116 protein-coding genes and 3 tRNA genes (2 of these 119 running past the window's edge) are annotated in these 110087 nt (G+C 71.3%); 53 read left to right on the forward strand and 66 right to left on the reverse strand.

Features of this window, described 5'->3' with window-relative positions:
- Positions 1-1277, forward strand: the 3' end of a protein-coding gene (locus tag SHK19_RS20725; protein WP_322937342.1) for a family 43 glycosylhydrolase. The gene continues 3613 nt to the left of window position 1, outside the view; only the last 1277 of its 4890 coding nucleotides appear in the window; the start codon falls outside the window, past its left edge; its stop codon occupies positions 1275-1277.
- Here the strand turns inward: SHK19_RS20725 and SHK19_RS20730 are convergent, their stop codons facing one another.
- Positions 1278-2429 carry an ROK family protein gene (locus SHK19_RS20730; protein ID WP_322937343.1) on the reverse strand — a complete coding sequence of 384 codons (1152 nt, stop codon included), beginning with the start codon at positions 2427-2429 and terminating at the stop codon, positions 1278-1280.
- Positions 2430-2507: 78 nt separating this feature from the next.
- Between SHK19_RS20730 and zwf the strand changes: the two genes are divergently transcribed.
- The 6 genes from zwf to SHK19_RS20760 all read left to right on the forward strand — a co-directional run bounded on the left by zwf (position 2508) and on the right by SHK19_RS20760 (position 9873).
- A complete protein-coding gene (zwf, locus tag SHK19_RS20735; protein WP_322937344.1) occupies positions 2508-3998 on the forward strand; it encodes a glucose-6-phosphate dehydrogenase in 1491 nt (496 codons plus the stop codon).
- Positions 3995-5869 (forward strand): phosphogluconate dehydratase, encoded by a 1875-nt coding sequence (edd, locus tag SHK19_RS20740; RefSeq protein ID WP_322937345.1) that lies wholly within the window; start codon positions 3995-3997, stop codon positions 5867-5869. Before zwf ends, edd begins: the two co-directional genes overlap by 4 nt.
- Positions 5859-6485, forward strand: coding sequence for a bifunctional 4-hydroxy-2-oxoglutarate aldolase/2-dehydro-3-deoxy-phosphogluconate aldolase (gene eda / locus SHK19_RS20745; RefSeq protein ID WP_322454496.1), 627 nt, complete (start codon positions 5859-5861; stop codon positions 6483-6485). The genes edd and eda overlap by 11 nt, the downstream gene beginning before the upstream one ends.
- A gap of 134 nt (positions 6486-6619) precedes the next feature.
- Complete coding sequence (locus tag SHK19_RS20750) at positions 6620-6979, forward strand: STAS domain-containing protein (protein WP_322937346.1); 360 nt, start codon at positions 6620-6622, stop codon at positions 6977-6979.
- A gap of 115 nt (positions 6980-7094) precedes the next feature.
- Complete coding sequence (locus SHK19_RS20755) at positions 7095-8768, forward strand: ATP-binding protein (RefSeq protein WP_322937347.1); 1674 nt, start codon at positions 7095-7097, stop codon at positions 8766-8768.
- A gap of 1 nt (position 8769) precedes the next feature.
- The gene (locus SHK19_RS20760) at positions 8770-9873 is read left to right on the forward strand and encodes a PAS domain-containing protein (RefSeq protein ID WP_322454493.1); all 1104 of its coding nucleotides are present in this window, start codon (positions 8770-8772) and stop codon (positions 9871-9873) included.
- On the opposite strand, the gene SHK19_RS20765 is transcribed toward SHK19_RS20760, so the two are convergent.
- Positions 9870-11975 carry a putative bifunctional diguanylate cyclase/phosphodiesterase gene (locus SHK19_RS20765; protein ID WP_322937348.1) on the reverse strand — a complete coding sequence of 702 codons (2106 nt, stop codon included), beginning with the start codon at positions 11973-11975 and terminating at the stop codon, positions 9870-9872. The genes SHK19_RS20760 and SHK19_RS20765 overlap by 4 nt on opposite strands.
- 167 nt (positions 11976-12142) lie before the next feature.
- Here SHK19_RS20765 and SHK19_RS20770 point away from each other — a divergent pair, with 167 nt between their 5' ends.
- On the forward strand, positions 12143-13570 hold the full coding sequence (locus SHK19_RS20770) for a glycosyltransferase (RefSeq protein ID WP_322937349.1): 1428 nt from the start codon (positions 12143-12145) through the stop codon (positions 13568-13570).
- Positions 13567-13785 (forward strand): hypothetical protein, encoded by a 219-nt coding sequence (locus SHK19_RS20775; RefSeq protein ID WP_322454490.1) that lies wholly within the window; start codon positions 13567-13569, stop codon positions 13783-13785. Before SHK19_RS20770 ends, SHK19_RS20775 begins: the two co-directional genes overlap by 4 nt.
- Before the next feature lie 11 nt (positions 13786-13796).
- On the opposite strand, the gene SHK19_RS20780 is transcribed toward SHK19_RS20775, so the two are convergent.
- From SHK19_RS20780 to SHK19_RS20800, 5 genes are all read right to left on the reverse strand, one after another.
- Positions 13797-14267, reverse strand: coding sequence for a hypothetical protein (locus tag SHK19_RS20780; RefSeq protein WP_322937350.1), 471 nt, complete (start codon positions 14265-14267; stop codon positions 13797-13799).
- Complete coding sequence (locus tag SHK19_RS20785) at positions 14264-14944, reverse strand: TIGR03943 family putative permease subunit (RefSeq protein WP_322937351.1); 681 nt, start codon at positions 14942-14944, stop codon at positions 14264-14266. Before SHK19_RS20785 ends, SHK19_RS20780 begins: the two co-directional genes overlap by 4 nt.
- Positions 14941-15933, reverse strand: a complete 993-nt coding sequence (locus tag SHK19_RS20790; protein WP_322937352.1) for a permease — start codon at positions 15931-15933, stop codon at positions 14941-14943. Before SHK19_RS20790 ends, SHK19_RS20785 begins: the two co-directional genes overlap by 4 nt.
- Positions 15934-16008: 75 nt before the next feature.
- Positions 16009-16287 (reverse strand): HU family DNA-binding protein, encoded by a 279-nt coding sequence (locus SHK19_RS20795; RefSeq protein ID WP_322454486.1) that lies wholly within the window; start codon positions 16285-16287, stop codon positions 16009-16011.
- Positions 16288-16439: 152 nt separating this feature from the next.
- Positions 16440-16512, reverse strand: a tRNA-Arg gene (locus tag SHK19_RS20800).
- Between the two features lie 136 nt (positions 16513-16648).
- Here SHK19_RS20800 and SHK19_RS20805 point away from each other — a divergent pair.
- A complete protein-coding gene (locus SHK19_RS20805) occupies positions 16649-17674 on the forward strand; it encodes a LuxR family transcriptional regulator (protein WP_322454485.1) in 1026 nt (341 codons plus the stop codon).
- Between the two features lie 395 nt (positions 17675-18069).
- On the opposite strand, the gene SHK19_RS20810 is transcribed toward SHK19_RS20805, so the two are convergent.
- The 5 genes from SHK19_RS20810 to SHK19_RS20830 all read right to left on the reverse strand — a co-directional run bounded on the left by SHK19_RS20810 (position 18070) and on the right by SHK19_RS20830 (position 19807).
- A tRNA-Ser gene (locus tag SHK19_RS20810) sits at positions 18070-18160 on the reverse strand.
- Positions 18161-18229: 69 nt separating this feature from the next.
- A complete protein-coding gene (locus SHK19_RS20815; protein ID WP_322454484.1) occupies positions 18230-18688 on the reverse strand; it encodes a hypothetical protein in 459 nt (152 codons plus the stop codon).
- Between the two features lie 158 nt (positions 18689-18846).
- Positions 18847-18931 (reverse strand) — tRNA-Ser (locus tag SHK19_RS20820).
- Between the two features lie 62 nt (positions 18932-18993).
- Positions 18994-19413 (reverse strand): hypothetical protein, encoded by a 420-nt coding sequence (locus SHK19_RS20825; RefSeq protein WP_322454483.1) that lies wholly within the window; start codon positions 19411-19413, stop codon positions 18994-18996.
- A 28-nt stretch (positions 19414-19441) separates the two neighbouring features.
- Entirely contained in the window at positions 19442-19807 is a 366-nt protein-coding gene (locus SHK19_RS20830; RefSeq protein ID WP_322454482.1) for a helix-turn-helix domain-containing protein, read from the reverse strand.
- Between the two features lie 77 nt (positions 19808-19884).
- On the opposite strand from SHK19_RS20830, the gene SHK19_RS20835 reads away from it, so the two are divergent.
- Genes SHK19_RS20835 through SHK19_RS20855 form a run of 5 tightly spaced genes read left to right on the forward strand, consistent with a single transcriptional unit; the run spans position 19885 to position 23200 of the window.
- Positions 19885-20058, forward strand: coding sequence for a hypothetical protein (locus SHK19_RS20835; protein ID WP_322937354.1), 174 nt, complete (start codon positions 19885-19887; stop codon positions 20056-20058).
- A gap of 43 nt (positions 20059-20101) precedes the next feature.
- Complete coding sequence (locus tag SHK19_RS20840; RefSeq protein ID WP_322937355.1) at positions 20102-20596, forward strand: hypothetical protein; 495 nt, start codon at positions 20102-20104, stop codon at positions 20594-20596.
- Entirely contained in the window at positions 20593-21330 is a 738-nt protein-coding gene (locus SHK19_RS20845) for an ATP-binding cassette domain-containing protein (RefSeq protein WP_322454479.1), read from the forward strand. Before SHK19_RS20840 ends, SHK19_RS20845 begins: the two co-directional genes overlap by 4 nt.
- Positions 21331-21335: 5 nt before the next feature.
- Positions 21336-22610 carry a hypothetical protein gene (locus tag SHK19_RS20850; protein ID WP_322937356.1) on the forward strand — a complete coding sequence of 425 codons (1275 nt, stop codon included), beginning with the start codon at positions 21336-21338 and terminating at the stop codon, positions 22608-22610.
- Positions 22607-23200, forward strand: coding sequence for a hypothetical protein (locus tag SHK19_RS20855; RefSeq protein ID WP_322454477.1), 594 nt, complete (start codon positions 22607-22609; stop codon positions 23198-23200). The genes SHK19_RS20850 and SHK19_RS20855 overlap by 4 nt, the downstream gene beginning before the upstream one ends.
- Here the strand turns inward: SHK19_RS20855 and SHK19_RS20860 are convergent.
- Genes SHK19_RS20860 through SHK19_RS20870 form a run of 3 tightly spaced genes read right to left on the reverse strand, consistent with a single transcriptional unit; the run spans position 23142 to position 25321 of the window.
- The gene (locus tag SHK19_RS20860; protein WP_322937357.1) at positions 23142-23366 is read right to left on the reverse strand and encodes a biotin/lipoyl-binding carrier protein; all 225 of its coding nucleotides are present in this window, start codon (positions 23364-23366) and stop codon (positions 23142-23144) included. The genes SHK19_RS20855 and SHK19_RS20860 overlap by 59 nt on opposite strands.
- 57 nt (positions 23367-23423) lie before the next feature.
- A complete protein-coding gene (locus tag SHK19_RS20865) occupies positions 23424-24464 on the reverse strand; it encodes a hypothetical protein (protein ID WP_322937358.1) in 1041 nt (346 codons plus the stop codon).
- Between the two features lie 32 nt (positions 24465-24496).
- Positions 24497-25321: a carbon-nitrogen hydrolase family protein gene (locus SHK19_RS20870; protein WP_322937359.1), complete on the reverse strand. Its 825-nt coding sequence runs from the start codon at positions 25319-25321 to the stop codon at positions 24497-24499.
- 63 nt (positions 25322-25384) lie between these two features.
- Between SHK19_RS20870 and mobA the strand changes: the two genes are divergently transcribed.
- The 4 genes from mobA to SHK19_RS20890 are packed head-to-tail and all read left to right on the forward strand — an operon-like array spanning position 25385 to position 28019.
- Positions 25385-25975 (forward strand): molybdenum cofactor guanylyltransferase, encoded by a 591-nt coding sequence (gene mobA, locus SHK19_RS20875; protein WP_322937360.1) that lies wholly within the window; start codon positions 25385-25387, stop codon positions 25973-25975.
- Between the two features lie 47 nt (positions 25976-26022).
- Positions 26023-26385 carry a DUF6457 domain-containing protein gene (locus SHK19_RS20880; protein ID WP_322454472.1) on the forward strand — a complete coding sequence of 121 codons (363 nt, stop codon included), beginning with the start codon at positions 26023-26025 and terminating at the stop codon, positions 26383-26385.
- Between the two features lie 28 nt (positions 26386-26413).
- Positions 26414-27391, forward strand: a complete 978-nt coding sequence (locus SHK19_RS20885) for an NAD(P)H-quinone oxidoreductase (RefSeq protein ID WP_322937361.1) — start codon at positions 26414-26416, stop codon at positions 27389-27391.
- A gap of 37 nt (positions 27392-27428) precedes the next feature.
- Positions 27429-28019 (forward strand): bacterial proteasome activator family protein, encoded by a 591-nt coding sequence (locus SHK19_RS20890; protein WP_322454470.1) that lies wholly within the window; start codon positions 27429-27431, stop codon positions 28017-28019.
- 9 nt (positions 28020-28028) lie between these two features.
- Here SHK19_RS20890 and SHK19_RS20895 read toward each other — a convergent pair whose 3' ends face one another.
- The 4 genes from SHK19_RS20895 to SHK19_RS20910 form a co-directional block, all read right to left on the reverse strand.
- Complete coding sequence (locus SHK19_RS20895; RefSeq protein ID WP_322937362.1) at positions 28029-28769, reverse strand: hypothetical protein; 741 nt, start codon at positions 28767-28769, stop codon at positions 28029-28031.
- 41 nt (positions 28770-28810) lie between these two features.
- On the reverse strand, positions 28811-29656 hold the full coding sequence (locus SHK19_RS20900) for an HAD family hydrolase (protein WP_322454468.1): 846 nt from the start codon (positions 29654-29656) through the stop codon (positions 28811-28813).
- A gap of 3 nt (positions 29657-29659) precedes the next feature.
- Positions 29660-30931: a serine--tRNA ligase gene (gene serS / locus SHK19_RS20905; RefSeq protein WP_322454467.1), complete on the reverse strand. Its 1272-nt coding sequence runs from the start codon at positions 30929-30931 to the stop codon at positions 29660-29662.
- A gap of 119 nt (positions 30932-31050) precedes the next feature.
- A complete protein-coding gene (locus SHK19_RS20910; RefSeq protein WP_322937363.1) occupies positions 31051-32064 on the reverse strand; it encodes an aldo/keto reductase in 1014 nt (337 codons plus the stop codon).
- A 39-nt stretch (positions 32065-32103) separates the two neighbouring features.
- On the opposite strand from SHK19_RS20910, the gene SHK19_RS20915 reads away from it, so the two are divergent.
- Positions 32104-33678: a diacylglycerol kinase family protein gene (locus SHK19_RS20915; protein ID WP_322454465.1), complete on the forward strand. Its 1575-nt coding sequence runs from the start codon at positions 32104-32106 to the stop codon at positions 33676-33678.
- Here SHK19_RS20915 and SHK19_RS20920 read toward each other — a convergent pair.
- On the reverse strand, positions 33675-34064 hold the full coding sequence (locus SHK19_RS20920) for a DUF4446 family protein (RefSeq protein ID WP_322454464.1): 390 nt from the start codon (positions 34062-34064) through the stop codon (positions 33675-33677). The two genes, SHK19_RS20915 and SHK19_RS20920, sit on opposite strands and share 4 nt — an antisense overlap.
- A 141-nt stretch (positions 34065-34205) precedes the next feature.
- Here SHK19_RS20920 and SHK19_RS20925 point away from each other — a divergent pair, with 141 nt between their 5' ends.
- The 4 genes from SHK19_RS20925 (at position 34206) to SHK19_RS20940 (ending at position 37875) form a co-directional block, all read left to right on the forward strand.
- Entirely contained in the window at positions 34206-35036 is an 831-nt protein-coding gene (locus SHK19_RS20925) for a prephenate dehydratase (RefSeq protein ID WP_322937364.1), read from the forward strand.
- Positions 35037-35136: 100 nt separating this feature from the next.
- A complete protein-coding gene (locus SHK19_RS20930) occupies positions 35137-36369 on the forward strand; it encodes an arginine deiminase (RefSeq protein WP_322937365.1) in 1233 nt (410 codons plus the stop codon).
- A gap of 72 nt (positions 36370-36441) precedes the next feature.
- On the forward strand, positions 36442-36810 hold the full coding sequence (locus SHK19_RS20935; protein WP_322454461.1) for a Crp/Fnr family transcriptional regulator: 369 nt from the start codon (positions 36442-36444) through the stop codon (positions 36808-36810).
- A 6-nt stretch (positions 36811-36816) separates the two neighbouring features.
- Positions 36817-37875: an adenylate/guanylate cyclase domain-containing protein gene (locus SHK19_RS20940; protein ID WP_322454460.1), complete on the forward strand. Its 1059-nt coding sequence runs from the start codon at positions 36817-36819 to the stop codon at positions 37873-37875.
- A 43-nt stretch (positions 37876-37918) separates the two neighbouring features.
- On the opposite strand, the gene SHK19_RS20945 is transcribed toward SHK19_RS20940, so the two are convergent.
- Genes SHK19_RS20945 through SHK19_RS20955 form a run of 3 tightly spaced genes read right to left on the reverse strand, consistent with a single transcriptional unit; the run spans position 37919 to position 40507 of the window.
- Positions 37919-38710, reverse strand: a complete 792-nt coding sequence (locus SHK19_RS20945; protein WP_322938719.1) for an HAD-IIA family hydrolase — start codon at positions 38708-38710, stop codon at positions 37919-37921.
- A 33-nt stretch (positions 38711-38743) separates the two neighbouring features.
- Positions 38744-39685 carry a DUF5926 family protein gene (locus SHK19_RS20950; RefSeq protein WP_322937366.1) on the reverse strand — a complete coding sequence of 314 codons (942 nt, stop codon included), beginning with the start codon at positions 39683-39685 and terminating at the stop codon, positions 38744-38746.
- Positions 39686-39709: 24 nt separating this feature from the next.
- Positions 39710-40507 carry a glycerophosphodiester phosphodiesterase gene (locus tag SHK19_RS20955; RefSeq protein WP_322454458.1) on the reverse strand — a complete coding sequence of 266 codons (798 nt, stop codon included), beginning with the start codon at positions 40505-40507 and terminating at the stop codon, positions 39710-39712.
- A 104-nt stretch (positions 40508-40611) separates the two neighbouring features.
- Here SHK19_RS20955 and SHK19_RS20960 point away from each other — a divergent pair, with 104 nt between their 5' ends.
- Positions 40612-40914, forward strand: a complete 303-nt coding sequence (locus tag SHK19_RS20960; RefSeq protein ID WP_322937367.1) for a helix-turn-helix domain-containing protein — start codon at positions 40612-40614, stop codon at positions 40912-40914.
- 68 nt (positions 40915-40982) lie between these two features.
- Positions 40983-41222: a PspC domain-containing protein gene (locus SHK19_RS20965; RefSeq protein WP_322454456.1), complete on the forward strand. Its 240-nt coding sequence runs from the start codon at positions 40983-40985 to the stop codon at positions 41220-41222.
- A gap of 10 nt (positions 41223-41232) precedes the next feature.
- Here the strand turns inward: SHK19_RS20965 and SHK19_RS20970 are convergent, their stop codons facing one another.
- Both SHK19_RS20970 and SHK19_RS20975 read right to left on the reverse strand, forming a co-directional pair.
- Positions 41233-41829 carry a ClpP family protease gene (locus SHK19_RS20970; RefSeq protein WP_322454455.1) on the reverse strand — a complete coding sequence of 199 codons (597 nt, stop codon included), beginning with the start codon at positions 41827-41829 and terminating at the stop codon, positions 41233-41235.
- Positions 41826-42446, reverse strand: a complete 621-nt coding sequence (locus SHK19_RS20975; protein WP_322454454.1) for a ClpP family protease — start codon at positions 42444-42446, stop codon at positions 41826-41828. The genes SHK19_RS20970 and SHK19_RS20975 overlap by 4 nt, the downstream gene beginning before the upstream one ends.
- A gap of 84 nt (positions 42447-42530) precedes the next feature.
- Between SHK19_RS20975 and SHK19_RS20980 the strand changes: the two genes are divergently transcribed.
- Positions 42531-43322, forward strand: coding sequence for a putative protein N(5)-glutamine methyltransferase (locus tag SHK19_RS20980; protein ID WP_322454453.1), 792 nt, complete (start codon positions 42531-42533; stop codon positions 43320-43322).
- On the opposite strand, the gene SHK19_RS20985 is transcribed toward SHK19_RS20980, so the two are convergent.
- Complete coding sequence (locus SHK19_RS20985; protein ID WP_322454452.1) at positions 43256-43975, reverse strand: winged helix-turn-helix transcriptional regulator; 720 nt, start codon at positions 43973-43975, stop codon at positions 43256-43258. The genes SHK19_RS20980 and SHK19_RS20985 overlap by 67 nt on opposite strands.
- A 144-nt stretch (positions 43976-44119) precedes the next feature.
- Between SHK19_RS20985 and SHK19_RS20990 the strand changes: the two genes are divergently transcribed.
- Positions 44120-45436 (forward strand): aspartate aminotransferase family protein, encoded by a 1317-nt coding sequence (locus SHK19_RS20990; protein WP_322937368.1) that lies wholly within the window; start codon positions 44120-44122, stop codon positions 45434-45436.
- Positions 45437-45505: 69 nt separating this feature from the next.
- Positions 45506-46822 carry a hemolysin family protein gene (locus SHK19_RS20995; protein ID WP_322937369.1) on the forward strand — a complete coding sequence of 439 codons (1317 nt, stop codon included), beginning with the start codon at positions 45506-45508 and terminating at the stop codon, positions 46820-46822.
- 78 nt (positions 46823-46900) lie between these two features.
- Here the strand turns inward: SHK19_RS20995 and SHK19_RS21000 are convergent, their stop codons facing one another.
- Together SHK19_RS21000 and SHK19_RS21005 are read right to left on the reverse strand one after the other, a co-directional pair.
- Positions 46901-47575: a response regulator transcription factor gene (locus tag SHK19_RS21000; protein WP_322454449.1), complete on the reverse strand. Its 675-nt coding sequence runs from the start codon at positions 47573-47575 to the stop codon at positions 46901-46903.
- A complete protein-coding gene (locus SHK19_RS21005) occupies positions 47572-48669 on the reverse strand; it encodes a sensor histidine kinase (protein ID WP_322454448.1) in 1098 nt (365 codons plus the stop codon). Before SHK19_RS21005 ends, SHK19_RS21000 begins: the two co-directional genes overlap by 4 nt.
- Before the next feature lie 129 nt (positions 48670-48798).
- Between SHK19_RS21005 and SHK19_RS21010 the strand changes: the two genes are divergently transcribed.
- Positions 48799-49578, forward strand: coding sequence for a hypothetical protein (locus SHK19_RS21010; protein WP_322454447.1), 780 nt, complete (start codon positions 48799-48801; stop codon positions 49576-49578).
- Between the two features lie 33 nt (positions 49579-49611).
- On the opposite strand, the gene SHK19_RS21015 is transcribed toward SHK19_RS21010, so the two are convergent.
- From SHK19_RS21015 to SHK19_RS21025, 3 genes are all read right to left on the reverse strand, one after another.
- Entirely contained in the window at positions 49612-50802 is a 1191-nt protein-coding gene (locus SHK19_RS21015; protein WP_322454446.1) for an ATP-binding protein, read from the reverse strand.
- 71 nt (positions 50803-50873) lie between these two features.
- The gene (locus SHK19_RS21020; RefSeq protein WP_322937370.1) at positions 50874-51125 is read right to left on the reverse strand and encodes a hypothetical protein; all 252 of its coding nucleotides are present in this window, start codon (positions 51123-51125) and stop codon (positions 50874-50876) included.
- Positions 51126-51185: 60 nt separating this feature from the next.
- Positions 51186-51959 (reverse strand): hypothetical protein, encoded by a 774-nt coding sequence (locus SHK19_RS21025; RefSeq protein ID WP_322454444.1) that lies wholly within the window; start codon positions 51957-51959, stop codon positions 51186-51188.
- 105 nt (positions 51960-52064) lie between these two features.
- Here SHK19_RS21025 and SHK19_RS21030 point away from each other — a divergent pair, with 105 nt between their 5' ends.
- Together SHK19_RS21030 and SHK19_RS21035 are read left to right on the forward strand one after the other, a co-directional pair.
- Positions 52065-52943, forward strand: coding sequence for an Fpg/Nei family DNA glycosylase (locus tag SHK19_RS21030; protein ID WP_322937371.1), 879 nt, complete (start codon positions 52065-52067; stop codon positions 52941-52943).
- Between the two features lie 31 nt (positions 52944-52974).
- Positions 52975-53310, forward strand: a complete 336-nt coding sequence (locus tag SHK19_RS21035; protein ID WP_322454442.1) for a rhodanese-like domain-containing protein — start codon at positions 52975-52977, stop codon at positions 53308-53310.
- 9 nt (positions 53311-53319) lie between these two features.
- Here SHK19_RS21035 and SHK19_RS21040 read toward each other — a convergent pair whose 3' ends face one another.
- The 4 genes from SHK19_RS21040 to aat all read right to left on the reverse strand — a co-directional run bounded on the left by SHK19_RS21040 (position 53320) and on the right by aat (position 55747).
- A complete protein-coding gene (locus SHK19_RS21040; protein ID WP_322937372.1) occupies positions 53320-53868 on the reverse strand; it encodes a hypothetical protein in 549 nt (182 codons plus the stop codon).
- A gap of 37 nt (positions 53869-53905) precedes the next feature.
- A complete protein-coding gene (locus SHK19_RS21045) occupies positions 53906-54403 on the reverse strand; it encodes a hypothetical protein (protein ID WP_322937373.1) in 498 nt (165 codons plus the stop codon).
- 69 nt (positions 54404-54472) lie between these two features.
- On the reverse strand, positions 54473-54886 hold the full coding sequence (locus tag SHK19_RS21050) for a hypothetical protein (RefSeq protein WP_322454439.1): 414 nt from the start codon (positions 54884-54886) through the stop codon (positions 54473-54475).
- An 84-nt stretch (positions 54887-54970) separates the two neighbouring features.
- Entirely contained in the window at positions 54971-55747 is a 777-nt protein-coding gene (aat, locus tag SHK19_RS21055; protein WP_322937374.1) for a leucyl/phenylalanyl-tRNA--protein transferase, read from the reverse strand.
- A gap of 60 nt (positions 55748-55807) precedes the next feature.
- Here aat and SHK19_RS21060 point away from each other — a divergent pair, with 60 nt between their 5' ends.
- Entirely contained in the window at positions 55808-56506 is a 699-nt protein-coding gene (locus SHK19_RS21060; protein WP_322937375.1) for an EcsC family protein, read from the forward strand.
- A 158-nt stretch (positions 56507-56664) separates the two neighbouring features.
- Here SHK19_RS21060 and SHK19_RS21065 read toward each other — a convergent pair whose 3' ends face one another.
- From SHK19_RS21065 to SHK19_RS21080, 4 genes are all read right to left on the reverse strand, one after another.
- Positions 56665-57762, reverse strand: coding sequence for a hypothetical protein (locus SHK19_RS21065; protein ID WP_322454436.1), 1098 nt, complete (start codon positions 57760-57762; stop codon positions 56665-56667).
- On the reverse strand, positions 57759-58712 hold the full coding sequence (locus SHK19_RS21070; protein ID WP_322454435.1) for a hydroxymethylglutaryl-CoA lyase: 954 nt from the start codon (positions 58710-58712) through the stop codon (positions 57759-57761). Before SHK19_RS21070 ends, SHK19_RS21065 begins: the two co-directional genes overlap by 4 nt.
- A 111-nt stretch (positions 58713-58823) precedes the next feature.
- Positions 58824-60557 carry an acetyl/propionyl/methylcrotonyl-CoA carboxylase subunit alpha gene (locus tag SHK19_RS21075; protein WP_322938720.1) on the reverse strand — a complete coding sequence of 578 codons (1734 nt, stop codon included), beginning with the start codon at positions 60555-60557 and terminating at the stop codon, positions 58824-58826.
- Positions 60557-62086, reverse strand: coding sequence for a carboxyl transferase domain-containing protein (locus tag SHK19_RS21080; protein WP_322937376.1), 1530 nt, complete (start codon positions 62084-62086; stop codon positions 60557-60559). Before SHK19_RS21080 ends, SHK19_RS21075 begins: the two co-directional genes overlap by 1 nt.
- Before the next feature lie 100 nt (positions 62087-62186).
- On the opposite strand from SHK19_RS21080, the gene SHK19_RS21085 reads away from it, so the two are divergent.
- Positions 62187-62696, forward strand: a complete 510-nt coding sequence (locus SHK19_RS21085) for a hypothetical protein (protein WP_322937377.1) — start codon at positions 62187-62189, stop codon at positions 62694-62696.
- A 71-nt stretch (positions 62697-62767) separates the two neighbouring features.
- The gene (locus SHK19_RS21090; protein ID WP_322937378.1) at positions 62768-63343 is read left to right on the forward strand and encodes a TetR/AcrR family transcriptional regulator; all 576 of its coding nucleotides are present in this window, start codon (positions 62768-62770) and stop codon (positions 63341-63343) included.
- Here SHK19_RS21090 and SHK19_RS21095 read toward each other — a convergent pair.
- The 3 genes from SHK19_RS21095 to SHK19_RS21105 are packed head-to-tail and all read right to left on the reverse strand — an operon-like array spanning position 63340 to position 66731.
- On the reverse strand, positions 63340-64101 hold the full coding sequence (locus tag SHK19_RS21095) for a crotonase/enoyl-CoA hydratase family protein (protein WP_322937379.1): 762 nt from the start codon (positions 64099-64101) through the stop codon (positions 63340-63342). The genes SHK19_RS21090 and SHK19_RS21095 overlap by 4 nt on opposite strands.
- Positions 64098-65738 (reverse strand): acyl-CoA dehydrogenase family protein, encoded by a 1641-nt coding sequence (locus tag SHK19_RS21100; RefSeq protein ID WP_322937380.1) that lies wholly within the window; start codon positions 65736-65738, stop codon positions 64098-64100. The genes SHK19_RS21095 and SHK19_RS21100 overlap by 4 nt, the downstream gene beginning before the upstream one ends.
- Positions 65739-65741: 3 nt before the next feature.
- On the reverse strand, positions 65742-66731 hold the full coding sequence (locus tag SHK19_RS21105; protein WP_322937381.1) for a crotonase/enoyl-CoA hydratase family protein: 990 nt from the start codon (positions 66729-66731) through the stop codon (positions 65742-65744).
- A 35-nt stretch (positions 66732-66766) separates the two neighbouring features.
- Between SHK19_RS21105 and SHK19_RS21110 the strand changes: the two genes are divergently transcribed.
- Positions 66767-67489 (forward strand): PaaX family transcriptional regulator C-terminal domain-containing protein, encoded by a 723-nt coding sequence (locus SHK19_RS21110; RefSeq protein WP_322937382.1) that lies wholly within the window; start codon positions 66767-66769, stop codon positions 67487-67489.
- An 11-nt stretch (positions 67490-67500) separates the two neighbouring features.
- On the opposite strand, the gene SHK19_RS21115 is transcribed toward SHK19_RS21110, so the two are convergent.
- From SHK19_RS21115 to SHK19_RS21125, 3 genes are all read right to left on the reverse strand, one after another.
- Complete coding sequence (locus tag SHK19_RS21115; RefSeq protein WP_322454426.1) at positions 67501-68196, reverse strand: SWIM zinc finger family protein; 696 nt, start codon at positions 68194-68196, stop codon at positions 67501-67503.
- Positions 68197-68198: 2 nt separating this feature from the next.
- Positions 68199-71066, reverse strand: a complete 2868-nt coding sequence (locus tag SHK19_RS21120) for a DEAD/DEAH box helicase (protein WP_322937383.1) — start codon at positions 71064-71066, stop codon at positions 68199-68201.
- A 78-nt stretch (positions 71067-71144) separates the two neighbouring features.
- Positions 71145-72383 (reverse strand): hypothetical protein, encoded by a 1239-nt coding sequence (locus SHK19_RS21125; RefSeq protein WP_322937384.1) that lies wholly within the window; start codon positions 72381-72383, stop codon positions 71145-71147.
- A 48-nt stretch (positions 72384-72431) separates the two neighbouring features.
- Between SHK19_RS21125 and SHK19_RS21130 the strand changes: the two genes are divergently transcribed.
- Positions 72432-72827, forward strand: coding sequence for a hypothetical protein (locus tag SHK19_RS21130; RefSeq protein ID WP_322454423.1), 396 nt, complete (start codon positions 72432-72434; stop codon positions 72825-72827).
- A gap of 12 nt (positions 72828-72839) precedes the next feature.
- Here SHK19_RS21130 and SHK19_RS21135 read toward each other — a convergent pair whose 3' ends face one another.
- Together SHK19_RS21135 and SHK19_RS21140 are read right to left on the reverse strand one after the other, a co-directional pair.
- A complete protein-coding gene (locus SHK19_RS21135) occupies positions 72840-74987 on the reverse strand; it encodes a RecQ family ATP-dependent DNA helicase (protein ID WP_322937385.1) in 2148 nt (715 codons plus the stop codon).
- A gap of 151 nt (positions 74988-75138) precedes the next feature.
- Positions 75139-75474 (reverse strand): hypothetical protein, encoded by a 336-nt coding sequence (locus tag SHK19_RS21140; RefSeq protein WP_322454421.1) that lies wholly within the window; start codon positions 75472-75474, stop codon positions 75139-75141.
- Positions 75475-75618: 144 nt separating this feature from the next.
- On the opposite strand from SHK19_RS21140, the gene SHK19_RS21145 reads away from it, so the two are divergent.
- A complete protein-coding gene (locus SHK19_RS21145; protein ID WP_322937386.1) occupies positions 75619-76314 on the forward strand; it encodes a GNAT family N-acetyltransferase in 696 nt (231 codons plus the stop codon).
- Positions 76315-76389: 75 nt separating this feature from the next.
- On the opposite strand, the gene SHK19_RS21150 is transcribed toward SHK19_RS21145, so the two are convergent.
- From SHK19_RS21150 to SHK19_RS21175, 6 genes are all read right to left on the reverse strand, one after another.
- Complete coding sequence (locus SHK19_RS21150; RefSeq protein ID WP_322454419.1) at positions 76390-77016, reverse strand: hypothetical protein; 627 nt, start codon at positions 77014-77016, stop codon at positions 76390-76392.
- 288 nt (positions 77017-77304) lie between these two features.
- Entirely contained in the window at positions 77305-78009 is a 705-nt protein-coding gene (locus SHK19_RS21155; protein WP_322454418.1) for a calcium-binding protein, read from the reverse strand.
- A gap of 355 nt (positions 78010-78364) precedes the next feature.
- Entirely contained in the window at positions 78365-78976 is a 612-nt protein-coding gene (locus tag SHK19_RS21160; RefSeq protein WP_322937387.1) for a GrpB family protein, read from the reverse strand.
- Between the two features lie 155 nt (positions 78977-79131).
- Positions 79132-79389, reverse strand: coding sequence for a hypothetical protein (locus SHK19_RS21165; RefSeq protein WP_322937388.1), 258 nt, complete (start codon positions 79387-79389; stop codon positions 79132-79134).
- A 95-nt stretch (positions 79390-79484) separates the two neighbouring features.
- The gene (locus SHK19_RS21170) at positions 79485-80237 is read right to left on the reverse strand and encodes a hypothetical protein (protein ID WP_322454415.1); all 753 of its coding nucleotides are present in this window, start codon (positions 80235-80237) and stop codon (positions 79485-79487) included.
- Complete coding sequence (locus tag SHK19_RS21175) at positions 80234-82228, reverse strand: M13 family metallopeptidase (RefSeq protein ID WP_322454414.1); 1995 nt, start codon at positions 82226-82228, stop codon at positions 80234-80236. Before SHK19_RS21175 ends, SHK19_RS21170 begins: the two co-directional genes overlap by 4 nt.
- Positions 82229-82310: 82 nt before the next feature.
- Here SHK19_RS21175 and SHK19_RS21180 point away from each other — a divergent pair, with 82 nt between their 5' ends.
- Positions 82311-82832 carry a CAP domain-containing protein gene (locus SHK19_RS21180; protein WP_322454413.1) on the forward strand — a complete coding sequence of 174 codons (522 nt, stop codon included), beginning with the start codon at positions 82311-82313 and terminating at the stop codon, positions 82830-82832.
- A gap of 3 nt (positions 82833-82835) precedes the next feature.
- Here SHK19_RS21180 and SHK19_RS21185 read toward each other — a convergent pair whose 3' ends face one another.
- Genes SHK19_RS21185 through SHK19_RS21200 form a run of 4 tightly spaced genes read right to left on the reverse strand, consistent with a single transcriptional unit; the run spans position 82836 to position 86108 of the window.
- Positions 82836-83606: a 2-phosphosulfolactate phosphatase gene (locus SHK19_RS21185; protein WP_322454412.1), complete on the reverse strand. Its 771-nt coding sequence runs from the start codon at positions 83604-83606 to the stop codon at positions 82836-82838.
- Positions 83603-84361, reverse strand: a complete 759-nt coding sequence (locus SHK19_RS21190) for an amino acid ABC transporter ATP-binding protein (protein ID WP_322937389.1) — start codon at positions 84359-84361, stop codon at positions 83603-83605. Before SHK19_RS21190 ends, SHK19_RS21185 begins: the two co-directional genes overlap by 4 nt.
- Positions 84358-85227 carry an amino acid ABC transporter permease gene (locus SHK19_RS21195; protein ID WP_322937390.1) on the reverse strand — a complete coding sequence of 290 codons (870 nt, stop codon included), beginning with the start codon at positions 85225-85227 and terminating at the stop codon, positions 84358-84360. The genes SHK19_RS21190 and SHK19_RS21195 overlap by 4 nt, the downstream gene beginning before the upstream one ends.
- Positions 85224-86108: an ABC transporter substrate-binding protein gene (locus SHK19_RS21200; protein WP_322937391.1), complete on the reverse strand. Its 885-nt coding sequence runs from the start codon at positions 86106-86108 to the stop codon at positions 85224-85226. The genes SHK19_RS21195 and SHK19_RS21200 overlap by 4 nt, the downstream gene beginning before the upstream one ends.
- Before the next feature lie 90 nt (positions 86109-86198).
- Between SHK19_RS21200 and SHK19_RS21205 the strand changes: the two genes are divergently transcribed.
- From SHK19_RS21205 to SHK19_RS21215, 3 genes are all read left to right on the forward strand, one after another.
- A complete protein-coding gene (locus SHK19_RS21205) occupies positions 86199-86738 on the forward strand; it encodes a PadR family transcriptional regulator (protein ID WP_322937392.1) in 540 nt (179 codons plus the stop codon).
- Positions 86735-88765: an NADPH-dependent 2,4-dienoyl-CoA reductase gene (locus tag SHK19_RS21210; RefSeq protein ID WP_322937393.1), complete on the forward strand. Its 2031-nt coding sequence runs from the start codon at positions 86735-86737 to the stop codon at positions 88763-88765. Before SHK19_RS21205 ends, SHK19_RS21210 begins: the two co-directional genes overlap by 4 nt.
- Positions 88766-88895: 130 nt before the next feature.
- Positions 88896-90188: a hypothetical protein gene (locus SHK19_RS21215; protein WP_322937394.1), complete on the forward strand. Its 1293-nt coding sequence runs from the start codon at positions 88896-88898 to the stop codon at positions 90186-90188.
- Here SHK19_RS21215 and SHK19_RS21220 read toward each other — a convergent pair.
- Positions 90185-91048 (reverse strand): alpha/beta hydrolase family protein, encoded by an 864-nt coding sequence (locus tag SHK19_RS21220; protein WP_322454405.1) that lies wholly within the window; start codon positions 91046-91048, stop codon positions 90185-90187. The genes SHK19_RS21215 and SHK19_RS21220 overlap by 4 nt on opposite strands.
- Before the next feature lie 50 nt (positions 91049-91098).
- Between SHK19_RS21220 and SHK19_RS21225 the strand changes: the two genes are divergently transcribed.
- The gene (locus SHK19_RS21225) at positions 91099-91662 is read left to right on the forward strand and encodes a TetR/AcrR family transcriptional regulator (RefSeq protein WP_322454404.1); all 564 of its coding nucleotides are present in this window, start codon (positions 91099-91101) and stop codon (positions 91660-91662) included.
- 36 nt (positions 91663-91698) lie between these two features.
- Entirely contained in the window at positions 91699-92841 is a 1143-nt protein-coding gene (locus SHK19_RS21230; protein ID WP_322937395.1) for a MalY/PatB family protein, read from the forward strand.
- Between the two features lie 20 nt (positions 92842-92861).
- Here SHK19_RS21230 and SHK19_RS21235 read toward each other — a convergent pair whose 3' ends face one another.
- Positions 92862-94214, reverse strand: a complete 1353-nt coding sequence (locus SHK19_RS21235; RefSeq protein WP_322454402.1) for a GH1 family beta-glucosidase — start codon at positions 94212-94214, stop codon at positions 92862-92864.
- 16 nt (positions 94215-94230) lie between these two features.
- On the opposite strand from SHK19_RS21235, the gene SHK19_RS21240 reads away from it, so the two are divergent.
- Complete coding sequence (locus SHK19_RS21240; protein ID WP_322454401.1) at positions 94231-94956, forward strand: pirin family protein; 726 nt, start codon at positions 94231-94233, stop codon at positions 94954-94956.
- Here SHK19_RS21240 and SHK19_RS21245 read toward each other — a convergent pair.
- The 3 genes from SHK19_RS21245 to SHK19_RS21255 are packed head-to-tail and all read right to left on the reverse strand — an operon-like array spanning position 94924 to position 98386.
- On the reverse strand, positions 94924-95841 hold the full coding sequence (locus tag SHK19_RS21245) for a DUF6910 family protein (RefSeq protein ID WP_322454400.1): 918 nt from the start codon (positions 95839-95841) through the stop codon (positions 94924-94926). The genes SHK19_RS21240 and SHK19_RS21245 overlap by 33 nt on opposite strands.
- Before the next feature lie 23 nt (positions 95842-95864).
- A complete protein-coding gene (locus tag SHK19_RS21250; protein ID WP_322454399.1) occupies positions 95865-96785 on the reverse strand; it encodes a diacylglycerol/lipid kinase family protein in 921 nt (306 codons plus the stop codon).
- Complete coding sequence (locus SHK19_RS21255; protein ID WP_322937396.1) at positions 96782-98386, reverse strand: FAD-binding oxidoreductase; 1605 nt, start codon at positions 98384-98386, stop codon at positions 96782-96784. The genes SHK19_RS21250 and SHK19_RS21255 overlap by 4 nt, the downstream gene beginning before the upstream one ends.
- Before the next feature lie 17 nt (positions 98387-98403).
- Between SHK19_RS21255 and SHK19_RS21260 the strand changes: the two genes are divergently transcribed.
- The 5 genes from SHK19_RS21260 (at position 98404) to SHK19_RS21280 (ending at position 103908) form a co-directional block, all read left to right on the forward strand.
- Entirely contained in the window at positions 98404-99033 is a 630-nt protein-coding gene (locus SHK19_RS21260; protein WP_322937397.1) for a TetR/AcrR family transcriptional regulator, read from the forward strand.
- Complete coding sequence (locus SHK19_RS21265) at positions 99030-100586, forward strand: glycerol-3-phosphate dehydrogenase/oxidase (protein ID WP_322937398.1); 1557 nt, start codon at positions 99030-99032, stop codon at positions 100584-100586. The genes SHK19_RS21260 and SHK19_RS21265 overlap by 4 nt, the downstream gene beginning before the upstream one ends.
- Positions 100587-100788: 202 nt before the next feature.
- Positions 100789-101805, forward strand: a complete 1017-nt coding sequence (locus tag SHK19_RS21270; RefSeq protein ID WP_322454395.1) for a sigma-70 family RNA polymerase sigma factor — start codon at positions 100789-100791, stop codon at positions 101803-101805.
- 3 nt (positions 101806-101808) lie between these two features.
- Positions 101809-102381, forward strand: a complete 573-nt coding sequence (locus SHK19_RS21275) for a TIGR03086 family metal-binding protein (RefSeq protein WP_322937399.1) — start codon at positions 101809-101811, stop codon at positions 102379-102381.
- Positions 102382-102633: 252 nt separating this feature from the next.
- Positions 102634-103908 (forward strand): low temperature requirement protein A, encoded by a 1275-nt coding sequence (locus SHK19_RS21280; RefSeq protein ID WP_322937400.1) that lies wholly within the window; start codon positions 102634-102636, stop codon positions 103906-103908.
- Positions 103909-104051: 143 nt separating this feature from the next.
- Here SHK19_RS21280 and SHK19_RS21285 read toward each other — a convergent pair whose 3' ends face one another.
- The 3 genes from SHK19_RS21285 to SHK19_RS21295 are packed head-to-tail and all read right to left on the reverse strand — an operon-like array spanning position 104052 to position 107259.
- Positions 104052-105416 carry an MFS transporter gene (locus SHK19_RS21285; RefSeq protein WP_322454392.1) on the reverse strand — a complete coding sequence of 455 codons (1365 nt, stop codon included), beginning with the start codon at positions 105414-105416 and terminating at the stop codon, positions 104052-104054.
- A complete protein-coding gene (locus tag SHK19_RS21290; protein ID WP_322937401.1) occupies positions 105413-106447 on the reverse strand; it encodes a zinc-binding dehydrogenase in 1035 nt (344 codons plus the stop codon). Before SHK19_RS21290 ends, SHK19_RS21285 begins: the two co-directional genes overlap by 4 nt.
- 17 nt (positions 106448-106464) lie before the next feature.
- Positions 106465-107259, reverse strand: a complete 795-nt coding sequence (locus SHK19_RS21295; RefSeq protein WP_322454390.1) for a helix-turn-helix domain-containing protein — start codon at positions 107257-107259, stop codon at positions 106465-106467.
- 124 nt (positions 107260-107383) lie between these two features.
- On the opposite strand from SHK19_RS21295, the gene SHK19_RS21300 reads away from it, so the two are divergent.
- The 3 genes from SHK19_RS21300 (at position 107384) to SHK19_RS21310 (ending at position 109854) form a co-directional block, all read left to right on the forward strand.
- The gene (locus SHK19_RS21300) at positions 107384-107776 is read left to right on the forward strand and encodes a nuclear transport factor 2 family protein (protein WP_322454389.1); all 393 of its coding nucleotides are present in this window, start codon (positions 107384-107386) and stop codon (positions 107774-107776) included.
- Between the two features lie 65 nt (positions 107777-107841).
- Positions 107842-108381 carry a hypothetical protein gene (locus tag SHK19_RS21305; RefSeq protein ID WP_322937402.1) on the forward strand — a complete coding sequence of 180 codons (540 nt, stop codon included), beginning with the start codon at positions 107842-107844 and terminating at the stop codon, positions 108379-108381.
- Positions 108382-108393: 12 nt separating this feature from the next.
- Positions 108394-109854 (forward strand): flotillin family protein, encoded by a 1461-nt coding sequence (locus SHK19_RS21310; protein ID WP_322937403.1) that lies wholly within the window; start codon positions 108394-108396, stop codon positions 109852-109854.
- A gap of 6 nt (positions 109855-109860) precedes the next feature.
- Here SHK19_RS21310 and SHK19_RS21315 read toward each other — a convergent pair whose 3' ends face one another.
- A protein-coding gene (locus SHK19_RS21315) for a DUF2332 domain-containing protein (protein WP_322937404.1) crosses the window boundary here: on the reverse strand, positions 109861-110087 show its 3' portion. It continues 760 nt past the right edge of the window; the window shows 227 of its 987 coding nt (coding positions 761-987); its start codon lies beyond the right edge, outside the window — the gene reads right to left on this strand; the stop codon is at positions 109861-109863.

Genomic DNA, 110087 nt, shown 5'->3' on the forward strand with positions numbered 1-110087 from the left:
TCTGGGGCAACGGCTCGCCGGTCTACGCCGAGCTCGCCGACGACATGCTGTCCATCAAGCCGTCGACGATCAAGCGGATCAACGGGCTGACCGGCTTCCGCGAGGGCGCGTTCGTCAACTACCGCGACGGCGTCTACTACCTGACCTACTCCATCGACGACACCGGCTCCCCCGACTACCGGGTCGGCTACGCCACCGCGACCAGCATCGACGGCCCGTGGACCTACCGCGGCCTGATCCTCGAGAAGGACGCCTCGCAGGGCATCCTGGCGACCGGCCACAGCTCGATCGTCCAGGTCCCCGGCACCGACGACTGGTACATCGCCTACCACCGGTTCGCGATCCCGGGCGGCAACGGCACCAACCGGGAGACGACCATCGACCGGCTGCACTTCAACGCCGACGGGACCATCCGGAGGATCGTTCCGACCCTCACGTCGATCGATCCACTGACCTACGAAGGCACGACACCGGTCGCGTCGGTGTCCGACGCCGGCTCCGACGGTTGGTACGGCGCCGGCGCAGCGCTCACCCTGAGGGGCGACGGCACCATCGAGCGGTTCGAGTACCGGCTGCCCGGCGGCGGCTGGACGGCGTACGCCGGCCCGGTCGACCTTCCCGCAGGCACCTACGACGTGGACTACCGCGCGCAGGGCACGAACCTGCAGTGGAGCGCGGCCTGGACGTTGCCGGTCAAGGTCGACGGAACCGCGCCCGGGGTCTCCTGGCTCGGCGACATCACCGACGGCGCGAGCTACGTCTTCGGCTCCGTGCCCGATCCGGCGACCTGCGCTGCGACCGACGCCGGATCCGGGCCCGGCGACTGCACGGTTGCGGGCTACAGCACCCAGGTGGGCACGCACACCCTCACGGCGACTGCCACGGACGTCGCGGGCAACGAGACCAGCCTTCGGATCACCTACACCGTCATGCCGTGGCGGATCGCCGGCTTCCACCACCCCGTCGACGCGAATGGCGTCTACAACACCGTCAGGGGCGGATCGACCGTGCCCCTGAAGTTCGAGGTGTTCGCCGGCGGCACCGAGCTGACGTCCACGTCCGACGTGCGCGGGCTCTCGGCTCGGGAGGTCGCGTGTGACACAGGCGCACCGACGGATGCGGTCGAGCTGACGACGACCGGCAGGACGGAGCTGACCTACTCCGACGGCGTGTTCCAGTACAACTGGAAGACGCCCAGGGCTGCGAGGAGCTGCTTCGAGGTGACGGTCGAGACGAGGGACGGATCGGAGGTGTCGGCCCGGTTCCTGCTGCGGTGATCAATCGCCCTGGAGTCGTGACTGCACGGCGTCGGCGCTCAGGACCTGGTCGAGCGCCATCGCCGCGCAGCCCACGACGCCGGCGCGGTCGCCGAACGTCGAGGGCACGATCCTCAGCTCACGGGTGGCGATGGCCGACGCCCGCGCGTAGACGCTCTCCCGCACTCCCGCGGAGTAGACGTCGAAGGCGCCCGCCATGTCGCCGCCGATCACGACCGCCTCGGGGTTGAGGAGGTTGATGGCGACCGCGAGCGGCTCACCGAGCCGGCGGCCGCTCTCCCTCAGCAGCTGCTTCGCCTCCGGGTCGCCGGCCACCGCCATCGCCGTCAGCTCGCGCACGTGGGAGATCGCTCGCCCCGCCTCGGCCATCCGGTTCACCAGCGCCCAGCCGCCGGCGACGGTCTCGAGGCACCCGCTGTCACCACACCGGCAGGGCAGACCCGCGGCGGCGTCGACCTTGGTGTGCCCGATCTCGCCGGCGGCACCGAGGTGACCGGCGACGACCCGACCCTCGGCGATGATGCCGAGCCCGAGGCCGGTCGACGCCTTGACCACGATCAGGTCCTGGTAGACCCCCGCGTAGCCCATCCGTTCGGACCGGGCCAGGACGTCGGCATCGTTGCCGACGAAGATCGGCACGTCCCCGAGGGCGGCGAGGGACGGCGCGAGGTCGACGCCGGCCCAGGCAGCGAGCACCGGCGAGTCGACGCTGATGCCACGCGCGGGGTCGACGGCGCCCGGCAGGCTGACCCCGATCCCGAAGACGGGCCGGCCGACGGCGTCGACGAGCTTGCGCAGCTGCGCCGTCACCTCCGGCATCACGGCGTCCGGACCGGCTCCGAGCTCGTGGTCGAACGACGCCACCCCGAGCTCGACGCCGACCAGGTCGAAGACCGCGAGCTGTGAGCGGGACCGGCCGATCGCGGCGGCGAGCACCACGCCGGCGTCCTTGTTGAACAGGAGGCTCCCGGGGCGGCGGCCGCCCGTCGAGTCGAGCTCGCCGCCGAGGAGCAGGAGCCCGGCCTCGGCGAGCGCGCTCACCCGGCTCACCACCGCCGTCCGCGACAGGCCGGTGAGGTGTCGCAGCTCGGAACGGGTCCGAGCACGACCCGTCCGGACCAGCTCGAGCAGATCTCCCGCGGTGTCGGACACGACCTCATCCTACTTTTGTGTGAGAAAGACCGAAGTACGTCTTGTTCAAAGCATACTTATGTCCCTACGGTGGAGTCCATGACTGTCCCTGCGGCCGAGCACCTGGCCGACCTTCCCGCGTGCGACATCACCGTCTTCGGCGGCACCGGGGACCTCGCGCTCCGGAAGCTGATGCCCGCGCTCTACCACCGCGAGCTCGAGCACCAGCTCCCCGAAGCGACCCGGATCATCGGTGTCTCGCGCTCCGACCTCGACGACGACGCCTACCGCGGGCTGGTGGCACAGGCGATGGCCGAGCACGTCGCGGACGCCGACCCCGACGCCGTACGACGACTCCTCGGCCGCCTCCAGCACGTGACCCTGGACGCGGGCCGGCCCGACGACTGGCACCAGCTCCACGCCGTGCTCAAGGAGCGTCGCTCCCCGGACGCGGCACGCGTCTTCTACCTCGCCGTGTCCCCCACCCTCTTCGGCCCGATCTGTCGCAGCCTCGGCGAGGTCGGCGTCGTCGAGGAGACGTCCCGGGTCGTCCTCGAGAAGCCGATCGGTCACGACCTCGCCTCGGCGAAGGCGATCAACGCGGCCGTCGGCGAGGTGTTCAGCGAGCACCAGATCTTTCGGATCGACCACTACCTCGGCAAGGAGAGCGTCCAGAACCTGCTGGTGACGCGGTTCGCCAACACGTTCCTCGAGCCGCTGTGGAACTCCCGCTGGGTCGACCACGTGCAGATCACCGTCGCCGAGACGCTGGGCGTCGGCGACCGCGGGGAGTACTACGACCAGTCCGGCGCCCTGCGCGACATGGTGCAGAACCACCTCCTCCAGCTGCTCTGCCTGGTCGCCCTGGAGCCCCCGACCTACGTCGGGAAGGAGACCGTCCGGGACGAGAAGCTCAAGGTCCTCCAGGCGCTCAAGCCGATGACGCCGGCCGACGTCGACCGCGACACAGTCCGGGGCCGGTACGGCGAGGGGGTGGTCGACGGCGCGGTTGTGTCGTCGTACACCGAGGACATCGGCCGGCCGCACAGCACGACCGAGACGTTCGTCGCGATCAAGGCCGAGGTCCAGAACTGGCGCTGGGCCGGGGTGCCGTTCTACCTGCGCACCGGCAAGCGGATGGACCGCAAGGTCTCCGAGATCGTCGTGGTCTTCAAGGAGCCACCGCACGCGATGTTCCCGCACAGCCAGGGCTCGACCGCACCGAACCGGCTCCACATCCGGGTGCAGCCCGACGAGGGGATGCACCTCCACCTGACCGCCAAGGAGCCCGGCCCAGGGGGGATCCGGCTGCGGCCGGTGTCGCTCGACCTCAGCTACGCGACCGCGTTCGGGCAGCGACCGGGCGACGCCTACGAGCGTCTGCTGATGGACGTCATGCGCGGCAACCCGACCCTCTTCATGCGACGCGACGAGGTCGAGGCCGCGTGGGCCTGGGTCGAGCCGGTACTGCGTCACTGGGCGGAGTCGCCGCACCGACCGAAGCGCTATCCCGCCGGCACCAGCGGACCGTCCGCGGCCACGACGCTGATCGAGCGCGACGGCCGCACCTGGCAGGAGGAGGACGAATGAACGTGCACCCCGTCGTCGACGAGGTCACCGCCCGGATCACCGAGCGCAGCTCGGCTGGACGAGCCGACTACCTGGCGCGGATCCGCGCCGCCGCCGGGCGCGGTCCGGCGCGGGGACGGCTCGGTTGCGCGAACCTCGCCCACGGGTTCGCCGCCGCCGAAGGCCCGGAGAAGGAAGGGCTGCGCCGCGGCGGCAAGCCGAACCTGGCGATCGTCACCAGCTACAACGACATGCTGTCGGCCCACCAGCCGTACGTCGACTACCCGCCGATCCTCAAGGAGGCCGTCATCCGCGCCGGCGGGATCGCCCAGGTCGCCGGCGGGGTGCCGGCGATGTGCGACGGGATCACCCAGGGCCGCGACGGCATGCAGCTCTCGCTCTTCAGCCGGGACGTGATCGCGATGTCGACCGCGATCGCCCTGAGCCACGACATGTTCGACGGCGCGATGATGCTCGGGGTCTGCGACAAGATCGTCCCGGGTCTGCTCATCGGAGCGCTGTCCTTCGGGCACCTGCCGACCGTGTTCGTGCCGGCCGGTCCGATGGCCTCGGGCCTGCCGAACGGTGAGAAGGCCAAGGTGCGCCAGCTCCACGCCGAGGGGAAGGTCGGGCGCGAGGAGCTGCTCGAGGCGGAGGCGGCGTCGTACCACTCCGCGGGCACCTGCACGTTCTACGGCACCGCCAACTCCAACCAGCTGCTGATGGAGGTGCTCGGCCTCCACCTGCCGGGGTCTTCCTTCGTCAACCCCGGCACCCCGTTGCGGGAGGAGCTGACCCGTGCGGCCGCGGCGCGCGCGGTCTCGATCAGCACGCCCGGCGGCGAGACCACCCCGATCGGCGAGATCGTCGACGAGAAGGCGATCGTCAACGCCTGCGTCGCCCTCCTCGCGAGCGGCGGGTCCACCAACCACACGATGCACCTGGTCGCGATCGCGCGGGCGGCGGGGATCGCTCTCACCTGGGACGACCTCGCGGACCTCTCCCGCGTCGTGCCGCTGGTGGCGCGGATCTACCCCAACGGCTCTGCCGACGTGAACCACTTCCACGCCGCGGGCGGGATCGGCTTCCTGGTCCGGACCCTGCTCGACGCCGGCCTCCTGCACGAGGACGTGCGGACGGTCGCTGGCGCCGGCCTGCGCCGCTACACCGCCGAGCCGCGGGTGCGGGACGGCGAGCTGGTCTGGGAGGACGGACCTTCGGACTCCCTGGACACCGACGTGCTCCGGCCGGCGACCGACCCGTTCGCCGCGGACGGCGGACTCAAGGTCCTCCACGGGCCGTTGGGGACGGGCGTGATCAAGGTGTCCGCGGTCAAGCCCGAGCACCGCGTCGTCACCGCGCCCGCAGTGGTCTTCGACGACCAGGCGGACTTCCTCACCGCCTTCCAGGACGGCCGCCTCGCCGGCCGCGACCTGGTCGCCGTCATCCGCCACCAGGGCCCGGCCGCCAACGGCATGCCCGAGCTGCACAAGCTGACTCCCGCGCTCGGCGTGCTGCAGGACCGCGGGCAGCGGGTCGCGCTGGTGACCGACGGCCGGATGTCGGGTGCATCGGGCAAGGTGCCGGCGGCGATCCATGTCACTCCGGAGGCCTCGCTCGGCGGACCGCTCTCCCGGCTCCGCGACGGCGACCTCGTCACGGTGGACGCCGAGCGCGGGGTCCTCGACGTCGCCGATCCCGAGGCTCTCCACCGGCGCGAGCCCGTCGATGCTGCAGCGACGTCGGCCGACTGGACCGGCACCGGCCGCGAGCTCTTCGCCGCCTTCCGGGCGACCGTCGGACCGGCCGACAGGGGGGCGAGCGTCTTCCCGTCGTACGACGCCGCGCCCCTGTCGACCCAGCCGACCGCGGAGGCCGGCCATGTCCGCTGACTCCCTGCTCGACGTCGTCCCCGTGATGCCGGTGGTGGTCCTGCAGCGGCTCGAGGACGCGGTGCCGGTGGCGCGGGCACTCGTGGCCGGCGGGCTGCCCGCGATCGAGCTGACCCTGCGCACCGACGTCGCACTCGACGCGATCCGGAGGATCGCCGACGAGGTCCCCGAGATCCTCGTCGGCGCCGGCACGATCGTGCGGCCGGAGCACGCGGACCTCGCCGCGGCGGCCGGCGCGCGGTTCCTCGTCTCCCCTGGCGCGACCCCGGCCCTCCTCGAGGCGATGGCAGCGACGGGCCTGCCGTTCCTGCCGGGCACGGCGACCGTGTCGGAGGTGCTGTCGGTGCTCGAGGCGGGCTTCACCGAGATGAAGTTCTTCCCCGCCGAGGCAGCGGGGGGCGTGCCCTACCTCCGGTCGATCGCATCTCCCGTTCCCGATGCCCGGTTCTGCCCGACCGGGGGGATCACACCCGCCACTGCTGCGGCGTACCTCTCACTGCCCAACGTGGGATGCATAGGCGGTTCGTGGCTCACTCCGGCGGACGCGCTTGCCGCGGGTGACTACGGCCTGGTCGAGCGCCGCGCGCGCGAGGCCGTGGCGCTCGAGTCGGGGTAGCCCATATTCGTCATGGACCGCGGGCTCCGGAGGTGGGACAGTCAAGACTGGACCGGAGATCGATCCGTTCCTGCTGCGGAGGGTGCCTCAGACCCCGGATGTCTTCGCTCCCTCCGACCAGCCAGGAGAGGGCCATGTCCCTCGTACGAGTCCCCGTCCCCGTCCCCGACCGGGATCTCCTGCGTCTTGCAGGCGAGATCGACCTCGCCCAGCAGTTCCCTTTGATGGTCGACATCAGCTCGCGGCTGAGGGCGCAACGTCAGCTCATCATCGACCTCTCGGCCGTGACCTTCATCGACTGCAGCGGGCTGTGGACCCTGGACTGGGCTCGGACTCGCGCTCGGGACATCGGCGGTGACATGGCTCTCGTGGGACCGTGCCCGGCGTTGTCGCGGATCCTCGTCCTGACCTCCCTCGACGGGAACGCGCCACTCTTCCCGGATGTCCCGACCGCCGCGGATGCCCTGCATCAGCGGGAGCAGGCCAGGCTCTGACTGCGGATCCCCGGGCCGTTCGGTTCGATTGCCCCGCCCAGAATGACTAGTCGCGCGCGGTTCGTGCCCCAGGGCCTCATCGAGCGCCTTAGCCTCTCCCGCAGGGGGAAGGCCGATGGAGAGGTTTCGCGAGCACGCCGTCGCGGGGATCGCCGTCGCGACGGGGTTGTACGTCGCAGCGGCTCTGCTCGGACGGGCGACGGCGGTCGACGACCGCTCGATGTCGCTGGTCTGGCCCGCGACGGGTGTGGCGGTGCTGTGGTTCCTGACGCTCACCCGCCGGAGGACCGTGGCCGTCAGCGCCGTCCTGGTCACCGGGGCGACCATCGCCGTCAACGTCGCCACCCGCTCCGCGCCGGGCCCGCAGATCGCCGTGTTGGTCGTGGCCAGCCTTGCCCAGGTCGCACTCGTCGTGATCCTGGTGCGGCGCTGGTGTCCCGAGCTCGGGAAGCGGGGCGGCAGGCCGCCCCTCGAAACGCCCGGGAGTCTCCTGCGGTTCCTGGCTGCCGCGGCTCTCGGTTGCTTCCTCGGGATCCTGCTCGGCCTCGTCGGACTCCAGCTCGCCGGAGCGTCGTTCGCCCCGGTCTCGGGACTCACGTGGTGGGGGCGCAACGTCTGCGGCGTGCTCGCCGTTGGCACCGCCGGACTGCTCCTCATCGACCGGCTGACCACCCGACGTGACCGCTCCGCGACGCCGTACGGCGGCCGGTCGCTCGAGGCGGCGACCTTGATCGCCACCACGGTGGCGCTCGTCGGGCTCGACTACGGCACGGGACAACCCTTCGCCTTCCTTCTCCCCGCGACCACGGTGTGGGCGGGGCTGCGGTTCTCACCGCTCGTCGTGTCGTCGCACGCGGTGCTCGGCGGAGTCGCGATCATCTGGCTCACGCTGACGGGCCACGGGCTGTTCACGGACGCGGACTCGGCGACCGGCAACGCGCTGCTGGCCCAGCTGTTCGCCGGCATGACGATCATGATCGGGATGTTCCTGGCGTCTGCACGCCAGCAGAGCATCCTGCTGAGCGCCGAGCTCGACCAACGACGACGCGACCTCGAGGCCTTTGCGCGACGAGCCGCGCACGACCTCCAACAGCCGCTGATGGTCATCGCCGGGTGGACCGGCCTCCTCGACGCGCAATTGTCGGCAGCGTCGAACGGCTCGGCACCACCCGATCGTGAGCTCGACATGGTCCGCCGGATCCAGGCCTCCGCCTCCCAGATGCGACTCATGGTGTCCGGCCTGCTGTCCGACGCCATCGCTCGCGGCGGCCAGGTGACCGAGGAGCGGGTCGACCTGACGGTGCTGGCGCGCGAGATCGCGGAGTCACGAGGGCATGCGGACGTCATCCAGGTCGACGACATCCCGCTGGTGGCGGGCGATGGACCCCTGCTGCGGCGCGTGCTCGACAACCTCATCGGGAACTCGCTCAAGTACGTCGGCCCCGGGGAGCGGCCCCGGATCGAGGTGACCGGCCGCCGCCACCGAGACGGGATGGTGTGCGTCACCGTCACCGACCGGGGGATCGGCCTGCCGGAAGGCAGCCACCAGACGATCTTCGAGGAGTTCGCCCGCGCCCACGGCGACGCCTACCCGGGCACCGGGCTGGGGCTGAGCATCTGCCGACGCATCGTCGAGCGCCACGGCGGCGACATCTGCGCTCGGTCCCGCACCTCCGGTCCCGGCATCGCCGTCGAGTTCCGGCTTCCGGCATGGCAGACCCATGCCGCCCGACCCACCCACGGGCCCGAGCAGCGCTCGCCGGCCCTCGCCACCTCCGAAAGGCACTGACATGACCCCAGGCGACACGGAACCGACCACGGAGGCGCTCGACCGGGCCGAGGCCGCCCTGGCAGACCTCCGGGCGCGCGTGGACAGCGCCCAACAGCTGGCCGACATGGGCGACTACGACTGGGAGATCGCGACCGACACCAACTCCTGGTCCGACCAGCTCTACCGGATCTATGGATACCAGCCGCAGTCGTTCAACGCGTCGTACGAGCGCTTCTTGTCGATGATCCACCCCGACGACCGGGAGCGCGTCGAGGCGATCCACCAACGCGCGTACCAGACCGGCGGTGGCTACCAGATGATCGAGCGCATCGTCCGGCCGGACGGCGAGGTCCGCTACCTCTCGTCGAACGGCGAGGTCATCACGGACGAGGAGGGCACTCCTGTGCGGATGCGCGGGACCTGCCTCGACATCACCGAACGGTTGCTCGCCGAGCGCGCGCGGGAGCAGCTGGTCGCCAACCTCCGGGAGGCGCAGGTGCGGCGCCGGCAGTCCCTCGAGATCAACGACAACCTGGTCCAGGGCCTGACCGTGGCCGTCATGTGCATGGAGTCCGGCGACCGGGCCGGCGCTGCCGCCCACCTCGAGATGGTGCTCGATGCCGCCCGGACGATGATGAACAACCTGCTGGTCAACCCCGACGGCACCCCGCTGGTCCCCGGCGATCTGATGCGCAGCACGCCGTCATCGCTGGATGCCCCGGGCAGCGACGGACCGGCAGCTCAGACCGCCGAACAGTCCGTGCGGGTGCTCGTCGTCGACGACCACGCTCAGGTGCGGGAGCTGTTGTGTGCGCAGCTCGTGGCGGGTGGCCATCGGGTGGTCGGGGAGGCCGCCGACGGCGTGGAGGCCGTGGAGAAGACGGCTGCGCTGCAGCCGGACGTGGTCGTGCTCGACCTCGCCATGCCGCGGCTCGACGGGCTCACGGCGCTGGCGGGCATCCGACAGGCTGCCCCCGGCGCCCGGGTGATCGTGCTCTCCGGGTTCGACGACGCCATGATGGCCGACCGAGCCGTGGCCAGCGGTGCCCTCCGCTATGTCGAGAAGGGCACGAGCATGAACATCGCCGAGACCGTGCGGGAGGCCGTGCTCGGCCGGGCCTAGCCGGCGACGACGCCGACGTCTGCGCTGGCCTCGAGCCTGCGGACCGCTGCCGCGACCTCGTGCCGCGGCAGTCCGTGGCTGTAGAGGTACCCCTGCACCTCGTCGCATCCGCGGGCGGTCAGGTAGCGGTGCTGCTCCGTCGTCTCGACCCCTTCGGCGACCACGGTCAGCCCGAGGGCGTGCGCCATCACGATGATCGCGTCGACGATGGCGGCGCTGGCGTCGACGGACTCGATCTGCTGGACGAAGGACTTGTCGATCTTGATCTTGTCGATCGGGAAGCGGCTCAGGTAGGCGAGGCTGGAGTAGCCGCGACCGAAGTCGTCGACCACGATCTTCACACCGTGGCGGCGGATCCGCTCGAGCAGCTCGACAGCGTCACCGTGGTCGTCGATGAGGAGACCCTCGGTGATCTCGACCTCGAGCTGGTCCGGCTCGAGGCCGGACTCGTCGAGTGCAGCCAGCACCTCGTCGAGCCATGCCGTGCCGCGCAGCTGACGCGGGGAGACGTTGACGGCGAGACGCAGGTTCCGGCCGATCTCACGCTGCAGGGCGGCGACGTCGGCACAGGCTTGCCTCAACACCCAGCCGCCCAGCTCGCGGATCAGGCCGCTGTCCTCGGCCACGGGGATGAATCGTTCGGGCGAGATCGGACCCAGGTCCGAGCTCCGCCACCGTGCCAGCGCCTCGAACCCGAGGAGTCTGCCTGTCTCCAGGTCGAGCAGCGGCTGATAGACCGTGGACAGCTCACCGGCGACCACCGCGTGCCGCAGCGCGGCCGAGAGGGAGAGCTTGTCGTTGGACTCCTCCAACATCGCCGGCTCGAACCACTGGGCGTTGTTGCGGCCGGCAGCCTTGGCCCGGTACATCGCGACATCGGCATGCTTGAGGAGCTGCGACGCGCTGGAACCGTCGTCGGGGTAGACCGCACCACCGGTGCTCGCCGTGACCAGCAGCTCGTACCCGTGGACGACGACCGGGCCGAGCGCGGTGTGCAGCTCGTCGAGCCTCGCGGTCAGGTCGGCACGTGCGGTGACGCCGCCGAAGACGATGACGAACTCGTCCCCGCCGAGCCGTGCGATGAGATCCCCCCTCCGGATCCAGGAGTGGAGCCGCTCCGCGACCTGGAGGAGCAGCTCGTCGCCGACGTGGTGCCCGAGCGAGTCGTTGACGCGTTTGAAGTGGTCGAGGTCGAGCAGCAGCAGCGCCACCTCGGTGCCCTCGGCTGCCGCCTTCGCGATCGCCCTGTCCAGATGCCGCATCAGCTTCGCCCGGTTGGGCAGGCTCGTGAGTGCATCGTGGTTGGCCATGAACTCGACCCGGGCCCGTACCTCGATGCGCTTGGTGATGTCGTACGCGATCGCCAGGAACCCTGCGGGACTGGCGTCGTCACCGCCGAGGTCCACGATCACCTCGTTGACCGGGATCAGCCGCCCGTCCTTGCGTCGGTAGGTCCACTCCACCTCGGTGCCCACGGCGCCGGCGAGCATCGGCGAGCCGTCAGCGTCCCGATCGCGAGGCTCGGCGTCGATCTTGGTCAACCATGACCCGATCAGCTCCTCGGGCCGGTAGCCGAGAAGGGTCTCAGCAGCCGGGTTCGCGGTGAGGATCCGACCGCGACGGTCCGTGGCGATGATGCTGAAGGGAATGGTGTCGAGGATCGATCGGCGTAGCACGTCCTCCCGGGCTGCGTCGGCCGCTGCCTGTCCGCGCAGTCGCTCGGTGATGTCGATGATGGCGGCCAGCACGAAGCGCTCGTCGCCGATCGTGATCGGATTGAGGCCGAGCTCGATCGGGATCTCCGTACCGTCCTTGCGAAGACCGAACAGCTCGCGGCCCACCCCCATCCCGCGCGTGTCCGGCGCAGCGAAGAAGCTGTCGCGGTAGCCCTGGTGCGCCCGCCGGTACCGCTCGGGCACCAGCTGCTCGACACGCATCGACACGAGCTCGTCGCGGCTGTAGCCGAACGCCCGCTCCGCCTCGGAGTTGACAAGCACGATCCCGCCCCGGCCGTCGACCATGATCATCGCGTTCGGCACTGCCTCGATGATCAGCCTCAGCCGGCCCTCGTGGTCGAACCTCGCGGCGTCCTCCGCCTGCATCCCTCCCCCTTCCGAGGCCCCAGCCTAGGAACCGCGGAGCCGCGTCGGAGCGGAACCTCTCGGTTGGGGGCCGATCGGTCCGATCTCATGGCCAGATCGGACTATCCGGGCACGGATCCGCCGCGCCGCTCCGCAGACCCCCCTACGTTTCGGGTGGAGGGGTGAGCATGAGGGACCTGCAACGCACCGTCGGGCTGCTGATTCTCGGCACCGCGGCGGCCGGCGCCGCACTGCTGTGGGCGTCACTGTCGTGGACCACCGGCCTGCCCGGTGGCCGGCCTTCGCGGGCCGTGGTCGGAGTCTGGGACGTCTTCTACGACACCGCCGCGCCGTCCGCTCTGATGATCGGCCTGGCAGCGGGGTTCGCCCTGGTCTTCGCCGCCGGTGTCGCGGTGCTCGAGAAGCGGGTCTCCACCCGGGACCGTCGAAGTGCCGACCGCCTGAACCGACCGCTGGCGCCGAAGATCGTGATGGCAGAGACCCGCGGCGTTCGCGCCGGCCCGGTCACCCTCACCGTCCTGATCCCGGCTCACAACGAGGAGGGCTGCATCGTGCACACCCTGACGTCGTTGCGTGAGCAGTCCCGCCGCCCGGAGCGGATCATCGTGGTCGCGGACAACTGCACCGACGGCACCGCCGACATCGCCCGCACCCTGGGCGTCGAGGTCTTCGAGACCGTCGGGAACGTGAGCAAGAAGGCGGGCGCGCTCAACCAGGTCCTCTACGGCCTCCTGCCGATCCAGGGCGACAACGACCTGGTGATGGTGATGGACGCCGACACCGTGCTGGACCAGGGCTTCCTCGAGTCCGCAGTGCGGATGATGAGCGACGACCGGGCGTTGATGGCGATCGGTGGTCTCTTCCGAGGCGAGGAGGGTCACGGCCTCCTCGGCCAGTTCCAGCGCAACGAGTACACGCGGTACGCCCGCGACCTGCGGCGGCGGCGCGGTCGGGTGTTCGTCCTGACCGGGACGGCGACCGTCTTCCGGCCCCGCGCGCTGCGCTGGGTCGCGGAGGAGCGCGACTCGACCATCCCTGGCGTGCCGGGCGACGTCTACGACACCCAGGTCCTGACCGAGGACAACGAGATCACGCTGGCGCTGAAGACCCTCGGTGCGCTGGTGATCTCGCCTCCCGACTGCACCGTGGTGACCGAGCTGATGCCGACCTGGCGTGCCCTGTGGAAGCAGCGTCTCCGTTGGCAGCGCGGCGCACTGGAGAACCTCGGCTCGTACGGATTCCGGCCGCAGACGCTTCGCTACTGGGCACAACAGCTCGGCATCGGGTACGGCGTCATCGCGCTGTCGACGTACCTGACCTTGATGGTGGTCATGGCGGTGTCGTTCGACAGCTGGGTGTGGTTCCCCTTCTGGGCCGGCATCGGTGCTCTGTTCACGCTCGAGCGGCTGGTCAGCGTCTGGGAGGGCGGCTGGCGCGCACGACTCTTGGCCATCCTGCTCTTCCCGGAGCTCTTCTACGCGATGTTCCTCGACGTGATCTACGTCAAGGGCGTCCTCGACATCTGGACGGGCCGGCGCGCGGCCTGGGGTCACACGGTCCAGCCGCGCAGGATCGGGACGAAGGTGCTGACGTGACGAGCCTCCTGTCCCCGGCCGGGATCCTGTTGCCGGAGTCGTTCCTGCACTCGCATCTCTATGCGGTCCTGGCGGCGTTCGTCGCCGTCAACACCGTCATGTACGTGGCCCTGGCCATCGCGAAGACGCTGCCCAAGATCTACCCGGCCGACTTCCTCCCGCGCCGCTACCAGCGCGCCGAGAGCCGCAGCATCCACCCCGACGACCGGCGGTAGCCACCGACGGGTTACGCCGGGCAGTACTGACTGAGGTAGGAAGAGAACGCCGCGTCGTCGTTCGCGCCAGGCTCGTCGAGCGCACCGACGGCCGACCGGTCGAGACTCATTCCGATGGAGGCGTAGATGCCTTCCAGGACTGTGTGATAGCCACCCCGAGCAGGCAACGTCATCGTCTCAGGCACGCCCAGCCCGACCAGTTCGTCAGCGGCGTCACGCAGCAGCTCGACCGCGCGTGCGTCGGGCGCGGCGGCGTACTCCGACTGCGCCGCTGCGAGCTTCCGGAAGCCCGCGCAGAACTCCTCCTCGGCTGGCGTCGACAGGACCGATGGTGGGGCTGTGCTCGAGCCTGCCGGGTCGGCCGATGGTGCTGTGGCGGCATCCTCCCCCGGTCGGGCGAGGAGCACCACCGCCAACACGCCCATCATCAGCAGCACGAGCAGCGCGACGGGTCTGCCGACCTGTCGGTGGGCACCGCTCATTCGTAAGGGTGTTCCGGCTCGTCGACCTCGGCGACCTCGGTCGCCGTGATGGTCGGCGTGTCGCCCAACCTCGTGCCGGTTCCTTCGACCCACGTCCCGACGACGGTCACCCACTGCTCCTCCGGCGGTGCGTCGGCGTCCTCGACTCGCACGCGGAACGCGGCACCGTCCGCCGCGCAGCACGAGATCGCCAGGCGCGTGACGTACCACCCGCTGCTGTCGGTGCTGACGAAACCCGTCAGCCGAACCGTGACGTCGGCAAGCCCGTCGCGGTCGTAGGAGGCACGAGCGACGAAGCTGGACACCGGCATCTCGTTCTCGCCGGTCTCGCTCAACGGTGCGACGGCCGGGTCGGCGTAGGTCCGTGCGTCGGCCTGGTTCGCTCGACGGTCCGCGACGTAGGCCCCGAGTGCAGGAGGCTGGATGACAAAGCCCACCACGACCGGCAGGACGAGAAGCCACGGCACGAACGCGCTCGCGCGGTCATGGTCGTGCTCGTGGTCACCGACCGAGGTCAGGATGACGACGAACGCTAGGGCGATGAGCAGCACTCCGCTGACGACAAGTGGCCACCTCATCCAGTCGTTGACGTAGTTCGCCCATTCGTCGGTCACGCCGATGCGGAACGTGACACCCCCGAGGGCGCTGAGCACCAACGCGCGAGCGGTGTGGTTCACAGGATCACCCAACCGATCAGGCACGCCGCTGACGCGGCGACGACCAGGACCAGGGGCACGAACTGCTGAGCGAACTTTCGCCCGAACTGGCCGGCTTCCATCGCGGCGAGCTTGATGTCCATGGCCGGACCTACGACGAGGAACACCAGCTTCGCGGTGTCGGAGAAGGCGGTGAGGCTCGCGGCGACGAATGCGTCGGCTTCTGAGCACAGCGCGATGACGAAGGCGAAGAGGGTCAGTGCAACCACCGCGAACAGCGCGTTGTCGGCGACCGCTTCGACGAGCCGGATCGGCACCCACACGTTGATAGCGGCGGCAACGACCGCGCCGAGCACCAGGAAGCCGGCGGCGGGCAGGAAGTCGTGCCAGGCGGCCGCGGCGAACCGGGCCCAACGGCTGCCTTCGTCCTGGTGGAAGCGCTCGCGTATGTCGGGGAGGTGAAGCGCCGGGAAGCGAGCAGTGGCCCACACGTAGATCCAGCCGATGACCACCGCGGTGAGCATCGAGGCGAGGAACCGAGCAGAGACCATGTCCATCCGGCCCGAGAATGCGACCGCCGTCGAGACGAGCACGGCCGGATTGACCGCCGGCGCGGCGAGCATGAACGTCAGCGCAACGGCTGGAGGGAGTCCGCGCCGGGTGAGGCTGTTGGCAATGGGGACCACAGCGCACTCGCAGGCCGGGAGACCGACGCCGGCGAAGCCGGCGACAGGAACGGCGAGAGCCGGGCGCTGCGGCATGACGCGAGCGACGAACCGTTCCGACAACACCGCGGAGATGATGCCCGAGAGCACCACACCGAAGACGAGAAAGGGCACAGACTGCACGACGATCGCCAGGAAGATCGTCGCCCAGGTCTGGAACGCGGGATTGTCGAGCGCCGACCCGAGCAAGCTCTGCAAGGGGAACGCGGCCGCCAGGAGGCCGACGACCAGCCAGGACTGCGAGCCCACGCCCATGTCGCGCTGCGGCGGCGCCTCAGTTGTCATCCGTGGTCGCTCCTGCGGTGGGCTAGCGGCGTGGTCACCATCGTCCTTGCCGAGAATGAGGCACGTCCGTCCGGGTCAGCCGCCGGCGACCGATTGCTTGAACGCCGACGCCGGCTTGAAGGCGGGTGCCACCGTTGCTGCGATCGTGATCGGCTCCCCCGTCTGCGGGTTGCGGCCCGCGCGTGCGGCGCGAGTACGACGCTCGAACGTCCCGAAGCCCCCGAGCGAGACCCGCTCACCATCCGTGACGCCGGCCATGATCGCCTCCAGCACGGCGTCGATGGCGGCGTCGGCCTGTCGTGGGTCGAGGTCGGTGCGGTCAGCGACCTTCGCGGCCAGGTCCTTGCGGTTCATCGATGCTCCTTCGTCTAGGGAATGAGAATCATACTCATTGGAGCCGTCCCGCTCGCCGACCCTCCGCCGACCGCTCGGACCGATGACCCAAAAACAGAGACCGGACCCCAACGGGTCCGGTCTGTTCGGTATCTATTCAAGAGATCACGCTGCGCGCCCGTAGGGATTCGAACCCCAAACCTTCTGATCCGTAGTCAGATGCTCTATCCGTTGAGCTACGGGCGCTCGTCGCCCTTGCGAGCGACCGGTCGAGGATAGCCGAGGCCGATCCCCGATGCCGAATCGCCTCGTTGTGGGATATTGAGCAGATACACGATTCCCCGGCCGGGGGCGGTCTGGGAGCCCACAAGACCTGGAGGTCGTGTTGTCCGGCTTCGAGCCCGAGGACCGCGAGCTGTTCGAGCGTGCCGCGACCGAGCTCTACGAGCTGATCGTCCAGGAAGCCGGCATGGCCGCGGACGACGCCCGTGTCGCCGACGGCAGTGACGCGAAGGCGGCGCTCGACCTCCTCGCCGAGCTCAACCTGGTCCAGCTCGACCAGCGCGACCGGATCTGGCGGGCGCTCGAGCCGGCAAACGTGCAGTCGCGGGTGGTCACCCCGCTGAGCAACGAGGGCGCACGGCTGCTCGAGGAGTCCGCTCGGTGGGCCAAGGCGTTCCAGTCGCTCAACCACAGCTGGCGGCGCTCGCCGGTCGCCGAGAGCTCCGGCCCATTCACCTACCTCCACGACGAGGCGATCAACCCCTACCTCACGGCGCTGATCGGCGACGCCGAGGAGGAGCTGCTGACCGCCCAGCCGCAGACCGGCCGCAACGCGCAGTACGTCGCGATCGCCGCGGTCCGGGACACCGAGGCGCTCGAGCGCGGTATCTCGATGCGCACGCTCTACCAGCACAGCGCCCGGCGCAGCGTCATGACCCAGAAGTACGTCGCCACCGTCACCGCCCGCGGGGCGGAGGTGCGCACGCTCGACGAGTTCTTCAAGCGGATGATCGTCGTCGATCGGCGGGTCGCCGTGATCCCGGCGCCCGAAACCCAGGCGACGGCGGTCGTCGTGCGGGAGCCCGCCGTGGTCGCCTACCTGCTCGACGTCTACGAGCGGGCGTGGGAGCGCGGCCGGCCTTACGTCACCTCGGAGGAGAAGGCGGTCAAGGAGATCGCGGCCGAGCAGCGCGCGATGACCATCCGGATGCTCATCGCCGGCCACCCCGACGCGGTCAGCGCCAAGCGGCTCGGCGTCAGCCCGCGGACCTACGCCGGCTACGTCGCCGACCTCAAGACGGAGTACGACGCCGAGACCCGGTTCCAGCTCGGCTACACCATGGGAAGCACGGGGATCACCGGCAACGACGCGTCGGCGACCGAGGTCGAGCAAGCCGAAAAATGACAACGACCGCCGGCGCGTCCTCACGCGGCGGTCGACGTCAGTGGTCGGCTACGGGCGCTGCGGCGCTGACTTGCAGCCGGGGCACCAGCCCGAGTCGAGCAGTGCCTGGGACGGCGGCGCGACGATGGCCGACAGGCCCACCGTGGCCACGGTCGCTGCAATTACGAGTGCGGCCCTACGTCCGAACTCCCTCATCTTTCAGCCCTCCGATAGTGCGGGGTCGCCCGAGCCCCCAGCAGTCGACACGTCGTTCGATGGCTACCCAAACATCCGAGAGGCCAAACCGGCAACCCTCACAAGGTTTCTTGTCCAAACCGTCTCTGTCGAGACGTCCTGCGCGCGACGTTCCGCAGATGCGATAACCCCCGGCGAGCGTGCTCACCGGGGGTTGGACGCGGAGGCGGAGGGATTTGAACCCTCGATGGGGTTGTAGCCCCAAACCCGCTTAGCAGGCGGGCGCCATAGACCAGACTAGGCGACGCCTCCCTGCCGACCGGAGCGCCGGTCAGCGAGGACAGGCTACAAGGATGCGGCAGGTGCGACCGAATCGGCCCGTCAGCGAGCCGCGCGACCCAGATGGTCACGCACATCCCGCGCGAAGTCGTCCTTGTCGGCGGCGAGCAGGTCCGTCGGAATCGTCGTCGAGCGACCGTCCTTGAGCCGGAGCACGACGCACGGCCCGGCGTCCGACTGCGTCGCCACCGCGTCCTCGACCTCGGTCCAGCGGGCCTCCTTCGCGCCGGCACCGCGGATCAGCGAGACCCGGTAGCCGCTCGCGCTCAGCCGAACCACGCTGACCCGGGTGCGCAGCCACCACGCCAGCGCGACCAGACCCAGCAGTCCTGCTGCCAGGAGCACGACCAGGAGGTCCGGCCCGAGTCCCGCCAGCGCCACCACGAGGGTGCCGCCGAGGATGAGCACGGCGAACAGGACCAGGTAGGCGCCGACGAACCTGGCCACCACCAACGGGGCCATCCGGTAGTCGACGGGGACGGACGTATCGGCACTACTCACGGCATACCCACGCAGAATCAACCATGCAGCCGCCTCCCCGGCCATCGCCCCCACTGCGAGCTTGATTCGGCGCTTCGCTTGAATCAACCATGCAGCCGCCTCCCCGGCCATCGCCCCCACTGCGAGCTTGATTCGGCGCTTCGCTTGAATCAACCATGCAGAGGGGGCGGGATTCGAACCCGCGGTAGGTCTCCCTACGACCGCTTTCAAGGCGGTTCCGATCGGCCACTCCGGCACCCCTCCTCGGGGACGGTGGTCCCCGGCCGACGAGTCTAGGTCCCGCGCGCCGCGTGTCCGAACGCGGCTCAGGCCGCGCGGTCCGCCCGATCGCGGAGGTAGCGCCGTTCGGCGGGGTCGAGCCAGCGGAGCCGGTCGCGCAGGACGTCGACGTCGACCGAGAGCTCGACCGCGGCCTCCGCCGGCGAGAGCGCCCACGCCAAGGCCTCACCCAGCTCGTGGACCGACGGCAGCAGCAGCCGCGCCGTCTCGCGCCGGACGCGGAGCTCCTGGCGCTCCTCGAGCACGCCGACCAGGGTCGGCCCCCACTCGGCGTGCAGGCACTCGTGGAGCACCGTGCACCGCCGCTCCTCCCAGGTCAGGTTGGAGCGGAGACTGATGACCTTCTCGTCGAACAGCGTGTAGCCCGCGTCCGCGTCGTCCTCGGGACGGTGCCAGCGCAGCTCCCAGCCGTTGAGAGCGCGGAGACGACGCCACGGGTGGATCACGCCGGAAGGATAGGGGCGACGACCGGCACTACTCCTCGGCGCTGGCCGCCGAGCCGGACCTGCTGCGAGCCGCTCGTCTCTGGACCTGCGGCGCGGTCGGCCGCCGCGCGCGACGGGGACCGGACTCGCCCCGACGTCTCCGCTCGAGCGTCTCGAGCTCAGCGACCCACGCGCGGGGGTCGACCCCCATGGCGACGGCGATCTTGACCATCTGGCCCACATGGATCACGCGCGACCTGGCGGTGGGCGAAAGGATGTTCGCGAGAGTGCTGCGCGGCATCTCCGCCGCGCGGCTCAGCTCCGCCTGCGTCATTCCCGAGGCGGCGAACGCCTCTCGGATCAATCGGATCGCGTCGAGGTTGATCGGTGACGAAGCCTGCTCTGTCTGCCCCACGTCGCGACAGTATCCCAATCTGAACACGCGGACGACTATTCTTGCGCTCCCGTTCCAACCTGAACTACCGTCCACGCGTGTCCCACTTTGAACATGACGAGCAGGCGGCTGCCACCGCCGGCGGGGGCGACCTGACCATCACCGAGCTGGTCAGGTTGGCGATCGCGCTCGACGTACCGGCCGCCGACCTGCTCCGCGTGGCGGTCGAGGCTGCGCGCGACGACGACCCGGGACACCGAGGTAGCGGTTGACGAACTCGGGGAGCCGCGGCTCGCCGTACTCAGGAGGCGAAACATGAAACGACCACGATCCATCAAGCAGCACGTCCCGATCGCTGTCGCCGCTGCCGGCGCTGCGGTGTTCCTGGCGTCGAGCCCGGCGGCGCTGGCGGCGACCGAGGACTGGAACTCCCGGAGCGACCCGCTGGTCGCGTGGGAGGACGGCGACCGTCAGGCGCTGGCCTATGGCACCGCCTACACGAAGGAGGGCAACCTCAAGAACCACACCTTCTACCGCGATCCGCGGGAGGGCGGCCACGGCGTCTACACCGAGACCGACTACAGCTTCTACTGGCCCGGCGGCCAGGGCGGCGCCTACATCTGGCAGCGGTGCTGCCAGGACCAGAGCTCGCGCAGCGACAGCGGGCTGTGGCGTGACCAGTACGACGCCAAGTACTACGCCGACATCGACGGCATCGACAAGGGGCGCGTCCACTACAAGGTCTGCGAGGACCAGCCATGGAGCCCCGACGCCTGTAGCGGCAACCCGTTCATCACGTTCTCGCTGTGAGCGTGGTCGTCTCGGGACTCAGGTGCAGCTACCGCTCCGGCGACCGGCCGGCCGTCTCGATCGACTCGCTCGAGCTGACGGCCGGACCGGTCGGCCTGGTGGGCGTGAACGGCGCCGGCAAGTCGACCCTGCTGCGGACGCTGGCGGGCGCTCGACGCCCGCAACACGGGACGGTCGTGATCGACGGCAAGGAGCTCTACGGTCGCCATGGCCGCACCGCCGTCCAGGGCGTCGGTTACATGCCGCAGGAGATCCAGTTCCCCGGCGAGCTCTCGGTCACCCAGGTCCTCCGCTACCTCTGCTGGCTCCGCGGCATCAGGTCAAGGGCGGCGACGACGCGATGTGCCCAGGTGATCGACGCCGTCGGACTCATCGGCCAGGCCGACCAGCGCACCCGACAGCTGTCCGGCGGCATGCGTCGCCGACTGGCCCTCGCTGCGGCCCTCGTGAGCGAGCCTCGGGTGCTCCTGCTCGACGAGCCGACCACGGGTCTCGACCCCGAGCAGCGAGCCGGCGTGCGCCGCATCGTCGCCGGATTCGGCGAGGAGTGCCTCACGGTGATGAGCAGCCACGTGATGGAGGACGTCGCGAGCGTGACGGCGACCATCGTGGTGCTCCACGAAGGATCGGTCCACTACCAAGGCGTGACGGACGCTTTCGTGGCCGAGCGTGGCGGACCGGAGCGGTCACCCGAGCTCGCCTTCTTGTCCACGATCGCTCGCTCCAAGAGCTGATCGCGGTGCGGATGCGCAGTGAGTGGCTCGGCTCGCCCCTGGTGCGGCTCGGCCTGCTCGTCGCCCTCCTCGCGGCCGGGCTGGTGCCGGTCATGAGCCGCGGGGGCCAGTGGCTCGGCTCGTGGAAGCTGGCGCTCGACTGGGGCACCTCGAGCGTCATCCTGCTGGGACCCGTCGCCGCGGGCATCGCCTGCGGTGTCTACGCCCGGATCCATCGTGCCGGGCTGGCCGACCTGCTGGGGCAGGCGGTCCGGCCGTGGCGTGGCTGGGTCACACCGGCACTCGCGGTCTGGGGACTCGCAGGGACCGCGCTGCTCCTGCTGTGCGGATTCACCACGACGGCCGCCTGGCTGGCGGGCGCGACCGCATATCCGCACCTCTGGTGGGTGGTCCTGCCGGCGCTGCTCGTGCTGGGGGCGCAGGTGGCTCTCGGCGGTCTCGTCGGCGGCCTCACCGGTCGGTACTGGGCCGTGCCGTGGGTCGCCGTCGGCACGTTCGTGCTCTTCATCCTCACGAGCATCGGCGTGATCCCGGTCGTCTTCGACACCGGCGGCGCCACCGGAACCCTCGCCGGGCAGACCTACTCCCCGCCGTGGTTCGCCTTCCAGTCCGTGGTCGCCGTCGGGGTCGCGGCAACGGCGATGACGGTGTCGAACCGGGAGCTCTTCCGTGTGTCGCCCCTGCCGTGGAAGCTCGGCACCGGCGCCGCGGCGGGGGCCGCCGCCCTCACCCTGGTGTTCGTCGACGCTCCGCTCGAGCGCTACGAGCCCGTCCGTTCCATCGGCTACGAGTGCCGCGACGGCCGGCCGAGGGTCTGCATGACCGAGGACGCGCGGCGACCGCTCGACGACCTCGCCACGAAGATGCAACGGCTGGCGGGTGCGCTCGAAGCCGCCGGTGCCCACCTGCCCGACCGCTTCGTCCACGCCCGTCCGGGCAGCACCCCCGCCCAGGACGCCGGGGTGCTCCGCCTGTTCGTCGACGAGGTGCTCGCCGAACGGGTCGGCTACCCCGCGGCGGCGGAGTCGTTGACGACCCCGGCGCCCTGCGCGGCCTACTCGAGCGATGACCCTCGCGACCTGCCCGAGACATGGTTCGCCGTCAACGCCACGCTGGTCCGATGGCTCCTGGTCCAGGAAGGGGAGGAGTCGGTCCCCTCCGGCGACCACCCGATGGCCGACTGGTGGGCGTTGCCCGTGGAGCAGCAGTACGCATGGGTGCGCGCGACGTACTCCGCGCTCCGGGACTGCCGGCTCCGCGACCTGCGTCTCCCTCGATGATCGCCGCGATCCGCGCGTGGGGCGGCGTCCGGGTGGTCCTCGTCGTCGGCCTCACCGTGCTGCTGATCGAGACCACGGCGACCGACCAGCTCAGCGTTCCTCCGTTCAGCTTCGCCCTCGACGGGTGGACCTTCGTGCCACCGTTGGTGGCCGTCGTGTGCGCGGACCCGCTCGTCGACCGGACGCCGCAGCTGACCGAGCACGCGACCCGGGCACCGGCCTTCATCGCGGTCGCCCGGCTCGCGCTCGCCGGGTCCGGCGCGGCCGCGGTGTCCGGCTACTGCCTGCTCTCGCCGGACGGTGTCGTCGTCGCGCAGTACGTCGTGGCCGCGGTGTCCGTCGCCGCGGTCGCGGTTGCGCTCGCCGACAGCTGGTACTGGTTGCCGCTGCTCCCGCTCGCGTTCGGCTGGATCCAGCACACGCACGGGCAGTTCCCGACCCAGACCGTCGCGATCCCCGTGCCGACCCTCGGCGCGATCGTCGCCGGCTCCTGCCTGGCCTACGTCGGCGGGACCCTTGTCCGGTCCGGGCTCAGCCGAGCTCGACCAGCAGGTCGCCCTCCTGCACCACGTCGCCCACGGAGACCTTGACCGCGCGCACCACGCCGCCGGCCTCGGCGATCACCGGGATCTCCATCTTCATCGACTCCAGCAGCAGGACGGAGTCGCCGGCCGCGACCGCGTCGCCGACGGCGACGTCGACCGACAGCACGTTGGCCACCATGTCGGCCCTGATCTCCCACGCCCGATTGCGCATGGTGGCGAGGCTACGGGTTACTTCCGGGTACCCGGGCATCCGACGGTCCGGCCCGGGCTAGAGCAGCGCCGCCGTCCGCCCCGGCTCCGGCCGCACCGCGGCCTCCTGCTCGGCCACCCGGCGCCGCCGCCCGGCGTTGCCGGTGAGGACGAGGTCCAGCCGGATCACGACGAACGCGAGCACCAGCCCGACGACCAGGCCATAGACCGCCGACAGCACGACCTCGCTCAGCTCGACGGCGGGGTTGCCGAGCGACGTTGCCACCGGCGACGTCGCGGCCACGCCGAACGCGCACACCCACCAGCCCTGCCGGCGGCGGGCCCGCATGTGGCAGCCGTAGGCGAGCGCGGGCACGCCGAGCACGGCGACGATCGGCCGCGGGAACGCGCCGAGGTGGTCCCGGCTCCACTCGACCCGCGCCAGCAGCCAGTCGACGAGGCCGGTGGAGCCGTAGCGGCGCAGCAGCTCGGCGTACAGCAGGGTCGCCAGCAGCAGCGCGGCGCCGACCGCGACCACTGCCACACCCCGTCGCCCCAGCCCGTGCAGACCGGCACCGAGGCGGAAGACGAGGATCTCGGCGCCGACCAAGGACAGCCCGAGGCCGAGGTACTCGAAGCGAGTCACGTCGATCGAGGGCTCGAACCCGATCGCCGCCATCGCCCCGACCGCCGCGAGGCCCATCCCGACCAGGCACTCGCGGATCGAGACGAGGAACGACTTCGCCGGGACCGTCGCCATCACGCCGAGCACCGCGGCGACCGCCGTCATCAGCACCGCGGTGCCCGACGACAGGACGTCCTGCTCGGCCCAGGCCGCCAGCAGTCCCAGCCCGAGGGCGAGCGTCCCGAAGATCACCGGCCGGCCTCCGGTGCGCGCCGCGAGCGCCCAGGCGTACGCGGATCCGACCGTCACCGACCCGGTGATGCCCAGCCATTCGGGCCCGACCGGCACCATCGCGCAGACGAGCAGCGCCGTCCCGGCGACGACCAACAACGCCCAGACCGCCAGCGGCAGTCGTGAGGCAGCAATCCGGGCGATCCATCGCCGCACGCCGCTGAAAGCGGGCCGCGCAGCAGCGCGGGTGGCGTGACGGGACACGGGCGTTGAGCCTAGGCCATGGTGCCGCGCCGTCAGAGACGGCGGTTGGCCAGCGACGGGTTGGTACGACGGGCGTCCGCCAGCGTCGTACGGTCCACCTCTGCGCTGACCACCACCGGCTCGTCCGCGTCCCCGGGACCGGCCTCGACGACCACGTCGCCAAGAGGGTCGACCACCATCGAGTGCCCGGTGTAGCGCGGCGCCGGCTGCCCGACCGCCGCGACGTAGACGGTGTTCTCGATGGCCCGGGCGGTCACCAGCGTCCGCCAGTGGTGCACCTTCCGCGGTCCCGCGACCCACGCTGCCGGGACCACGATCAGCTCCGCGCCGGCGTCGACGAGCCGGCGGGCGAACTCGGGGAAGCGCAGGTCGTAGCAGGTCATCAGCCCGACCCGCCAGCCGCCGATCTCGACCACGGCCGGTTCGACCGGGCCGGCGGTCAACCGGTCGGACTCCCGGTAGCCGAAGGAGTCGTACAGGTGCACCTTGCGGTAGGACGCCTCACCGCCGCCGCGCAGCACGAGGGTGTTGAAGGGACGGCCCGGATCTTCGCTCTGCTCGAACATGCCGGCGACGACGGTGCTCCCGCGCGCTCGAGCCACGCGCGCGACCTCCGTCGCGAACGGCCCGTCGAGCGGCTCGGCGTAGGGGCTGACGTCGGAGCCGGCCTCCCCGAAGTCACGCGCGAACGCCTCGGGAAACACCACCAGGTCGGGACCGTCGGGCGTCAACCGGTCGACGGCGGCCCGGTTGTCCGCGGGGTCGAGCGAGGACGCGGCCTGGACCAGCGCCAGACTCAGCCGGTCCGCGCCGGCCTCCGCGGTCCCTGAGCTTGTCGAACGGGTGGTGTGGCTCACCCCACCAGTGTCTCCCGTCGCACCGCACTTCCGGCGCTGCGGGGGGTTTGCGAAACTCGGGAGGTGATCGAGCCCGGGCTGACCAGCTTCGCCGCGATCGTCGTCGCCGGGGGGCAGGCGGCCCGGCTCGGCGGAGCGGACAAGGCGTCGATCGAGATCCGCGGCCGCACCCTGCTCGAGCACACGCTCGACGCCGTGATCGATGCCGGCGAGGTGGTCGTGGTCGGTCACCAGGTGCCGACCGAGCGTCCGGTGACGTTCGTCGTCGAGGACCCGCAGTACGGCGGACCGGTGGCCGGTCTGCTGACCGGGCGCGACTCGCTGCTGCGGACCTTCCCGTGGCTGGCCGTGCTCGCGGTCGACATGCCCTTCGTCACCGCGTCGACGATCCGCCGCCTGCACGAGGCGGCGGTCGGGCACGACGGCGCCGTGCTCGCGTCACCGGAGGGCCGGCGGCAGCTCGCGTTCGTCGTCGACACGGCGCGGCTCGACCAGGTGCGTCCTGACCTGGAGGCCCAGCACGGCCATCCGCTGTGGCCGATGCTCGACCAGCTCGACCTCGAGGTCGTGCCGGCGCTCGCCCAGGAGCACCGCGACGTCGACACGTGGACCGACCTGCGAGACCTGGCAGACGACCAGGATTCACCGACCTGACCCATTCGGGTCTTGTCAGAGCGCGTCTGCAAAGTCACCCTGGACTGGTGAACCTCCACGACTGGATCGATGAGCTGTGCGACCTCCTCGACATCGACACCGAGGCTGACGAGAGCCTTCTGGGGGATCTTGCCGAGCTGGCGCGCGACAACGTGCACGCGATGGCAGGGCCGGTGACCTCCTTCCTCCTCGGAGTTGCGGCCGGGGCGCAGGACGCCCGGCCGGACGCCGTCGAGCGGATGGCGGCGAAGGTGCAGGCCCTGGCCGAGGCCTGGGACCGCCCGGCAGGTGCCGCCGCGACCGAGGACCGCGATGCCGAGGCCGACTACGAGATCGACGAGGAGCTCACCCACCTCGACGAGATCGACGAGGTGGTCGACGAAGAGGAAGAAGAGGACCTGTTGGTCTGACGTCCTGCCGACTCGGCAGGATGGGCGGATGCGTGCTGTCACTGTCGCCGAGCCCGGAGGGCCCGAGGTCCTGACCATCAGCGAGCTGCCCGACCCGGAGCCGGGGCCGGGCGAGGTGCTCATCGACGTCGCGGCAACGGCCGTCAACCGGGCGGACCTGCTGCAGCGGCAAGGGTTCTACCCGCCGCCGCCCGGTGCGTCGGACGTCATCGGCCTGGAGTGCAGCGGCACGATCGCGGGCATCGGCGAGGGCGTGACCGGCTGGGACGTCGGTGCGCCGGTCTGCGCCCTGCTCGCCGGCGGCGGCTACGCCGGCCGGGTCGCCGTACCCGCCGGACAGGTGATGCCGGTGCCCGACGGCGTCGACCTGGTGACCGCGGCGGCGCTGCCCGAGGTCGCGTGCACGGTCTGGTCGAACGTGTTCATGATCGCGGGACTGCAGCCCGGCGACGCGTTCCTCGTCCACGGCGGCGCCGGCGGCATCGGCACGATGGCGATCCAGCTTGCGTCGACGCTCGGAGCGCGGGTGCTCGCCACGGCCGGGAGCGCGGAGAAGCTCGAGCTGTGCCGCTCGCTCGGCGCCGAGGTCGCGATCAACTACCGCGACGAGGACTTCGTCGACGTGGTGCGCAGGCACACGGACGGGCACGGAGCCGACGTCGTGCTCGACAACATGGGCGCGAAGTACCTCGCGCGCAACGTCTCCGTGCTGGCCGACGAGGGCCGGCTCGTCGTCATCGGCCTCCAGGGCGGCGTGAAGGCGGAGCTCGACCTGGGCCAGCTCCTCTCGAAGCGCGGTGCGGTCATCGCGACCGCGCTGCGATCGCGGCCGGTCGACGGGAAGGCCGCGATCTGCGCGTCCGTCGTCGAGCACGTCTGGCCCCTGGTGGCGGACGGCAAGGTGAAGCCGATCGTCCACCAGGCGCTGCCGTTGGACCAGGCTGCCGACGCCCACCGCCTCGTGGAGGCGGGCGGTCACAGCGGCAAGGTGCTGATGACCCTCTGACCGAGGCCGCCGACCGGGTGCGGATTAGGGTTGAGGCATGAGCGAGCAGTCTTCCGACGGCCAGGAGCAGCAGATCGTCGTCATCGGCCCCGATGGCCAGCCGGTCGCCACGATGCCGGCGAGCGCCGTCTCCGGCCAGGAGGGCGACGCCGACGACGGCGAGCGGTCTCCGACCGACCTGGTCGAGCAGCCCGCGAAGGTGATGCGGATCGGCAGCATGATCCGGCAGCTGCTCGAAGAGGTGAAGGCGGCGCCCCTCGACGAGGCCAGCCGTCAGCGGCTCCGCGACATCCACCAGGCGTCCATCAAGGAGCTCGAGGAGGGCCTCGCACCCGAGCTGGTCGAGGAGCTCGACCGGCTGTCGCTGCCCTTCATGGAGGACTCGACGCCGTCCGACTCCGAGCTGCGCATCGCCCAGGCCCAGCTGGTCGGCTGGCTGGAGGGCCTGTTCCACGGCATCCAGACCGCGATCTACGCCCAGCAGATGGCCGCGCGTGCCCAGTTCGAGCAGATTCGCCGGGCGCTGCCCCAGGGGCTGCACCCCGAGGGCGCGCCAGGCATGCCGGGCGCGCCTCAGGACCAGCAGCCGGCGGCGGACGAAGGCCGCTCCAGCGGCATGTACCTGTGACCTGGTCGGTCAGGCGCGGCGGGAGTTGATCCGCGCGAGCAGCAGCAGACCGAGCACACCGATCAGCGCGAGTGCCGCGCCGGGGGCGGCGAGCCGGCCGAGGGACGGGTTGGAGCGGGCGCCGTCGTCGGGGGGCGACAGCGAGTAGTCGGGGGCGGTCTCCTCGGTGGTCTGCTCGTCGAGCGCTTCGGCCAGCCGATCCCGCTGCTCCGCGCTGAGGGCGCCGACCTTCGTGGTGCCGCCGCACCTCTCGGCGATGAGGTGGTTCATCCCCTGCTCGCCGGAGACGAAGAAGACATAGGTAGCTTTCACGTCGAGCCTGCCGAGCCCGCCCGGCTCGCCGGACGGCTCGGTGACGACGAGGACCCGGTTGCCGGGCTGGAGCTCACTCCGGAACGGGATGTCGACGACGACCGTGTGCTGCCACCGGGTGATCCGCCGGTCCGGGGTGTCCGGTGCCCCGGTCGGCCCGTCGGAGGACCCGTCGGAGGGCTCGTCGCCCTGGTTCGCCTTGCCCTCGCCACCGCCGACGGAGGTGCGCGGCTCGACATCGCTGACCTTGCCGGCGAAGACGTCGGTCACGGCGTCGGCGTGCTCGCGGACCGCGGTGGGGTTGTCGAGGTCGAGCGGGTCGCACTCGGCCGGCGTCGACGCGGCCGTCGCTGTGGCCGTCGTTGTGGCCGTCGGCGCGAACCAGCAGCCGAGGACGACGAGCACCGTCGCCAGGGTCGTCCGGAGCGCTGCGATCATCAGAACAGCCTAACCATGCCCGACCGGCGTCGAACGACCCGTCAGCCGAACCATCGGTCGAGCTCGACGGCCGCTCCGTCCTCGTCGACGGTGCCGGTGACGTGGTCCGCGGCGTCCTGGACCTCCTGCACCGCCTGCCCCATCGCGACGCCCCGGCCGGCCCAGGTCAGCATCTCGATGTCGTTGCGGCCGTCGCCGATCGCGAGCACGTCCTCGGCGCCGACCCCGAGCCGCTCGGCGACGTACTGCAGACCCGACGCCTTGGACACCCCCACCGGCGACAGGTCCATCCACGCGGTCCAGCCGACGACGTAGTCGGTGCCGTGCAGCCCGAGCTCGGCCGCCATCGCGACGAAGTCGTCCGCGGTCGCCTGCGGGTCGCGGATGATCACGCGGCTCACCGGAGCGGACACCAGGTCCTCGAGCCGGGTGACGATCAGCTCGCCCCCGAGCTCGCCGTCCGGGAACGGCGCCGACACCCGGTAGCCGACTCCGCGCTCCTCGATGGCGACCAGGGCGTCCGGGTGCCGCTGGAGCACGGCGTGCACGGCGGGCGCCGCGTCGAACGTCTCCTCGTGCACGATCTCCGTGGGCGGGTGCCGCACGATCACCGAGCCGTTGGACGCGACGATCCACAGCTTGTCGTCCGGGGTCACCGGGTCCTGCAGGTCGAGCTGGTCGGCGATCGGGGTCATGCCGTGGGGAGCCCGGCCTGAGGCGAGGACGACGTGCGCGCCGTCGGCCAGCGCCCGTTGGACGGCGTCGTGGACCGCGTCCGGGACGACCTCGTGCGTGGAGCCCCCGCCGCCTCCGTCGACCCACTTCAGCAGCGTGCCGTCGATGTCGAGGGCGACCAGCTTGGGCCGCCAGCCCTGGTGCGACGTCACGACCTAGACCGGCTTGAGCAGGTCGAGGCCGCCGAGGTAGGGCCGCAGCGCCTCCGGCACCCGCACCGATCCGTCGGCCTGCTGGTGCGTCTCGAGGATCGCGACGATCGCGCGAGGGATCGCGGTGAGCGTGCCGTTGAGGGTGGCGATCGGTCTGGTCTGGCCGCCCTCGCGGACCCGGATGTCGAGTCGACGGGCCTGGAAGTCAGTGCAGTTCGAGGTCGAGGTCAGCTCGCGGTACCGGCCCTGGGTCGGGATCCAGGCCTCGCAGTCGAACTTCCGGATCGCCGAGAGACCGAGGTCCCCGGCAGCGGTGTCGATCACCCGGTAGGCCAGCTCGAGCTTGTCGAGGAACTCCTTCTCCCACGCGAGCAGCCGCTCGTGCTCGACGTACGACTCCTCGATCGTGGTGTAGACGAACATCTCGACCTTGTCGAACCAGTGCACCCGGATGATGCCGCGGGTGTCCTTGCCGTGCGAGCCGGCCTCCTTGCGGAAGCACGGGCTGAACGCCGCGTAGCGACGGGGCAGCGTGGCCGCGTCGAGGATCTCGTCGGAGTGGTACGCCGCCATCGCGACCTCCGAGGTCCCGACCAGGTAGAGGTCCTCGCCCTCGATCCGGTAGACGTCGTCGGCCGCCTGGCCGAGGAAGCCGGTGCCGTCCATCGCCCGCGGTCGCACCAGCGCCGGAGCGACCACCTGGGTGAAGCCGGCCGCCCGGGCCTGGTCGAGGGCGAGGTTGACGAGCGCGAACTCGAGCTGCGCGCCGACGCCGGTGAGGAAGTAGAAGCGGCTGCCGCTCACCTTGGCGCCGCGCTCGATGTCGATGGCGCCCAGGATCTGGCCGAGCTCGACGTGGTCGCGCGGCTCGAAGCCCTCGGCCGCGAAGTCCCGGGGCGTACCGATGTGCTCGATGACCGTGTAGTCGTCCTCACCCCCGGCGGGCGCCTCGTCGGCCGCCAGGTTCGGGATCGCCTTGAGGATCTCGGTCCACTCGTCGTCGGCAGCGACCCGTGCGGCCTCCGCCTCCTTGACCTCGGCGGCAAGGGTCTTGGTCTGCGCGAGCAGCTGCTGCTTCTCCTCGGGCGACGCCTTCGGGATCTGGGCGCCGAGCGCCTTCTGCTCCGCCCGCTTGGTCTCGAACGTCGCGATCGCCGCCCGGCGCGCGGAGTCGGCGGCCAGCGCCTGGTCGACCACCTCGCCGGACAGCCCGCGCTTGGCCTGGGCGGCGCGGACGCGGTCGGGCTCGTCGCGGAGGATGCGCGGGTCGATCATGCGGCTGAGGCTATCGGGGAGGTCGAATTGAAAAGGATGGCCCGTCGAATCGACGAGGATGGTCGCGCGAAGTGACCACCATGGTCGTCATCTCGGGCGACCATCCTTGTCGATTCGACCTAGTACGGCGCGACGGGTTCGGGGGGCGGGAAGATGCGGTCGAGCTCGTCGAGGTCTTCGGCAGTCGGGGCCCAGCTACCGGCCGCGGCGTTGGCAGTCACCTGCTCGGTGCTGGTGGCGCCGGCGATGACGCTGCTGACCGGTTCCTGGGCCAGCAGCCAGCCGATGGCGACGGTGACCTCACTGACCCCGCGCGCGGCCGCGAAGTCGGAGTAGCGCCGGAGCTCGGGCGACGTCGCGACCTCGAGCAGGTGCTGCCGGGTGCGGGAGAGACGGGTGCCGGCCGGTGCCGTGCCGGTGGCGTACTTGCCGGTGAGCAGCCCGTTGGCGAGCGGGAAGTAAGGCAGCACCCCGAGGCCGAGCGCCCGGCAGGCCGGCAGCACCTCCAGCTCGGCGCGTCGGTCCACCAGGTTGTAGTGGCTCTGGCTCGACACGAACCGCTCGGTGCCCAGCTCGCGGGCGACGTACTCCGCCTCGGCGATCTGCCACCCGGCCCGGTTGGAGTGGCCGACGTAGCGGACCTTGCCGGCCCGGACCAGGTCGTCGAGCGCGCTGAGGGTCTCGTCGATCGGGGTGGCGGGGTCGGGGGTGTGGAACTGGTAGAGGTCGATCCGGTCGGTCGCGAGCCGGCGCAGCGACGCCTCGACGGCGGTGACGATGTAGCGGCGGCCGCCCCGGGCACCGAAGTCCGGACCGTTGACCCCCTGCACGTCCATGCCGAACTTCGTGGCGACCACCACCTGGTCGCGGCGGCCGCGCAGCGCCGCACCGAGCCGTTCCTCGGCGAGCCCGGGCCGGGCGCCGTAGGTGTCCGCAACATCGAACAGCGTGATCCCGGCGTCGACCGCGGCGGCGACCACCCGGTCCGAGCCCTCTTGCGACTCGGTGGCGGTCCCCGGGCGACCGAGGTTGTTGCACCCCAGGCCCACCACGGAGACGGCGAGGCCGGAATCGCCGAGGCGGCGGAGCGGCGGAGGGGCGGCGTCGGTCGGCGGGCGCGGATCCGTGGTCACGAGTACGACGTTAGTGGGCCGACCAGTTAGCCTCGCCGCGTGCTGGACCGCCCTCGTCAGACGCCGCTGATCGCCGCGGTCGCCTGCCTGCTGCTCTTCGCAGCGCTCGCCGTGGGCGTCTCGGCCGGGTGGGTCATGTTCGCCGACGTCGACGACACCGGCCGGGACCTGGAGAACTGGGCCGACGGCCGGGGTCTGTACGGCGTGCTCCGCGCCATCGAGCTGGCCCTCGACGCGGTGCCGATCGCGGTCTACTCGGTGGTGCTGGCCGTGGTGATGTACGCCAAGCACCACCGCCGGGCCGCCATCCTGATCGTCGCGGTCATGACCGCCACCTTCGTCTCGACCCAGGTGCTGAAGTGGCTGATCGGTCGGAACCGACCCGAGTGGCAGGAGACCGTGGGCCTGCTGGACAGCCGCGCGTTCCCGTCCGGTCACGCGTCGCAGACGACGGCCCTCGCCGGCGTGTGCCTGGTGCTGGCTGTCATGCTGGTCCGGCGCGCGAACATGCGGCGACTGATCGGCGTCGGGATGGTCCTCCTCGTGCTCGTCGCCTGCGCGGACCGCGTCCTGCTCGGCCGGCACTACTGGACCGACGTGGTCGGCGGCGTGCTGCTCGGCGGCGGACTGGTCCTGCTCGGCGTCGCTCTCTACAGCCCGCTCCCCCGCAGCCTTGCCCTCACCTCCCTACCGCTCCCGCAGGCACTCCCGCTGTCCAACGACCTGGCGGTCGTGCTGAACCCGATCAAGGTCGAGGACGTCGCGCAGTTCCAGACCATCGTCGAGCAGATGGCGGTGGGCTCCGGCTGGAAACCCCCGCGGTGGTACTTCACCACCGTCGAGGACTCCGGCACCGGGCAGGCCGAGCAGGCGTCGGTCGACGGCGCGGACCTGGTGATCGTGTGCGGCGGCGACGGCACGGTGCGCGAGGTGTGCGCCGAGCTGGCCGGCACCGGCATCCCGGTCGGCATCGTGCCCGCCGGCACCGGCAACCTGCTCGCCCGCAACCTCGGCATCCCGCTCTTCATCCGGGCCGCGATCGACATCGCGCTCAACGGCCAGGACCGTGCCATCGACATGGTCAAGGCGACCGGCGACGGGATCGACGACACCCACTTCATGGTGATGGCCGGGATGGGGTTCGACGCGGCGATCATGGAAGGCGTCAACGAGGAGATCAAGAAGAAGGTCGGCTGGATCGCCTACGTGCTGTCGGCGCTCAAGGCGCTGATGTTCCCGACCATGCGGCTCGAGGTGTCGGTCGACGGGGGCCCGTTCAGCAAGCACCGCGCCCGGACCTGTGTCGTCGGCAACGTCGGCAGCCTGCAGGGCGGCATGAACCTGATCCCCGACGCCGCCATCGACGACGGCCAGCTCGACGTCGTGCTGCTCTACCCACGCCGGTTCCTCAGCTGGATCCCGCTCGTGGTCCGCGTCCTCAGCCGCCGCGAGAAGCGGGCGGGCGAGTCCGTTGCGCGTTTCACCGGCCGGTCCGTCGTCGTCCGCGCCTCGCTCGAGGTGCCCCGCCAGCTCGACGGCGACACGATCGGTCCGGGCAAGGAGCTGCACATGGAGTGCATCCACGGCCGGCTACTGGTGCGGGTGCCGCGCTAGGGCCTTGCGTGGGTGATCGCCTCGGTCTCCTCGGGTGAGAGGTCCTGGTCGCTGCGCCACGAGGTGACACTCTTGGCGTAGGTGCGGGCCTCGTTGCGGCCGCGGATCGAGGTGAGCACCACCCCGTCGCCGCCGTCGTCGAGCAGCGCGAGCGACCACGAGAGCCGGCCGCCCATCTCCTCGAACGCGTCGTACCGCACCACCGCGAGGTGCCGTAGCGCCCCCGCGGCCTCCTTGCGGAGGGCGGCGACCTCCTTGCGCAGGCCGAGCACGTCGGCCGGCAGGTCACCCTCGGCCGTCGGCCGCACCCGGAGGTAGGTCAGGAAGCCCACCACCAGGGCGAGCACGGCGACGACGAGGGCGATGCTCGCCAGCAGGGTCGGCATGGGGCAAGGTTAGAGATGCCGCTCGTCGACACGGCGCAAACTCGCACGAGCTCGCTGCACTCGCCGCGCGAGTTTCCGCCGGGTCGACTCCCGTCCAGCTTCGCGGACGGGACCCGGGTCGCCCGGCACTAGGCTTTGCCCATGGCCCACATCGCCTACCAGGGGGAACCCGGCGCGAACTCCCACCTCGTGTGCAAGCAGCACTACCCGGATTGGGAGGCGCTGGCGTGCGCGTCGTTCGAGGACGTGTTCGCGGCGGTCACGAGCGGCGAGGCCGACCTGGCGATGATCCCGATCGACAACTCGATCGCCGGCCGGGTGGCCGACATCCACCACTTCCTGCCGGAGTCCGACCTCCACATCGTCGCGGAGCACTTCCTGCGGATCGAGTTCTCGCTGATGGCAGTCCCAGGGGCGACCACGCAGACCATCCGCACCGTCCACAGCCACGTCCACGCGCTCGGCCAGTGTCGCAAGGTGATCCGCGAGCTCGGCCTGAAGCCGCTGATCTCGGGTGACACCGCCGGTGCCGCCCGCGAGGTGGCCGAGGCCGCCGACCCCAGCCAGGCAGCCATCGCACCGCCCCTCGCCGCCGAGATCTACGGCTTGGAGATCCTGCGCGCGGACGTCGAGGACGAGGACCACAACACCACCCGGTTCGTCGTTCTCTCCCGCGACTTCGTCGCCGCCCCGCGCGGCGACGGACCGGTCGTCACGACCTTCGTCTTCAACGTCCGCAACCTGCCGGCCGCGCTCTACAAGGCGCTCGGCGGGTTCGCGACCAACGGCATCAACATGACCAAGCTCGAGAGCTACATGGTCGGCGGCGAGTTCGCCGCGACCCAGTTCCTCGCCGAGGTCGACGGTCATCCCGACGACCCGGGCCTCAAACGCGCGCTCGAGGAGCTGGCGTTCTTCACGACCGACGTGAAGGTGCTGGGGGTCTACCCCGCCGACCCGTTCCGGGGATGACCGCGGACGTCATACGGTGGGCAGCGCGGGAGGTGCGGGACGGATGACGTCCCGCGACGCAGACCACGAAGATTGTCTGACAATCCACTAAGGTGCCGCCATGACCGTGAACCCTGGGAACCCCGGCAGTACTGGTGTGGACAGCGAGGTCGGGCGGCTCCGCACGGTGATGCTGCACCGCCCGGGCTCCGAGCTCCAACGGCTCACGCCGCGGAACAACGACCGGCTGCTGTTCGACGGCGTTCCGTGGGTGTCGCGGGCGCAGGACGAGCACGACGCCTTCGCCGACGCGCTCCGCGAGCGCGACGTCGAGGTGCTCTACCTGACCGAGCTGCTGACCGAGACCCTCGCCGACGCCGAGGCCCGCGAGATCGCGATCGAGACCGCGCTGACCGACCTCGACCTCGGCGAGACCCTGCGCCTCTACCTTCGCGGCTTCCTCGGCGACGCGACGCCGGAGGAGCTCTCGGTCTACCTCACCGCAGGCATCCGCAACGACGAGGTGCGCGGCGGCTTCGGACTGGTCACGACGCTGCTGGCGTTCGACGACTTCCTCGTCGACCCGCTGCCCAACCTTCTCTTCACTCGCGACTCCTCGGTCTGGGTGCGTGACCGGGTCGCGATCACCTCGCTCGCGATGCCGGCGCGCAAGCGCGAGACCCAGCTGACCGAGCTCATCTACCGCCACCACCCCCGGTTCGCCGCCAGCCCGCGGATCCTGGGCCACCACTTCGAGCACGTCGAGGGCGGCGACGTGCTGCTGCTCTCGCCGGGTGTGATCGCGGTCGGGGTCGGGGAGCGTACGACGCCCGCGGGCGCCGAGCGGTTCGCGCGCCAGGTGTTCGAGGCCGGCCTCGCCGAGACCGTGCTCGCCGTACCCATCGCGCAGGAGCGCGCCACCATGCACCTCGACACCGTGTGCACGATGGTCGACGTCGACAAGGTCGTGATGTACCCCAACGTCGCCGACACCCTCACGGCGTACGCCGTCACCCGTCGCGGGGCCGCCGAACCCGCCCACCTCGAGCTCGACGTGGCCGCGCCGGAGCCGTTCCTCGTCGCGGCGGCGAAGGCGATGCAGCTGGACACGCTGCACCAGATCGACACCGGTCTCGACCCCGTGACCGCCGAGCGCGAGCAGTGGGACGACGGCAACAACACTCTCGCTCTCGCACCGCGACTGGCGGTCGCCTACGAGCGCAACGACGGCACCAACAGCCGGCTCGAGGACGCAGGCATCGAGGTGATCCGGATCGCGGGCTCGGAGCTGGGCTCGGGTCGCGGCGGCCCCCGGTGCATGAGCTGTCCCATCGCGCGTGACCCTCTCCCCTGACGCAGCGTTACGGATAAGGTCACACCAGCGCGGGTTCCGCGCACATGGGGAGACCGCAGCGAAAGGGTCAGCATGGCAACGTTCTTCGAGCACTTCAGTCCCAAAGAGGTCGCCAAGATCAGCGGCGTCGGACGCCGTGTGCATCTTCCGGAGGGCTGGTCGCCGATCTGGAAGGACACCCCGGCCGACAAGGCCTACATCATCCTCGACGGCACGGTCTCCGTCCGCGTCGACGGCGAGGAGATCGCCCAGCTCGGTGCCGGCGACATCGTCGGTGAGGCCGCGATCATGGGCCACAAGCTGCGCAACGCCACCGTCGTCGCGCTGACGCCGCTCGACACCATCCATCTCACCGACGAGACGCTGGTCCAGCTCGACAAGGAGATGCCCTCCTTCCACCAGGCGCTCGAGGAAGTCGCGCAGTCCCGCGTCCAGCACTGATGTTCGGTGACAGCACCTGAACAGCCGACCGACCGCGCCGCGCCGCCGACGGCCGGTGCGGGCGCCCTCGACTCCCTCGAGGAGCACCTCTTGGGTGAGCGCCCGACCCTCACCCAGGCCGAGGTCGCCGACCAGGCCGGGATCTCTCTCGACGCCGCCCGCGAGCTGTGGCACCTGCTGGGCTTCGCCCACGCCGAGCCCGAGGAGCGCGCCTTCACCCAGGGCGACGTACGGGCGCTCAAGCTCACCCAGGACCTGACCGACCTCGGCCTCCTCACCGAGGACCGCCAGGACGGGATGGTCCGGACCCTCGGCCGCAGTTTCGCGCGGCTGGCCGAGTGGCAGGTCGGCCTGTTGGCCGAGACCGCGCTCGACACCGGGATCGATCCGACCGACGGGATCCTGGAGCTCGCCGACGAGGTGACGCCGCGGGTCGAGGAGCTGCAGACCTTCGTCTGGCGCCGGCACGTCCTCAACGCCGCGTCCCGCATGCTGGCGGTCGCGGACGCCGGCGACCGGACGAGCGACCGCGCCGTCTGCTTCGTGGACATCGTCGGCTACACGTCCCGCTCGCGGACGTTGACCGATCGCGAGCTGGTCACCTGGCTCGAGGCCTTCGAGACCGCCGCGCTCGACACCGTCATCGAGCACAACGGCCGGATCATCAAGAACATCGGCGACGAGCTCCTCATCGTCGCCGACACTGCGGAGGACGCGGCCGCGATCGCCATGGAGCTGACCCGCCGCGGCTCCGACGAGGACGACGACTTCCCCGACGTCCGCGCCGGCGTCGCCTACGGCGAGGTCGTCACCCGGCTCGGCGACGTGTTCGGCCCGGTCGTCAACATCGCCGCCCGGCTGACCAGCGTGGCGCGGCCTGGCACCGTCCTCATCGACAAGGGGATGTACGCCGCGCTGACCGGAGCTGCCGGGGACGACGCGGACACCAGCGACACCGAGGGGCCGGAGCGGGACGAGTCGCCGTACCGCTTCCGCCGCGTGCGTCGGGTGTCGGTGAAGGGCTACTCGCGCCTCCACCCCTGGGCGTTGCAGCCGCGCGACTGACGACCTGACCGCCGCCCTGCGTGCTCGCGGCAGCTGCTGGGTGTTACGCCTCCTCCTCCCGGGCGCTCACCATCGGCACCACGTCGGCGATGGAGTTGACGACCATGGTCGGCCGGTAGGGAAAGCGCTCGACGTGGTCAGGGTGGGTGGAGCCGGTCGACACGAGGATCGTTCGCATGCCGGCCTCGAGACCGCTGATGATGTCGGTGTCCATCCGGTCGCCGATCATTGCCGTCGTCTCGGAGTGCGCCTCGATCCGGTTGAGCGCGCTCCGCATCATCAGCGGGTTGGGCTTCCCGATGAAGTACGGCGACCGCCCGGTGGCCGTGCTGATCAGGGCGGCGACCGAGCCGGTAGCGGGGAGCATGCCCTGGGGACTGGGGCCGCTCGCGTCCGGGTTGGTGGCGATGAAACGTGCTCCCGCGTTGATCAGCCGGATCGCGCGGGTGATCGACTCGAACGAGTAGGTGCGGGTCTCGCCCAGCACGACGTAGTCCGGCTCCCGCTCGGTCATCACATAGCCGATGTCGTGCAGTGCGGTGGTGAGCCCGGCTTCGCCGACGACGTAGGCCGACCCGCCCGGGCGCTGGTCGTGAAGGAACTGCGCGGTCGCCAGCGCCGACGTCCAGATCGACTCTTCGGGTACGTCGATGCCGCTGCGGAGCAGCCGGACCCGCAGGTCGCGCGGCGTGTAGATCGAGTTGTTGGTGAGGAGCAGGAAGGGCACGGACGCCGCCTGCAGCGCGGCGATGAAGTCTGTGGCGCCGGGGATCGGGTCCTCCTCGCGGACGAGGACGCCGTCCATGTCGGTCAGCCAGGTTCGGATCGGGCGCATGTCGGTCACGCCTCCATTGTGGGCGTACACGCGCTAGCGGATCGTCACCTGACGGTTGGCCAGGCCGGCGCGCGCCGACCGCTGCTCGGTGGTCAGGTCCTCCTGCACCGCGAGCGCTGCGTCGAGCCGCGTGCGGAGCTCGGCAGCACCGTCCTCGACGCCCTCGACGCCGGTGCCGACCGGGAGCTCCCAGACCGGAGCGACCACGCCGTGGGCGCGGAACATCCCGATCAGCCGGGCTCCCTCGACGACCCGGTCCTCGCCGGCGACGTGCAGCCGCGCGAACGCGTCGAGGAGGTCGTCCTCAGGCTCCGGCATCACCCAGCGCAGGAACTCCTTGTCGCCCAGGTGCGTCCAGTACGCCGACGCCACCGATGCCAGCCGGGCGGTGGGCGAGGCGGCACCCTGTGCCTGCTCGAGCGCCGCCGCCAGCTCGGGTGATTCCTCGACGTCCGACACCCAGTAGTCGAACCCTTCGTGCACCTCGACCTGGAGCGGCTCGTCGGCGACCAGGTCCTGCAGCCGCGGCCCGTCGCCCGGCGACTCGGTGAGGCCGACCATCGGCGTGCCGGGCTCGGCGTCGAACGCGGCCAGCAGCACCGCGGCCAGGTCGCGCGACGGATCGCCGAAGTTGTGCTGCACCTGGAGCCCCAGCCAGACCTCGCCGCTGTCGCGGACCATGGCAGGGGCGGCCATCGGGAGCAGCGTGCAGACCCGGGCGGTGCGGCCGGCGTACTCACCCGTCAACGGCAGGACCGCCGTCGCTGCAGGCACCAGCTCGCGCATCGCGACCAGGTCGCACTCGGACGCGAGCCCCTCGAACGGACGCTTCACGAACACGGTGCCGCCGCCGGGAGCACCGTGGCACGCCTTGTAGCGCTTGCCCGAGCCGCACGGGCACGGCTGGCGCGGACCGACCTCGCCGGGCGCGGTGGACTCGGCGGCACGCGTCTTCGCGCGGTTCTTCTTGGCCATGGCCCCAGAACCTATCCGGACGCCCTAGCCGGCCACCTCACCGCGCTGGTCGAGCAGGTCGAGGACGTATGCCGGACGGTCGGTGATCACCGCCCGCACCCCCATCGCCAGGCAGAGCTCCAGGTCGGACTCGGTGTTGACCGTCCACACGTGCACCGGACGATCCCGGCGGCCCATGCTCTCGACCACGCGGGGGTGGTCGCGCAGCAGGTTGATGCCCGGCCCCATGATCGTGTCTCTGCTGATCGCTCGTCGCAGCATCGGCCAGAGCGCCGGCTTGTCGATGAGCTGCACCCGTTCGACGTCGGGAGCCAGCCGCTCCACCCGTTGCAGGGCGGTGAAGGAGAAGCTCATCACCCGAGCCGGCGAACCGGGCGTCTCCCAGCCGAACTCGTGGAGCATCTCGACCAGGCGCTTCTCGACGAGTCCGCCGAACCGGGTCGGGTGCTTCGTCTCGATCGCGACCTCCACCGGCCGCTCGTAGTCGGCGACCGTCTCCAGCAGCTTGCGCAGGGTCAGCACCTTGCCGAGCTCCTCGTCGCGGTCGGGAGCCTCGTCGTCGAGGTCGGCCCACGGGTTCTTCCAGCTCGAGAAGTCGAGGTCGTTGAGCTCGGCGAGGTCCATCGTCGAGACCAGGCCGCGGTTGCCGGAGGTACGCCGCAGGTCACGGTCGTGCACGCAGACCAGGTGCCCGTCGGCGGTCAGCCGGACGTCGCACTCGAGCGCCCCGGCGCCGGCGTCGAGGGCTTGGAGGTAGGCCCCCAGAGTGTGCTCGGCGATCTCGTGACTGGCGCCCCGGTGGGCGACGACCTGCGGCCGCATGTGCAGCAGTGTGCCGCAGGTCGTCGACGCGGCGCGGGACAACGCGTCGTACGCCGGGAGCGAACACGCTGTCCTCCGGCGCCGGACCGTCCTAGCGTCGCCTCATGGGTGACGTGATCGAGTTCAACCGGCCGACGCGACCGGCCGACCGGCCGATCGAGCCCCTGTGGCGCGAGGCAGCCGGCGAGGAGCTGCGCAACGAGCGGCACCACAGCGAGCGGACGCTGGCCGACGTCGCGCAGGAGGCCGGCATCTCCGTGCAGTACCTCTCGGAGGTCGAGCGCGGCCGCAAGGAGCCGAGCTCGGAGGTGCTCGCCGCCGTGGCCGGCGCGCTCGGGCTGCGGATGGCGGACCTCACGCTCCGTGCGGCCAGGCGGCTGCACGGGCCGGTCTGCCTCGCCGCGTAGCAGGGATCAGGGATCGACCAGGGTCCGTCCCCGATGTCCCCGCGGCCGCGGCGCGGCACGCTGGACGTATGACCAACTACGAGCCCTACCCGCCCCCGGTCCCCGCCCAGCCGGCGCGCCCCCGCACGCTCCTGGTGCGCAGCCGCAGCGACAAGATGGTCGCCGGCGTCTGCGGCGGCTTCGCCGACTTCACCGGCTTCGACGTCAACCTGATCCGGATCCTGCTGGTCGCGGCGACGGTCCTGGGCGCGGGGTCCCCGATCATCGTCTATCTCGCCGCGTGGATCCTGATGCCCGAGGGCGATTGACCCCTCCCCGTCAGGCGGCTTTGCGGGACGCCAGCACCATGTCCGCGAGCCCGTAGGCGACCGCACCCTCGGCGTCGAGGATCAGGTCACGGTCGGTGTCCTCCCGCAGCTGCTCGAGGGACTGGCCGGTGTGCACGGCGAGCACCTCCTCCATCGTCGCCCGCAGCCGCACGATCTCCTTGGCCTGCACGGCCAGGTCCGGCAGCGTCCCCTGCCCGCCGCCCGACGGCTGGTGCAGGATCACCCGCGACCGCGGCAGGACGGAGCGCCGTCCCGGCGCCCCCGCGGCCAGCAGCACCGCAGCCGAGGACGCCGCCTGCCCGATGCAGGTCGTGGCCACCGGCGCCTTGATGAACTGCATCGTGTCGTAGATGCCGAGCATCGCCGTCACCGAGCCGCCCGGTGAGTTGAGGTAGATGTTGATCGGGCTGTCCGGACTGTCGGCCTCCAGGTGCAGCAGCTGCGCGATCACCACGTTGGCGACACCGTCGTCGATCTCGGTGCCGATGTAGACGATCCGGTCGCTCAGCAGCCGGCTGTAGATGTCGACGGCGCGCTCGCCGTGCAGGGTCTTCTCGACCACGCTCGGGATCGTGTACTGGCTCATCGCTGATCCCCGAACGCGACCGAAGGACGGGTCGGCGCGACCGTGCGGACGTCGGTGAGGATCTCGTCGACGAAGCCGTAGGCCTTCGCCTCCTCGGCGGTGAACCACCGGTCGCGCAGGGCGTCCTTCTCGACCCGCTCGACCGGCTGACCGGTGTGCTCCGCGATCAGGCCCATCAACACCCGCTTGGTGTGCTCGAGGTTCTCGGCCTGGATCTCGATGTCGATCGCGGTGCCGCCGATCCCGGCGGAGCCCTGGTGCAGCAGCACCCGCGCGTGCGGCAGCACGTAGCGCTTCCCGGGAGTGCCGGCCGACAGCAGGAACTGGCCCATGCTCGCGGCCAGTCCCATCGCCAGGGTGCTGACGTCGTTGGGGATCATCCGCATCGTGTCGTAGATCGCGAGCCCGGCGGTCACCGAGCCGCCGGGACTGTTGATGTAGAGGCTGATGTCCCGGTGCGGGTCCTCGGCCGAGAGCAGCAGGAGCGCCGCGCAGAGCCGGTTGGCGACGTGGTCGTCGACCTCCTGGCCGAGCACGATGATCCGCTGCTGCAGCAGCCGGGAGGTGAGCTGGTCGTCGACCATCAGGAGTGGTCGTTCGGGTGCGGAAGTCGTCATGGCTCCACCGTGCGTCGGGCGGAGACGGATACCCAAGCCGTTCTGCCGCAGGCAGATCCGCTGTCGGCAGGTACCGTCGGCCGCGTGAAGACGGCGGCGTACGACGACCTCGTGCTGCGCCTCCGGGCCGCCGGGTGCGTCTTCGCCGAGGACGAGGCCCGGCTGCTCCTCGACGCGGCGAACGGGAGCCTTCTCGAGGCCCTCGTCGCGCGCCGGGTCGCCGGTCAGCCGCTGGAGCACGTCGTCGGCTGGGTCGACTTCGCCGGGGTCCGGGTAGCGCTCGACCCCGGCGTGTTCATCCCGCGGCAGCGGACCACCTTCCTGGTCGATCTCGCCACGGAGGTCCTGACGGGGGACGGCGTGGTCGTCGACCTCTGCTGCGGTTCGGGTGCCCTCGGCCTCGCACTGGCGCACCGGCGCCCCGGCATCGAGCTGCACGCGGCCGACCTCGACCCGGAGGCCGTCGCGTGTGCCCGGCGCAACCTCGGGCCGGTCGGCGGGACCGTGCACCACGGCGACCTCGACGCGCCGCTCCCCGAACGGCTGCGCGGCCGGGTCGACGTGCTCGTCGCCAACGTCCCCTACGTGCCGTCCGCGGATATCGCGCTGATGCCCCCGGAGTCCCGCGACCACGAGCCGCGCGCCACGGTCGACGGGGGTGCCGACGGGCTGGACGTCGTACGCAGGCTCGCGGCGATCGCTCCCGGTTGGCTCGCGCCCGGGGGCACGGTCTTCGTCGAAACCGGCACCGACCAAGCCCCGCCAGCGGTCGCAGCGTTAGCCAGCGCCGGTCTGGACGCCCGGGTCCATCACGACGACGACCGCGACGCGACCGTGGTCGCGTCGACGTGGAGGGGTTGCGGACCCTGGTCGTGATGCCGGTGCCAGGTGGGTAGAGCCCGCGCCAGCCCGCGCGGGCCCTGCACCTCGATTGCCCCGGACCGCAGCGCGCCGCCCCATCGAATCTCTCCGAGGTGCCAGCGGGCGAACGCGACGGGATCGTTCACGATGACAACGAGATGTTCCTCGCCGCCGGGATGCTTCTCGCAGATCTCGGCCTCGCCTCGTTCGATCAGCAGCCAGTTGCGGCTTCCTCCCCCACGCAACGTGGGGTAGTCGAAGCGGACCAGCACACGCCGTTGCGGCAGCACGTCAAGGTCGAGGAAGAACGTCGCCCACATCCAGAGGACGACGCCGGGGTGCGCCTGCTCGGGCGTCAGGTCCGCCCACCTCGATCCCCAGTGCTGAAGCGCGACCAGGACCGCCGACAGCTCGCGACCCGCCTCGGTCGGAACGTACGTCGAGCCACGACCGTCGGGCTTGGGCTGGATCTCGATCACCCCGGCGCGCTCGAGATCGCGAAGCCGCTTGGACAACAGCCCGCGCGACAGGCCCGGAGCTCCGTCCGCGATCTCGTTGAACGTCCGGCACCCCAGGATCACGATGTTGCGAAGGATGATGATCGACCAACGCTCGGCGAGCAGCTCCGACGCGCGCGCGATCGGGCAGTACTGGCCGTAGGTCCTCACCGATCCAGTCTCTCACCGGAGAGGCATCGCGTTGGGTTCACTTCCTGAACCCCGCCTCCGGGGTTCAGAGATTGAACTTGTGGCACCTCGGAGTGCGCCGGACATTGGGAACGGCAGCTCGGCCGACCCGATGAGAGGTGCGCGATGGAGCTCGACGAACTGGTCTTCCACCCCTGGACGATCCAGGGGCCGCGAACCGTGCCGACCTTTGTCGGCGGTGCTGGCAGCTATGTGGTGGACGCCAACGGCCGGCGCTACCTCGACTTCAGCTCACAGCTGGCCTTCACCAACCTCGGTCACCAGCACCCCCGCATCGTCGCGGCGATCAAGGACCAGGCAGACCGGTTGTGCACGTTGGGCCCCGGATACGCGTCCGACGTCCGCGGCGAAGCGGCCCGGCTGATCGTCGAGGTCGCGCCCGAGGGGCTGGGCCGCGTCCTGTTCACCACCGGCGGCACGGAGGCGATCGAGCACGCCGTGCGGATGGCCCGGCTGCACACCGGCCGGCCGAAGGTGCTTGCCGCGTATCGCTCGTACCACGGCTCCACGGCGACCTCGATCCACCTCACCGGTGATCCCCGTCGCTGGGCCAACGACACCGGCACTGCCGGCGTCGTCCACTTCTTCGGTCCGTTCCTGTACCGGTCGGCGTTCGGTGCGAGCACGCCTGAGGAGGAGTGCGAGCGTGCCCTCGCGCATCTCGAGCAGGTGATCCTCCTCGAGGGAGCGGCGACAATCGCTGCACTGGTCCTCGAGCCGGTTTCCGGCAGCTCTGGGGGCGTCGTGCCGCCTGCCGGCTATCTTCGCGGAGTCCGGGAGCTGTGCAGCCGTCACGGCATCGTCTTCATCGCCGATGAGGTGCTGGTCGGGTTCGGTCGGACCGGTGCCTGGTTCGCCGTCGAGCACGACGGCGTGGCTCCGGACCTGCTGGTCTTCGCCAAGGGCGTCAATTCCGGATACCTGCCCCTGGGAGGGGTGCTGGTCGGCGATGCGATCTACGAGACGTTCATGCAGCGTCCCTACCCGGCAGGCATGACCTACAGCGGGCATCCGCTCGCCACCGCATCAGCGGTCGGTGCCATCACTGCGATGAGGGGCGAGGGCACAGTGGCGTCGGCAGCCCGGCTCGGCGCCGACACCCTGGGACCCGGGCTCGCCAAGATCGCCGAGAACCATCCCTGCGTCGGCGATGTCCGCGGCATCGGTGGATGGTGGACATTGGAGCTCGTGCGTGACCGTCAGTCCAGGGAACCGCTCGTCCCTGTCGGTGCCACCGGCCAGGCGAACGCTCCGATGGCCGCGTTCAGCAAGTCATGCCTCGACCGCGGCCTCCTTCAAATGGTCCTGAGCAACCGCGTCCACGTCGCGCCGCCGCTCAACGTGAGCGACGCCGACGCCGCAACCGGACTGGCCATCCTGGACGAAGCCCTGGCCGAGGTCGATACGTTCCTGCACTCCTAGACTTCCGGGTATGGACGATCCTCGAAGTCGGTCCCGTTCACCTTCATTGCTGCAAGGAGGTGAACGGGCATGATCGACTCGCAGACCTGGCTCAGCCTCGCCCTGGTCGTGGTCTTCGTCCTCGTCGGCGGCGTCTTCGCCGCGACCGAGATCGCCCTCGTGTCCCTGCGCGAGAGCCAGGTCAACCAGTTGGAGCAGCGCGGCCACCGCGCCGAGCGGGTGGCGGCGATCGCACGAGACCCCAACCGCTTCCTGTCAGCAGTCCAGATCGGCGTGACGGTCGCCGGCTTCTTCTCGGCCGCTTACGGCGGGTCGACGCTCGCGCCCGACGTGGCGCCGTACCTCGTCGACCTCGGCCTCGGCAAGGAAGCCTCCGACACTGCCGCACTCGTCCTGATGACGCTCGTGATCGCCTACCTGTCGCTCGTGCTCGGCGAGCTGGTGCCGAAGCGGCTGGCCCTTCAGCGGCCGGTGCCGGTCGCGCTCGCGACCGCGCCGGTGCTCGACCGGTTCGCGACCGTGATGCGGCCGGTGATCTGGCTGCTCTCGGTGTCGACCAACGCGCTGGTCCGGCTCCTCGGCGGCGACCCGAACGCCGTCAACGACGCCGTCAGCGACGAGGAGCTGCGCGACATCGTCACCACCCACGAGACCCTCGGCGACGACGAGCGCCGGATCGTCTCCGATGTGCTCGCCGCCACCCACAGCACCCTCAAGGAGGTCATGCAGCCGCGCGGCGACGTGGCGTTCATCGACGGCAGCACGCCCCTGGTCGAGGCCGTCACGTGGGTTTCGGGGCAGCAGTACTCGCGCTACCCCGTCACCGGCGAGGGCTTCGACGACGTGACCGGCTTCCTCCACGTCCGCGACCTCCTCGACGTGGGTCAGGACGATCGGCGCAGCGTCGCCGAGGTACAGCGCGAGGTGCTCCACCTCCCCGGCACCAACCGCGTCCTCCCCACTGTCTCGATCATGCGCCAGGAAGGCACCCATCTCGCCGTCGTGGTCGACGAGTACGGCGGCACCGACGGCATCGTGACCCTCGAGGACCTGGTCGAGGAGGTGGTCGGCGACATCCGCGACGAGTACGACGAGCCCGAGGCCGCGTTCGACGAGGCCGGCGCCGCCACCGTGGTCGACGCGGGCCTCACCATCGAGGACTTCGCCGAGGCGACGGGGATCGCGCTGCCCGACGGTGATTACGAGACCGCGGCCGGATACGTCATCGCCCGGCTCGGCCGGCTGCCGGACGTCGGCGATGGGGTCGAGGTAGGGCCTGCCCGCCTCGAGGTCGAGGAGGTGGAGGGTCGGCGGGTCACCCGGCTCGCGATCAGCACGGTCGAGTCGGAGCCCGACAGTGCGGGCGGCGGATCGGATCTAGGCTGACGACGTGAACCGGCTGCAGATCTCCGCGGTGACGCCGAACCGGGTCTCGGTCTGGGCTGAGGACCTCGAAGCGGTCGATCAGCCCTGGGTGACGTCGCCTGGCCGCACCAGTCCGGACTCGTAGGCGAGCACCACGAGCTGCGTGCGGTCACGCAAGCCGTGGCGAGTGAGCACGTCGCTGATGTGCGACTTCACCGTGGCCTCGGCAAGGAACAGCGAGGCAGCGATCTCCGCGTTCGACTCCCCGCGAGCAACTAGCTTCACGACATCGCGCTGACGATCGGTGATCGAGAGCGTCGGGGCATCGGGCCTTGCGACGCCCGCGACGTACTGCTCGATCAGTCGGCGGGTGATGGTGGGCGCCAGTAGCGCGTCTCCTGTGGCGGCCGCCCGGATGCCCCACCACAGCTGCTCTCGCGGCACGCTCTTCAAGAGGAACCCGGTGGCGCCTGCGGACAAGGCGGCGGCAACCGTCTCATCGGTCTCCATCGTGGTGAGCATGAGAACCCGAGAGCTGGCGCCACTTGCGACGATTCGCTTCGTGGCTTCGATGCCGTCGATGCCAGGCATCCGCACGTCCATGAGGACGACGTCAGGTGACGTACGACGGACCGCCTCGATCGCTTGCGCGCCGTCGGCGGCCATGGCGACGACCTTGAACTCCGGATTGCTGCCGATGATCGCGGCCAGCCCCTCACGCACCAGATCCTCGTCGTCGACGACGACGACCGTGACTGCGTCGGCCGCGTTCATCGGGGCAGCACCGCCTGCAGGCAGTAGGTGCCGTCGTGGTCGAGAACCTCGAGCGAACCGCCGACTGCGGCGACCCGTTCACGCAATCCCGCGATCCCCCGCCCGCTCCCGCCGTAGGACGACTGGTGACGCGTCCCGCGACTCTCCACCCGGATTGCCGAGTCCGCGTCCGCGTGGTCGATCACCAGCCTCACCTGCGCGTTCCGCTCGTGCCGCAGAGCGTTGGTCAGGCCTTCTTGCACAACCCGGAACGCGCAGTGGTCGGCAGCCGGAGGCAAGGCGGACACCCCTCGCGTCACGAGCTCGACACGCAGCCCGGCCGCCCGCACACCGGCAACGAGCGACGGCAGGTCAGCCAGTCCGGTCGACGTGGAACCTGTTGACTCGTCGCTCGGCTCGTGCAGCAGGGCAAGCATCGCGTGGAGCTCGGCCACAGCGTCCTGGCTCGCGGCACCGATCGCGGCCAGGGCGCGGCGCGCCCCCTCGACATCGGAGTCGATCACCGCCTGACCGGCCTCGGCCTGGACCGAGATCAGCGTGACCGCGTGGGACACCACATCGTGGAGCTCGCGAGCAAGGCGGCGACGCTCGGCCTCTACCGCCTCGAGCGCCGCGACCTCCGCAGCCGCAGCCCTGGCCTCCATGACCGCTACGTCGCCGGTGCGCTTGCGGAAGGCGACACCGACCCCGCCTGGGATGCCCACGAACAGCGCCCAGCCGGGAAGCAACGATGCGACGTCGTCACCGGCATCGAGGGCTCCCGTGGTGATCATCGCCAAGCTCAGGAACGACAAACCGAACGCCGCGTCCCGGCGGTTGGCGTGGGCGGCGACCGAGAAGCTGGCAAGGATGAGGACGAACATCGGGACCGCTCGGTCAGGCGGCTCGACAAACACCGACTCGGCGATCAGGCACACCGTCACGCCGCACGCGGTGACCAACGGAATCCGGCGTCGGAATGCGATCAGCAACGTGGCGGCCACGCCGAACCCGAGTGCCGTTCCGCCGCCACCGCTGATGACGACCTCGGCGCACGCTGCCACTGTCATCAGCCCGGCGAGGGCGAGATCGAGGCCTGTCGTGGCGCGCCGCACGGCACAACGCTAGGCCCTGAGGCTGCCGCGCACGCCCGTCTTGAGGACGATCGCGCACCTCCTCAAGGAGGATGCGAATCAGCCGTCGCGCGGTGGTCGCGGCCGGCAGCCCATTCCTAGCCTCCCTTCATGACCACCACTTCGCTCGACCGGACGACACTCCGGACCAAGCCGACATTCGCCCTGGGACACCGTGCTCTGGTCGATCCTGATGACCATCGCCCTAGCGACGGTCGCCGTGGGAATCCGCAACCGGGCCATGCCATGAACCGCGCGGGGATGGTCCGTTGGACCGCTTCCACCGTGGCCTGCGGCGTGCTCGCGCTGACCTCCTGCGCAGCCCCCGACGAGGATCGTGCCTCCGATGGCAGCGGGACCGCCACGCAGCCCGATCGTGAAGTCACCCTCACCCTCGACGAGCACGTGCTGACCGAGATCGCCGGGTTCGACGCCGACGGAACGGCGACGGTGCAGGGCGTCGCCGCCTTCGCCAAGGCGCACCAGCACAAGCCTGAAGAGCTCCGCGAACGCGGACTGGTCCGAGGCGTCACCCAGACCTTCGCGCCTGAAGGGAAGGCGTTCGGACAGGGGTTCTCGGTCGCCGAGGAGTTCGCCACCGCCGAGCAGGCAGGTGACGAGGCCGAGCGCCTCTTCGCCTCCAACTCCGCACCCCCTCGCGGTGCTGAGGCAGTCCCTCTCGAGGTCCCTCGAGTGCCCGATGCCGACGCTGTGGTCATCACCGGCGACTTCGAGGGCGAGCCCGTCACCGGCGTCGAGATCGTCTTCGTCGACGGCGTGGTGCTGCACGAGCTCTTCGTCGTGGGCGAGGACCCGCTGGTGTCACCTGCGGTCCTCGCCGACGCCGCGGCCGACCTCTACGAGTCCGTCACCGGTCGTCCCCTCGGCTGACCGACCCTCCTCGGTCGAGTGCCTGGCCCGCGATCAGCCCTGGGTGCGCAGGTAGCGCCCGAAGTGCGGCACGGTGAACGCGATCCGTCCGCGCTCCCCGGAGTAGATCAGCCCCTTCTTGAGCAGGCTGTCGCGCGCGGGTGAGAGCGACTGCGGCTTCTTGCCGAGCACGCTGGCGACGTCGGCGGTGGCGACGGCTCCGACCGGGTCCGCACCGGAGTGGGCGTCCGCCATCGCACGCAGGTAGTCGCGCTCGCCCGGCGTCGCGCGGTCATAGCGCGACCCGAAGAACCCGACGGCGAGCTCGCGCTCGGCCTCGGGAGCGGCGACCGCGACGTCGTCCGCGCTGATCGGCGAGCGCGGCGCCAGGTCCCACACCGCCTTGCCGTAGGCCTGGATGAAGTAGGGATAGCCACCGGTCGCGTCGTACAGCGCGGCCAGCGCGGCGTCGTCGTACTCGGCGTCCTCCTCGGCCGCCGGCGCCGCCAGCGCCCGGTCGGCGGCCTCGCGGCTCAGCCGGTCGATCCGCTGGTAGGAGAAGAGCCGCTCGGAGTAGGACTTCGACGCCGAGAGGACCGCGGGCAGGTGCGGGAGCCCCGCGCCGACCACGATGACCGGCAGGCCGCTCTGGCTGAGCTCGTGACAGGCGGCGCAGAGCGCCGACACGTCGGCCGCGCCGACGTCCTGCATCTCGTCGATGAAGACCGCGACCCCGAGGCCCTTGTCGGCCGCGAGGCCGCCCACGTCGGAGAGCAGCTCGACCAGGTCGATCTCGATGTCCCCGGAATCGGCGCGGCCGCGCACCGCCGGCACCGCGATGCCGGGGCTCCACCTGTCCTTGAGCTTCGCGTCGGCGCCGGCCTCGCGCTCGGCGAAGGAGCGGATGACGCCGAGCACGTGATCGACCTCGTCCGGGTTGGGGTGGCCGAGCTCCCGGACCGCCTGGTGGAGAGCCCCGGACAGCGGACGCCGCAGCGACTGGTCGGGGCGCGCCTCCAGCTTGCCGGTGCCCCACCCCTTGCGGACCGCGGCCGAGCGCAGCGCGTTGAGGAGCACCGTCTTGCCGACACCACGCAGCCCGGTGAGGACGAGCGACCGCTCGGGGCGACCGCGGGCGACCCGCTCGAGCACCACGTCGAACGCGGTGAGCTGCTCGTCGCGGCCGGCGAGCTCGGGCGGCCGCTGGCCGGCGCCGGGCGCGTAGGGATTCCGGATCGGGTCCACGATCGGACCGTATCGGGGTGTCTAGCCGGATCCTTAGACCCCGCTAGCGTGTCGCAGCGCTCTCAGCGGGTTCAGCCGACGTGACCCAGCGGCGGTTGCGCCGGAGTCCCGTTCCGGCGCCGGAGTGCCTCCACGAGGGTGTCGATCACGTCCGGGACGTCGGCGCCGGCGAGCCGGAAGCTCCCGGTGCACACGTTGTCGCGCCACAGCGAGACGACGACGAGGTCGGCCTCCTCGTGCCAGCTCACCCGCAGCGCGCGGTCGTCACCGCGGGCGTCGAAGAAGATCGAGCCCGTCCGGGGCAGCGGACGCACGGCGGCCATCGCCACATCATGCGCCGATCGGCCGTGCCTGTCACTAGCCCAGCAGCGGCCCGCGGCGGATCAGGCGGTCCGGTTGCCCGGGTCGATGACATCCCCCTCGGGCGGCCGCCGGATCGATGCGCCGGTGTCCTTGTCGACCAGGGTCACGTCGAAAGGCTGGTCAGAGCTGATGCCGATCCGTCGGAGGACGACCGGGTCCCCGACTGCGGAGATGTACATCTTGTGAGTGCCGCCACCGGTCGCCCCGCACTGGATGATCCGCGCCGGCGTGCCGTCGACCTCACCACTCTCCACCCCGTTGAAGCAGGTGTCCATGTTCGCCGCGGTACCGAGGCTGCCGTGGTAGCAGTCCTCCCCGATCGGCGATTGCTCGTCAGGCACCGCCAGCCACTTGCCGACGAGCTCCGGCACCACCGAGGCCGGCACGCCGATGGCGGACCACCACCGCGGATTGCCCTTGACGAAGGTGTGGCCCTCGACGACGCGCATGGTGAGCCCTCCGAGGTCGGGTGCGTCGAGCGTCATCTCGCACGTGTCGTCGGCGAGGATGGTCATCCGTCCCGGCCCCTCGATCGTCTCGTCGGGGAGCCACACGGAGAGGGTGCCCTCGTACACGACGTCGTCAAGGTCTCGCATCGCCTCGGCGGCGAGCTCGAGCGCGTCCGAGGTCGACAGATCCATGACCTCGTTGGTCCGCGCCTCCTCCGGCGGTGCGGGCAGGTCACCGTCACCGCCGTCACCGCCGTCAGCCCCGTCACCCCCGCCGCAGCCGGTGAGCGACGCGACAAGACCGACCACCACGAGCGCTGCGCGGCGCCGTCGTCGTGCACTCACGGGGTCCCCATGCTTCCCAGACCGGGCCACTCACCCGGGGTATCGGCATCGTGCCACGGATCTCTGCCAGCGCATGCAGGTATTGCCCTCCTCTACGCTGGCACCGTGCCTGAGCTGCCCGAGGTCGAGGCGCTGGCCCTGGATCTCCGCGGCCGGCTGGCCGGTCGTGCGATCACCGAGGTCCACATCGCGGCGTTCAGCGCGCTGAAGACCTACGACCCGCCGCTGTCGGCGGTCGAGGGCGCCCTCGTCGACGACGTACGACGGCACGGCAAGTTCCTCGACATCGAGGCCAGCGGCCTGCACCTCGTGTTCCACCTGGCGCGGGCCGGCTGGGTCCGGTGGCGCGACGAGGTGCCGGCGATCCCGCCCAAGCCCAGCACCAAGTCGACGCTCGCGGTGCGGGTCGTGCTCGACGAGGTGGACGGGCTGACGTCGGGGCTCGACGTCACCGAGGCCGGCACCCGGAAGTCGCTCGCGCTCTACCTGGTCCGCTCCCCCGCGGACGTCGCGGGCATCGCCCGGCTCGGCCCCGACCCGCTCGACGACGCCTTCACGCGCGAGGCGCTGGCAGCGATCCTGCAGTCCGAGGGGCGCAAGCAGATCAAGGGCGTGCTCCGCCACCAGGGCACCATCGCCGGCATCGGCAACGCCTACTCCGACGAGATCCTGCACGCCGCGCGGATGAGTCCGTTCAAGCCGGCCAACAGCCTCACCGAGGACGAGCTCGCGACGCTGTACGCCGCGGTCAAGGACACCTTGGGGGACGCGGTCGACCGGTCCCGCGGACTGGCCGCGAGTGAGCTGAAGGCCGAGAAGAAGTCGAACCTCGCCGTGCACGGGCGCACCGGTCAGGCATGCCCGGTCTGCGGTGACACCGTGCGCGAGGTCTCGTTCGCCGACTCGAGCCTGCAGTACTGCCCGACCTGCCAGACCGGCGGCAAACCGCTGGCGGACCGCCGGATGAGCAAGCTCCTCAAGTGAGGCTGACAACGATGAAGGACGGCCTGACCCGATGAACGGCATCCCGACCGTCGCGATCGAGGCCGTGCCCGACCCGCTGCCCGACGACCTCGCCGTGCTCGACGTACGCGAGCAGTTCGAGTGGGACGCCGGCCACATCGACGGCGCGCTGCACATCCCGATGATGGAGCTGCCCGACCGGCTCGGTGAGCTCCCCGACGCGCACACGCTCGTGGTGTGCAAGGTCGGCAGCCGCTCGGCGCAGGTCGCTGGCTACCTCGCCCACCAGGGCTACGACGTCGTCAACCTGGCCGGCGGGCTCTACGACTGGCAGGCGGCCGGCCGGGCTCTCGTGAGCGAGTCCGGGACGCCGCCGTACGTCGCCTGACCGCGGCGGTCAGACCGGGCAGTTCGTCCGGAGCCAGTCGGCCGCGGCGTCGACGTCGTCGCGCTCCTGCTCGCTGAAATCGCGTTCGACGGCCTCGATCTCGGCATACGTGGGCCGGTTCGGGAGCGCCAGGATCCGCACCGCCAGCGCCTCGATCCCGCGCCAGGCCCCGGGAGGCATGCCCCGCGGCCGCTCGAGGTCCGGCACCCGCGCGGCGAACTCCTTCATCACCGGGGCGAGCTCAGCGGCGACGTCGTCGGGGTCGGCCCCGCTGAAGCCGGTGTTCTTGATGGCCCTGACCATGATGGCGTACGGCGCGCACACCGCCGCCACCGCGGCGGGCAGATCGGACGGGGTGCTGGTCGGCTCGTCGGTCTCCGCATCGGTGGGCTCGTCGGTCGGAGCGCTCGTCGACTCGTCCGGCCCGGTCGCGGTGACGGTCGGCCCGCCGTCCTCGACGTCGGTGCCGGAGGAGCAGGCACCAGTCACCGCGGTCACAGGGACCAGCAACAGCAGCGGGACGAGGGTCGCAAGCGGCGAACGGAGGGCTGAGCGCATCAGTGCCATCGTGGCACGCCGCTCAACACCGGGCGGCTCAGGAGATCGACGGCTCCGGCTCGTCGGGTGTCCCGATGTCGGTCTCGTCGGGACAGGTCTCCGTCTCGTAGGCGCGGTAGGCCTCGACCTTCTCCTTGTCGGCGTCGGAGAGGCCCGCCAGGAGAGGGTCCTCCTCGCCCTCGACGGCGATGTCGTCCGCCTCCAGGTCGTCGACGGCGTCGAGCTGGATCTCGAAGCCGTCGCGGGCGTCGTCCGGGATGTCCTCGGGGGTGCCGACCTCCCTCAGGTCGTCGGCGATCGCCTGGATCGCGTCGACGATCTCCTGGTCCTCGGAGTCCGCATCCAGGTCCTCGAAGTACGCAGGGTCGTTGATGACCTCGCAGTAGTCCGCCTGCGACGCGTCGGTCGGCGGCCCGTCGTCGCCGGGCGAGTCCCCGGAGTCCCCGGAGTCTCCGCCGCAGGCGCCGAGGGAGAACGCGAGCACGGCAACGCAGCCTGCTGCGACGTTCCGGGCTGAGCGGGTGCGGCGGGTCATGCCGGAGTCCTTCCGGTGGGCAGCGCGGCCGGCCCCGGTCGGGGCCGGCCGCACAGGAGAGCGGTCAGGTCACTCGGTCGTGAGCTCTTCCGTCGGGAGGTCCTCGGTAGGAACGTCTGCGCCACCGCAGGTCTCCGCGACGTACGTGCCGTAAGCCGTGAACTGCTCCTCCTCCTCGCTGGACAGGTCGTCGAGGAAGTCTTCGTTCTCCAGGTCGTCCTCGTCGACGTCCTTCGCGATGTCGACCAGGAGCTCGAATCCCTCCCGGGCGTCCTCGGGGATGTCCTCAGGCGTGCCGGTCTCCTCGGCGTCGTCGGCCCAGTCGTGGATGGCGTCGACATCGGCATCAGCGGGGATGCTGTTGGCAACCTCGCAGAAGTCCTCTTCCGAGGCGTCGTCGGGAGCTCCGCCGCAAGCGGTGAGGGAGAACGCGAGGAGCACGGCCGCGCCGGCAGCGCCGGTAGCGCGCTTGATCCTGGTCATGCGGGTTTCCTTTCGAGGGGACGCGGTGCCGCGTGCACCGGGTCGGAGACAGCGACCGAACCGAGTCGGCCCGCAACACGCAGACTATTGATGCCCACCGGTCGCCGGAAGGCTTTCTCCCCCACCGGCGAGTTGCGCAAACGCGGCGGGGAGCGGAACGCCCAGCAAACCGGGCAGCTGCTCGAGGTACGCGCGCCGCGGGATCTCCTCCACGCCGAGGCTCTGGAGGTGCGGCGTGGACCACTGGACGTCGATCAGCCGGTCGCGCGCGTGCTCGTCGGCCAACCGCTCCACCAGCGCGACGAGCGCGACCTTCGACGCGTCCCGCACGCGGTAGAACATCGACTCCCCGGCGAACAGCCCCCCGATCGCCACGCCGTACAGACCGCCGGCAAGCCGGCCGTCCTGCCACGCCTCGACCGAGTGCGCCCAGCCGAGGCGGTGGAGCTCGCCGTACGCCGCGCGGATCTCCGCATCGATCCAGGCGCCGGGGCGGCGAGGGTCACCGCACGCGGCGACCACCTCGTCGAAGACGGTGTCGACGCGGATCTCGAAGTCCCGCACCGCCCGCCGGAGCGAACGCGAGACCCGCAGCCGGTCGAGCCTCAGCACGCCGCGGTCAGCGGGACACCACCAACCCACCGCCGGCGGGGTGCGGGACCGGAGCCGGAGTCGCGGCGGCTCCGGCATCGGAAAGGTCCCCCGACGATAGGCAGCCAGCACCGTGCCGGGAGCGAGATCGGCGCCGACCGCGACCAGGTCGTCGTCGGTCTCGAGCGCGGCCAGCTGCTCGCGGGAGGGGAGCTCCCACGGCGTCGGCGGCGGCTCGACCGGCCCCGGTCGATCGTTCGGGTGGTCCATCGAGGTGACGGTACGACGTCCCCCGGAGCCGGGCTCAGGCGGCACGCCTACGCTTGAGGCATGGCAAGCGTCAAGCGCGCACTGGCGGGCCAGGCAGCCCGCGTCGTCGTACCGAGGTTCCCCGCGCTCGCACCGGGCGTCACCTCCTCGTTCGTGCGCGAGGCGCTGCACCGAGCGATCGTCGGTGTCGGACCACTGGCGCCGGCAGCGGAGGCGGCCGAGGCGCAGCTGCGCGAGCAGCACGGACAGGTCGACAAGGCCGTCCACGAGGTGATCGAGAACCACGTCGGGTACGCCAGCGTCGGAGGGCTGCTCGCCAACGTCGGCGGGCTCGTCACGGCCGCCGTGCTGACGCCGGCGAACATCAGCGGGCTGGCGCTGATCCAGTGCCGGATGATCGCGGGCATCGCCCACCTGCGGGGCTACGACCTCGACGACCCGCGGGTCCGCAACGCGATCCTGGTGACCATCCTCGGTGAGGACATGGTGAAGAAGATGGTGAGGAAGATGGAGCTGCCGGCACCGCCGATGGCGCTGGCGCTGGCGCCGTCCCACGACCCCGCGCTCGACCAGGCCATCACCAGCGCCGTCGCCAGCGACCTGATCGGCCGGGTGCTCGGCAAGCAGATCGCCACGAACATCGGCAGGCGGGTCCCCGTCGTCGGCGGCGTCGTCGGCGCCGGCGTCGACGGCTACGGCACCTGGAAGGTCGGCCGGTACGCCGCCCGCGAGTTCCTTCAGCGCCGGGGGACCGCCTGAGGAACGAAGGCGGTCGCCGAATGGCGCGAGGAACGAGCGCACCACCGACCGGCGTATCGAGACCCGGTGAGACGACCGCCCGACGGTGAGCGGCCTCAGTTGCGGCGTCTCGATACGCCCTCGCGCTGAGCGCTCGGGCTACTCGACGAGCGAACCAGTCAGGGCTCGAGGCGGCGCTTGATCTCGCGGGTGGCGCGGACGGCGAGGCCGTGGGGGTCGGGCCGACGGGCGGCCTCCGCGGTCATGCTGCCGAGCGCGCTGATCGCTGCTTGGGTGATCGCCCGGCTCCGGACCCGGTCGGGGTTGTGCCAGCGCTGGTCGGGGTCCGGCCGTTGCGGGCGGAGCTCGTCGAGGTCGCCGATCACGTCGATGCCGCTCGCCACGATCCACTCCAGTGACCGCTCGGTGCGCTCCTCGACCCAGTCGTAGTTGTCCGGCCGGAGCGTGACCGGAGCGGAGCGGTGGTGGAAGAGGGTGCCGTCGGCGACCATCCGGCGGAGCAGGTCGTCGTAGTCGCCCTCGCGGGCGACCTTGCGGCCGAGCGCCTGGTTGAGGTGCCGCAAGACCTGGGTCTCGGCGACGCCGAGCGACTTGTTCGTCACCTCGCTGTCGAGCGGCGCCCAGTCGGGGTCGATCTCGAACGCCTGGCACATCCGCTTCCAGAGGGTGTCGACCTGGTCGGCGCCGTTCTGACGCCGGGCGGGTACGACGACGAGGTGGATGCGCTCCGGCGGTACGGCGACGCCCCACGCCGACAGCACGTCGGGGATGTCGAAGGCCTGCATCATGAACGGCTTGCCCATCCGCGACCGGCGGAGGAACTTGCGGAACGACCAGGCGCGCCCCTGCTTGACGCTCTCCTGCCACGCGGCGGCCAGCTGCCGGGCCAGGTCGCGCGCGGAGTAGACGATGTGCACCTCGCTGCCGGCGAGGTCCTTCATCGCGCGCTCGATCACCTTCGAGTGCGCGGGAGCGAGGATCTCGTGGCTGATGATCACGTTGCCGTCGAGCCGGCGGGTGCGCCGCATCAGCGCGTCCCATGCGCCTTCGGCGTGACCCGCGGCGCCACCCCAGTCCTGCTCGGTCAGGTCGAGCGCCGCGCGGAACTGGGACAGCTCCGGCCGGGAGAGCCGCGACGTCGACGGGAAGTGGACCCCGTGCTCGGCCAGGGTCTTGGTGTTCCGACCCAGCCGGGTCTGGATGTAGGTCGTCCCCGTCTTCGGAGCACCGATGTGCAGGTGGACGACCCTGGTCATGCGGGTGATTGTGCCAGCGCGCGCACCACGGCCGACGGGCTGGGCCGTCCGAGGTGACCCGCCATCCAGGTGCTGGTCTCGACGACGGCCCGCAGGTCGACGCCGTGCTCGATCCCGAGGCCGGTGAGGAACCACACCAGGTCCTCGGTGGCGAGGTTGCCCGTCGCGCTCCTGGCGTAGGGACAGCCGCCGAGACCGCCGGCGGAGGCGTCGTACGTCGTGACGCCGGCCTGCAGCCCGGCGTGGACGTTGGTGAGCGCCTGGCCGTAGGTGTCGTGGAAGTGGAGGGCGAGCCGGTCCGTGCCGATCCCGGCACCGGCGAAGCCGGCGATCAGCGCCGGCACGTGACCGGCGGTCGCGACACCGATGGTGTCGCCGAGGCTGAGCTGGTGGCAGCCGAGCTCGAGCAGCCGCCGGCCGACGGTGACGACCTGCTCGACCGGCACCGGACCCTCCCACGGGTCGCCGAAGCACATCGAGACGTAGCCGCGGACGTCGAGCCCGGCGGCGAGCGCCCGCCCGATCGTCGGCTCGAACATCTCGAACTGGGACTCGAGCGTGCGGTTGAGGTTCTTCGCTGCGAACGTCTCCGTCGCCGACGCGAACACCGCGATGTGGCGCAGGCCGAGGGCGAGGGCGCGGTCGAGCCCCCGGTCGTTGGGCACCAGGACCGGGAGGGCGCGCGCGGTGTCGCCGAGCTCCGCGGTGAGGCCGGTCATCAGCTCGGCGGCGTCCGCGAGCTGGGGCACCCACTTCGGGTGCACGAAGCTGGTCGCCTCCACGATCGGGAGCCCGGCGGCGAGGAGTCGTCGTACGAACTCCGCCTTCACCTCCGTCGGCAGCAGCGCCTGCTCGTTCTGCAGGCCGTCGCGAGCGCCGACCTCGTAGATCGTCACCTTCGTCGGCAGGCCAGGCTCGGGCACCACCATCGGTAGTGGAAGCTCACTCATGCCTCTCCCCTCCCGTTGAATCGACAAGGATGGCCCGTCGAGTTGACGAAGATGGCCGCCGCCGGTGGCCATCTGTGTCATTTCGAATGGCCATCTCTGTCGATTCGACGATCATGCGGGATCCACGGTGAAGAGCGGGGAGCCGAGGGCGACCTGGTCGCCGGTCGCGGCCGCGACCGTGGTGACCACGCCGTCGTACGGCGCCTTGAGCGCCAGCTCCATCTTCATCGCCTCCACCGTGCCCAGGACGTCACCGCTGCTGACGGTGTCACCCTCGGCGACCCGGACGTCGAGGACTGTGCCCGGCATCGGCGCAACAACCGTGCCGTCGCCGGCCTCGGGGCCGTGGTCCGCCGCCGCGTCCGGCCGGGTGAAGACGTAGCGCTGGCCGTGGTGGGCCAGCTCGACGGTGTGAGCGGTGACGATCGCGGGAGGGAGCCGGTCCGGGGGCCCGTGCAGGACGACGGAGCCGTCCTCGAAGTCGACGCGCACAGGCGCGGCCGGTGCGCCGAGCCGGAACCCGTCGGAGGCGAACGGTCCGTCCGGTCTCGCGTGCGCCTGCTGCCAGGCGTGGGCGGCCAGCTCCCGGGCCGGTGCCGGGTCGGGCGGTTCGACCTGGTTGCGGTCGAGCCAGGCGGTGTCGATCTCACCCTTCGCGAAGGCGTCACTCGCGGCGAGCTCCCGGAGGAACCCGGTGTTGGTGGTGAGCCCGAGGATGACGGTCTCGTCGAGCGCGTTGATGAGCACGTTGCGCGCCTGCTCGCGATCGCGTCCGGAGCCGATCACCTTCCCCAGCATGGGATCGAACGACGTGCTGACGACCTGGCCGGACTCGAGTGCCTGGTCGACGCGGGTGCCGGGCCGACCGGTCGGCCACTGCACGAGCGTCGCGCGCCCGGCCTGGGGCAGGAAGCCGTGGTAGGCATCCTCGGCGTAGACGCGAGCCTCCATCGCGTGGCCCGACTCGTGCACGCTCTCCTGGTCGAACGGCAGCGGGTGGCCCGCAGCCACCAGCAGCTGGAGCTGGACCAGGTCGAGACCGGTCACCTCCTCGGTGACGGGGTGCTCCACCTGCAGGCGGGTGTTCATCTCGAGGAAGTAGAACTCCCCCGTTGCGGCGTCGAGCAGGAACTCGACCGTGCCGGCGTTGGTGTAGCCGACGCTGCGCGCCAGGTCGACGGCCGCGGTGTGGATCCGGTGCCGCACCTCGTCGGGTAGGTACGGCGCGGGCGCCTCCTCGATCACCTTCTGGTGCCGCCGTTGAGCGGAGCACTCACGGGTGAGCAGGTGGACCACGTTGCCGTGGGTGTCGCCGAGCACCTGGACCTCGATGTGGCGACCGCGCTCGACGTACTTCTCGATCAGCATCGTGTCGTCGCCGAACGCCGCGGCCGACTCCCGCTTGGCCGCCGCCACGGCTTCGTCCAGCTCGGCAGCCGAGCGGACGATGCGCATGCCCTTGCCGCCGCCACCCGCGGCCGCCTTCACGAGGACGGGGTACGACGCTTCGTCGCCCGTCGGCACGACCGGGACGCCGGCCCCGACGGCGATGTCACGGGCAGCGTCCTTGCGGCCCATCCGCTCGATCACCGCGGGCGTCGGGCCGATCCAGGTCAGACCGGCGTCGGAGACAGCGCGGGCGAAGCCAGCGTTCTCGGAGAGGAAGCCGTAGCCGGGGTGGACCGCGTCGGCGCCCGCCGCGAGCGCGGCCGCGATCTGCGCGGACGGATCGAGGAAGTCGGCGGTGCCCGCAACCGCGCGGATGCCGAGCATCTCGCAGGTACGGGCGACGCGGCGCGCGATCTCTCCGCGGTTGGCGACGTAGACGGTGCCGAACATGTCCATCACATCCGGAAGATGCCATAGGAGGGCTCCGGCACCGGAGCGTTGGCCGTGACGGCGAGCGCCATCCCGAGCACGCGCCGGGTGTCGGCGGGATCGATCACGCCGTCGTCCCAGAGCAGGGCGGTGGCGTAGTACGGCGAGCCCTGCGTCTCGTACTGCTCCCGGATCGGCTCCTTGAACTCCTCGTCGTCCTCGCGGCCGGCGACGGTGGCCAGCACGTTGGCCGCCTGGTCACCGCCCATCACGGAGATCCGCGCGTTGGGCCACATCCAGAGGAATCGCGGGTCGTAGGCCCGGCCGCACATCCCGTAGTTGCCGGCGCCGAACGAGCCGCCGATGACCACGGTGAGCTTGGGTACGACGCTGCAGGCGACCGCGGTCACCAGCTTGGCGCCGTCGCGGGCGATGCCGCGGTTCTCGTAGTCCTTGCCGACCATGAACCCGCTGATGTTCTGCAGGAAGAGCAGCGGGATGCCGCGCTGGTTGCACAGCTCGACGAAGTGCGCTCCCTTGAGCGCGGACTCGCTGAACAGGATCCCGTTGTTGGCGACGATGCCGACCGGGTAGCCGTGGATCCGCGCGAACCCGCAGACCAGGGTCTCGGCGTACAGCTGCTTGAACTCCTGGAACCGCGAGCCGTCGACGATCCGCCGGATCACCTCGCGCACGTCGTACGGCGTCCGGGTGCTGGTCGGCACCACGTCGTAGAGGGACTCCGGCGACTCGTGCGGCTCCTCGACCTCGGCCGCGGGGCTCCGGTCCGGCTCCGGCAGTGTGTTCACGATCCCGCGGAGGATCTGGAGGGCGTGGGCGTCGTCGTCGGCGAGGTGGTCGACGACTCCGGAGGTGCGGGCGTGGACGTCGCCGCCGCCGAGCTCCTCGGCCGTGACGACCTCGCCGGTCGCGGCCTTCACCAGCGGCGGGCCACCGAGGAAGATGGTGCCCTGGTTGCGCACGATCACCGACTCGTCGGACATGGCGGGCACGTAGGCGCCGCCGGCCGTGCAGGACCCCATGACGGCAGCGAGCTGCGGGATGCCGCGCGCCGACATGTTGGCCTGGTTGAAGAAGATCCGGCCGAAGTGCTCCTTGTCGGGGAACACGTCGTCCTGCATCGGGAGGAAGGCGCCGCCGGAGTCGACGAGGTAGATGCAGGGCAGCCGGTTCTCGGCGGCGATGGTCTGCGCCCGGAGGTGCTTCTTCACGGTGAGCGGGTAGTAGGTGCCGCCCTTCACGGTCGCGTCGTTGGCCAGGACCAGGCACTCCCGACCCTCGACCCGGCCGATGCCGGCCACGACGCCGGCGGACGGGACGGCGTAGTCGTCACCCGGACCGCCGTACATCCCGAACGCCGCCAGGGGCGCGATCTCCAGGAACGGACTGCCCGGGTCGAGCAGCCGGTCCACGCGGTCGCGGGCCAGGAGCTTGCCGCGGTCGGTGTGCTTCTTGCGCGCGGCCTCGCTGCCGCCCTCACGCACCCGGGCGAGCCGCTCGCGCAGCTCGACGGTGAGCTCCTCGAGACTGGTCATGGGAGTGAGGTTAACGATCATTAACCTGGCGGGTCAATCGGGTGGGGAGCCGGGTCGGGGGTACTGCAGGTGCATACGCGATCGAGAGGAGATCCTGGTCATGTCGACCGTCGGCACCATCACAAAGCTCGCCACCGAGGTCGTCGGGAAGGCGGCCCACGCGGTCACCCACCCCCGGCAGACCGTCACGACCGTCACCGGGCACGCCCGCGACCTGGCCGCCACGGTCACCGGCGGTGACCAGAAGACGAGCACGACCACCGGGACGACCGAGACGGCACCCGAGGACGCGCCGCTCTACGAGAGCCCGGAGCGCAACGTCGAGCCGGCGGAGCCGGTGCCGCCCGCCGAGTCGGTGGAGCCGTCGACGACCGAGCCGAAGGCCGCGTCGCGGGAGGCCGCGCACCACGGCCGCGGGGCCGATCCGACCGACGACTGGCACGACGAGATCGAGGACCCCTCCGACGTCGGCATCAACCCCGCTACCGGTCTGCCGAACACCGGCCAGTCCGACGACGAGCCGCTGATCGACCCGTCCGTCGCGAAGTCGGTGCGGTCGGAGAGCGAGACCATGAGCCGCGCCGCCGACCCGGACAAGGAGGAGCAGTAGCGGAGCCTCGAGTTCTGCGCGTTCGAGACACGCTGACCTCGCCTGCGGTGAACGAGCACTAACCTGACGCGGTGACCGCCACCGACCAGGCCGAGCCGACCCGCCGCGAGCAGATCCTCGCGACCGCGGCTGAGCTGTTCGCCGCTCGCGGCTTCCACGGGGTCTCGGTCGCCGACCTCGGCGCCGCGTGCGGGATCACCGGGCCGGCGCTCTACAAGCACTTCTCGAGCAAGCAGGCGGTGCTCGCCGAGATGCTGGTGTCGATCAGCGAGCAACTGCTGGCGGTGGGCCGTGCCCGGGTGGCGGCGGCGGACGGCCCGGCCGACGCGGTCCGCGCCCTGGTCGACTGGCACGTCGAGTTCGCACTGGGCCACCGTCCGCTGATCATCGTCCAGGACCGCGACTGGGAGTCGCTGCCGGAGCAGGCACGCGAGCAGGTGCGCCGGCTGCAGCGGTCGTACGTCGACCTGCTCGCCGGCCAGCTCCGGGCGCTGCGCCCCGACCTCACCAAGGCGACCGCCCACGCCGCCGCCCAGGCGGCGTTCGGGCTGCTCAACTCGACGCCGCGCGCCGGCCACGCCATCTCCGACGACGCGCTCCGCACGCTGCTGGCCGACATGGCCGTCGCTGCGCTCGGGGCGGGCTAGAAGGCCCCGCCGCGGCCCTCACCGTCACGGAACCGGGCGGCTCCGGTCATCGCCTCCAGCAGGGAACGGCCGCCGTGCACCCACTCCACGTCGAGGGCCCGGTCGAGGGGCAGGCCGTGCTGCTCGTACGCCGAGAGCCGGTCCTGCCGCAGGCAGGTCTGAGGGAAGGCCGCGAGCTGCTCGGCGAGCGCCACCGCTTCCTCGAGCGCGGCACCCGGGGCGCTGACGCGGTTGACCAGGCCCATGAACAACGCCTCTTCGGCGGCGACGGGACGGCCGGTGAGGATCAGGTCGAGCGCGTGGGACTGCCCGATCAGCCGAGGGAGTCGGATCGTCCCACCGTCGATGAGCGGCACCCCCCAGCGCCGGCAGAAGACACCGAAGATCGCCTCGGGGTCCGCGACCCGGAGGTCGCACCACAGCGCCAGCTCCAGCCCACCGGCCACCGCGTGGCCCTCGACGGCGGCGATCACCGGCTTGGACAGCAGCAGCCGGGACGGGCCCATCGGCGCGGGGCCGTCGACGCCCGGCGGATCCGCCTTCATCGTCCCGGTGCTGACGGCCTTGAGGTCGGCGCCGGCGCAGAAGGCGCCTCCGGCGCCGGTCAGTACGGCGACACTCGCGTCCGGGTCGGCGTCGAAGGCCAGGAAGGCGTCGTACAGCGCCTGCGCGTGCTCGGTGTCGACCGCGTTGCGCACATCCGGCCGGTTGATCGTGACGACCGTGACCGGCCCGCGCCGCTCGATGTCGATGCTCACGCGACGACCGCCCGATCGATGATCGGCGCCAGGTCGAGCCCGGTCGGCAGGGTGCCGAGCGCGCCGCCCCAGTCGCGGTCGAGCCGGGTGGCGCAGAACGCGTCGGCGACGGCGGCCGGCGAGTGACGGAGCAGGAGCGAGCCCTGGAAGACCAGCGCGAGCTGCTCGACGATCCGCCGGGCGCGCAGCTCGATGTCGTCGAACGACGTGAACTCCTTCTGCAACCGGGCGACCGCCTCGTCGAAGCGGGCGTCGGCACCGGACGCGAGGCCCACCTCGTCGAAGTAGGCGTCGAGGGTGTGGGGTTCGCGGGCGATCGCCCGTAGGGCGTCGAGCGCGGCGACGTTGCCCGAGCCCTCCCAGATCGAGAGCAGCGGCAGCTCGCGGTAGATCCGGGCTGCGTCGAAGTCCTCGATGTAGCCGTTGCCGCCGAGGCACTCGAGCGCCTCCGCGGCGTGGATCGGGCCGCGCTTGCAGACGTAGTACTTGGTGGCGGCCAGCGCCAGCCGCCGTACGGCGGTCTCGCCCTCGTCGCCGCGGATCGCTCGGTCGTTGGCGCCGGCCAGCCGCATCATCGCGGTCGTCGCGGCCTCGGACTCGATCGCGAGGTCGGCCAGCACGTTGCGCATGGCCGGCTGCTCGATCAGCGTCTTGCCGAACGCACTGCGGTGGCGGGCGTGATGGACGGCGAGCACGAGCGAGGTGCGCATGCCGGCGGCGGTGCCGATGACGCAGTCGAGCCGGGTCATGTTGACCATCTCCACGATGGTCCGGACGCCGCGGCCCTCCTCGCCGACCAGCCAGCCCGTGGCGCCGTCGTACTCGATCTCGGAGGAGGCGTTGGACCTGTTGCCCAGCTTGTCCTTGAGCCGCAGGAACCGCATCGCGTTGCGCTCCCCGCCCGGCAGCACTCGCGGCACCAGGAAGCAGGACAGCCCGCCCGGCGCCTGCGCGAGGGTCAGGAACATGTCGGACATCGGCGCCGAGGTGAACCACTTGTGGCCGACCAGCCGATAGCTGCCGTCCGACTCGCCGGCCTGCGGCGTCGCCGTCGTGGTGTTGGCGCGGACGTCGGACCCGCCCTGCTTCTCGGTCATCGACATGCCGGCGATGAGGCCGCGCTTGGTCGCGGGGTCGGCCAGGCCGGGGTCGTACTCGCGGTTGGTCAGCAGCGGCTCGAACCGCGCGGAGAGCTCGGGATTCGCGCGGAGCGCGGGGACCACGGCGTAGGTCATCGAGATCGGGCAGCCGTGGCCGGCGTCGACCGACCACACCATGAACTTCGCGGCCCTGGCGACGTGCGCGCCCGGGCGGTCGTCGGCCCACGGCGCGGCGTGCAGGCCGTGACCGACGGCGGTCTCCATCAGCTGGTGGTAGGCAGGGACGTACTCGACCTCGTCGACCCGGTGGCCGTAGCGGTCGTGGGTGTGCAGCCGCGGCGGCACCCGCTCGGCCAGCCGTCCCCACGACTGCGCCTCGGCCGAGCCGGCCAGCCGGCCGAGCTCGTGGATCTCGTCGGCCGCCCAGCCCGCGCCCTCGCGCTCGAGGCCCTCGAGCAGCGCCGGGTCGGCGGCGGTGTCGTGGCCGACCAGCGGCGGGACCTGGTTGAAGACGGCATGGGTCGGGTGCGTGTCCATGAGCTACCCCTTGTTGGTGGAAGGTCCGAAGTCGTCGTACGGCGCGGCGTCGCGCTCGCGCACCGCCTGCTTGAAGCCGGCCTCCGCGGCGCGGGCGGCGAAGGAGTAGCCCTCGCGGGTGTGCCGGGAGATCCCGTCGAAGACGGTGCTGATCATCCGGCTGGTCTCGACGCCCTGCGCGAGCAGCGCGGAGTTGAGCGCGAGCTTCACCATCATCAGCTGGTTGATCGGCATCGCGGCGATCCGCTGCACCAGGATCTCGGTGCGCTCGTCGAGCCGGTCGGGGTCCGGGGCCTCGATCGCGAGCCCCCACTCGGCGGCCTCGCGCCCGGAGAGGCAGTCACCGGTCAGCAGCAGCCGCTTGGCCCGCTGGTCGCCGAGCCGGTGCGCCCACAGGCCGGCGCTCGGCACGCCCCACACCCGGGTCGGGGGGTAGCCGATCTTGGCGTCCGCGGCGATCAGGATCTGGTCGCAGTGCAGGGCGATGTCGGTGCCGCCGGCGACGCAGAAGCCGTGGACCTTCGCGACCGTCGGCTTGTCGGCGTGGAGCAGGCTGGCGTAGCCCTTGGTGAAGCGACTCATCATCGCGTAGTCGACCATCGGGTCCCACGTCTTCGCCGGGTCGTGGTTGGGGATCGCCTGCTCCGCGAACGCCGTCAGGTCGTAGCCGCCGCAGAATCCCTTGCCGCGTCCGCTCACCACGATCACGTGGACCCGCGGGTCGAGGTCCGCGCGCTCGACGGCCGCGGCCAGCTCCACGGGGGTGTCGGGAGTGATCGAGTTGCCCTGCTCGGGCCGGTTGAACGTGATCCGTGCGACGCGACCGTCGACCTCGTAGGTCAGCGTGCGGTAGTCCCCCGCTTGCCCTGAGCCTGTCGCTTGTCCTGAGCCTGTCGAACGGGAAGGGTCGTCGAGCGGGATTCCGTCGTACGGCGAGTCGGGGCCCTCGTGGGCGGGCCTCCGCCACGGGGCTCCTTCGGTGCCGTCTGCCATGCCGCGACATTACAGTTTCGGCTACAGTTGTGTCCATGGCTGTAGCGGTGGACCTCAAGCCGCTGCCGGCGCGGTCGGTCGTGCTGTCCCTGCTGCTCGGCTCCCACCCGGACCGGATGAGCCCGGCCCAGGTGACGCGCGCGGGCGAGCACTTCGGCATCCCGGCATCGACCCTGAGGGTCGCCCTGACCCGGGCCGTAGCGGCCGGCGACCTGCGGCGGCAGGACCGCGACTACGTGCTCGGCGCTCGCCTCGTGGCCCGGCAGCGCCGCCAGGACGAGGGCGTCGAGGACGCCGAGACCGCGTGGGACGGCACCTGGGAGATGGCCGTGGTCGTGGTGTCCGGCCGGTCCGGCAGCGAGCGCGCGGCGCTGCGAGAGAAGCTCACCGGAGCCCGGCTGGCGGAGCTCCGCGAGGGCGTCTGGACCCGTCCGGCCAACCTGCGCCGGGCGGCGGCGTACGCCGGCGACCCGGTCCTCGCGTCCTTCCGGGCCCGTCCCGACGGCGACCCGGTCCGGCTCGCGCGCGAGCTCTGGAACCTGCGCGGCTGGGCCGCCGACGGTCGCGCGCTGCTGCGCCGGCTGGCGCGGACGAAGGCGCCGGCGCCCCGCCTCGCCGTCGCGGCGCACGTCGTCCGCCACCTCACCGCCGACCCGTTGCTTCCTCGTGAGCTGCTGCCGGCCGACTGGCCCGGCGGCGAGCTGCGGACGGCGTACGCCGACTACCAGACCGAGCTGCGATCACTGGCCATCGTCTGAGCGGCTGTGCGTCACACCAACCCGTCGGGCAGCTCGGCGCCGGTCTCCATCAGCTCGACCAGCCGGCGCGCGCGGAGCACGGCGTCGGCGGCGACCTCGATGTCGTCGGCGAGGTCGGTGACACCGGACGGCGCGGCGGTGGCGCCGGTGGATCGCTCGTGGAGCTCGGCGAGCAGCGCCTCGCGATCGAGCCCGCGCACCGCGAACAGCACCAGCGGGTCGGCATCGACCAGCCACCCGGTTTGGATGAGCACGGCCAGGGCGTGCCGGCAGGGGTCGAGGTAGGCGTTGCAGGTGCAGCTCGCGGCGAGCTCGCCGCCGTACGGCAGCAGCTCGACCCCGGCCTCTTCGGCGTGCTCGACCAGGTCGAAGGGAAGCTCGCCGGCGAGCAGGGCGGCGATCCGGCCCGCCTCGGCGGCGACGACCTCGACCAGCGTGCGTCGTTCCTCCGCGGCCAGGACCGGGATCTTGATCTCGGCGGTCCACGCGTCGTCGCCCTCCCGCACCGCCGCGAGCAGCGAACCCGCCGCCACGCTGATGCCGCCGACCTCGCCCCGCCGGGCGAGGGTGCGGCCGCCGCGCAGGTCGGTGTCGACGTACGCCGCCTCCTCGACCGCGCGGTGCCAGGCCTTGCCCCACCAGGACCGGATCCCGGTGCGCGGCGCGACCAGCCGGCCATGGGTGACCCGTCCCGGCTGCCCGACCATGCTCATCCCTCCCGCTCGAGGTCGGTGAGGAACGCCTCGCGGCGCGCTTCCTTGCGCAAGGTCACCAGGTCGCGCAGCTCCTCGTTGCTGAGCTCGGTGAGGGCGCTTTCGCCGCGGGCGAGCACGGCGTCCGCGAGCGCGCGCTTGCGCTCGAGCAGCGCCGCGACCCGCTCCTCGATCGTGCCCCTGGTGACCATCCGGTGCACCTGGACCGGCTTCGTTTGGCCGATCCGGTACGCGCGGTCGGTGGCCTGCTCCTCGACGGCGGGGTTCCACCAGCGGTCGACGTGGACCACGTGGTCGGCGCGGGTGAGGTTGAGGCCGGTGCCGCCGGCCTTGAGGCTGAGCAGGAAGACGGGCACCTCGCCTGCCTGGAAGCGGGCGACCATCGCCTCCCGCTCGGACACGGGGGTGCCACCGTGCAGGAACTGGTGCGGCAGGCCGGTCTTCGCCAGGTGCTGCTCGATCAACCGGGCCATGGCGACGTACTGCGTGAAGACCAGCACGGCTCCGTCCTCCGCGACCACGGTGCCGAGCAGCTCGTCGAGCAGCTCGAGCTTCTCCGAGCGGCCGGTGAGACGGACGGCGCCGGACTGCTTGAGGAACTGCGCCGGGTGGTTGCAGATCTGCTTGAGCCCGGTCAGCAGCGCCAGCACCAAGCCGCGGCGGCCGAGGTCGCCAGCCTCGTTGGCGTTCTCGATCCGCTGCATCATGTCGCGGACGAACGCCTCGTAGAGGACGGCCTGCTCCCGGGTGAGGCCGATCAGGTGGTCGGTCTCGGTCTTCGGCGGGAGCTCGGGCGCGATGCCGGGGTCGGACTTGCGGCGCCGCAGCAGGAACGGGCCGATCAGGTCGGCGAACTGTCGCGCCTTCGTCGGCTCGGCGCCCGACTCGATCGGTGCGCCCCACACCCGCCGGAAGGCCTGCCGGCTGCCGAGCAGGCCGGGGATCGCCCAGTCGAGGATCGACCAGAGCTCGGTGAGGTCGTTCTCGACCGGCGTGCCGGTGAGCGCCACCCGCGCCCGGCTCGGGATCAGGCGCAGGGCGCGCGCCGTCGACGACCGGGAGTTCTTGACGTGCTGCGCCTCGTCGGCGACGACCAGGTCCCACGGGACCGCGGCCAGGGTCGCGTGGTCGCGCCGCATGGTGCCGTACGTCGTCAGCACGAACCCGCCGCCGTCGAGACCACCGAGCTCCCTGGCCGTGCCATGGAACCGGCGGACCGGCAGTCCCGGCGCGAACCGCCGGATCTCGGCCTCCCAGTTGCCGAGCAGGCTGGCGGGGCAGACGACGAGAGTCGGCTGTCCGTCTGGGTTGCCGGCAGCGCGGCGGGAGGCGCCCGCCGAAAGCTTGCTTTCTCCACCTGGTGCCGGAGACGCGCTCGGCCAGTCCAATCCGGCCTGCTCGAGCCGGTGGAGGTGGAGCGCGATCAGGGTGATCGTCTTGCCGAGCCCCATGTCGTCGGCGAGGCAGGCGCCGAGCCCCAGGCCGGTGAGGTCGGCGAGCCAGGTGAGGCCGTGGCGCTGGTAGTCGCGCAGCTCGGCGTGGAGCCCGGCGGGCGCGGCGACGGGCTCCCGGGTCGGAGCGGCGAGCAGCTGCTCGCGGACCTCGAGCAGGCTGGCCCCGACGATCACCTGCTCCGTCGTGCCCGTCGCGGCGGCGTCCGGCAGCTCGGCGACACCGGACAGCGCAGCGGCCAGTGCCTGGGCGCCGGTCGCCTTGCGGATCAGCCGCTTGCGGGCGCGCTGGGCGGTCGCCGGGTCGACCACCGTCCAGGCACCGCGCAGCTTGAGCACCGGTGAGGCCGCCGACGCCAGCTGCTCCATCTCGTCGTCGGTCAGCGTCTCTCCGTGGAGCGCGACCTGCCACGAGAAGGCGAAGAGGCCGTCGACCGCGAACGGGCTGTCCTGGAGGGGCAGCTCGGGATCACGCAGGTCGGACCGCCGCTCGAGCACGGCGCGGGTGGTCAGGTCGCGGCCGAGCGCCCGTGGCCAGTGCACGTCGACCCGGGCGTCGCGGAGGGCGCCGACGTGCTCGAGCAGGCTGCCGATCTCTTCGCCGTCGAGGGTGAGCTGGTCGGGCACCGACAACGCGAGCAGCCGGTCGAGGACGGGCCACACCTCGGCCGCCGCGCGGAGCGCGATGCTCGCGTGCACGCGCGCCCGCGGGCCGAACCCGTGGGAGTCCTCGTCCGTCCAGAGCAGCGCGGCGTCGCACACGTGGAGCGGGTCGCGCTCGTCGTGCACCTGGAGCACCAGCCGCACGGACCCGCCCACGAGCTCCTCCTCGTCGGCCTCCACCCGCAGCGACACCCGGACCAGCTCGGGGAGTGCGACCGTCTGGGCCGCCCGGGCCCGTTCGGCGGCACGGCGGCGCACCCGCTCCGCGAAGTCGGCATCCCCGTCGGTCGAGGAGCTCGCTGTACGAACGTCTCGAGACCCCGGCGACTCCCCGGGCACCACCGGTGCCGCCCGCGGCAGCGCGTCGGCCACGGCGTCGAGGACCTGCGTGACCAGCGTGGCCGCCGCGGCAGGATCGAGGTCGTCGTACGCCCGGGCCTGCGCGAGCTGCGCGACGCTGTCGTGGTCGCGCTCGTCGAGTCCGTCGATCCGCCAGCTCGGCCGGTCGATGCCGGTGGCCGGCGCCAGCTTGCCGGCAGCGACGAAGCGGCCGGCGAGCAGCGCGGCGCCGCCGAGCAGGGCGACGCTGGGATGCACGTCGGCCTGCGTCCGGGCGCGGCTGAGCACCGGCAGGGCCGCCCTGATCGGCAGTGCGATGGCGCGGCGTCCGTCGGTGAACTCGATCGTGCCGTCCCTGGGCGGGTCGGCCGGCCGGAAGGTGGCCGGTCCGGTGACGGGCACGAAGCTCACGCAGGCCTCCCAGCAGCGTCGGATCCTCGAGGACCTGACGCTAACGGGTGGGGCCGACGATGAGTTCCCCCTCGTCGTCTAGTGCTGCCTCTTCCTGCCGAGCAGCTGCTTGAGCCCGACCAGCGCCAGCAGCACGGCGCCGACGCCGGCGAGGCCGACACCCCACCAGGTCGGGTGCTCGACCGCGAGCACGAAGGTCGCCATCGGCACCAGCGTGGCGGGCATGGCGATCGCCAGCACGGTGAAGCCGGGGTTGCCGTCGAGCGCCGCGGCGAGCGCCCACAACAGGGTGAGGACGGCCGCCATCGCGAGGATGATGTAGACGTCGTTGTCGTAGTCCGAGTTGGAGCTGATGCCGCTGTCCGAGTCGAAGCCGCCCATCCCGAACTCACCGAAGAACTCGCCGATCGCCCGCACCACCACCAGTGCGATGAGGACGATGTTGAACCCGACCAGCCCGATCACGCCGGCGACGACACCGCTGATCGCCCGGGTGCGCAGCAGCCAGCCGACGGCAGTGACGGCGAGCACGAACACCGCGATCGTCGCCGCGGCGATGATCGCCTGGTCGTCGTCGTCACCGATGTCGGAGATCACGTCGTCGGCGAGCTGGATGTAGGCGATCCCGAGGCCGAGGATCGCTGTCACGACGAACGCGCCGCGGCGGACTGCGACGAACCCGACGACCGAGAGCAGGACGACGACGCCGCCCACCAGGTAGGCGAGCCAGTCCTCGCTCCCGTCCATCTCCTCGAGACCGACGACGAGCATCGCACCGACGCCCAGGACGCCGATGGCGCCGGGCCAGGTCACCAGCTCCTCGCGTCCCCTGCCGTTGGCGCTGAGGGCGCGGGTCCCGGACCCGGTGGCGCGGGTGTCGGTGGCATGGCCGCGGCCGAGCACCGTCGCCGCGAGCGCGACCAGCACCAGGACGGCGGTGGCGCCGAGGCCGACGGAGTAGTTGGACCAGTCGAGGTCGCCGTCGGCGCGGCTCCGGGTCGCGGAGAGCGCGATGGCGGCCGCGAGCAGGCCGACGCCGATCGCGATCGGGAGCAGACCCATGCCAGGGCGGCTCGGCTTCTCCGGGGCGACGGCCGGCGGAGGTGGCGGCGGATCCATCACCGACGTCGTCGTACCGCCCGGCGGCGGAGGTGCGCCGACCACGGCCGTCTGGGCGGACTGGGGTGGCGGCGTGGGAGCGGATCCGGTGGCCTGGGGGCGGGCGCCGGATGCGTCCGCCGGGGTGGCAGCGGGTGGCGGATCGTTGGGCGTGCCGCGCGGCGGGGTCGAGCCGGCGGAGGAAGCGTCCTCGGTCATGTGTCGACGGTAAGGCCCGGAAGGGCGCATCCTGGGGAGGTGACGCTCATGACCGCGACACGCGATCCGGTCACCCGGCCCCCGCTGTGGGCCTATCCGTGGTGGCTGGTGGTGGGTGCGCTCGTCTCCTTCGGGTTCTTGGCAGGGTTCACGATCGGGATCCCCTTCCTCCTGCTCGGCCTGGCCCTCGCCGGAGCGGGGGTGGCGCTCCCGGTCACCCGGAACCGCGGGGTCTCGGCGCTCCCGGCCGGGATCGGGCTGCCCCTCCTCTACATCGCCTGGCTGAACCGGGACGGCCCCGGGACGATCTGCACGTCGTCCGCCCACAGCACCTCGTGCGAGGAGCAGTGGAACCCGTGGCCGTGGGTGGCCGCGGCGGTCGTCCTGGTGCTGGTGTCCGTCGCGACGGCCCTGCTGGTCCGTCTCGCCACGCGGCGGCGGTGACGCAGCGGCTGGTCAGGCCGAGACCGCGAGGGTGAGCGGCAGGACGGCGTCGGCACCGGCGCTGACCAGCGCGTCGGACGCCAGCGTGAGCGACCACCCCGTGGCCACTAGGTCGTCGACGAGCAGCACCCGGCGACCACGGACGGCGTCGGGATCGTCGAGGTCGAGCCCGTGGCGGCGGGTCACGGCCGCAACCCGTTGCGCGGAGTTGGTGGCTCCCTGACCCGGCTGGACCGATGGATCGGTGATCGCCCATCGTCCGACCACCGGCCGCTCGAGAAAGCGCGACAGCCCCGACGCCAGGTCGGCCACCAGTCCCGGCCGGGTCGCCGACTCGGTCACCACGATCACGTCGGGCGCCGGCCGCCAGTCGGCGAGCATCGCCACGACAGCCCGCGCCAGCGGCGCAGGGACGGTCGTCGGGACGTCGGCCTCGCCGGCCCGGAACAGGTCCCGCAAGGCGGTGCCGTGGCCGAGGTCGGTGAGCCGGGCGATCGCCCGGCCCTCCTCAGCGGGCTGCTTGATCCGGCCGGACCGGTCGACGCCGAGGGCGGAGAGCCCGGTCGGCCAGAGCTTGCGCGGCTCGATGGGTACGCCGGGACGGGCCAGCCGGTCGGCAGCTTCGGCGACCGCCGTCGACGACACCTCCGTCGGCAGGTCGAGCCCGCCGCAGTTGTCGCACCGGCCGCACGTCCAGCCTTCGGGCGCCGCCGGGTCGTCGAGCTGGTGCCGGAGGAACCACATTCGGCAGCGATCGGTCGCCAGGTAGTCGAGCATCGCCTGCTGCTCGCGCTCGCGCGCCTCGGCGACGCGCCGGTAGCGGTCGGAGTCGTAGTCCCAGGGTCGTCCGGTTGCCTCCCACCCGCCCCTGACGCGTCGTACGGCCCCGTCGACGTCGAGGACCTTGAGCATTGTCTCGAGCCGGTTGCGGCTGAGGTCGACCCGCGCCTCGAGCGCCGGGGTGCTCATCGCGCCGCCGGCCTCGGCCAGCGTCGCCAGCGTCGTGCGCACCAGCTCCTCGCGTGGGAACGCCAGGGAGGCGAAGTAGGCCCAGATGTCGCGGTCCTCGATCGCCGGCAGGAGCACGACGGACGCCGCGTGCGTCGTGCCGCGGCCCGCACGGCCGACCTGTTGGTAGTAGGCCACCGGCGAGCTCGGTGCACCGAGGTTGACGACGAAACCGAGCGAGGCGTCGAAGCCCATGCCGAGCGCGCTGGTGGCGACCAACGCCTTGACCTCGCCGTCGAGGAGGGCCTGCTCGAGCGCGAGACGCTCGGTCTGCTCGGTCTTGCCGGAGTAGGCGGCCACCCGGTGGCCGCGCGACCGCAGGTAGTCGGCGACCTGCTGCGTCGCGGCGACGGTCAGGGTGTAGACGATGCCGCTGCCGGGCTGCTCGTGGAGGTGGTCGGCGAGCCAGGCCAGCCGCTGCTCGGCCGTCGTCAACCGGACGACGCCGAGCCGCAGCGTCTCGCGGTCGAGGCTGCCGCGCAGCACGAGCGGCCCTTCGTCGGTCGAGCCTGTCGAGACCAGCTGCTCGGCGACGTCGTCGGTGACGCGCTGGTTGGCGGTGGCCGTGGTCGCCAGGACCGGGATGCCGTCGGGCAGCTCGGCCAGGAGGGTGCGGATCCGGCGGTAGTCGGGCCGGAAGTCGTGACCCCAGTCCGAGATGCAGTGCGCCTCGTCGACGACCAGCAGGCCGCAGGTCGCGGCCAGCCGCGGCAGCACCTCGTCGCGGAAGCCCGGGTTGTTGAGGCGTTCGGGGCTGACCAGCAGCACGTCGACCTCGCCACGTTGGATCGCGGCGTTGGTCTCCTCCCACTGCTCCATGTTGGTGGAGTTGATGGTGACCGCACGGATGCCGGCCCGCTCGGCCGCGGCGATCTGGTTGCGCATCAGCGCGAGCAGCGGCGAGATGATCACCGTCGGCCCGCTGCCCTCCTCGCGCAGCAGCAGGGTGGCCACGAAGTACACCGCGGACTTGCCCCAGCCGGTGCGCTGGACGACCAGCGCCCGCCGCCTGGCGACCACCAGCGCCTCGATCGCCGCCCACTGGTCGTCGTAGAGCTCCGCCTCGCCTTGCCCGTCCCGGGGGCCGACCAGCGCCCGCAGGTGCTGCTCGGCCCGGGCGCGGGTGCTGTCGAGCTCGGTGGCTGCGGTCATGCGTCGTGTCTACCAGCGCCCCCCGACGCGTGGGGTCGGGGAGGTGGTTGTCCACAGGCGCACCGGTCAGGATCACGCACGAAGGGGAGCCAAGAGCGAGGTCGCTCAACAGTTGACGTCGAGTACCGACTCTCCGACGCCGTGTATCCGATCAGTCGAGAACAGCGCCTGCTCTGAGAGTCGCTCTGGCCGCAATGCTTGCGAACACGACCAAGACTCCAAGCATCACGGACACGACGATGATGCCGATTCCGAGGCCGGCTTGCGGGTACGCGTAGCAGTCGAAGTCAGTGGTCCCTTCGGGGAAGTACGTCCCGTCAGGGCAGGTGGCTAGCTCCTTGTTCAGCGCCATGACCAATCCGTCGACGATGCCGACCACGGCGCACACGAGACCGAGCCAGGTGCCCCACCAAATCAGGTCTTCACGGCGTCCGAGGCGCGCCGCCCGCTCATTCCCGGTCGCCGACTCGCCAGCCTGTCGCACCATGAATCGAACGCTATCCGACGCGACCGTGCACGGCATGGAATCGGCCCGCCCGCATCCGGCGCTCGTCTTTTCGAGCGCCCGGGATGGTCGCCTGGATTGGGAAAGTCGCTGTTCGCGAGCACTCGCCTTCGGAAACAATCCAGCATGCTGACCCTGGAGGAAGTCTTTCCACCGTTCGCGCTGCGGATCGCCGGCGCACCCTTGGAGCTGAGGGTCCTGCGCGACGACGATCTGCCCAAACTCGTCGAACTCGTCCGCGCTGGCATCCAGGTCCCCGACCTGCCGATGCCCTTCCTCCAGGCCTGGCACGAGGAGCCCTTTGCGCCCGGCTCGCCTGACGGGTTCCCGACGACCTCTCTGAGGTGGTGGTGGACGCAGAGGGCGACCTTCGCTCCCGACGAGTGGCGCCTCGCGCTGGTGGTCCGTCACGAGGGAGAGCTGGTTGGTATGCAGGATCTGCACGCGAAGGACTTCGCGCAGACGCGCAATGTCATGACTGGCTCCTGGCTGGGGAGAGCCCACCACGGGATGGGGATCGGCACGCTGATGCGACAGCTCGTTGTCGCTTTCTCGTTCGACGAGCTCGGTGCCGACCAGTGCGAGTCGGGCTACATCGTGGGCAATCACGCTTCGGCATCGGTCAGTCGCAAGGTCGGATACCTCGACAATGGCCGACGACGGATCGTGCAGCGGACGCGGCACGGCACGGTAGGGGTGGACGAGCAGCGGGTGGTGGTGACGCCTACTACCTTCGTTCGCGCAGAGGATCAGGTCTCAGTCGAAGGAGCGAACGCCGTGCGCCGATTCTTGGGCATTGACCACAAATCCACTGGCGCGTAGCCGCGCTGCCCCTGCCCCGCTGGAGAGGGGCATGCAGTGTCCGCACATCTGCAGAGGCGCGCCCGGCGAGCGGCATTAGCGGGCGGGCTGAGCTTTCCGCAGCTTCTTCGCCTGACGCGCAGCCTGGTCCCCAAGAGAGGTCCCGCGGTGAGCGCGTTCGACCTCCTCGACGTGGGCTAGAGCCTCGGATGCTCCGATCACCCGGCGCAGAGCCCCCATGGCGTGCAGCCCGACCTCTGGGTCGTGGATCAACTCAATGAGGACGGGCGCGACATCCGCTGACTTCTTGAACCGACCGAGCGCGAGCACCGGCATCTGGCGAGCAGTGCCGTACTCAGGCGTCCGGCAAACCCGGAGAAGGACATCGAGCCTGTCGATGGTCGCCGCGCTGCCCAAGGCGTCTCCTAGATGCCACGCCGCGGTGGAATCGACCGTGGCCCACCGGTCGAACGCACCGAGGAGGCCGTCGAAAGCGTGCGGACGCGCCCACGGACGACGAAGGTGCCCCGCGACCGCGCTGACGAGACGGGCATCTGCCAGCCGCGGGAGAGCGTCGAGGAGCACCTGCATCGCGGCTTTCTCATCGAAGGCGGAGGCCTCGAAGAACTCAACGTTGCTGACGAACCGGCCCAGGTCCTCCGCGCCAGAGACTCCTGCCCGGTCCAGTTCGGCCCGCAACGCTTCCCACTCGGCGGATTCCACCGCAGAACATTCTCACGAGCACTGCGGTTCGTGCCCGCTACTCGGCATTAGAGGGCACGTCGCGATCTCGAGACTCCGCTGGTTCAGGTGCGTCGGTGGTAGCGGATGTCGCCGTTGGGGAGTCGTTCGGTGGTGTGGTTGGGGTCGTGGGCGAGGTGGTGGTGGTAGTTGCAGTGGAGGATGCCGTCGTGCGTCCCTTACTAGAAGCGCGCCGTCCAGGATCCGCCCACGCCGCGCACGCAGCGCGGCAGTAGCGGATGACTCGTCACGAAGTCAGGGCGGCCAAGATCAGCGTCGCTCGCAGGATTCGTACTCATCGCGTCCCGGCCCGCCGATGCATCGGTCAGTGCCGCGACCGCCGTCTAGGTCGTCGGCACCGCGAAAGCCGTTGACGATGTCGTTGCCAAAGTGGCCCTCGAGCCGGTTGACTTTTGCGTTGCCGCGCAGGACGTCGGCCCAAACCGTGCCGCCCAAATACTCGATGCTGACGAGTTCGTCGAAGCCCCGGCCGTGGGTGTTCTGCGGTCCGGTCAGTCGGAGATCGACCTCGACCCCATGATGCGGATAGGGATAGGTGCAGCCGGGACCACACTTGAAGTGGTAGATGACCTCGTCGGGACCCGGGCCGCCGACCAACAGCTCATCGCCGGGACTGCTGACCAGATGATCGTTGCCGGCGCCGCCGTAGGCCGCCTCCCGGGCACCGGCCGGAGCATCTCCGTGGAGCGAGATGACGTCCTCACCGGGACCCCCGCAAACGATGTCCACACCGTTGCCAGTCCTTATGAGTTCCCCGATGGGGGTGCCAAGCACGACGTCCGAGTCGTCCCGGTTGGGGTCGGGTGCATCCGGGTCGTTGAGGTCGATGGTCACGACCTGACCGGCGCACATCGCGGGCTCGCCGCCGGCGGCGTTGCTCACGGCTGGCAGCGCGGGCGCGAAGAGGACAAGCCCCGAGGCGGCCAAGAGGAGTGCGGTCCGAGCGGAGATCACGGTTCGACACTATGTCTCGTTCGGGCGGAGTGCAGGAGTTCCAGGGAGCCTGCCGAACCCATCTAGGACGCCCGCCAATCGGCATTATCGGGCGTTTGGTGGTGAGCCCAGCGCGGGGATCTCGACCCCGTCACCCACGGCCCGGTGCAGAAGGGAAACCCGGCCAGGGCTAGCGCTGGGGCCACCAGCTAGTCGCTCACCTACAACAGCCCTCCCACTCCCCGTCCAAAGCCTGTCGGTCGCAACCACGCAGTGCCCGCAGCGAGCGCTCAGAGGCCCCGAGGGTCTCGAGACGGTCGCAGCGCAACCTCCTCGACCGCCGGGCTGCCGACATGGGTGTCGGCAACCGCGGATGTCAGCCGTCGAGCAGGCCGGCAGCGAGGAAGGCGCGCTGGTAGATCTCGCGCACGACCTGCTCCTTGCGTGCGTTGTATTGCATCGAGTGCTCGCCTGCCTCGTTCGCCGTGGCCGCGGCATCCCGCTTCGTCGTCGCGTAGAGGTCCCGCTCGTCGGGGTTGCCGCGGAGCCAGTCCCGGAACAGGCGGTGCTTCACCACCTCTGGGCTGTCGTAGCCGAAGACGTGGAGGTGGCAGCGGGGTTCGAGTGATCGGAGCACCCGGTGCTCGAACCACCAGGGCTCCCGCACTCGCAGCTCGAAACCCTCCGCCTCGAGCGCCGGGAGGTACGACGCCTCGTCGGCCGGATCGGCCACGACCAGGTCGATGTCGATGATCGGCTTGGCCGGGAGGCCGGGCACGGATGTCGACCCCACGTGCTCGATGACGAGGGCGCGCCAGCCGAGCGCGCGGCGTACCCGGCCGGCGAGCTCGTCGAACCAGCCTTGCCAGGCGGGGTCCGAGTCCGCCACATCGATGTGGAACGACGGGCCGGCTCCGGGTACCCACGGCGACGCGCCGTCAGGCACCGGCGGATCGTGGAACGTGACGATGTCGATCCGGTGAGGCACGCGGCCAAGGTAGTCGTGAGGCGCAAGCCGCACCGCCGGACTAGTCCACTCAGGTAAAACTTCGGCAGTTTCCTGAGATCCGCCCCACAGCCTGCGCAGGCGAACTAACTTCTACCTCGCCGCCGCAGGTGACCCGAGACTCCTGCGGCGGCACTTCAATTTTTCGGCCGCTCGATCCGCCGACAGCTCGCGCCGAAGGGCAGGAAACGCCCGCCGCCGAGCAGGAGCGTCGGCAGCAGCACCCAGATCGGCCAGAAGTAGCCGAAGCCCGACATCGCCCAGACCACGACGCAGACGACCGACGCGACGACCATGCAGTTCGGACCGCCGTCGGTTCGCGGCTGACGCGGTGCTTCCTCAGGACCGGGCCGCCCGGGCGTGTAGGGCTGGTACGTCGTCGGCGTCTGGCTCATGGCTCCCATGAGACACCCGCCCGGCGTCCGGCGCATCTGCCCAGGGACAGATCTCCGGGTAGCCCCGGAGGTAGACCGGCGGTCCCGCGAGGTGGTCAGTCGTCGCGCCAGTCCTCGTGGACCAGGTCACCCTCGGGTTGACCGTCGATATCGGCCCACACCGCGACGCCCCCGTGGTCGACCTCGTCGACCTTCACGTAGATCCACTCGTCGTACTCCGTGACCGGCTTGCGGATCCTCGCCCGGCTGTCGCTGATCGTGCCGTCGCTGCGCGAGCGCGCTTGCTCGTCGATCTCGACGAGGACGTCGGGATCGACCACGTCGAGCGGGAACGACACTCTGTCGCCTGGTTGGCTTGCTGAGGTCTTCTCCAGCACCGCGCCGTCCCATCCGTACTCCTCGGCGAGATCACCGTCGGCCGCGGGCGGGACGGTCAGCCGGATCGCGTCGCTGCCGTCGATCCAGACCTCCAGGACCGCGGTGGCGCCGGTGGCCCGTCGGAGCTCCGCGGCCACCTCGTCCAGCGTCGCCTGATCGATGATCGGCCGGTAGCGCTCCTCGGCGGGGAGCGGGTCGGGCGCTCGTTCCCCGTCGGGCCCTTCCGCCTCGGAGAGTAGGAGGAACCCGACGGCTCCCGCACCGATCACCGCCACGCCGACCAGCCATCGACCCCCCGGTCGGCGCCGGTTCGGTGGGGCCGGTGGCTCGATCGGCTGTCCGGACGTGTCGCGGTTCTCCCGCGTGACGTCGTCGGCCGAGGGCCGCCGGTACCGCTGCCACTGGCGATCCTCGGCGAGCTCGCCGTTGGCCTTCCGTCGGTAAGCCTTTCCGCGGACCCGGTCGCTCACCAGATGCGGACCCGGTCGCCCGGGTCGAGCCAGAGGCCGTCGCCCGGGGCCGTCTCGAACACCTCGTGGAACTCGTCGAGGTTGCGCACGATGTTGGCGCGGAACTCCGGCGGGCTGTGCGGGTCGATGGTGAGGTACTGGCGCTCCTGCTCGATCCGGCGCTTGGTGCGCCACACGTAGGCCCAGTTCAGGAACAGTCGCCGGCGGTCCTCGACCGGGGCCTCGCGGCCCGCCTCGTGCTCCGAGATCACGAACGCCTTGTGCCCGATGGTCAGCCCGCCGAGGTCCCCGATGTTCTCCCCGACGGTCAGGGCGCCGTTGACCTTCTCGTCCGGGATCGCCCGCGGCGACAGGCCGTTGTACTGCTCGACGAGGGTCTTCGACTTCACCTCGAACGCGGCCTTGTCGTCGGGTGTCCACCAGTCGTTGAGGTTGCCGGCCCCGTCGTACTGCGCGCCCTGGTCGTCGAAGCCGTGGCCGATCTCGTGCCCGATGACGGCGCCGATGCCGCCGTAGTTCTCGGCCGGGTGGGCGTCCGGGCTGAAGAACGGCTTCTGCAGGATGCCCGCGGGGAAGCAGATCTCGTTGGTGCCGGGGTTGTAGTACGCGTTGACCGTCTGCGGCAGCATGAACCACTCGTCGCGGTCGACCGGCGAGCCGATCTTCGCCAGGTGCCGGTCGGTCTCGAACGCCGCTGCCGCCTGGGCGTTGCCGATCAGGTCGTGCGCGTGGACCGGCAGCCCGGAGTAGTCGCGGAACTCGTCGGGGTAGCCGATCTTGGGCCGGAAGGTCGCGAGCTTGTCGTAGGCCCGCTCCTTGGTCTCCTCGGTCATCCAGTCCAGCGCCGCGATGGAGACCCGGTAGGCCGCGAGCAGGTTGGCGACCAGGTCGTCCATCTTCGCCTTGGACTCCGGCGGGAAGTGCCGGGCGACGTACTCCTTGCCGACGGCCTCACCCACAGCTCCCTCGACGAACGAGACCCCGCGCTTCCAGCGGGCCCGCAGCTCGGGCGTCCCGGACAGGGTGCGGCCGTAGAAGTCGAAGTTGGTCTCGACGAACTCGTCGGGGAGGTACGACGCCGCGGACCGCAGGACCCGGCTGTACATCCAGTCCCGCCAGGTCTCGATCGGCGTCTCGGTGAGGACCGTCGAGAGGTGCTCGAGGTACGACGGCTGCCGCACGCACACCTCGGCGATCGTGGCGTGCTCACCCGTGAGGTGTCCGCCGAGGTTCGTGACGTAGGCGTCCCAGTCGAAGGTGGGACACATCGCCTTCAGCTCGTCGCCGGTGCGCAGGTTGTAGGTCTTCTGGACGTCCCGGGTCTCGGCCCGCTCCCAGTGGCCCTTGGCCAGCTCCGTGTCGAGGGCGAGGATCCGCTGCGCCGCGCCCTCGGCGTCGGGGTGCTCGCCGAGGGCGAGCAGCTTGGCCAGGTAGTCGACGTAGGCGTCGCGGATCTCGGCGAATTTGTCGTCGCGGTAGTAGCTCTCGTCGGGAAGCCCGAGGCCCCCCTGGACGATGTGGAAGAGGTAGCGGTCTGAGTTGCGGTCGTCGGTGTCGACGTAGGAGCCGAACAGGCCGTAGCCGCCGACCCGCTCGAACTCGCCGAGGAAGGCAGCCAGGTCGCGGACGTCGCGGAGCCCCGAGGCGGCCTCGAGCAACGCGCGGACCGGGCCCAGGCCGAGCGTCGCGATCCGTTCGGTGTCCATGAAGGAGTTGTAGAGGTCGGCGATCTTGCGCGCGTTCTCCCGGTCTGCCACCGCGCCCGCGTCGGTCGAGCCGCCGCCTGCCGAGACGCCGTCGGCGAGCTCGGTGATGATGTCGCGCACCTGCTGCTCGCAGATGTCGGCCAGCTGGACGAACGGGCCCCAGCTCGACCGGTCCGACGGGATCTCCGTCTCCACCAGCCAGCGGCCGTTCACGTGGCCGAAGAGGTCGTCCTGCGGCCGGATGTCGGTGTCCATGCCCTCGCGGGCGTCGTCGAGGATGCTCACGAGGGTCGAGCCTAGATGAGGGTTCGAAGCGCGTTCCCGCGAAGGGATGACGGCCGCGGTCAGTAACGCCACAATGGCCGTCATGCGCAAGGTACTGGCAGTCCTGTTCGTGCTCGCTGCGGCGCTCACAGTGGCCCCCGCCTCGACCGCCACCTCGACACCCTCGGGTGACGGGGACAGGGTCGACCAGGCCCGCCGGGGATCGGAGGTCCAGCTCCTCAGGCAACGCGTCGTCACCCTGACCAACAACAAGCGGCGCGCTCGCGGGTGCCCGGTGCTGCGGAGGAACGACGCGCTCGACCGCGCCGCCCAGACCCACACCGTCAAGATGGCCGGACGCGGACGCAACGGCACGCTCTCCCACCAGCTGCCGGGCGAGCCCGGCGTCGGCACCAGGCTGCGGCGCGCCGGCTACGACTGGAGCGGATGGGGCGAGAACGTCGCAGCGGGTCAGACCACCGCCCGCGCCGTGATGCGGAGCTGGATGAACAGCCGCGGCCACCGCAGGAACATCCTGAACTGCCGGTTCCGGCACATCGGTGTCGGGCTCGCCTACGCCCGCACCGGCACGCCGTACTGGACCCAGGACTTCGGCTACCGGTGACCGTCAGCCGGCGACGAACCCGTCGCCGGTGAACACCGGTACGACGGCGTCGGCGTCGACCGCGGCGGCCGCCACAACGTCGGCGGCGTAGCCGACCTCGGCCAGCTCCCGGCCGCTGGCGCAAGCGTCCAGGGCGGCTGCGAGGTCACCCGCCACGGTGCCGTACGACGCCGCGGCATGGCCCGCCTCGGGACTCACCCGCAGGCCGGCGAGGTCGAGTGCGGCGAGCACCGCGCCCGCGCCCCACAGGTCCTCGAGCCCCGGCCGCAGCGAGCCGTCCGGCCACCGCTCGCCCGCGGGCACGAACGCGACGACCGCACCGTCCGCCAGCCGCGGCGCCAGCCAGCGCGCGACCGCGCTGCGGTTGCGGAGCGACGCTCCGACGACGGTCGGGACGGCGTCCGCGAGAGCGGCGCAGATCGTCGAGCCGTTGGGAGACGGCAGCACCAGCCGGTCCACAGGGGCGGAGGTCAGCAGCTGCGCGGGCGACAGGCTTGGCGGCGGATCGGCGAGCCCGGCCGCCTCGAACCGCCCGACCGCCAGCACCGCGTCCTGCTCGGCGGCGAACGCGGCCGCCCGCTCGTCCTTCCACGGGAACGGGTAGACGCGGGTCCCCTGCGCAACCGCGATCCCGAGCGTCGTGGTGAACGACAGCACGTCGACGACGACCGCGACGTCGGCCCCACGGGACACCGCGGCACCACCGGTCGGGCCCCAGTCGAGGCGCACGTCGTACGACTCCTGCCCGTGGGCAGCCTCCTGAGCGGGAGTCATCCCGGGAGGACCCGCCGCAGGAACTCCCGGGTGCGGGCCTGCTCGGGCGCCACCAGCACCTGCTCCGGCGGACCGCTCTCGACGATCCGGCCGCCGTCGAGGAAGCAGACCCGCGTCGCGATGTCCCGAGCGAACACCATCTCGTGGGTGGCGAGCACCATCGTCGTGCCGCCCTCGGCGAGGTCGCGCACGATGTCGAGCACGTCGCCGACCAGCTCAGGGTCGAGCGCGGCGGTGATCTCGTCGAGCAGCAGCAGCCGCGGGCTCGTGCACAGGGCCCGCACCAGCGCGGCCCGCTGCTGCTGACCGCCGGACAGGCGGTCCGGGTGCTTGTGGAGGTGCTCACCGAGCCCGAACCGCTCCAGCAGACCGGTGGCCGTCGCCTCCGCCTCGGCCTTCGACACGCCGTGCACCTTCCTCGGCGCGAGGGTGCAGTTGGCGAGCACCGACAGGTGCGGGAACAGGTTGTAGGCCTGGAACACCAGGCCGATCGAGCGACGTACCTCGCGCGGGTCGACGAGCGGGTCGGAGATCTCGCGACCCTCGAACTCGATGACGCCGTCGTCGACGTCCTCGAGCAGGTCGAGACAACGCAGCAGCGTCGACTTTCCCGAGCCGGACGAGCCGATCAGGCACACGACGTCGCCGGTCTCGACGGTCAGCGACACGTCGTCGAGCACGACGCGGTCGCCGTACGTCTTGCGCACGTTGCGCACCTCGACGACAGGGGTGGTCCTCTCGGGCGGTGAGCTCACAGCGCACCCGCCCGTTCGCGCCGGGCCACCCGCGCCGCGAGCCAGTCGCACAGCCGCGCCAGCGGCACCGTCATCGCGACGAAGAAGCAGGCGACGACGACGTACGGCGTGTAGTTGAAGTTGTAGTTGGCGTAGTCGCGCGCGGTGAAGAGGGCGTCGAAGATCGACACCGACGCGACGAGAGCGGTGTCCTTCTGCAAGGAGACGAAGTCGTTGAGCAACGGCGGTACGACGCGCCGGGTCGCCTGGGGCACCACCACGTAGCGCATCGCCTGGCCGCGGGAGAGCGCAAGGGCCTGGGCGCTGAGCACCTGCGACGGGTGCACCGACTCGATGCCGGACCGGAACACCTCGGCGACGTAGGCGGAGTAGGAGACGACCAACGCGACCGTCGCCCAGAAGAACGCGCCGTCGGGGAGACCCTGCAGCTCTAACGCGGGCATGCCGAACGCGAAGAGGAAGACCAGCAGCAGCGTGGGGATGCCGCGCACCACGTCGGTGTAGACGACCGCGATGCCGCGCAACGGCACCAGCAGCGGCGACCGGGAGCTCCGCGCGAGGGCGATCGCGAGCCCGATGACCAGGATGATCGGCTCGGCGATGAGGAACATCTTCACGTTGATCCAGAAACCGTCGACGATCGCCGGCAACGACTCCCGCGCGTGGAAGCCGTCGAAGAAGGACTCCCGCACGCGGGGCCACCCCGGCGAGAGGAGCACGGCGGCGGCCAGCCCGCCGATCACGACGATGGTCGCGAGGGTGGCCAACCCCATCCGGTTGCGGGTCAGTCGCGCCCGAGCGCGACGGCGCTCCAGCTCCCGTTGGCTCGGCGACCAGCCCTCCCGGGGCGCCTCGGCCCCCGTCATTGCAGCTCAGGCACGCTCACGACGTCGGCGGACAGCCACTGCTGCTCGATGTCGGCGAGGGTGCCGTCCTCCTTGAGGTTCTCGAGCGCCAGGTTGACGCACGGAAGCAGCTCGTTGCCCTGTTCGAAGAGCAGGCCGAACTCCTCGGTCTGGCCGCTCTCGACCTGGAACTGACCGACCAGCGTGGAGTCCGGGATCTCCACCGCGCTGATGTAGAGCGCCGTCGGCAGGTCGGCGACGATCGCGTCGAGCTGGCCGTTCTGGAGCTGCTGCTTGGCGACGTTGGTGTCGTCGAGCACTGCCGGGTCCTCGTCGGGCTGGATGGTCTCCCGGATCGCGGTGAGCGACGTCGTACCGGTCTGGGCGCCGAGCTTCAGGTCCTTGAGGTCGTCGAGGCTGGTGGCCTCGGCAGCGGGACTGCCCTTGAGCGCGATCACCGCCTGGGCGGCGGAGTAGTAGCCCTCGGAGAAGTCGACGACCTTGTCGCGCTCCGGCGAGATCGAGACCTGGTTGATGTCGAAGTCGAAGTCCTTGTCCCCCGGCTTGGCCAGGCTGTTGAAGCCGACCTTGATCCACTTCACGTCGTCCTTGGCGAAGCCCATCTCCTCGGCCAGGGCGTAGGCCACCGCGGACTCGAAGCCCTTGCCGTTGCTCGGGTCGTTGTCGACGAACCACGGCTCGTACGCCGGGGAGTCGGTGCCGATGGTCAGCACCCCCTCCTCCTTCAGCGGCAGGTCCTCGACCGCGCACTCGTCCGCGGACTCGGCGACCTCGCCGGTGTTGTCATCTGCCTCGTCCTCGGGCGAGCACGAAGTCGCGGCGGCGGCCAGCCCTATCGCGGCGAGAGCGACGAGCGTGCGGTGGTCACGGAGCAGGCGCATGGCGCGATCGTAGCGACGCCGAAGCCGACGTGGGCCACATCACCCGGGCAATGCTTGCAACTCGTTGCATAGGTCGGTCACACTCCGTCCATGGCCCTCGAGCACGCCCTCCTCGTCGCGCTGCGCGAGCAGCCGGCCTCCGGCCTGGAGCTCGCCCGGCGGTTCGGCCGCTCCATCGGGTTCTTCTGGAGCGCGACGCACCAGCAGATCTACCGCGTGCTCGGGCGGATGGAGGGCGACGGCTGGGTGCGCGTCGAGACCGTCGCCCAGCAGGGCCGGCCCGACAAGAAGGTCTACGACGTCACGCCCCTCGGCGAGACCGCGCTCGCGGACTGGCTGGCCGAGCCGACCCCCGAGGCACCGCTGCGCAGCGCGCTCGCGGTGAAGCTGCGCGGTGCCTCCTTCGGCGACCGCGCTGCGGTGCTCGAGTCGGTGCGCGCACACCTGGCCGATCACCACACCCGGCTCCACCACTACCGGCAGCTGATGAAGCGCGACTACCCGAGACCACCCGACAAGTCCGCGCAGGCCGGGCTCGAGCTCGACCAGTACCTCGTGCTGCGCGGCGGCATCCTCATGGAGGAGACCTGGGTCGCGTGGCTGACCGAGTACCTGGAGGCACATCGATGAACACCTCGACGACCGACCCCGCGACGGCGTACCCCCACCTGCTGGAGCCGCTGACGCTCGGCCGGCTCACGCTGCGCAACCGCGTGGTCATGGGCTCAATGCACACCGGCCTCGAGGACAGCGCACTCAACACCGGCAAGCTCGCGGCGTACTTCGCCGAGCGAGCCCGCGGCGGTGTCGGCCTGATCATCACCGGCGGCTACTCGCCCAACAAGCGCGGCTGGCTCAAGCCGCTGGCGTCCGAGATGACCACTCGGCTGCAGGCGATGCGGCACCACCAGGTCACCGACGCCGTCCACGCCGAGGGCGGCGCGATCGCCCTGCAGGTGCTGCACGCGGGCCGCTACGGCTACCACCCGCTCAGCGTCAGCGCGTCGGCGCGGAAGTCGCCCATCACGCCGTTCCAGCCTGGCGCGCTGTCGACGAAGGGCGTCGACCGGACCGTGTCCGACTTCGCCCGGGCGATCGCGCTGGCGGAGAAGGCGCGCTACGACGCGGTCGAGATCATGGGATCCGAGGGCTACCTGATCAACCAGTTCCTCGCTCCCCGCACCAACGACCGCACCGACGCGTGGGGCGGCTCGGTCGAGAAGCGGATGCGTTTCCCCGTGGAGATCGTGCGGCGGGCTCGCGAGCTGGTCGCGGGCGACTTCCCGATCGTCTACCGGATCTCACTGCTCGACCTGGTCGAGGACGGCCAGACCTGGGAGGAGGTCGTCGAGCTCGCTCACCGGCTCGAGGACGTCGGCGTCACCGTGCTCAACACCGGCATCGGCTGGCACGAGGCCCGGGTGCCCACGATCATCACGCAGGTGCCGCGGGGGGCCTGGGTCGACCACACCGCCCGGCTCAAGGCTGAGGTGACCGTCCCGGTCTGCGCGTCCAACCGGATCAACACCCCTGAGGCCGCCGAGGAGATCCTCGCGTCCGGCAAGGCCGACCTGGTCTCGATGGCCCGTCCGCTGCTGGCCGACGCCGAGTTCGTCAACAAGGCCGCCGCGGGCCGCGCCGACGAGATCAACACCTGCATCGCCTGCAACCAGGCCTGCCTCGACCACGTGTTCAAGAACCAGAAGGCGTCGTGCCTGGTCAACCCGCGCGGCTGCCGGGAGACGACGCTCGTCCTCCGGCCGACCCGGCTCGCAAAGTCGGTCGCCGTCGTCGGCGCCGGACCGGCCGGCCTCGCCACCGCGGTCTCCGCCGCGGAGCGTGGGCTCGCCGTCACCCTGTTCGAGAGGTCCGACGAGCTCGGCGGCCAGTTCAAGCTCGCGATGCGGGTCCCCGGCAAGGAGGACTTCCGCGACACGCTGCGCTACTACCGCCGCCGGCTGGAGGTGCTCGGAGTCGACGTACGACTCGGCACCGAGGCGACCGACGCCGACCTCGCGGCGTACGACGACGTGGTGCTGGCCACCGGCGTCAAGCCGCGGATCCCGGCGATCCCGGGCGTCGATCACCCGCTCGTGCTGCGCTACGACCAGGTGCTGGCGGGCGACGTCGTGCCCGGTCGCCAGGTCGCCGTGATCGGGGCCGGGGGCGTCGGCGTCGACGTGTCGGTGTGGCTGACCCACGACCCCGGCGAGACGCCGGACGAGTGGATGGCCCACTGGGGCGTCGCCGACCCGAGCCTGCACCGCGGCGGGATCACCGAGCCCAAGCCGCGCGCGCCGCAGCGCGAGGTCACCCTCATCCAGCGCAAGACCACGCCGATCGGCATCGGCCTCGGCAAGACGTCGGGCTGGGCGCACCGCGCCGTGCTCAAGCAGTCCGAGGTCCGCCTGGTCAGCGGCGCGTCGTACGACCGGATCGAGCCGACCGCCGCAGGCGACCGGTTGCGCGTGCACCTCACGGTCGACGGCGCGCCCGAGGTGATCGAGGCCGACCACGTCGTCCTGTGCGCGGGCCAGGAGTCCGTCCGCGACCTGGTGGCTCCCGACCGGACCGTGATCGGCGGCGCCGACCTCGCCGCCGAGCTCGACGCCAAGCGCGCGATCAGGCAGGGCACCGAGGTGGCCGCCGCCCTCTAGATCTAGTGTCAAATCGCTCTCGCAACGAGCGAAAACGTTCCTTCGGCTGTCCGGATCGGTGCATGCTCGATGCGCCGAACGGATGCGACGGCGTCGGTGAGGCACATCCGCGCCGAACCGAGGAGCTCCCATGAACCGTCCCGCCCCAAACGCGTCCGCCGAGGCCGAGCGCCGCTTCCCGCGCAGGTTCCTGCTGGCCGTGCCCGGAGGTGCCGCCATCGCTGGCCTCTCCGAGGCCGCCGTCTCGTCCCGCGCGACGGCGGCGCCCGGAACCGATCCCTGGAGGCTCGGCGGCAACACCAACGTCTCCACCACCGGCAGCAACTGGATCGGCACCAGGAATCCCGCGCCGCTGATCATCAAGACCACAGCGACCGCGGGCGGGACCCCGGCCGAGCGGATGCGGGTGCAGGCCAACGGCCGGGTGGGGATCGGCACCACCGACCCGGGGACGCTGCTCGACGTCGAGGGAGTGGCGCGCAGCGGGGGCGTCGTCCGCGCCACCCACACCGGGACGGGAGCAACGGCCGGCGCGTTCCGCGGCATCGCCACCAAGGCCGGTGGCTTCGGAGGCTGGTTCAGCGGCAAGGGCGGCGGCGTCTGGGCCCAAGGCAACGGGACCTCCACCCAGGGCGTGTTCGCCACCGGCACGTTCGGCGTCCGGGCGAACGGCGACGAGATCGGCGTCCGCGGCAGCGGCCCCATCGGGGTGCAAGGGGTGGGCACAGGTGCCGATTCGTACGGGCTCCGGGGGGACGGCGACCAGTACGGCCTGTTCGCCGACGGCTTCTACGCGGTGTACGGCAGCGGCGAGATCGGGTGCTACGGCTCGGGCGCCCAGTACGGCCTGTACGCCATCAGCGTTTCGACCGGGATCTTCGCCGACGGCAATCCCGCGGGCTACTTCGACGGCAACGTCGAGGTCACCGGCACCGTGACGAAGTCCGGCTCGACAACGCGGATCGACCACCCGCTCGACCCAGAGAACCGGTGGCTGACACACGCGGGCGTCGAGTCACCCGACCGGAAGACCGTCTACGACGGCACGGTGGTCCTCGACGCCGGCGGGGAGGCCACCGTCGCGCTCCCGGCGTACGTGTCGAAGCTCAACGCCGACTTCCGTTACCAGCTCACCTGCGTCGGCGGCCATGCACCGGTCTACGTCGCGCGCGAGATCCGCGACGGCCGGTTCCAGATCGCGGGCGGCAGAGCGGGCCTGAAGGTCTCGTGGCAGGTCACCGGAGTCCGGCGCGACGACTACGCCCGAGTCCACCCGGTGGAGGTCGAGACGGCCAAGTCCGGTGACGAGCGCGGCACCCGCATGTTCGTCCCGTCGGGATCCGGGGCGAAGCGGATGCCCACCGGCCGAGCGCGCCGCGACAAGTCGGTCGTCGACCCGCGGACGGTCAGGCAGACGTCCTAGCCCGCCAGCCAGGGCTCGACCAGCTCGTCCCAGAGGTCGGCGTTCGCCTGCCGGAAGAAGCCGTGGTGGCCCATCCGGCGGCCGTCGAGCTGCTCGGGGCTGAACCGCTGGCGGACGATGTCGGCGGAGGAGTACCAGTCGTGGAGGTGCTTGACGCTCTCCGCGCTCATCAGCTCGTCGTCGGTGAACGACAGCGACATCATCGGCGCCTTCACCTCGGCGAAGAGGGCGGGCGCCTCGGGGTGGTCGGCCTGGAGGTACTCCGGGTGCAGGCACCAGCGCGCCCACTGCCGCATCGCACCTCCCGGCAGGTCGCCGATCATCCGCAGCCGGTCGCCGGGGTAGTAGCCCGCGACCCGGATCGCCGCCGGCGCGATCGCGGTCCAGATCAGCGGCGCGATCCATCGCACCCCCGGCTGGTTGCGCCGCCAGTAGCCGTCGCCGGCGCTCACCGTGATGACCGAGGCCAGCCTGTTGTGCTCGACGAAGGGCACCATCTGGCCGCCCAGGCTGTGGCCTACCCAGGTGACGGGGAGGCCGCCGGCGTCGTCGGCGACCGCCTCGAGGACGGCGCGCACGTCGGCGAACCAGCGGTCGACGTCGGCCGTCTCGGCCTTCATCTCGGCCCGGCTCATCGTGCCGCGGTAGTCGAAGGTCACCGTCCGCCAGCCGCGCTCGGCGAGGTGGGTGGCGAAGGCGGCGTAGTAGGACGACGGCGTCGCCATGGCCGGTACGACGAGCACGACGCCGCGTGCTTGACCCTCCGGCTCGAACGTGGTGATCGGCAGCGCGCGACCGTCGTCTGCGGTGACCGCTTGCCTCGTGATTTGCCTCGTGTTATGACGAGTGTCATAGTTCATGTCGTGGAGTTTATGACAACTGTCATAGCGAAGGCAATAGGATGAGCCCTGTGGCACGCGACACACGGACCCGGATGATCCACGGCGCCGCGCTGATGATCGGCACCCGTGGGGTCGGGGCGATGAGCCTGCGGGACCTCGCCAAGGAGGCGGGCGTCCCCCTCGGGTCGACGTACCACCACTTCCCCGGCGGCCGGCAGCAGCTGGTCGAGGAGGCGGTCCGCACCATCGGCGCAGCGGTCACCCGGCGGATCGAGGTCGGCCGCGAGCGGGGGCCGGTCGCCGCGCTCGACGCGTTCGGTGACGAGTGGCGCAACCAGCTCGAGGCCACCGACTTCCTCTCGGGGTGTCCGGTGTTCGCGGTCGCGACGGCCGACGACGAGGCCCTGCGCGACGTCGCGACCGAGGTGCTGGAGTCGTGGCAGACCACCCTGGCCGCGGTGCTCGCGGACGCCGGCGTGGACCCCGGGCGCACGTCGCGGCTCGCGATGTTCATCGTCGCCGCCATCGAGGGGGCGATCGCGCTCTGCCAGGCGGAGAAGTCGATCGGACCGCTGCGGGACACGATGGAGGAGATTCACCACCTGGTCGACGCCGCCGTCGGAAGTCGGTAGCCACCCCGGCCTCGACACGCACCTACGCTGGACCACGTGATCGTGGACCGCACCGACGACGAGCTCCGATACGCACTGCCCTGCAAGTGGGGCCTGGTCGACCCGGACGTGCTCCCGGCCTGGGTCGCCGAGAGCGACTACGCCTGGGCGCCGCCGATCGCCGCGGCCCTGGGCGACGCGGTCGCCAAGGGGCTCACCGGCTACCCCGACTTCGAGCAGGGCGGCGCACTGGGAGCGGCGTACGCCGGCTTCGCCCGCCGGCAGTTCGGCCACGAGGTCGACCCGGTCGACGTGATCCCGACGGCCGACGTCACCGCCGGCGTCCGGCTGGCCCTCGACGTGCTCTCCGAACCCCGGCCGGTCGTGATGCCGCTCCCCGGCTACCCGCCGCAGCTGTCGATCGCCGAGATCACCGGACGGCAGCGGGTCGACCTGGTCGTCGACCCGGATGCCGAGCGGGCCGAGATCGACCTCGGCGCGCTCGACCGGCTCTTCGCTGACGGCGCGCGCACGCTGCTGCTCACCCAGCCGCACAACCCGTGGGGCCGGGTCTTCACCCGCGGCGAGCTGGAGGGGATCCGCGACGTCGTACGACGTCACGGCGCGCGCGTCGTCTCCGACGAGATCCACGCGCCGCTCGTCCACGAGGGTTCACCGCCCCACGTCCCCTACCTCTCCCTGGAGGGCACCGCCGACCACGCCGTCGCGGTGGTCGCGGCGTCGAAGGCGTTCAACACCCAGGGCCTCAAGTGCGCCCAGATCGTCGCGCCCGACCCCGCCACCCGTGACCGGCTCCGCAACGTCCCGATGGCACGCAACGACTCCTGGTCACCCCTCGGCGTGGTCGCGTCGATCGCCGCCTACACCGCGTGCGACGACTGGCTCGACGCCCTCCGCGGCCGGCTCTCCTCGCAGCGCGACCTGCTCGTCGACCTGCTCGCCGAGCACCTTCCCGAAGCGCGGATGCGGCCGCTCGAGGCGACCTTCCTCGCCTGGATCGACCTCCGGGCCTACCGCCACGACGACCCCGCTGCGGTGGCGCTCGAGCACGGCCGGGTTCGGCTCGCGCCCGGCCACGACTACCAGCCCGACCTCCCCGGCCACGTGCGGCTCAACATCGCCACCAGCCCCGAGCGGCTCACCGAGATCGTGCGCCGGATGGCGAAGGCGCTGGCCTGACCAAGGCTCGGCCAACGTGGCTAGTCGTTGCTGGCCTTGGTGGCGGCGACCAGATCGGCGTACCACTGGAAGGAGCGCTTCTTGGTGCGCTGCTGGGTCTCGTAGTCGACGTGGACCAGCCCGAACCGCGGCACCAGCCCGTCGGCCCACTCGAAGTTGTCCAGCAGCGACCACGCGTAGTAGCCGCGGACGTCGACGCCCATCCGCAGCGCCTCGGCGACCGCGGTCAGGTGCGCGGAGTGGTAGTCGATCCGCGCCTGGTCGTCGACGACACCGGCGTCGTCCGGGCCCTGGTTGTAGGCGCAGCCCGACTCGGTGACGTAGATCGGGGGTACGGCGGCGCGGAGCCGGGCGCGGAACATGATCAGCCACTCGCGCAGTGCGTCGGGCACCACCGACCAGTTCAGGTCGGTCGTCGGATATCCCATCACCGGACGGAACTCGAACGGCATCGGTGCGTCCTCGGCGGCCGCGCCGATCCGGAACGGCGTGTAGTAGTTGACGCCGTAGAAGTCGAGCGGCTGACGGATGGTGGCCATGTCCCCGTCGTCGACGACGTCCTCGAGCAGCGGCTCGAGGTCCCTCGGGTAGCGGCCGAGCAGCATCGGCTCGATGAACATGCCGTTCCACACCGCGTCGAACAGCTTGGACGCGCCGACGTCGGCGTCGTCGTCGGAGGCGGGCCAGATCGGCGCGTGGTTGTTGGCGCAGCCGACGCTCGGCGCGCCGGCGGCGCGGAGTGCGATCGCCGCCCGGCCGTGGCCCAGCAGCAGGTGGTGGGCGGCCGGCATCGCGTCGAACATCAGGGTCTTGCCGGGGGCGTGCAACCCGGTCGCGTAGCCGAGCGTCGTGACGACGCTCGGCTCGTTCACGGGGATCCAGTGCTCGACGCGGTCCGCGAGCCGCGCGCCGACGATCGCGGCGTAGTCGGCGAACCGCTCGACCGTCGCCCGGTTGAGCCAGCCGCCGTCGTCCTCGAGTGCCTGCGGCAGGTCCCAGTGGAAGAGGGTCACCATCGGCTGCACCCCGATGGCGAGCAGCTTGTCGACCAGTCGGTCGTAGAAGTCGAGGCCCGCGGCGTTGACCGCGCCGGAGCCGGTCGGCTGGACCCGGGGCCACGAGATCGAGAACCGGTAGCCGCCTGCTCCGAGGTCCGCCAACAGGGCGACGTCCTCGTCGACCCGGTGGTAGTGGTCGCAGGCGACAGCGCCGCTGCTGCCGTCGGCGATCCGACCGGGCTCAGCGCAGAAGGTGTCCCACACGCTGGGGCCACGGCCGTCGTCGGCGACCGCGCCCTCGATCTGGTACGCCGAGGTGGCAGTACCGAAGCGGAAGTCGGCGGGCAGCCGTGGTCCCTGCTCCCCGGCTGTCACGGCACAATCCTGCCTTGTGACCGTAGACATCCGCAGGAGTTCGAGCCGGTTCGTGGAGCGCGAGCCGGGACGCCGTACGCAGCACGCGTTCTCGTTCGGCGCCCGCTACGACCCGGAGTGGCTGTCGTTCGGGCCGATGGTCTGCCACGACGACCACCTGCTCGGCAGCGGACGGGGCTTCGAGGAGCACCCGCACTCCGACCTGGAGATCGTGACCTACGTGGTCTCCGGGTCGCTCGTGCACGCCGACTCCCTGGGCACGTCCGGGTCGTTGCGGGCGGGTGAGGTCGCCGTGCTGTCGGCGGGCACCGGGGTCCGGCACAGCGAGGTGGCGGCGACGGACGGTGCCGCGCGGTTCGTCCAGGTGTGGCTGAGGCCCGACCAGGTCGGCGCCGCTCCGGGCTACGCCCGCGGGTCCGCGGCGGGCGCGGTCGAGGGCGCCGGGTTGGTGCCGATCGCCGGGGTCGGATCCGAGCTCGCGGTCGGCGTCGCCGGCGCGTCGTACGCCGTCGCCCGGCTGGCCGCCGGCGAGAAGCTGATCCTGCCCGCCGCCGCCCGAGTGCACGCCTACGTCGTGTCGGGTGGGCTGATGCGCTCGTCGCTGGCCGCGCCCCTGGACACCGGCGACGCCTTCTGCTTCGTCGACGAGCCCGGCCACCAGGTGACGGCCGCGATGCCGACCGAGCTGCTGGTGTGGTCGTTCGGACCGTCAGTGGCGCACCCGGAGCCGCATCGCCAGTGACGGCACGTCCGGTTCGTCGACGTCGACGACGGCCAGCAGCCGGGTGGACACCGGATCCGCGTCGAGCACCATCAGGCCCTCGACCTTGCAGACGCGGCCGTCGACGAGAGGGAGCGGCGTCATGTCGCGCACGAGGTGGTCGTCGAGGCGGACGAGAGCGGAGCCGACGACCGGGCCGTCATCGCGCGGGTTCGGGCTGTCCTCGGCGGCGGCACTGAGCAGGACGGTCCCGTCGGCGAGCGCGACGGCGTCGGTGATCCCGAGCCCGACTCCGTCGACCTCCCCCAGGGTGTAGTGCCTCGGGTTGCTCACCGCAACGCTGCCCGGCGGTGTCCTGCCGAGCGCCGCCGCGACCGCCGCTGCCGGCTCCAGATCCACGCTGCCGGCGGGCACGCCGGCGGCCGGGATTCCGCGGTGGTACCACCGCAGCACGTCGCCGACCAGGCAGGCGCCCTCCAGGTTGAGCACCTCGGGAGGGATCGCCAACGCGTCCGCCACCGCGGCGTACAGCGGAGCCATGTCGGTCACGAGCGCTTCCGGCCGACCGGCGACCAACCGCAGGAGCGACCAGCGCATCCGGGCCGCGAGCGACCCCGAGCCCAGCAGCAGCACCGCCGGCGCCCCGTCAACATCGACCGCGCACGCAGCCTCGAGGTCGGGCTTGAGGTGCTTGGTGCCGGACGCGTTCTCGAACACGTCGAGCCCGTCGACCGCCGGGAGCAGCCGGACGGCGTCCGCCGGTCTGCTGCGGAACCAGGCACCGTGCGTCGCGTCGTCCTGCGCGACCAGGAAGCCGTCCCCGAACGGGGTCACCGCGGAGGCGGCCCGGACCGGCGATCCGTCAGCAAGGCGGAGCCGATCGACGCCCTCGACGTGGATCTGCACGGAGCCAGTCTCCCTGCTCCGGCTCAGCGCAGGACCTTGACCGCCCCGGGCCGGATCTCGACGGTCAGCGGCTGCTCGCCGGTGGCCGGCAGGTCGCCGAGGGACTCCCCGTCGGCGCCGACGGGGACGGGCGCGGCGGTGCCGTCGTACCGGCCGGACACGGTGACCCGCGTGCCCCGCAGCACCTTGACCGCGGCCAGCGCGACGTGAGCGCCGTCGTAGACCTTGGGCAGCGAGCGGATCAGGTCGACCCGACCGGCGGCCTCGATCACGACCACGTCGAGCACGCCGTCGTCGATGCGGGCATCGGGTGCGATGTCCATGCCCTTGCCGTAGAAGCGGGAGTTCGCGATGACCACGTTGGCGGCGCGGTGCTCGGTGCGCCGGCCGTCGATCTCGACGGTCAGCGCGGCCGGACGGTAGGTGCCGAGGGCGCGGATCGACGCGATCGGGTACTGCAGCCGGTTCGGCAGCCAGTGCGACCGGTCGACGATCTCGGCGGCGCGTGCGTCGACGCCGGCGTAGACCGAGCCGGCGACCAGCACCGCCGGGCGCCCCGGCATCGAGACGGACAGGAGGTCGACCGGGGTGGGCTTCCCGCCGAGCAGCAGCGCGACCTGCGCGTCCTCGTCGCTCGGCACCTCGAGCATCCGCGCGAAGTCGTTGCCACGCCCGGCCGGGATCACCGCGAGCTCGCCGCCGGCGTCGACGACGGCACCGGCGACCGACGACAGCATCCCGTCGCCCCCGACCGACACGACCACCCGGCCGGCGGCCGCGGCCACCTTGACCAGGTCGGGTACGACGGCCGCCGAGGACGTGTAGCTGACCTCGACCTCGGCACCGGCCTCGCGCAGCCTTCGGGCCAGCGGCAGGACCACCTTCGGCGCCGTACCGCCGCCGGAGTTCGGGTTGACGAGGAAGGTGAACGACCTGGAGGTCACGGGATCAGCACCCCCGGGTTGAGGATGCCCGCAGGGTCGAGCTCGCGCTTGACGGCGCGGAGCACGGCCACGCCGGCCTCGCCGATCTCCGGCGTCAGCCAGCCGCGGTGGTCGGTGCCGACCGCGTGGTGGTGGGTGATCGAGGCGCCGCTCGCGACGATCGCGTCGTTGGCGGCGGCCTTCGCCTTCAGCCACCGCTCCAGCGGCTGCTCGCCACCGGCAGCAGCGACCGTGAAGTAGAGCGAGCACCCGGTCGCGTAGACGTGGGAGATGTGGCAGAGCACCATCGTGCCGTCGCCGAGCGCGCCCTCCAGCGCTGCCTTCACCGCCGCGTAGAGCCGCTCGCGGTTGGACCAGAAGGTGACCGTCTCCAGGGTCTCGACGAGGACTCCGACGTCGAGCAGCGAGTCACGGAGGTACGGCGCGTTGAACCTGCCGGCCACCCACGCCTGACCGGGCTCGGCACCCAGGGGCGTCCCGCCGAGATCGGTGAGGGCCGCGGTGACCGCGGCCTTCTTCGCCGCGACCGCCGCGGTCGTGCCCTCGTAGCCGACGATCATCAGGCAGCCGCCCCCACCAGCGCTGCCCTCGCCGCCGATCGCGTCGGGACGGGCCAGGTTGATGGCGGTCTCGTTCTCGTCGGAGAGCCGCAGGACGGTCGGCATCAGGTCGCCCTGGGCGAGCGCGCGCATCGCGTCGGCACCCGCCGCGAAGGACGGCCACTGCCAGCCCTCGTACTCCTTGACCTCCGGCAGCGGTCGCACCCGGACGGTGACCTCGGTGATCACGCCGAAGGCGCCCTCGGAGCCGAGGAAGAGCTCGCGCAGGTCGGGACCGGAGGCGTTGGACGGCGAGGTGCCGCCGAGCCGGACCTCGCCCTTCGGCGTCGCCGCCCGCAGGCCCACGACCATCGCGTCGAACCGGCCGTAGCCCGCACTGGACTGGCCGCTGGACCGGGTCGCCGCAAACCCGCCGATGGTCGCGAACTCGAAGCTCTGGGGGAAGTGGCCGAGCATCAGCCCGTGCTCGGCGAGCAGTGCTTCGGCCTCGGGACCGCGGAGGCCGGGCCCGAGGGTGGCAGTGGAGGAGACCGGGTCGAGCGCGACCAGGCTGCGCATCCGGCCGAGGTCGAGGGACACCACGCCGGCGAAGCCTTCCCGGTCCGGGGCAAGTCCGCCGGTCACGGCGGTGCCGCCCCCGAACGGGACGACGACGACCCGGTGCTGCTGCGCGAAGTCGAGCACGGCCTGCACGTCGTCGTGGTCATCGGGACGCACCACCACGTCGGGGGCGTCGCCCAGGTCGCCGGCGCGTTGGCGCAGCAGGTCGGGCGTCGACTTGCCGCGGGTGCGCTGCCGTCGTACGGCGTCGTCGAGCACGACGTGCTCCTCACCGACGACCGCGCGCAGCCCCGCCACCAGGTCGGGCGCGAGTTGCGGCGCGGGGACCGCGACGTCGGCCGCGGCGGGGGTGTCGGAGAGCGGGAAGACCAGGCCGACGAGGTCGCGCACTCCGTCCGGAAGCGGACCGGCGTGGGCGGGATCGCCCCACCGCGTCGGCGGCATCTCGGGCTGGAGCAGGTCGTGGCTGATCTCTGTCATGTGTTACAGTGTGACATATGTCGTCACATCGTCACAACCTCGCGGAGACGGAGCACAGCCCGCGGGACTCCTATCTGGACGCCGCGCGCGCGTGCATCCTCGACGTCGGCTGGCGGCGGACGACCCTCACCGAGGTGGCCCGCCGGGCGGGTGTGTCGCGGATGACGATCTACCGCACCTGGTCGGACATGCAGGAGCTGCTCGGCGACCTGATGACCCGCGAGTGGGGCGAGCTGCTGGCGTCGACCCAGCCGACGAGGGAGTACGACGAGAAGACCGGCCCCACGCCCACCGGGATCGCGGAGGGCGTGCTCCGCGCCGTCACCGTGCTGCGCGACAACGAGCTGTTCGTGCGGATCGTGGAGCTCGACCCCGAGCTGATCCTCCCCTACCTGCTGGCCCGACGCGGCCGCTCGCAGGAGCTGATCCTCGGCCTGCTCGCCGCGGACCTCGAGGCCGGCCAGGCGACGGGCACCATCCGCGCCGGCAACACCGCCGCGCTGGCCCGCGCCGTCGTACTCGCTGCGCACGGCTTCGTCCTCTCCGCCCACACCATGACCGACGACGCGGTCGCTCCCGCCGAGCTCGACGAGGAGCTGCGGCTCCTCGTCACCCGGTTCCTGACTCCTGAAGGTGCTGACCGATGACCACTCCCAGCAGGATCACGCCCGGCCTCGCCGGAGTCCCCGAGTCCGTCGACGTGGTCGTGGTCGGTCTCGGTGTGACCGGAGCCGGCGTCGCCCTCGACGCCGCCAGCCGCGGCCTCAGCGTGCTGGCGGTCGACGCGTTCGACCTCGCCTGGGGCACGTCGCGCTTCTCTTCCAAGCTCGTGCACGGCGGGCTGCGCTACCTCGCGAGCGGCCAGGTCGGCATCGCCCACGAGAGCGCGGTCGAACGCGGGATCCTGATGGAGACCACTGCACCGCACCTGACCCGGCCGCTCCCGACGATCGTGCCGCTCGCGCCCGGGGTGACCCGCCCGATGGGTGCGCTCACCCGGGCCGCTCTGTTCGGCGGCGACCTGCTGCGCCGGGCGGCGCGCACCAGCGCCGACACCCTCCCGAAGCCGCGCCGGCTCACCGCCGCCGAGACCCGTCGACTCGCGCCGACCCTTCGTACGGACGGGCTGCGCGGCGCCGTCCTCGGGTGGGACGGCCAGCTCGAGGACGACGCCCGACTGGTCGCGACCATTGCCCGCACCGCGGCCGACCGGGGCGCCGCCGTCCACACGCACACCAGGGTGGTCGCCGCGACCGGGACCGAGGTCACCCTGCGCGACCAGCTCACCGGGGCGACCACCACCGTGCGCACGCGGACCGTGATCAACGCCGCCGGCGTCTGGGCGGGCGACGTCGTCGACGACATCCGGCTGCGACCCTCCCGTGGCACCCACCTGGTGCTGCGCGGCGACACCCTGCCGGGACTCGACGTCGCGGTGTTCGCGCCGATCCCCGGGCAGCGCAACCGGTTCGTGCTGGTGCTCCCCCAGCCGGACGGCCAGATCTACGTGGGCCTCACCGACGAGCCGGCCGCCGGCCCTGTGCCGGACGTCGCCGAGCCGACCGAGGTCGAGATCGGCTTCCTCCTCGACGTCGTCGCCGCGTCGTTCTCGCGGCCGTTGCGCCGCAGCGACGTGGTGGGCGCCTTCGCCGGCCTACGGCCGCTGCTCGACACGGGGGACGACAGCACCGCCGACCTCTCCCGCAAGCACGCCGTGCTCACCAGCCCCACCGGCGTCGTCACCATCGTGGGCGGCAAGCTGACGACGTACCGCCGGATGGCCGAGGACGCCGTCGACGCCGCGGTGGCCCACGCCGGTCTCCGCGCCGGACCGTGCGTCACCGCCACCCTGCCGCTCACCGGTGCCGCGTCCCGACCCCGGCTGGCCGAGCTCGTCGAACGCGCAGAGACCCCTGGCCACGCCCGGCTGGTACGACGCTTCGGCGTCGACGCCGCGCTCGTCCTCGACTCCGCCCGCGCCGCGACCGGCCTCCCCGACGACGAGCTGCTCGCGCCGATCGACGAGACCATCCCCGTCACCCTCGCCGAGCTCGTCTTCGGAGTCACCCACGAGGGCGCAGCCGACGTCGCCGACCTGCTCGACCGCCGTACCCGCGTCGGGCTCGTCCCCGCCGACCGGCTCCGCGCGGTACCCGCCGCCGAGCGCGCGCTCGAACTGGCCGTCGCCGCGAATCGGTAGGGATTTCCTCGCGAATCGAGGGAGTTTGCACGTCCAAGCGGGCCGGTTGGACGTGCAAGGTTCCCGGATTCGGCGGGCAGACTCCCCCGATTCGCGGAGAATTTGGATCGGCAGGGCCACCGAGCGATGAGTTTTCCGGTTGGCGCGGGTCGACCCATCAGGCAGACTCAAGAGCATCCGGGGGTAGGCGATGGGAACGACGGTGACCGAGCAGCTGGCTGGGCGTACAACGGGGCACGACGAGCTCGCGGACTTCGACACGTTGACCGGGCGCTACCAGCGCGAGCTGATGGCGCACTGCTACCGGATGAGCGGATCGGTGCACGAGGCCGAGGACCTGGTGCAGGAGACGTTCCTCCGCGCCTGGAAGGCCTCAGCCAGCTTCCAGGGCCGCAGCTCGGTCCGCACCTGGCTCTACAAGATCGCCACCAACGTCTGCCTGACCAACCTCGAGGGCCGGCCGCGCCGGCCGCTGCCTGCCGGCCTCGGCACCGCCGACTCGATCGCCGGTGACGCGCTGGAGTCGGACGCCGACATCCCGTGGCTGGAGCCGATCCCCGACGCGGCGGTCGAGGTGGCCGAGCGCGACACCATCCGGCTGGCGTTCGTCGCCGCGCTGCAGCACCTGCCGGCCCGGCAGCGCGCGGTGCTCATCCTGCGCGACGTGCTCCGGTGGTCGGCGGCCGAGACCGCGACCGCGCTCGACACCACGACGGCAGCGGTCAACTCGGCGCTCCAGCGGGCGCACGCCCAGCTCGACGAGCGCGGCCTCACTCCCGACACCGTCGAGCAGGACCTCGACGATGCGAAGCAGCTGATGCTCGACGCCTACCTCGAGGCGTTCTGGGCCAAGGACATCGACCGGATCGTCAAGCTGCTGCAGTACGACGCCACCTGGGACATGCCGCCCTTCCTCAACCACTACCGCGGGGCCGCCAACATCGGCGAGCTCATCGACAAGAAGTGCCCCGGCGGCGTCCACGACATGCCGATGCTGCGCACGGTGGCCAACGGCCAGCCGGCGTTCGGCCTCTACATGCGGCAGCCCGAAGGCCACTTCGAGCCGTTCCACATGCAGGTGCTCGACGTGGTCGGCACCAAGGTCCGGCACGTCACGGCGTTCTTCGGCGCCGAGCACTTCCGCCGGTTCGGGCTGCCCGAGCGGCTCCCAGCCGACTACCAACCCGACTGCGCGACCGACCAGGCTCCGACCGGCTGACCCATGAGCGCTCTCCCCGGTCCCCCGCCCAGCTCGTCGGACCCGGGGGTGGAGCTCCTGGAGCGCGCGCTCGGGTACACCCGCAGCACGCTGGCCACCGTCACTCCAGCCCACCTCTGCCTCCCGACACCGTGCGACCAGTGGCGCCTCGGCGACCTGCTCGCCCACATGGAGGACTCCCTCGACGCGTTCGCCGAGGGTGCCACCGGCGCGATCAGCCTGCGCAGTGCCGCACCGGCACCGCTCGACGAGCGGCTCGGCACGCTGCAGACGAAGGCGTGCGGCCTGCTCGGGGCGTGGGCCGCCGCGACCACGCCGCAGGTCGAGGTCGGCGGGCGGCCGATGCCGGTCGGCACCATCTCGCGACTGGCCGCGGTCGAGATCGCCGTGCACGGCTGGGACGTGGGTCGTACGACGGGCGCCGGCCTGCCGATCCCCGAGGGGCTCGCCGAGGAGCTGCTGCCCACCGCGCTCGCTCTGGCCCTCGAGCACGACGGCGAGTTCGGACCGCCCGTCCCGGTCCCGGCCGACGCCGGTCCCGCCCGGCGGCTGCTCGCCCTGCTGGGAAGGCGCTGAGGCCGTCCGAGGCACGAGGACGGACTCGGAACACGCCTGAAGGTCGAGTAGCGCCACGGCTGAGCTTGCGAAGCCGTGACGCGCGTATCGAGACCCGGTGAGACGAACCACCGACGGTGGGGACGGCCGAATCCATCGTCGCGGCGTCTCGATACGCCCTCGCGCCAGAGCGCTCGGGCTACTCGACGACCAGCGCGGGGGCGCCCGGGCTACTCGACGACCGGAGCCGCGTCTCGCTCCTACACTCTGCGCATGCCCGACCCCGTCAGCCTGCGCCACCGGACCCTGCCCATGCGAGGCCGCGACCCGCACGAGCGGCACCGACCGGCGACCACGCTGGAGCTGCTCTTCGACCTGACCTTCGTGGTCGCGTTCGGCACCGCGGCCAACGAGCTCGCGCACAACCTCGTCGAGGACCACGTCACTGCCGGCATCGTCGGATTCGCGTTCGCGACGTTCGGCATCTCCTGGGCCTGGATCAACTTCACCTGGTTCGCGTCGGCGTACGACACCGACGACTGGCTCTACCGGCTGACGACGATGGTGCAGATGGTCGGCGTCCTGGTGTTCGCACTCGGCTTGCCCGCGATGTTCAAGTCGATCCACAGCGGCGACACGCTCGACAACGACGTGATGGTGTGGGGCTACGTCGTGATGCGGGTCGCGATGCTCTTCCAGTGGTGGCGCGCCACCCGGCAGGACACAGGCCGCCGCCGGGCCCACCAGATCTACATGGGCAGCATCATCGCCTCGCAGGTGCTGTGGTGCGTGCTGGCGATCGTCGACCTTCCCGTCACGACGACGTTCATCGTCATGTGCCTCCCGCTGCTGATCGAGCTCGGCGGACCGATCGCCGCCGAACGCAGGTACGGCGGCACCCCGTGGCACGCCCACCACATCGCGGAGCGCTACGGGCTGATGGTCATCATCGCGTTGGGCGAAGGACTGATCGGCACCATGGCGACCCTGACCGCGCTGTCCGCGGACGGGCTCAACTTCGACGTCGCGATGCTGGCCGCTGCCGGGACCGCGGTGACGTTCGGCATGTGGTGGACCTACTTCTCGATCCCGCACGGCGAGATCCTGCATGCGCGGCGTGACCGCTCCTTCGGGTGGGGCTACGGCCACCTGCCGCTGCTCGGCGCGATCGTGGCGGTCGGTGCCGGGCTGCACGCGGCGGCGTACTTCCTCGAGGATCCCCACCACACCTCGCTGTCCCTGGTTCAGACCGTGCTCACCGTCGCCATCCCGCTGGGCGCCTACCTGATCGCGCTCTACGCCTTCTACGCCGTCGTCAGCCGCTCCCTCGACCCGTTCCACCTGCTGTTGGTCGCCGGCACCGTGATCTTCCTGGTCGCACCGGTGGTCATGGCCGCCTCCGACGTGGACATGATCTGGTGCCTGCTGGTGCTGTCCCTGGCTCCGTGGATGACCGTCGTCGGCTACGAGCTCCACGGGTACCGGCACAACGCCGAGGTGCTGGAGCGCCTGGAGACCGACCGAGGGACGAGGTCGGCCTCCAACTAGGCGCGAAGGTCGAGTAGCGCCACGGCTGAGCTTGCGAAGCCGTGACGTGCGCATCGAGACCCGGTGACTGTGCCGCCGACCTTGGGGACGGCTGAAGGCACAGTTGCGCCGTCTCGGTACGCCCTCGCGCTAGAGCGCTCGGGCTACTCGACGAGCGACGCGACCGGCTCCGGCTCGGGCTCGTCTCTCAGCGGGTGCGCCAGCTCGTCAGCGGGCAGCTTGGCCAGCCAGATCGCCAGCGCGGCCGCGACCCCCGGGACGATCGCGGCGATCGCGAACGTCGCACGCAGGCCGAGCCACTCCGCGACCGGTCCGGCCATCGCCATCGAGACCGGCATCAGGCTGACCGACACGAAGAAGTCCAGGGAGGCCACCCGGCCGAGCAGGTGCGGCGGCACCCGGCGCTGCAGCAGGGTCCCCCAGATCACCATCGGCGCGGAGAAGAACGCGCCCAGCGCGAAGCCGGCGGCGGCGACCATCCACACCTCGGTGGCGAACCCCATCACCAGCAGCGGCAGGGCGCCGACGCCCCACATGAGGTTCATCCAGGTCAGGTAGCGCCGCGGCATCTGCATCGACGCCATCGCCATCGACCCGACCGCGCCCCCGATGCCGAAGGCGGCCATCACGATCGCGTGGTCGCCCGGGCCGCCGCCCAGCTTGTCCTTGATCAGGAACGGGATGAGCACCTCGAACGGGCCCATCATCGCCAGGATCATGATCGACGCGAACAGCAGCGTCGCGAGCAGCCAGGGCGTGCGGACCATGTAGACCCAGCCCTCGCGCATGTCGGACAGCGCGGTCGCGATCGGGTGGGCGTCGCTCGTCGTCTCGTCGTCGGCGCGCTCGCGTCGTACGGCGGTCAGCGGCACCGTCGCGAGCACCAGCAGGCCGACCAGGTGGAATCCGGCCGCGAGCCCGAGTGCCGCCGACGTGGAGACCCCACCGACGACCACGCCGGCGAGACCCGGCCCGAGCGCCTGGCCGACCGTCGGCCGCACCATGCCCTCGAACCCGTTGACGGCCATCAGGTCCTCTTCGGGGACCAGCGCCGGCAGCCACGCGGAGTAGGCCGGGTAGTAGAACGCCAGTCCCATGCCGGTCGCGAACGACACCACCGCGAGGTGCCAGACCTGGGTCATGTCGGTCCACGACAGCAGTGCGACGACCGCCATGCCGGTGAGCTCGAGTCCGGCGACCGCCAGCAGGATCAGCTTCTGCGGGACCCGGTCGGCGACCACGCCGCCGAGGAGGGCGGGGAGGAGCACGCCGACGGCGCCGGCCGTCGACACCACGGACAGCTGGCTCGCGCCGCCGCCGATCCGGATGACCTCCCACACCAGCGCGACGACCCACACCCCACCGGCGAAGGTGCTGAGCACCAGCGCGCTGCCCAGCCGCCGGTAGGCGGGGTGCCGAAACGGCGACAGCGCGCGCGGCAGCCGGGACGCCGCAGGCGTCGGCGGCTCCTCGGGCGCCGGCGTCGGCGCTATCAGCTGGTCGGTCATCGGGTCTCCTCGAGATCAGTCTGTAGGTAGGGACGGACAGTGGGCCTCGAACTCATCGGCGCCGGCTCCAGGACGACCTTCCCGAGCGCCCGCCTCTCCTCGAGGTCGGCGTGTGCCCGGGCCGCCTCACCGAGGGGGTACGTCGACACCAGTGGCCGCCACCGCCCCGCCGCCACCCGCTCCAGCGCACGGTACGCGAGGCCGGGGATCCCACCCGGCAGGGCGGTCATCCGCGGGCCGAGCGACCAGCCGGCGGTGATCCCCCGGTCGACCAGGTCGCTGGTGGTGAGCCTGGTCGGCGTACCGGAGGAGTACCCGAACATCACCAGCTTGCCGCCGGGGCGGAGCAGTTCGAGCGCGGTCCGTCCCACAGCACCGCCGACCCCGTCGTAGACGAGGGTGACGCCGTCGTACGACGCCCGCACCTGCTGCTCCCAGCCTTCCTCGCCGTAGTCGACGACGAGGTGGGCGCCGAGCTCGGCCAGCTTCGCGGCCCGCTCGGCGCCGCGCGCGGCGACGACCACCCGGGCCCCGACCTCGAGCGCCGCCTGGGCGAGAAGCCACCCGAGGCCACCCGCGGCGGACGGGATGAGCACGACGTCGTCGGCGGTCGGTGGCTCGAGCTCGATCACCCCGAGCGCCGTACGGCCGGTGCCGACCGCCGCGATCGCGTCGGCCAGGCCGACCTGGTCCGCCACCTCGTAGACGAGGTCGACGTCGCAGACGGCCTGCTCGGCATACCCGCCGGGCACCGGTCCGAGGTGCGCCACGACCCTGCGGCCCAGCCAGCCGTCGTGGACGCCCGGCCCGACCTGGTCGACGACGCCGGCCACCTCGCGTCCCGGGATGGTCGGCAGCGTCGGAGCCGGGATCGGTCCCGGCTCGCCGCGCCTCAGCGTGGCGTCGAGGAGGTGGACGCCGGCCGCCGCGACGGCGATGCGGACCTGGCCGGGCCCCGGCTTGAGGTCCGGCAGCTCGTCGAGGACGAGGTTGACTGCGGGGCCGAACTCGTGAAGTTGGATCGCTCTCATGGATCCAGTAGACGAGTTCAAGTTAACTTGAAGTCAAGCGATCGCAGCAGCTCCCTGGTCGCGTGGTCGGCCGGGAAGAACGTCTCGATGGCGACCTCGTCGAGCGTGACGTCGCGGGGCGCGCCGAACACCGTCATGGCGTAGCACAGCGCGAGGTCGCCGTGGCCGGTCCGCAGCAGCAGCGGCGTCACCAGGTCGCCGTCCGGCCCGGCTGCCGTCTCCTGGCCCGTCGCCGGCACCGGGTAGGACTCGATCTCGGCGAGGAGCTCGGCCAATCCGTCGGCGGCGGTGCGTTCGAGCTGCCGCCGGACCCGGCGTACGACGTGCGCGCGCCACTGTCCGTAGTTGCGCACCTGCGAGGCGAGGCCGTCGGGATGGAGCGTCGCGCGCAGCATGTTGAGCGGCGGACCGGCCAGACCGGCCGGCAGCTCGTCGAGAAGGAAGTGGGCCGCGGGGTTGGCCGCCATCAGCTCCCAGCGGACGTTCACGGCGACCGCCGGGTAGGGCAGGTGCCCCTCCAGGACCGCGGCCACCGCGGACCGAGCGACGCCGAGGTCCTCGAGCGGTCGCTCGGTGTGCGCCGGGGCGAAGCCGGCCGCCAGGTGGACGTCGTTCCGGTCACGCAGCGGCACCTCGAGCTCCTCACAGATCCGCTCGATCATCGTCCGGCTGGGGACGGCGCGGCCGGTCTCGATGAAGCTGAGGTGTCGCGCGGACAGGTCCGCGGCGAGCGACACGTCCAGCTGGGAGCGACGGCGGCGCTCCCGCCACTGGCGGAGCAGCTGCCCCACCGGCTCCTCGGTGATCGTCATGCGGCACAGGTTCTCCCGGCACCCGCCGACGATCAACTACCCGCGAGGTAATCGACAGACGGCACGCGCGCGGCGGATCGTGTCGGCTCGCGGAGATCCCGCAACCGACGACAGGAGCAAAGCCATGACCACGACCACCGACGTCCCGACCACCGTCGCGCGCTACCTCGACTTCTGGAACGCGGACCCCGGAGAGGACCAGCGGCGACGGGCCGACGAGCTGTTCACGCCCGACGTCGACTACGTCGCACCGATCGGGACCCGGCACGGGATCGACGAGCTGCTGTCCCTCGCCGGCGACTTCGTGCTCCACCTCGGCGATGTCGCGTTCCTCGCGCGGGCGGAGCCGGACGTCCACCACGACCGCGCGCGGGTGCGCTGGGAGCTGATCCGCGGCGACGCGTCGTTCGCGGAAGGCACCGATGTGCTCGTCGTGGACGACGCCGGCCGGGTCAGGTCCGTGACCACCTTCCTCGACCGGGCGCCGGAGGGGTTCGACCCGCACGCGCACGACTAGGACGATCGGTCACCCCGCGGTCCGGATACGATCCGGAGTCCGACCGCTACTCCTCCGGAGAACACGTGACCGTCTTCCTCGTCCTGGGCTTCGTCGGCCTGGGACTCGTGGTGCTCTCGCTGCTGGTCGGCGACCACCTGGAAGCCGCGTTCGGGGGCGCGCTCAACGCCCTCGAGGGTGACGTGTTCTCGACCGCCGTGCTGGGCGGCTTCATCTCCGCGTTCGGCTTCGGCGCGGCGGCCGCCGACGGCGCCGGTCTGCCCGACGTCCCGGTGCTCGCCATCGGTGGCATCAGTGGCGTCGTCGTCGGCTGGTTCGCGTGGTGGCTGACCCGGCTGATCAAGGACGGGCCGAGCGACGGCACCGTCTCGATCGGGGACACCGTGGGCCTGGTCGGACGGGTGCTGACCACGATCCCCGGTGGGGAGAGCTACGGCGTCATCCGGGTCAGCGTCGGCGGTCACGTGATGCAGTGCAACGCGAGCTCGCTGCTCCCGATCGAGACGGGTGCCGAGGTCAGCATCACCGGCGTCCTGTCACCCACCGCGGTCACCGTGGCCCCGGTGTGGAGCCCCAGTCCCGACAACCACTCCTCAGAGAGCTAAGGAATCGGTCTTATGGATCTCAACGTCGTGGGGCCGATCATCGGCGTCGTCGTACTCCTCGTGCTGCTGGTGCTGCTCGTCACCAGCCGCTACAAGGTGGCCGGACCCAACCAGGCGTTCATCGTCACCGGGCGCAAGGGCAAGGCGGTCCTCAACCCGGAGACCGGGCAGCTCACCACCGACCTCTCCGGCCAGAAGGTCGTGCTCGGCGGCGGCGTCTTCGTGGTGCCGTTCATCCAGAAGCTGGCCACGATGGACCTCTCCAGCCGCCGGATCTCGGTGCAGATCCGCGGGGCGGTCTCGGGCCAGGGCATCAAGCTCAATCTCGACGGCGTGGCGATCGTGAAGGTGGGCGGCAACGCCGACCAGATCCGGCTCGGTGCGCAGCGCTTCCTCAGCCAGCAGGCCGACATCGAGACGTTCACCCAGGAGGTGCTCGCCGGTGCGCTGCGCTCGATCGTCGGTGGCCTGACCGTCGAGCAGATCATCCGCGACCGGGCGGCGTTCGCGCAGCGGGTGGCCGACGAGTCGGAGAGCTCGCTGACCGGTCAGGGCCTGATCCTCGACGCGTTCCAGATCCAGGACGTGACCGACGACGGCACCTACCTCGCCGACCTCGGTCGACCGGAGGCGGCGCGGGTCAGCCAGGAGGCCCGGATCGCCGAGGCCAACGCCCGCCAGGCCGCGGAGCAGGCGCAGATCGCCGCCGAGCAGCAGATCGCGATCGCCCAGCGGACACTGGCCCTCAAGCAGGCCGAGATCAAGGCCGAGACCGACGCCGCCGCCGCCCAGGCGGCAGCGGCAGGGCCACTGGCGCAGGCCGACCGAGACCAGGCGATCTTCACCGAGCAGGAGAAGGTCGCCGTCCGCCAGGCCGCGCTGACCGAGCGCCAGCTCGAGACCCAGATCCGCAAGCCGGCCGACGCGGACCGCTACCGCGTCGAGACGGAGGCCGAGGCCAAGCGGACGGCCGAGATCAAGGCGGCCGAGGCACGCAGGGCCGCCACCATCGCCGCCGCCGAGGCCAAGGCAGAGGAGACCCGGCTCACCGGTGAGGCCGAGAAGGCCCGCCGATCCGCCCTCGCCGACGCGACCAAGCTGGAAGGTGACGCGCAGGCCGCCGCCACCCTGGCCGTCGGTCAGGCCGAGGCCGCCGCGATGGACAAGCGGGCCGACGCGTTCGCCCACTACAACGACGCCGCGGTGCTGCAGATGCTGATCGAGGTGCTCCCGCAGATCGCCAAGGAGGTCGCCGCGCCGATGAGCGCGATCGACAACCTGACCGTGCTCTCCACCGACGGAGCCGGCGCGCTGCCGAAGCAGGTCGTCGACAACGTCGCCCAGACGCTGCAGATGCTCAAGACCGCCACCGGCGTCGACCTGCAGTCGATGCTCAAGTCGGCCGTCGACACCTCGTCGTCGTCCTCGCGTGAGGTCGTGCCCGGGAGCGCCGAAAAGTCGCCCGAGGGCTGACCTGCACTACCACCAGTGGAGAGTGCGGCCGTGCCCGTGGGTGTGGCCCACCGAGCGGCCGTCGAGCCCGAGCACGAACTGACCGGTCGGCGGCATCGGACCGGCCGCGGTGACGCCCTTGAGCACATTGGGGCCTTCGTTGCTGACCCACCGGCACCGGCCGGCCGCGACCAGGCCGGCCATCAGGTCGGCGAACGCCGTCCGCGCCCCGTCGTCGAGGTAGGCGATCACGG

The sequence above is a fragment of the Nocardioides bizhenqiangii genome, assembly GCF_034661235.1.
GTDB classification, from domain to species: Bacteria; Actinomycetota; Actinomycetes; order Propionibacteriales; family Nocardioidaceae; genus Nocardioides; species Nocardioides bizhenqiangii.

What these genes read in the sequence shown, in the direction of transcription:
- zwf (WP_322937344.1), top strand. Translation starts at nt 2,508, where the DNA reads ATGACTGTCCCTGCGGCCGAGCACCTGGCCGACCTTCCCGCGTGCGAC.
- edd (WP_322937345.1), top strand. Translation starts at nt 3,995, where the DNA reads ATGAACGTGCACCCCGTCGTCGACGAGGTCACCGCCCGGATCACCGAG.
- eda (WP_322454496.1), top strand. Translation starts at nt 5,859, where the DNA reads ATGTCCGCTGACTCCCTGCTCGACGTCGTCCCCGTGATGCCGGTGGTG.
- SHK19_RS20750 (WP_322937346.1), top strand. Translation starts at nt 6,620, where the DNA reads ATGTCCCTCGTACGAGTCCCCGTCCCCGTCCCCGACCGGGATCTCCTG.
- SHK19_RS20755 (WP_322937347.1), top strand. Translation starts at nt 7,095, where the DNA reads ATGGAGAGGTTTCGCGAGCACGCCGTCGCGGGGATCGCCGTCGCGACG.
- SHK19_RS20760 (WP_322454493.1), top strand. Translation starts at nt 8,770, where the DNA reads ATGACCCCAGGCGACACGGAACCGACCACGGAGGCGCTCGACCGGGCC.
- SHK19_RS20765 (WP_322937348.1), bottom strand. Translation starts at nt 11,975, where the DNA reads ATGCAGGCGGAGGACGCCGCGAGGTTCGACCACGAGGGCCGGCTGAGG.
- SHK19_RS20770 (WP_322937349.1), top strand. Translation starts at nt 12,143, where the DNA reads ATGAGGGACCTGCAACGCACCGTCGGGCTGCTGATTCTCGGCACCGCG.
- SHK19_RS20780 (WP_322937350.1), bottom strand. Translation starts at nt 14,267, where the DNA reads ATGAGCGGTGCCCACCGACAGGTCGGCAGACCCGTCGCGCTGCTCGTG.
- SHK19_RS20790 (WP_322937352.1), bottom strand. Translation starts at nt 15,933, where the DNA reads ATGACAACTGAGGCGCCGCCGCAGCGCGACATGGGCGTGGGCTCGCAG.
- SHK19_RS20795 (WP_322454486.1), bottom strand. Translation starts at nt 16,287, where the DNA reads ATGAACCGCAAGGACCTGGCCGCGAAGGTCGCTGACCGCACCGACCTC.
- SHK19_RS20840 (WP_322937355.1), top strand. Translation starts at nt 20,102, where the DNA reads ATGAAACGACCACGATCCATCAAGCAGCACGTCCCGATCGCTGTCGCC.
- SHK19_RS20855 (WP_322454477.1), top strand. Translation starts at nt 22,607, where the DNA reads ATGATCGCCGCGATCCGCGCGTGGGGCGGCGTCCGGGTGGTCCTCGTC.
- SHK19_RS20860 (WP_322937357.1), bottom strand. Translation starts at nt 23,366, where the DNA reads ATGCGCAATCGGGCGTGGGAGATCAGGGCCGACATGGTGGCCAACGTG.
- SHK19_RS20885 (WP_322937361.1), top strand. Translation starts at nt 26,414, where the DNA reads ATGCGTGCTGTCACTGTCGCCGAGCCCGGAGGGCCCGAGGTCCTGACC.
- SHK19_RS20890 (WP_322454470.1), top strand. Translation starts at nt 27,429, where the DNA reads ATGAGCGAGCAGTCTTCCGACGGCCAGGAGCAGCAGATCGTCGTCATC.
- SHK19_RS20895 (WP_322937362.1), bottom strand. Translation starts at nt 28,769, where the DNA reads ATGATCGCAGCGCTCCGGACGACCCTGGCGACGGTGCTCGTCGTCCTC.
- serS (WP_322454467.1), bottom strand. Translation starts at nt 30,931, where the DNA reads ATGATCGACCCGCGCATCCTCCGCGACGAGCCCGACCGCGTCCGCGCC.
- SHK19_RS20920 (WP_322454464.1), bottom strand. Translation starts at nt 34,064, where the DNA reads ATGCCGACCCTGCTGGCGAGCATCGCCCTCGTCGTCGCCGTGCTCGCC.
- SHK19_RS20925 (WP_322937364.1), top strand. Translation starts at nt 34,206, where the DNA reads ATGGCCCACATCGCCTACCAGGGGGAACCCGGCGCGAACTCCCACCTC.
- SHK19_RS20930 (WP_322937365.1), top strand. Translation starts at nt 35,137, where the DNA reads ATGACCGTGAACCCTGGGAACCCCGGCAGTACTGGTGTGGACAGCGAG.
- SHK19_RS20935 (WP_322454461.1), top strand. Translation starts at nt 36,442, where the DNA reads ATGGCAACGTTCTTCGAGCACTTCAGTCCCAAAGAGGTCGCCAAGATC.
- SHK19_RS20945 (WP_322938719.1), bottom strand. Translation starts at nt 38,710, where the DNA reads ATGCGCCCGATCCGAACCTGGCTGACCGACATGGACGGCGTCCTCGTC.
- SHK19_RS20950 (WP_322937366.1), bottom strand. Translation starts at nt 39,685, where the DNA reads ATGGCCAAGAAGAACCGCGCGAAGACGCGTGCCGCCGAGTCCACCGCG.
- SHK19_RS20955 (WP_322454458.1), bottom strand. Translation starts at nt 40,507, where the DNA reads ATGCGGCCGCAGGTCGTCGCCCACCGGGGCGCCAGTCACGAGATCGCC.
- SHK19_RS20960 (WP_322937367.1), top strand. Translation starts at nt 40,612, where the DNA reads ATGGGTGACGTGATCGAGTTCAACCGGCCGACGCGACCGGCCGACCGG.
- SHK19_RS20965 (WP_322454456.1), top strand. Translation starts at nt 40,983, where the DNA reads ATGACCAACTACGAGCCCTACCCGCCCCCGGTCCCCGCCCAGCCGGCG.
- SHK19_RS20970 (WP_322454455.1), bottom strand. Translation starts at nt 41,829, where the DNA reads ATGAGCCAGTACACGATCCCGAGCGTGGTCGAGAAGACCCTGCACGGC.
- SHK19_RS20975 (WP_322454454.1), bottom strand. Translation starts at nt 42,446, where the DNA reads ATGACGACTTCCGCACCCGAACGACCACTCCTGATGGTCGACGACCAG.
- SHK19_RS20990 (WP_322937368.1), top strand. Translation starts at nt 44,120, where the DNA reads ATGGAGCTCGACGAACTGGTCTTCCACCCCTGGACGATCCAGGGGCCG.
- SHK19_RS20995 (WP_322937369.1), top strand. Translation starts at nt 45,506, where the DNA reads ATGATCGACTCGCAGACCTGGCTCAGCCTCGCCCTGGTCGTGGTCTTC.
- SHK19_RS21000 (WP_322454449.1), bottom strand. Translation starts at nt 47,575, where the DNA reads ATGAACGCGGCCGACGCAGTCACGGTCGTCGTCGTCGACGACGAGGAT.
- SHK19_RS21010 (WP_322454447.1), top strand. Translation starts at nt 48,799, where the DNA reads ATGACCACCACTTCGCTCGACCGGACGACACTCCGGACCAAGCCGACA.
- SHK19_RS21020 (WP_322937370.1), bottom strand. Translation starts at nt 51,125, where the DNA reads ATGGCCGCCGTGCGTCCGCTGCCCCGGACGGGCTCGATCTTCTTCGAC.
- SHK19_RS21035 (WP_322454442.1), top strand. Translation starts at nt 52,975, where the DNA reads ATGAACGGCATCCCGACCGTCGCGATCGAGGCCGTGCCCGACCCGCTG.
- SHK19_RS21040 (WP_322937372.1), bottom strand. Translation starts at nt 53,868, where the DNA reads ATGCGCTCAGCCCTCCGTTCGCCGCTTGCGACCCTCGTCCCGCTGCTG.
- SHK19_RS21045 (WP_322937373.1), bottom strand. Translation starts at nt 54,403, where the DNA reads ATGACCCGCCGCACCCGCTCAGCCCGGAACGTCGCAGCAGGCTGCGTT.
- SHK19_RS21050 (WP_322454439.1), bottom strand. Translation starts at nt 54,886, where the DNA reads ATGACCAGGATCAAGCGCGCTACCGGCGCTGCCGGCGCGGCCGTGCTC.
- aat (WP_322937374.1), bottom strand. Translation starts at nt 55,747, where the DNA reads ATGGACCACCCGAACGATCGACCGGGGCCGGTCGAGCCGCCGCCGACG.
- SHK19_RS21060 (WP_322937375.1), top strand. Translation starts at nt 55,808, where the DNA reads ATGGCAAGCGTCAAGCGCGCACTGGCGGGCCAGGCAGCCCGCGTCGTC.
- SHK19_RS21065 (WP_322454436.1), bottom strand. Translation starts at nt 57,762, where the DNA reads ATGACCAGGGTCGTCCACCTGCACATCGGTGCTCCGAAGACGGGGACG.
- SHK19_RS21070 (WP_322454435.1), bottom strand. Translation starts at nt 58,712, where the DNA reads ATGAGTGAGCTTCCACTACCGATGGTGGTGCCCGAGCCTGGCCTGCCG.
- SHK19_RS21075 (WP_322938720.1), bottom strand. Translation starts at nt 60,557, where the DNA reads ATGGACATGTTCGGCACCGTCTACGTCGCCAACCGCGGAGAGATCGCG.
- SHK19_RS21080 (WP_322937376.1), bottom strand. Translation starts at nt 62,086, where the DNA reads ATGACCAGTCTCGAGGAGCTCACCGTCGAGCTGCGCGAGCGGCTCGCC.
- SHK19_RS21085 (WP_322937377.1), top strand. Translation starts at nt 62,187, where the DNA reads ATGTCGACCGTCGGCACCATCACAAAGCTCGCCACCGAGGTCGTCGGG.
- SHK19_RS21100 (WP_322937380.1), bottom strand. Translation starts at nt 65,738, where the DNA reads ATGGACACGCACCCGACCCATGCCGTCTTCAACCAGGTCCCGCCGCTG.
- SHK19_RS21105 (WP_322937381.1), bottom strand. Translation starts at nt 66,731, where the DNA reads ATGGCAGACGGCACCGAAGGAGCCCCGTGGCGGAGGCCCGCCCACGAG.
- SHK19_RS21110 (WP_322937382.1), top strand. Translation starts at nt 66,767, where the DNA reads ATGGCTGTAGCGGTGGACCTCAAGCCGCTGCCGGCGCGGTCGGTCGTG.
- SHK19_RS21115 (WP_322454426.1), bottom strand. Translation starts at nt 68,196, where the DNA reads ATGGTCGGGCAGCCGGGACGGGTCACCCATGGCCGGCTGGTCGCGCCG.
- SHK19_RS21125 (WP_322937384.1), bottom strand. Translation starts at nt 72,383, where the DNA reads ATGACCGAGGACGCTTCCTCCGCCGGCTCGACCCCGCCGCGCGGCACG.
- SHK19_RS21130 (WP_322454423.1), top strand. Translation starts at nt 72,432, where the DNA reads ATGACCGCGACACGCGATCCGGTCACCCGGCCCCCGCTGTGGGCCTAT.
- SHK19_RS21135 (WP_322937385.1), bottom strand. Translation starts at nt 74,987, where the DNA reads ATGACCGCAGCCACCGAGCTCGACAGCACCCGCGCCCGGGCCGAGCAG.
- SHK19_RS21140 (WP_322454421.1), bottom strand. Translation starts at nt 75,474, where the DNA reads ATGGTGCGACAGGCTGGCGAGTCGGCGACCGGGAATGAGCGGGCGGCG.
- SHK19_RS21145 (WP_322937386.1), top strand. Translation starts at nt 75,619, where the DNA reads ATGCTGACCCTGGAGGAAGTCTTTCCACCGTTCGCGCTGCGGATCGCC.
- SHK19_RS21165 (WP_322937388.1), bottom strand. Translation starts at nt 79,389, where the DNA reads ATGAGCCAGACGCCGACGACGTACCAGCCCTACACGCCCGGGCGGCCC.
- SHK19_RS21180 (WP_322454413.1), top strand. Translation starts at nt 82,311, where the DNA reads ATGCGCAAGGTACTGGCAGTCCTGTTCGTGCTCGCTGCGGCGCTCACA.
- SHK19_RS21185 (WP_322454412.1), bottom strand. Translation starts at nt 83,606, where the DNA reads ATGACTCCCGCTCAGGAGGCTGCCCACGGGCAGGAGTCGTACGACGTG.
- SHK19_RS21195 (WP_322937390.1), bottom strand. Translation starts at nt 85,227, where the DNA reads ATGACGGGGGCCGAGGCGCCCCGGGAGGGCTGGTCGCCGAGCCAACGG.
- SHK19_RS21200 (WP_322937391.1), bottom strand. Translation starts at nt 86,108, where the DNA reads ATGCGCCTGCTCCGTGACCACCGCACGCTCGTCGCTCTCGCCGCGATA.
- SHK19_RS21205 (WP_322937392.1), top strand. Translation starts at nt 86,199, where the DNA reads ATGGCCCTCGAGCACGCCCTCCTCGTCGCGCTGCGCGAGCAGCCGGCC.
- SHK19_RS21210 (WP_322937393.1), top strand. Translation starts at nt 86,735, where the DNA reads ATGAACACCTCGACGACCGACCCCGCGACGGCGTACCCCCACCTGCTG.
- SHK19_RS21215 (WP_322937394.1), top strand. Translation starts at nt 88,896, where the DNA reads ATGAACCGTCCCGCCCCAAACGCGTCCGCCGAGGCCGAGCGCCGCTTC.
- SHK19_RS21220 (WP_322454405.1), bottom strand. Translation starts at nt 91,048, where the DNA reads ATGAACTATGACACTCGTCATAACACGAGGCAAATCACGAGGCAAGCG.
- SHK19_RS21255 (WP_322937396.1), bottom strand. Translation starts at nt 98,386, where the DNA reads ATGACAGAGATCAGCCACGACCTGCTCCAGCCCGAGATGCCGCCGACG.
- SHK19_RS21260 (WP_322937397.1), top strand. Translation starts at nt 98,404, where the DNA reads ATGTCGTCACATCGTCACAACCTCGCGGAGACGGAGCACAGCCCGCGG.
- SHK19_RS21265 (WP_322937398.1), top strand. Translation starts at nt 99,030, where the DNA reads ATGACCACTCCCAGCAGGATCACGCCCGGCCTCGCCGGAGTCCCCGAG.
- SHK19_RS21275 (WP_322937399.1), top strand. Translation starts at nt 101,809, where the DNA reads ATGAGCGCTCTCCCCGGTCCCCCGCCCAGCTCGTCGGACCCGGGGGTG.
- SHK19_RS21280 (WP_322937400.1), top strand. Translation starts at nt 102,634, where the DNA reads ATGCCCGACCCCGTCAGCCTGCGCCACCGGACCCTGCCCATGCGAGGC.
- SHK19_RS21285 (WP_322454392.1), bottom strand. Translation starts at nt 105,416, where the DNA reads ATGACCGACCAGCTGATAGCGCCGACGCCGGCGCCCGAGGAGCCGCCG.
- SHK19_RS21290 (WP_322937401.1), bottom strand. Translation starts at nt 106,447, where the DNA reads ATGAGAGCGATCCAACTTCACGAGTTCGGCCCCGCAGTCAACCTCGTC.
- SHK19_RS21295 (WP_322454390.1), bottom strand. Translation starts at nt 107,259, where the DNA reads ATGACGATCACCGAGGAGCCGGTGGGGCAGCTGCTCCGCCAGTGGCGG.
- SHK19_RS21300 (WP_322454389.1), top strand. Translation starts at nt 107,384, where the DNA reads ATGACCACGACCACCGACGTCCCGACCACCGTCGCGCGCTACCTCGAC.
- SHK19_RS21310 (WP_322937403.1), top strand. Translation starts at nt 108,394, where the DNA reads ATGGATCTCAACGTCGTGGGGCCGATCATCGGCGTCGTCGTACTCCTC.